The following is a 100,978-nucleotide window of genomic DNA, read 5'->3' as shown; positions in this document are numbered from 1 at the left end:
ACAAATAACACCATCATCCCGAAATACTCTATCCACCATTTTTTGGGGTTTTTTTTTTTTTTTATCTCCCCCGGGCCCGGGGGCTATCCGCGCCCCGGGGCCCCCTTCCGTATGCCCTCCCGCTCTCCCGCGACCTCCTACGACACGGCCTTGAAGCGCCGCAGCAGCAGGCTGTTGCCGACCACGAAGACCGAGGAGAAGGCCATCGCCGCTCCCGCGATCATCGGGCTGAGCATGCCCATCGCCGCCAGCGGCAGCGCGCCCACGTTGTAGACGAAGGCCCAGAACAGGTTGGACTGGATCGTGCCGAGCGTCCTGCGGGCCAGCCGGATCGCGTCCGCCGCCACCCGCAGATCGCCCCGGACCAGGGTCAGGTCGCTCGCCTCGATCGCCGCGTCCGTACCCGTGCCCATCGCCAGACCGAGGTCGGCCTGGGCCAGCGCCGCCGCGTCGTTGACGCCGTCGCCGACCATCGCCACGCTCCGGCCCTCGGCCTGGAGGCGCTTGACCACGTCGACCTTGTCCTCCGGCATGACCTCGGCGATCACCTCGTCGATGCCGACCTCGGCGGCCACGGCCTTCGCCACGGCCTCGTTGTCACCGGTGAGCAGGATCGGCTTGAGGCCCAGGGCCCGCAGCCGGGTGATGGCCTCGGCACTGGTCTCCTTGATCGCGTCGGCGACCTCCAGCACGGCCCGCGCCTCGCCGTCCCAGGCGACCGCGATGGCGGTACGGCCCCGGGCCTCGGCCTCGTCCTTGGCCCGCTTCAGACCATCGGGGAGCCGGATCTCCCACTCGGCCAGCAGCTTCTCCCGGCCCACGAGCACGGCGTGCCCGTCGACGACACCCTGGACACCGAGTCCGGGGATGTTGGCGAAGTCCTCCGGCGCCGGGAGCTTCCCGACCTTCTCCACCGCCCCGGCCGCGACGGCCTGGGCGATCGGGTGCTCGGAGGCGTTCTCCAGAGCGCCCGCCAGACGCAGGACCTCGTCCTCGCCGGCCGAGTCGGCGGTGTGCACACCGAGGAGCGCCATCTTGCCGGTGGTGACGGTGCCGGTCTTGTCGAGGACGACGGTGTCCACCTGGCGGGTGGACTCCAGCACCTCGGGACCCTTGATCAGGATGCCCAACTGGGCGCCGCGGCCCGTACCGACCATGAGGGCGGTCGGCGTGGCCAGACCCAGGGCGCAGGGGCAGGCGATGATCAGTACGGCGACGGCCGCGGTGAACGCCGCCGCCCAGCCCTCGCCCAGCGCGAGCCAGGTGACGAGGGTGCCGATGGACAGCAGGATCACGATCGGCACGAAGACGCCGGAGATCTTGTCGGCGAGCCGCTGGGCGGCGGCCTTGCCGGTCTGCGCGTCCTCGACCAGCTTGGCCATCCGGGCGAGCTGGGTGTCGGAGCCGATCCGGGTCGCCTCGACGACCAGCCGGCCGCCCGCGTTCAGGGTGGCGCCGGTGACCCCGTCGCCGGGGGACACCTCGATCGGGACGGACTCGCCGGTCAGCATGGACGCGTCCACGGCGGACGAGCCCTCGATCACGATGCCGTCGGTGGCGATCTTCTCGCCGGGACGGACCAGGAAGTGGTCGCCGACCTTCAGTTCGTTGGTCGGTACCCGGACCTCTTCGCCGTCGCGGAGGACGGTGACCTCCTTGGCACCCAGCTCCATCAGGGCCCGCAGGGCCGCGCCGGCCTTGCGCTTCGACCGGGCCTCGAAGTAGCGCCCGGCGAGGATGAAGGTGGTGACGCCCGCCGCGGCCTCCAGATAGATGTTGGAGGCGCCGTCGCTGCGCTGGATGGTCAGCTCGAAGGGGTGGGTCATGCCGGGATATCCGGCGTGGCCCCAGAAGAGCGCGTACAGGGACCAGATGAACGCGGCGACCGTGCCGACCGAGATCAGCGTGTCCATGGTCGCGGCGCCGTGCCGGGCGTTCTTCCAGGCGGCCCGGTGGAACGGCCAGCCCGCGTAGACGACGACCGGGGCGGCGAGCGTGAGCGACAGCCACTGCCAGTACTGGAACTGGAGCGCCGGGATCATCGCCATCGCGATCACCGGGACGGAGAGGACCAGGGCCGTGATCAGCCGCTCGCGCAGCGTCCGCAGCTCCGGATCGTCCTCTTCCTCCTCGGCGCCCGGCGCCCCCGCGCCGCCGTCGGCGGACGCGGCGGACTGCTGCTTCGGCTTCGGCGGGGCTGCGGTGTAGCCCGTCGCCTCGACCGTGCCGATCAGGTCCTTGACGCTGATGCCGTCGGTGAAGGTGACCCGCGCCTTCTCGGTGGCGTAGTTGACGGTCGCCTCCACGCCCTCCATGCGGTTGAGCTTCTTCTCGATCCGCGCGGCACAGGAGGCGCAGGTCATCCCGCCGATCGCGAGCTCCACCTCTTGGTTATGGGTGGCCGTGTGCGCCATGCTTCCTCCCGGTCCGGCTGCTTAATACCCCTACAGGGTATCCCGTCTGGATCTATATATACCCCCCCTGGGTATGTGCACGCAAGTGGCGCGAGGGTTTTCCCGGCGGGGGAGGCGCGCAAGCCAGGGGTGGGGGCGCGAACCGGCCACCGCCGCCGAACTCTCATCCGCCCGCTGATGCGCCCCGGAAACCCGCGGACTAGGCTGAGCTATTGGACTAGACCTGTCGTGGGTCCAGCCGTCACCGCCACCACCTGGAGGAATGGGTCACATGAGTAACCGTGGGCTTCTGGAGGTGATCGCTCTGGACGCCGCCGACGCCGTCGCGGCCCAGTCCGGTGGCGCGGACCGGCTGGAGCTGGTCACGGACATGGCGGCGGACGGGCTGACCCCGCCCCGGGAGACCTTCGCGCGGATCCGTGCCGCCGTGGACATCCCGCTGCGGGTGATGCTGCGGCTCGCCGACGGTTTCGCGGCCGGTTCGCCCGAGGACGTACGGGCGCTGGTGGAGGCCGCCGCCGGGCTGCGCGAGGAGGGCGCGGACGAATTCGTCCTCGGCTTCCTCGACGCCGACGGCCATCCGGACCTGGTCACCGTCGAGCGGCTGCTGGCGGTGATCTCCGGCTGCTCGTGGACCTTCCACCGGGCGATCGACCGGGCCACCGACCGGGACGCGCTCCGCAAGCAGCTCGCCGACCTGCCCGGACTCGACACCTATCTCACGGCCGGGTCCGCCGCCGGGGTCGACGCCGGCCTGGACACCCTGATCGCCGAGGCCGGGCGCCGTACCGAGCCGGGATACGAGCAGCGGCTGCTGGTCGGCGGCGGGCTCAGGCTCGACCACGTCCAGGCCCTGCGCGCCGCCGGGATCGACGCCTTCCACATCGGCGGGGCCGCGCGCCCCGGCGGCTGGGCGGGGCCGGTCAGCGCCGACGCCGTACGGGAATGGCGGACGGCGATCGACTCGGACGCCTGAGCCGTTACGACGCCTGAGCCGGTACGGCTCCGGCGACGAAGGCCGCTTCCCGGCGGTTGTCCACCGGGAAGCGGCCTTCGTGTTCAGCGGGCGGGCGCGGACGTCCTTGGTCGGGGGACGCCGGAGGAGCGGGTGTCCGGGGTCAGCGGACGTCGACGAAGTCCGCCGTCGAGGTGATCGGCGCGACCGTCCCCGTACCGGCGTACCGCAGTCGCCAGTACCCGTCGGCCGACGCCTTGACCGTGGTCCTGACGTTGCCCGCCTTGTCGGTCTTCAGCGTCTTGACCGGTGTGTAGGTCTTCCCGTCCTTCTTCTGGAACTCCAGGTACACGGTGTGGTTGATGTACCCCGTGTAGGTGTTCCGGTCCCAGTTCACGATCCGCAGCTGGCCGTCGACGGTGAGCGTCTTGCCCTTCTTCACCGGCTCGGGACCCGCGTTCACGGTGAGCTTGGTGTGACGCAGGAGGGTGAGCTTTCCGGCCTTGTCGTTGACGTACTCACCGGTTCCCCCGTCGAAGACGGCGAGGGCGAAGTTCCAGTGGCCCCCGGCCTTGTTGTGGAGGTCGATCTTGGGCATCACCAGGAAGTCGGCGACGCAGTTGGCCGAGGTGCCCGAGCAGCTCTTGAAGCCGTCGACGGGAACCCACGGGTTGGTCTCGGAGTAGGTGGTGCCGCCCCACAGCTCGGCGTCCACGAATCCGATGGTGTCCGGCGCCTTCACGGTGAAGGTCGCGCGGACGGGCTTGTCGGCGAGACCGACGACGAGCGGCTTGCCCCCGTTGACCACGACCTTGCTCACGGTCGGGCCTTCCGCCGCCGCCTTGGCGGAACGGGCGGAGACACCGGACGTACCGGCCTTCTCGAAGGTGCCCGTACGGTCCTTGCGGGACGAGTCCTCGGCGACGGCGTGCGGGGCGAGAAGCCCGGTCAGCGCCAGGGCGCCGGTGACGGCGGCGATGGATGCACGTATGCGCATATGTTCCCCAGTTTGTGAATTCATCGGGGTACGGAGACGGGGCGGCGCGCTCCGCCCCGCCCCGCCGTACCCAGGGTCTGTGATTCGGGAGGTCCGACCCCCCGAACGGGTGAATGGTTGCATCCCGGCGCCCGATCCGGGAACGGGGGCGGTGCGATACGTCCCCACGCCGGGCGGGCCCGGTCCGGAAAGCCGGCGGTGCGACGGCCTGGCTCAGACGGCGGCCAACTGGCCCGGCAGCGGCTGCCGGTGGATCACCGTCAGCCCCGAGACCGCGCGCGTCAGGACCACGTACAGCCGCCGCAGCCCGGTCCGTTCGTCCGGCTCGCCCGCGACCACGGACGCCGGGTCGTCGAGGACCACGTAGTCGTACTCCAGACCCTTCGCCAGCGACGCGGGCACCAGCGTCAGCCGGGACCCGGCGGTCGTCTCGTCGCCCGGGTCGAGATGCGCGAGACCCGCCGCCGACAACGCGGCGGCCAGCGCGGGGACACGTACATCCGCCGCGATCAGGCCGATCGACCCCTCGCGCAGCAGCGCCGCCCGGCAGGCCGCCACGACCGCCGCGTCGAGATTCTCCACCGCCGCCTCCTCACCACCGGGGATCCCATGGACCTCCAGCGACCCCGGCGCCTCACGGACCGACGACACCTCCGTCAGCCCGGGGGACATGAACGGCAGCAGCCGGGAGGCGTACGCGATCACCTCGCGCGGCACCCGGAAACCGGCCGTCAGCTCCTCCACCAACGCGTCCGGCTTGCCCAGATGGGTCAGCGCCTCCTCCCAGCTCCCCGTCGCCCACGGCGTGGTCCCCTGCGCGAGATCGCCGAGCACGGTCGCCGAACCCGTCGTACAGCGCCGCCCCACTGCCCGGTACTGCATCGGGGACAGGTCCTGCGCCTCGTCGAGGACGACATGGCCGAGGGACGGGGTGCGCCGGACGAGATCCGTCGCCTCGTCCACCAGGACGGCGTCCGCCGCCGACCACCTGGCCGACCGTACGGACCGCGCGGGCTTCGCCCACAGGATCGCCCGCTGCTCGTCGTCGTCGAGCAGCCCCTCGGCGTGCGCGGCGAGGAAGTCCGGTTCGGAGAGCAGCCGCAGCACCAGCTTGAGGGGGTCGGCCTTCGGCCAGATCGCCTTGACGGCCGCCTTCACCGCGTGATGCCGGGCCACCGCGTCCTGCACCCGGTCGTCGGGCGCCTCCCCGGACTCCTCCATCCGGACCAGGACCGCGTGGGCGATCCGCTGCGGCAGGGCCTCGGACGCGGCGGCGTACCGGATGTCCCGCGCCAGCAGCTCGTCCACCATCTCGGCGATCTCGTACGCCGGGATCCGCCAGCGCCGCGAACCCCGCTCGACGACCACCGGCTCGGTCGGCGCGGTGACGTACGACCGCAGGGCGCGGCGCAGCACCTCCGCCATCCGGGCATCGCCCTTGACGACGGCGGCGGCGGGGGAGTCGGCGCCCCGCACCTCCACATGGGAGACGAGTTCGGCCACGGTCGCCTGGGCGACGTCGAGTTCGCCGAGGGCGGGCAGGACCTGCTCGATGTAGTGGAGGAAGGAGCGGTTGGGGCCGATGACGAGAGTGCCGGTACGGGCCAGCCGCTCCCGGTGCGCGTAGAGGAGGTACGCCACCCGGTGCAGGCCGACGGCGGTCTTCCCGGTACCGGGGCCGCCCTGTACGCAGACGGTGCCGCCGAGCGACGCGCGGACGATCTCGTCCTGTTCGGGCTGGATGGTGGCGACGATGTCCCGCATCGGGCCGACACGGGGGCGCTCGATCTCGGCCTGGAGCAGCCGGCTGGTCCGGGATCCGGTATCCGGGCCGGTACCGGGGGTGCCGAGCCGTTCGTCCTCGTACGCGGTCAGCTCACCGGCCGTGTAGCCGAAGCGGCGGCGGAGATCGACGTCCAGGGGGTCGGTGCGGGTCGCCCGGTAGAAGGGCTGGGAGACCGGGGCCCGCCAGTCCAGCACCATCGGCTCGCCGGTCCCGTCGTGGACATGGCGGCGGCCGATGTAGAAGTCGTGGCCCCCGTGCTCGCCGCCCTCGTAGCCGAGCCGGCCGAAGAAGAGGGGGGTGTGGGCGAGATCGGCCAGCTCCTTGATCCGCAGCTCGGTCCTGGCCTCCAGCGCCTGCTTGTTGACCCAGTTCGCCGCGACGTCGCGGATGTCGAGCGCCTCCACCTCCTCCCGCATCGTCCTCAGGGCCGAGCGGGAGGCCGCGAGATGGGCGCGCTCGCGGTCGAGGGCGCCACCGGGCGCGGGGCCGGCGCCCCCGGGGTGCTCGGGGTCGGCCCCGGGGACGGCGGGCGGGGGTACGGGCGCGGACACGGTGGGCCTCCGGACGGGTGCGGCGGCGCGCGGCGGGACGCCGCGAGCGGACGGGTCGGATGTACGGCACGGGCATACGGACGACCCGTCACGGGCGGGAAGACGCCGGGTGGGGGCGGGTATGCCGGGAGCCGGCCGGTTTCCGTCCGGGCGGCGGCGCTCCTGAGGCGGAGGCGGGGAACGGCGCAGTCTAGTCAGGGCCGGGCCGGGCGGCGAATGCTTTCTCCGCGGGCTTCCGACGGCCGGGGGACCGGGCGCCTCTCAGGGTCGGTCACCGTCCTTGAGGATGAGGGGCGTCGACTGAGGGATGACGCGGCGGCGCCCGGCCTCCTCCCGAAGTGCCGCCTGCCGGGGGTCACCCTTATACCCGGAGTCGGAGAACGGAGGGGTACGGGTTACAACGTGCGGCCGATGCGCTGACCAGGGGCGGAAGAGCACCATGGACACATGACGACGACGACTCTCACCTCCTCGGTCCAGGTCCCCGGCCCCCGCCACGGCGCCACGGCCACGGACGCGGCGCACTCCGGGCACCGCGCGGGCGGCGCGCTGCGAGCGGTCAAGGTGTTCGCCTCGGCGATCTTCAGCGTCGCGGTGCTCGGCGACTACGACGCGGAGGCGGCGGGCGTCCGCCGCAACTGAGCCGGGCCGGGGCCTGAGTACCCGTACCTACGGCTTTGAGCGCCGGGACGGAGGCGCGCCGCCCCCGCCGGCGTCTTGACTGGACACCATGCCGACCGAGACCGAGACCGAGACCGAGACCGAGACCGAGACCGAGACCGAGACCGAGACCGAGACCGAGACCGAGCCGCAGCCGGCCCGCGCACGGGCCGACTCCACCGCACCGGACTCCTCCACCGAATCCTCTGCCACCGACTCCGCCACCAACGCCAACGCTGGCGCGCTCCGGGTCATGGCCGCCGTCGGCCTGCTGCTCTTCCTCGGCGCCTGCTTCCTCTCCGTCCTGCTCGCCTACCTCGACGCTTACCAGAGCGACCAGCGTGCCGGCCCGCTGGTCGACGCCGGAATGAAGGTGCTGATCCCCGCCGGTCTCACCGGGGTGATCGCCGCTGTCGTACCGCGCGACGGCATGCCGAACACGGTACGCGGCACCCTTGTCACGCTCCAGTACGTCCTGACGTTCCTCGCCCCGGTACTGGTCGCGGCGGACGGCTGACGCTTCGGCCGGGACCGGCAACCGTCAGTCGCTCCGCGACTCCGCCGCGCCGCCGCTCAGCAGATCGTCCGCGTCCATGATCCGGTAGGCGTACCCCTGCTCGGCCAGGAACCGCTGCCGGTGGGCGGCGAAGTCCTGGTCGATGGTGTCGCGGGCGACGACCGAGTAGAAGCGCGCCTCGTGCCCGTCCGCCTTGGGCCGCAGCACCCGGCCGAGCCGCTGGGCCTCCTCCTGGCGGGAGCCGAAGGTGCCCGAGACCTGGATGGCGACCGTCGCCTCCGGCAGGTCGATGGAGAAGTTGGCCACCTTCGACACGACCAGGACCGAGATCTCGCCCTGCCGGAACGCCTCGAAGAGCTTCTCCCGCTGGGCGTTGGACGTCTCACCCTTGATCACCGGCGCGTCCAGATGCTCGCCCAGCTCGTCCAGCTGGTCGATGTACTGCCCGATGACCAGCGTCTGCTCGCCTTGGTGCTTGGCCACCAGCGCCTCCGTCACCTTCCGCTTGGTAGCGGTGGTGGCGCAGTAGCGGTACTTCTCCTCGGTCTCGGCGGTGGCGTACGCCAGCCGCTCCGAGTCCGTCAGATTGACCCGTACCTCCACACAGTCCGCCGGGGCGATGTACCCCTGCGCCTCGATCTCCTTCCACGGCGCGTCGAACCGCTTCGGGCCGATGAGGGAGAAGACGTCGGACTCCCGGCCGTCCTCCCGGACCAGGGTCGCCGTCAGACCGAGCCGGCGCCGGGCCTGGAGGTCGGCGGTGAACTTGAAGACGGGCGCGGGCAGCAGATGCACCTCGTCGTAGAGGATCAGCCCCCAGTCCCGGGAGTCGAACAGCTCCAGATGGGGATAGATCCCCTTCCGCTTGGTGGTCAGCACCTGGTACGTGGCGATGGTGACCGGGCGGATCTCCTTCTTCGTACCGCTGTACTCGCCGATCTCGTCCTCGGTCAGCGACGTCCGCTTCACCAGCTCGTGCTTCCACTGCCGGGCGGAGACCGTATTGGTCACCAGGATCAGGGTCGTGGCCTTCGCCTGCGCCATCGCCCCGGCCCCGACCAGCGTCTTCCCCGCGCCGCACGGCAGCACCACGACACCCGACCCGCCGTGCCAGAACCCCTCGACGGCCTGCCGCTGGTACGGCCGCAGGGCCCAGCCCGTCTCGTCGAGATCGATCCGGTGCGCCTCCCCGTCCACGTACCCGGCCCGGTCCTCGGCGGGCCAGCCCAGCTTGAGCAGCGTCTGCTTGATCTGCCCCCGCTCGGACGGATGCACGACCACGGTGTCCTCGTCGATCCGCGTCCCCACCAGCGGCTGGACCTTCCGGGACCGCAGGATCTCCTCCAGCACCGGCCGGTCGTTGCTGGTGAGCACCAGCCCGTGCACGGGGTGCTTGGAGAGCGTCAGCCGCCCGTACCTGGCCATGGTCTCCGCGACGTCGACCAGCAGCGCGTGCGGCACCGGATACCGGCTGTACTCGACGAGCGCGTCCACGACCTGCTCGGCATCGTGCCCGGCGGCCCGGGCGTTCCACAGCCCGAGCGGGGTGATGCGGTACGTGTGGATGTGCTCGGGCGCCCGCTCCAGCTCGGCGAAGGGCGCGATGGCACGACGGCAGGCATCGGCCCGCTCGTGGTCGACCTCCAGCAGGAGGGTCTTGTCGCTTTGGACGATGAGTGGGCCGTTCACCTGGTACGCATCCCTTCGGGCAGGCGACTCCCCGGATGGGGCAGCCAAACTTTCAGTGTGCCGTATGCGCGGTCGACAGGGGGCCGGGTCCGGCGCGCGGGGGCTTGTGGCCGGAAACCACACACAGCGGCACTCGACCGGGTGAAGGACCTGGCTGTTGCGGCTACTGGCTTGTATCGTCAAATTTTGACGAGATGGTCCTTTGGACGGCAGGTAAAAACGCTTGAGGAGGTTGCCATGTTGCTTCGGTTCCAGGTGACCAACCACGCGTCGCTCCGTGATGAGCAGGAGCTGTCCCTGGTTGCGTCCGACCGTCACCCCGAACGGGCGGAGCAGGAGCTCACCAGAGGCGGGCACCGCGCGGTGCCCGTCGCGGCGGTCTACGGGACGAACGCGTCCGGCAAGTCCAACGTGATCGACGCGATCCGGTGGATGCGACGCGCCGTTCTGTCGTCCTTCCGGCGCTGGGATCCGAGCGGTGGGGTGCCGCGTCGGCCCTTCGCGCTGCGCCGGGACGCGGCGGACTGGCCGACCTCGTTCACCATGGATTTCGCCCTGAACGGAGTGCGGCACGAGTACGGCTTCTCCGTCGACGACGACCGGGTGACCGAGGAATGGCTCTACTGCTATCCGGAACGCAAGGCGAACCGGCTGTACGAGCGGAAAGGCGACGAGGTCGCTTTCGGCCGTTCCCTCACGGGGCGGAAGAAGGTTATTTCCGAGCTTCTCCGGCCGAACAGCCTCTATCTCTCCGTCGCCGCGGCCCAGGGGCACGATCAGCTCGGCGAGGTGTTCCGCTGGTTCCAGTCGGGGCTGATGCTGGCCACGGACCTGAACTTCAGAAGCCGGCTGGACCAGACGGTCCAGCTTCTGCTCCGTGACCGGGAACAGAACGAGCCGGGGCCCGTCGCGCATCTGCTCTCCTTCGCGGATCTGGGGGTTTCCGGTCTTGAGGTCATGGAACCCGACGAGCGCCTCATGGAGGACTACCGGCGGGTCACCGAAGCGATGAGGGATGTGCTCGGAGAGCGCGTAAGAGTGGAGGCGCCGCCGGGGCCGGTGCGGGTGGAGCACCGCACCGAGGAGGGGGTCTTCCCGTTGGATCTGGCCGAGGAGTCCAGCGGTACCCGTACCTGGATCGGTCTCATGGGGCCCGTGCTCACGGCTCTGACCCAGGGGGCGGTGCTGTGCGTCGACGAACTCGACGCGCGGCTCCATCCATACCTCGTGGACGCGCTCGTCGGGATGTTCCAGTCCCCCGAAATCAATCGGAACGGGGCACAGCTGATTTTCAGCACGCATGAGGCCGCCCTTCTGGGGCGGAATGTCCGGACCGAGATCTACCGGGACCAGGTGTGGTTCACGGAGAAGGATCCCGACACTCTGGCCACTCGGCTCTTTCCGCTGACCGAGTTCCATGTGCGCGACCCGCTGGACAATACGGAGAAGCGATATCTGGCCGGGCGTTACGGGGCGATTCCCTTTCTGGACGATGATGTGATGCGCGAGATTTCCGGGGCAGTCGGAGGGGCGTAGATGGGGCGTCGGGGGAGGCCGTTACAACGGGCCGCCAGTTGGCGGTCCGAGCAGCGCAGGTTCCTGATCTACTGCGAAGGCGAGTGCACGGAGGTCCAGTACTTCAAGGGTCTGGCGCGAGGAGAGCTGAAGTCGCTGCCCGTGACGGTGTGCCTCGGCGGTGATCACGGGGAACCGAAGTCCCTGGTCCGGTCGGCCATCAAGCACATGGAACGGGCGCCCCGGTCGGCGGCCGACCGCCACACGCCCTACGACGAGGTGTGGTGCGTCGTGGATGTCGAGGCGCCACGTCCGCACCCCTCGTTCGACGAGGCCGTGTCCCTCGCCCGCCGGGCCGGGGTGAAGCTGGCCGTGTCCAACCCCTGCTTCGAGCTCTGGCTGCTGCTGTACGTCCGGGAGGTCGCGGCCTACCAGACATCGGCTGCCGCGCAGACCGCGCTGGAGAAGACGGCCGAGTGCGGCTACTCGGCCGGGCGGAAGCATCTTGATTACGACCAGCTCCGTGGTGGTACGACCGGAACCCGGTACGACGAGGCCAGGCGGCGGGCGCTCGGTCTGCGGGGCAGGAGCGATCAGGGGCATCGGGCCAACCCGTGGACGGATGTGGACATTCTCGTAGAGCAGTTGCGCGAGGCCCGGATACGTCCCTGAGGGGAGCACGGCCGGGCTCGCTGCCCGCCCGTGCCGTGACAAGACTCTTTCTGCCGCCGTTCCTGCCGCCGCCCCTCGCGTCGGCCGGGCTCATTCGTCGGCGAGTTCGGCGACCCCCGTGATCCGGTGGAGCGGGTAGGTGCGGACCTCGTCGGCGGTGTGGTCGTAGCCCGTGACGAAGCCGCCCTCCACCCGGACCGGGGCGAGGACGCGCTGGCTGGCGGCGCCTTCCGCGTTGACGTAGCCGATCCAGACGGGGGAGCCGGTCATCACGGCGGCCTGGACGGTGGCCAGGGTCTCGGCGGCGGAGGTGCGCGGGAGGCCGCCGGGGGCGGACGGGGTGGCGGCGGTGGGTTCGGGGCCGGTCGGTTTGCGGGCGACGGTGGCCGCGAGGTCGCCCGCGCGGATCGCCTTCACGGCGGCGCCGAGCAGGGTCGGGTTCGGGACGGGCGGGCCCTCCGGCACCGGGGCGGGGGGTGTGCGGGGCGGCGTACGGCGGGCGTGGGCGCGGGCGATCAGCACATCGCCGTCGGAGGACTCGGCGGCCGGGGCGAAGCCCATGGACCGGAGCCCGGCCAGCAGGGTCGAGGGGTCGGCGGCGGAGGCCAGGACAGTGGGCGCGAGCCTGCGCAGCCGGAGCCCGGCGGACCGCTTGTCGGCGACGATCTCGCCCAGGATCGCGTCGTCGTCGCAGCGGACGTACGAGGACGCGGCGCCGACCCGGAGGTGCCCGTGGCGGCGGGCCACATCGTCGATGAGGTAGCCGAGGGGCTGCGGTACCGGGGTACGGGAGTGCAGGGCGAGGAAGGTGTGCAGATCGGTGGCGGTCCGCCCGGCGTCGAGCGCCCGTCGTACGGAGCCGGGTGTGAAGCGGTAGACGGTCGCCCCGCCCTTGGACTCGACGTCCGCGAGGACGGCGAGGGTCTCGGCGAGCGGCCGCCGCAGCGGGCCGGGGGCGACGGCGGTGAGATCGGCCTGGAGGAGTACGTGGTCGAGCGGCTCGGGCAGATTGGGCGCGAGCGCGTCGGCCGCGGCGCGCAGCAGTTCGTCGGGGACGGTCCGCGGGAGGTCCTCGGGGGCGGTGCCGGTGTCGGGGCCGGTGTCGTGACCGGGCGTGCCCGGCTCCGGGAGGCCGAGCAGGGCGCGGCCGTGCGTGGAGAGGGCGCCGCGGCCGGTGACACCGAGGTACTCCGCCTCGGAGAGGGTCCAGCCGGCGAGGCGGCTGCGGAGATCGGTCGCGCCGACGCCGTAGGAGCCGCCAGGGCCCGTGCCCGCTCCCGTACCGGCGTACGCGGCGCCGTCCGCGCCGCGCAGGGGGTGCTCCCAGTGGAGCCTGGCCAGGACGCTCGCCGGGGTGGGCGCCGTCGCGGGCGGGAGCGCGCCGATGAGTTCGAGCACCCGGCGCCGTACCTCCGGAGCCGCCGACCGGTCGAGACCTGGCCCCAGGGTGGCGAGGGTGCGGCCCTTGCCGTCGAGGGATCCGACGAGCGCCGATGTCCGGGTCGCGGTGAGCCAGGCGCCCGCGAGCCGGGCCCAGCGGAGCGGCGCGGGCAGCTCCAGCCACGCGTCGTAGGCGGGTGTCGGCGCGTACGCCTCGTCCGTCTCGCCGTCCGCCGCCACCAGGCCCGCCGCGTACGCCAGCTCCAGCCAGAAGGCGGCCACCGGCTCGGTGGTGTCCAGCGCGACCGCCGTGCGCTTGAGGTCGCGTACGGAGAGACCGCCCGCGCGCAGTACCTGCGGGCCGCCCTCGTGCCACTCCTGGAGCAGGTCCTCGACGGTCGACAGGGCGGTCAGCGCCTGCCCGGCTGCCGCGCCGTCCACAACCTGTGGACGGGCGGCCAGTACCGAGGCCGCGGGCACCAGCTCCGGGGGCCGGGGTTCGACGACGCGATGGGCGCGGCCCGCCCGCAGATGCAGCGCCGCCTCCCGCGGCAGGACCACGGTCCGCATGGACGCGGGCAGCAGCAGGCCCCGGTCCCGCAGCCAGCGCACCGGCGGCGCGGGATCGGCGGTGATCTCCCCGTACGGCGGCCCCCACACCAGCCGGTCGAGGACCGCGGACGCCTCCGGTGGGGCGGTGTCGAGGAGCGCGGACATCCGCTCCCGGTCCGTGAAGAGCGCCGTCAGGGATCCGACGGCGGACACCGGGTCGTGCGTCGACGGCAGTCCGACCCGCGCGACGATCTCCTGGAGCCGCCCCGGGGACATCCCGGACGTCGCCTCGGCGACCGTCGGGCCGAGACCGGTGGGCGACGGGCGGGAGGGCGACGGCGCCAGCAGCTCGCGCGCCGTGCGCACCAGCCGCAGCCGGTCGTCGCCGCCCCACACCAGGGCGCGGGTGCGCAGCGCCGTGACCGCGCCGGGCAGCGCGGCGGCCACCGCCGGGTCGGCGCGGTCGCCGTGCTCGCCGTCGTCACCGGTGAGCAGGGCGAGCAGATCGCCGTACGACGCCGGATCCGGCACGACGGCCAGCGCCTCCGCCGTCTGGAGGGTGAACCGGTCGAGCCGTTCGAGTACCCGGACGACGGACGCCCGGGTGCCCGCGCGGGTGGCGAGCTGCGTCAGATCGCCGGGTACCGGGTTCAGCAGATCGGGGCGGGCCCGCAGCAGCGCGGCCAGCTCGGCGTCCCCGGCGGTGCGCAGCGCGTCGGCGAGCGTGCGCGGCTCCCCGCGCGCCGGCGACGGGCCGGCCGCGCCGACCGGGTCGCGCCCCGCCTCGCCTCCTGCGCCATCGGTCGGTTCGTCGTACGGATCGGCCTGGCGCGCGCCGCGTGGTTCCTCGGGCTTCGTCCCCATCCGCCCCACGGTAGTCGCTGTGGTCCCCCGGTCGCGCTACCGTCGTTGCGTGGATCACGACCGGTGTGGCGCCGGGCGGGTTCCGGTCCGGGGAGCGCGCGAGGGGAACCGTCCGTGGGGATCGAGAGCGAACAGCTCGTCTACGACTATCTGAGCCGGGTCGGCGACGTCGCCCACCGGCGCCAACTCCCCTCCGGGGCGCGGATGGAGCTGGTGGCGTCGCTGCGGGGCGAGATCGAGCGGCAGCGCGCCGGTGCGGTGTCGGACAGTCCGGCGGCGGTACGCCGGATCCTGGGCCGCCTCGGTACCCCCGACGAGGTCGTGGACCAGGCGGCGGACACCCCGCCGCGCGCCGCGCCCGCCCCTTTGTTCCCCGAACCCGCCCAGGAACCTCCCGCGCCGGGCAAGGGCCTGCTCCCGGCCCAGCGGGTACGGAAGTTGATCCCCCGCCCGCGCAAGGACCGCGCCGCCCCCGCCGTACCGCCGCCCGCGTCCCCGCCGGGTCTGCCGCCCCATCTCGCGGGCCTCGACGAACTGGGCCCGTCCATCGGCTCGGGCCCCGACATGTCCGGCGACACCGACTGGTGGGACGCCGCGCCGCGGCCGTACGGCGCGGGGGAGCGGGTGGGCGGTTTCACCGGCGGGGTGGAGATCCCGGAGATACTGCACCCGCCGCGCGACGACGAAGAAGAGACGGACGACGGGGAAGAAGAGGGCGAGGAGGAGGCCGATGAGGAGCCGGAGACCCGGCCGGGCCTCCTCCCGAGGCTGCTCTCCCGCCGCGCCAAGGACCCCGAGAAGGCGGCGGCCGTCGCCGTGGCCGCCGGACTGGGCAGCCCGATACTGCTGGTGGCGGCCCTGCTGCTGATCGGCGGCGCGGTCCTCGGTTCGTGGATCGCGCTCGCCCTCGGCTGGCTCATCGCCTACGGCTCCCGCCGGCTGGGCCCCACCGAGACGAAGATCGCGGTCCTGGGCATCCCGGCGACGGCGGTCACGGCGGGCCTGGTCTGGCTCTGGGGCCGCGCCACGGGCCGCTGGGGCGCGCCCCTCCCCGACGAGGCGATGCGCGACGCCTTCACGGACACGGGCCCCTGGGTGCTGCGCGCGGCGGCGGTCGTCTCGGCGCTGTATCTGATCCGGCGCGCGCGTCGGGTCTGAGCCGCCGGGTGATTCAACGTCCCGGCGGCCCCCAGACCCCTCAGGGCCACAGCCGGTGGCGCTCCCACGGGCCGTCCGGCCCGGGGCGCTCGTACCGCAGCCGCTCGTGCAGCCGGTCCTTGTCGGCCTGCCAGAACTCGATCTCCGTCGCCCGGAGGGTACGGAGCGTCCAGCCGGGGCTCACCAGCCCCGGCTCCGCCTCGATCCGCCGCCGCGCCGCCGCGAACTCCCGGGCGCGCTCCGCCTCGTCGTCCAGCCGCCCGCTCTGCCGCCCCATCAACACCTCGGCGCGCGCGGACACCGACCTGGCCAGCAGATCGGCGGCGCTCGCCGCCGCCTCCGCCACCACCACCGGCCCCCGGACCCGCACCTGCCGCCCCAGCAGCGGCCAGTAGAAGGTGAGCGCCGCGCCGGGCCGGTCGGTCAGCTGACGCCCCTTGGGGCTCTGCTCGTGCACGGCGAACTGCCAGCCGTCGCTGTCGACGTTCTTCAGAATGAGCACCCGCGCGTCGGGCACCCCGTCCGCCCCCACGGTCGACAACGTCATGGCATGCGCCTCGGGCACCCCTGCCGCGACGGCCTCCCGCAGCCAGTCGAGAAACAACTCCACGGGCTCCTCCGGTGCCCCCGCCGGATCGAACTCGGCCAACGGCCCCCCGAACACCTCCAGCCCGCGCAGCCACTCCCGTACGGTGCCGTCCGCTCCGCTTTCCTTGTCCTCCACCGGTCCTCCGTATCGCCGATCCGCCATGCGTCGTTCGATCCCATTGTTGGGGAACGTTGTGACGCCGGGACGTGTTCGGGACTATTACGTGCTTGGCAACTGGGCGCTGCCTTGGCGCGGGACCTGATGGAGGAGGGCGGGGTCCCGACTCTCACGGAAGCTGTCCACAGCTTCGCGCGAGGGCTTCCCGCAAGCATCTGAAAGTGCCCTCGGGACGTTGGCCGAGGGCACTTTTGTTCCATGAGGGTGTGGGCGTCAGACCGCCGGTGAGCCGGAGCCGGAGCAAAGGTCGCGTGAGCCCGGGGCCTGGTGAGAGCTGGTCGGCGAGCCAGGAGAGGACCCTACGGTCGCCCCGCACACGGGACAGTTTCCTTCGCAGATTCCCGGTTCGAAGCGAGTGCCGGGGCGGTGGTGCATGCAGTCTTCCATCAGGACTCCTTTGTCGGTGGTGCACTGATGTGGTGGTGCCGAGCACTCCGCCGCGCGACCGTTCCCGGTCTGCGGGGAGGGTCTAGAAGGTCTTTTGGAGCTCGTACTTGCTACCGGGGGACTGTCCCGGCCGGGCGGTGTGTACGAGCAGGCAAAAGACCTTGGATCCGTTGTGGAAGTGCACACCGAATCCGGGGTGGCCGTCGTCCGTGTAGGGGTAAGCACGGGCGATCTCGTCGCAGCCCGAGTTCGCCATGGCGGCGGCGAAGTAGTGCTTGGCCCGCTCGGGAGTGATCGAACCGTCCTGAAACAATTCCGGGAACGGCAACTCCGCCGGAGCCTCGCCGTGAACCGGGGCCTCGGCGTTCTCATGCTTCTCACCCGGGGCGAGCGCCGCAGTGATACCGACCCAGATCTGCGCCCCCGTCGAGAACGTGACGTGCAGACCGACGGTGTGATCCCCGCGGTCCCACGACTCGACCTCCCGGATATCCGGCGCATTCCGGAGCGTCTCCAGGGCGAAGGCGCGAAAGCGTGCGAGGCGCATTTGTGATCATTTCCTCTCGTGGTGGCCACGCCAGTCTAGGAGCGGCCGCCGACAGGGTGCGCCTCTTCATTGCGGCGCGCGCTTGCGGGTGACGGCGGAGCCGATGCGAAGTGACTCAAATCACACCACTCTCTCCCGGGTTTCGTTGCGGAAACCCAGCTCGTCGGGAACGGGTCCGTGGGTGGGAGTGGTGGCGTGTTGCGGGCAGGCGTAGCGGATCTCTCCGTCGCGGTAGCCGACTTCGACGGCGGCGGGTGAGGCGCGGCCGCAGATGACGCAGGGGTTGTCGGTGGGCGGGGGGAGGGTCTGGGTGAGGCTGTCGTGGTTCATCGGCGGAGTAGTCCGGGTGGGAGGGGGAGGTAGGTGCCCGGGGGCAGGATGTAGAGCTTTCGGCGGGGCCGGGTGGCCTGCTCCCGTGCGTGGAGGATGGCCTGGGCCTGTTCTTTGGTGGGGCTGGTCCAGGGTTGGCGCCAGGGGTCGGGGCGGGTGAGGTGTTCGGCGGTGTGCCGTCCGGGTTCGGACCGGGACGGGGTCAATAGCCGCAGGGCCTGTCCGAGTAGGCGAACGATGCGGTCACGCATGGTCGTTCAGCTCCTTTTACGAGCTGCCGGACGAGTCCCGGCGAGACCGTTGGAGCGCGGCGCGGGCCTCGGTCTCCACGGTCAGTGGGTCGGTTCCGGTGGCGATGCGGCGGAAGGTCTCGGCGCGCCAGTCGCGGGGGAGTCGCCGGACGCGGTGGGCGAGTTCGGGCGCGTCGATCGTGCGCAGGTGGATGTAGTCCGGCAGGGGTGGTGGTTCGCCCTTCTCGGCGTACGCGGTCGCCGCCGCGAGGGTTTCGGTGAGGGTGGGGCGTTCGGGGTGGCGGGTGCGGGCGCCGTGGTGGAGGTCCCGGAGGACGGCTGCTCGCCAGGCGGCGGGGAGGTTGCCCCACTGGCGGGCCATGTCGACCGCGTGCAGGGCGTGTTCGGCACGGTCGGGGTCGGCCTCGGGCCACCGCCCGGCGCCGCGGGGGTCGTAGAGGGCGGCGAAGTGGGCGGCGTCCATGCACAGGGCTGTGATCCCGGGCCCGTACGCCTCCGCATCGACATCGACGGGCCAGGTCCGGCCGATCTCCCGCGCGTCCGCCGCACACCAGTGGACGGCCGCCCGGGTATGCCCGGGAAGCGCCTCCCACACCCCGGACGAGACCAGGGCGCCCCGCACCAGCGGCCCCACCTCCCCCGCCAGCCGGGCGACGACCGGCCACTCCTTCAACCGCCAGCACCCCAACGCGTCCAACACCTGACGCACCCCGTCCCAACCTGTCCCGATGGCTAGTTTGCTGTTCAAGAATTCGGCTCTCTCCGTGGGTGAATGAGGCGGAGGCGATGAGCGCTCTCCCCTCTCCCTAAGCAACTGCGCGGCTACGCTGAGCGGTAGCGCTTCGGCGTGAGCGGAACTTGAAACCCTTGAATTTCGCGTGTGCGGAGGTCGGGTCATGGGCGATCGGGAATCGAACGCGGGGCTGGCGCGACTCCTTCGCGAATCGGGTTGGACGCACGCCCAGTTGGCGCGCCGGGCGAACCGGATCGGCGCGGAGCTGAACATGTCGCTCCGCTACGACGAGTCGGCCGTGGCCCACTGGCTCGGCGGGACTGTTCCCCGGGAGCGGGCCCGCCGGTGCGTCGTCGAAGCCTTCTCCCGGAAGCTCGACCGGCCTGTGACGTACGCCGAAGCAGGCTTCCCCGTGCCCCGAAACGGGCAACCGGATACCGAGGTCGACTTGGTGGAGGGGCTGATCGAGTTGGGCAGACATGACATGGACTCGTCGCGTCGCGGAGTCCTCGGGGCCGGGCTCTTCTCGGTCGCGCTGGCCGTTCCGGGATGGCCCGACGTGGTCGCGCGGGCCGAGGCGCTCAAGACCGGCTGGTCGGCGCGTATCGGCATGGCGGACGTGGAGATGGTGCGTTCGATGACCGACAGGGTGTCCGACCTCGACGATCAGTACGGAGGACGGCACGCCCGGCCGCTCGCCGCCACGATCCTGGTGAACACCGTGGCCGATGCGTTGCGTGCGGATGCCGGACCCGGGGTGCGTAAGGCCATGATGTCCGCAGCCTCGGATCTCTGTTATCTCGCGGGATACATGGCGGTGGACGAGGGGCTGCACGGGCTGGCGCAGCAGTACTACGTGAAGGCGCTGGAACTCGCGGGCGGGGCGGAGGACCACCTCACCTACTGCACGACGTTACGAGGTATGAGCGTCCAGGCCGCAGGGCTGGGACACGGCTCCAAAGCGCTGGACTTGGCGAACGCCGCCGCTGCCGCGTCCCCTGCCGCCGGACCCCGGATGCGGGCCTTCCTTGTCGGACAGCAGGCCCACGCGGCGGCCATGACCGGTGACAGAACAGGGGCGCTCCGGCAGATGAGCGAGGCCGAGCAGGACCTGAGTCGCGCCGACAGCCAAATGCCCGCCATGGGGCGGTATGACGCCGCCGCCCTCAACTATCACGTCGCTCAGATGCGCTTCGAACTCAAGGACACCAAAGGCTCCGTGGAATCCCTGATTCAATCGAGCCGGCTCCGCTACGACGTCTATCGGCGTACCCGGGTCCTGCACGGTGCGATGCTCGCCGAGCGTCAATTCCAGCTCGGCCACCTCGAAGCCGCCTGCCACACCTGGAAGGCCGCGCTCGACGAATACCACCTCGTCCAGTCCGGGCGGGTCGATGAGCGAATGCGGACCATGGTGCGGCTCGTCCGGCCGCATACCGGGAACGCGTACGCCCGCGACCTCCATGAACAGGCACGGGCCACGCTCCCCGCCCGGCTGACGGCGGCCTCGTCCGGGGCGAAGCGCGTGTAGGGCGCAAGGAACGGCAGAATGGGGGTTATGGACGCCCAGGACCCCGTTTCCGGCCCGGCGGACGGCTCGTACGACTCGTACGCCTTCACCGTCGGGTTCGACCTCGATATGACCCTGATCGACTCGCGGCCGGGGATTCACGCCACCTACGTCCGGCTCGCCCACGAGACCGGGGTGCGGATCGACGCCGATCTCGCCGTGACCCGGCTCGGGCCGCCTTTGGAGCAGGAGCTGGCGCACTGGTTTCCCGATGATCGAATTCAGGCCATGGGGGACCGGTACCGGGAGATCTATCCCGAGTACGCGATCGAGCCCACCCTCGCCCTGCCCGGCGCCGACGACGCCGTGCGGGCCGTCCGGGAGTGCGGCGGGCGGGCGATCGTCGTCACCGCCAAGCACGAGCCCAACGCGAAGCTGCACCTCGCGCACCTCGGGATCGTCCCCGACGCCGTGATCGGCTGGCTGTGGGCCGAGGGCAAGGCGGAGGCCCTGCGGGAGTACGGCGCGGCGGCGTACGTCGGCGACCACACCGGGGACGTCCGCGGGGCCCGGACCGCCGGAGCGCTCTCCGTCGCCGTGCCCACAGGCCCCTGCTCCGCCGCTGACCTGCTCGAAGCCGGGGCCGATGTCGTACTGGACGATCTGACGGCCTTCCCCGCCTGGCTGCGCGGGCAGGCCGCGGCGCTGCGGGACCGTACCGCCTGATCCGGTCGTACGGTCAGTCCGTCACCGCTTTGGCCGTCCGGCGCTGTGCCGCGATCGACCGCAGCACACCGGCGCCCGCGATCGCGAAGCCGACCCCCATGAGCATGCACACGGCATAGGCGACCGGCGGGAAGGGGTCCGTTCCCAGGAACATCGGGACGAAGGTGATCAGGGTGGCCACGGCGCCGATGACGAAGACGATCGCGCCGGCCCGGACGAGCCCGTCCCCCGGCGCGGAAGGAGTAGCAGTCATCCGGCCAGGGTAGTTCCCGGCGGGGACGAACCGTTCGGCGACGTCTTGTCACCAGCCCCTGGACCATTAGCCTTGGGTGTGATGCGGGTCGGGCGACCCGCCGCACTGCTATCCGGACCGTTTTTCACCGTGTTTGGCGATTTTACCGAGTTTCCCCAGGGTCCCTGAGTTTTCTACAGTTCCCTACAGATTCCCGAAGTCTTCGCGGCGCGCCCGCGCCCGACGAAACGCCCCGACGAGTACAAGGACGAGGACAGACGTGCCTACCGGCAAAGTCAAATGGTTCAACAGTGAGAAGGGCTTCGGCTTTCTCTCCCGCGACGACGGCGGCGACGTCTTCGTCCACTCGTCAGTACTGCCCGACGGAGTCGATTCGCTGAAGCCCGGCCAGCGGGTGGAATTCGGTGTCGTCGCAGGTCAGCGCGGAGACCAGGCGCTGTCCGTGGTGGTACTCGACCCGACGCCCTCGGTCGCGGCCGCACAGCGCCGCAAGCCCGACGAGCTGGCGTCGATCGTCCAGGACCTGACCACCTTCCTCGAAAACGTCACCCAGCAGCTGGAGCGCGGTCGCTACCCCGACAAGGCGCAGGGCTCGAAGATCGCCGGCATGCTGCGGGCCGTCGCGGACCAGCTCGACGTCTGACGGCACGGCGGCCGTCATCCGGTCGCTCCCCTGATCGGGTGAGCCCGGCGCACCGAGGCCGAGGGGCGGTACATGCCCCTCGGCCGTTTCTGTTCCCGCGCGCCCCTTCACGCCCGCGCGCGCCCCCATCGCGGGGAAGCCCCGCTACGGGAAGTCCAGCGCTCCCGGGGCCAGCGCCGGGACCAGGCCCTCGGCCGCCGCGCGGGTCAGCAGACCGCGTACCGCCGCATAGCCGTCCGGCCCCAGATCGGCCGTGAACTCGTTCACGTACAGCCCGATATGCCGGTCCGCGACCGATGGATCCATCTCCTGAGCGTGCTCCCGGACATACGGCCGCGACGCCTCCGGGTCGTCCCAGGCCATCCGGACCGACGCCCGCGCCGACGCCGCGAGCAGCCGCAGCCGCTCCGCGCCCAGCGACCGCTTCGCGATGATCGCGCCCAGCGGGATCGGCAGCCCGGTCGTCTCCTCCCAGTGCTCACCCATATCGGCCAGCCGCGTCAGCCCGTACTCCTGGTAGGTGAACCGCGCCTCGTGGATCACCAGACCCGCGTCCACCACACCGTCGCGCACCGCGGGCATGATCTCGTGGAACGGCATCACCACGACCTTGCCGACCCCGCCGGGGACCCGGTCCGCCGCCCAGAGCCGGAACAGAAGGTACGCCGTCGACCGCTCGGACGGCACCGCGACGGTACGCCCCACGAGATCGGCGCCCGTACCCGTACCCGTACCGGTGTCGCGGGTGAGCACCAGCGGCCCGCAGCCGCGCCCCAGCGCCCCGCCGCACGGCAGCAGCGCGTACTCGTCGAGGACCCAGGGCAGCACCGCGTACGACACCTTCAGGACGGTGCCCTCGCCGCGCTCGGCCATCCCGTTCGTGACATCGATATCCGCGAAGGTGACCTCCAGCGGCGGGGCCTCGGGCACCCGGCCGTGCGCCCAGGCGTCGAAGACGAAGGTGTCGTTGGGGCAGGGGGAGTACGCGATGTCCATCAGCTCTCCTTCGGCTCTGCCGCCGGCGGCGGCCCTTCGAAGAGGGGGCGCAGCCGCCGGAAGCCCTCCGTCAGCGCGGCCAGCGCGTCCTTGATCCGCCAGGCGTCCCGGTCCCGGGGGCCCACCGCGTTGGAGATCGCGCGGATCTCCAGCACCGGCAGCCCGTGCGCCGCCGCGGCCTCCGCGACGCCGAACCCCTCCATGGCCTCCGCGCCCGCCCCCGGATGCCGCCCGCGCAGCTCGGCGGCGCGCCCGGCGGAGCCCGTCACGGTGGAGACGGTCAGCACCGGGGCGTACAGCGCGCCCGTCAGCCGTACCGCCGCCAGCGCCGGCTCCCGCGGCGGACGGTGCGTGTCCCGGCCGAAGCCCAGCTCGTGGAGGGGGAGCCAGCCGCCGTCCGGCGTGCCGGCGCCCAGATCCGCGGCGACGATCGTCTCCGCGACGACGAGGGAACCCACGGGCGCGGCCGGGGCGAAGCCGCCGCCGATACCCGCCGAGACGACGAGGTCGTACGGCTCGTTCGAGGTTCCCGCCCGGCTCAGCGCCACGGCGGTACGCGCGGCGGCGGCGGCCGGGCCGACACCACCGACCAGCACCTCGGCGCCGCACTCCGCCGCGCCGACGGCCTCGGCCTCCGGCGCGACGGCGGTCACGACCAGTACGCGCATCTCATCGCCTCCGGTCGTGGGGCCGCGGGTGCTTGGAGCTGTCGGGTCAGCCGGTCTTCTTGAGCTTGAACTGCCAGACGCCGACCGGCTGCTTGTCCTTCAGCTCCACGATCTGAAGCCGCAGCTCGTCCTGGCCACCCGGCGGGAAGAAGGCGCGGCTGTTGATCGACTGGTACGTCTTCTTCGACTCCTCGGCCTCGTTGGAGAGCGAGCCCTCCACGCCGAGTACCCAGCCGTTCTCGGCGATCGCCGGGTCGACACCGATGCGCAGCGGCTGGTCGGTGTCGAGCTTCAGGGTCTTACCGGTCTTCTTCATGCACTCGTCGAACACGTCCTTGGCGAGCGGCTTGCCGTCGTTGTAGCAGGCGGCTTCCGTGTTCACCGACTCCGTGCCGATCGTCAAGGTCGCGACCGGCGTCGGCTTTTCACAGGCGGTGAGGGCGAGAAGCCCGGCGCCGACGGCGGCGATGGAGGCGGCGGTCCGGCGGCGGGTCCCGGACAAGAACGCAACGGTCATGCCCGAAGGCTATCTGCCCATGTGGCCGCGTCCGCGCCGGGGCCCCGTTCCGGGCGTGGTCGCCTCCCGCCGCGGGGTGGCGGTGAGCCCCGGCCCGCGGGCCGGTGGGTGGCTTGCCGGCGCTCCCGTCAGGCCACCCTCGGGCGGGCGCCGCGGGGGCCGTGGCGGGAGGCCGACACCAGGCCCCGGACCGACGTCGCCGCGCCCGTCGCCACAATCCCCGCCGCCACGGCCATCCCGAGTACCCCGTTCAGCGGCAGCAGTATCCCGATCGTGCCCCCGACCACCCACGCCATCTGGAGCAATGTCTCCGAACGGGCGAACGCCGACGTACGGACCTCCTCCGGCACGTCCCGCTGGATCAGCGCGTCCAGCGACAGCTTCGCCAAGGCCTGGCAGAGCCCCGCCGTCGCGCCCAGCACCGCGACCATGCCCGCGCCGAAGAACACCGCCGCGAGCACCGCCGCCGTGATGACGAAACCCAGCACCGTCGCGATGATCACCTCGGGTGCCCTGGCCTTGAGCCAGGCGCCGACCGCCGTACCCACCGCGTTCCCCGTGCCCGCCGCCACGCCCACGATGGCCATGGACACCGCCGGGCTCTGCCCCGCCAGCGGATGCTCCCGCAGCAGAAACGCCAGGAAGAAGATCAGAAACCCGGAGAGGCACCGCAGGGACGCGTTGGCCTGGAGCCCGTGGATCACGGCCGGGCCGACGGTCCGCAGACTGGGCCGCTTCCCGCCGTGCGTGAGGACCCGGACACTCGTCTCGCCCTTCGCGGAGTCCACCTTGTGCGGCAGCCGCAGCGCCCAGAACGTGCCCAGCAGGAACAGCGCGCACGCCCCGTACAGCGTCCACGCGGGCCCGATCCGGTGCAGCCCGGCCGCGACCGGCGCGGCCAGACCGGTGGCCAGCAGCCCCGCGAGCGTCACCCGGGAATTGGCCTTCACCAGGGAGAACCCCGTCGGGAGCAGCCGCGGCACGACGGCGCTGCGCACCACCCCGTACGCCTTCGACGACACCAGCACCCCGAGCGCCGCCGGATACAGCTCCAGCGCGCCCGTGACCACGGCCGTGGACATCGCCAGGGCCAGCACCGCCCGGGTCAGCATCGCCGTCGCCATCGCCGCCCGGCGGCCGTGCGGGACCCGGTCCAGCAGCGGGCCGATCACCGGCGCCAGCAGGGCGAAGGGGGCCAGTGTGATCGCCAGATAGAGGGTGACCCGGCCGCGCGCCTCGTCCGTCGGAACGGAGAAGAACACCGTCGACGCCAGCGCGACCGTGATCATCACATCGCCCGCGCCGTTGACCGCGTGCAGCTCGATCAGCCTGCCCAGACCGGACTCGCCCGCGCCGTCCGCATGCGTCGCCCGGCGGATGGAACGCGCCGTACCCGTGAACGGGGCCCGCAGCGCCCGGCCCGTGGCGCGGCACGCCCGGCCCAGCGCGCCGAGCGCCCGACGGGCGACGGACGCGCCGAGGACCCCGGGGGCGTCGTCCGACGAACTGGCTGCGGCCACCCCGCCATAGTGCCCGAAGGGGGCCGGATACGGCGGGTGATGCGGGGTTGTTAGCTCCGGGTTGGGGCGCGCAGGTGGGCGGGGCGCTGCGGAAGAGGTAGCGTGCGTAGCGCGCCACCGGCGAATGTTCTCGGCCGCGCGCCTCTTCGGCATCCCGCAGAATGGATGGCGTGAGGTGCGCCCGTGACGGATCCGGAGCCGGGCGCGGACGTCGATGCGGCCCCCTGGTCCGCTCCGCCCGCCGCTCGTATCCGCCCCGCGCAACGGCCGGCGCACCCCGTGAGACGGCGTAGGAGAGAACGAGACCTGTGAGTGCTGCGACGACGAGAAGCCGTACCCCCGACCGCCTGTGCGCCGAGGCGGTGGATCTCGCCAGGGCGGCGGCCGAGGAGGCCGCGGCGCCCGGAGTGGTGGGCGAGCATGTCTCCCTCGTCTCGGAGGGGGATCGTGTCGTCACACACTTTTTCGAGTGCAAGGAGCCCGGGTACCGGGGCTGGCGCTGGGCGGTGACCGTGGCGCGGGCGTCCCGCGCGAAGGTCGTCACCCTCGACGAGAGCGTGCTGCTGCCGGGACCCGACGCGCTGCTGGCACCCGAATGGGTGCCGTGGAGCGAGCGGCTCCGGCCGGGTGACATGGGTCCCGGCGATCTGCTGCCGACCGAGGCCGACGATCTCCGGCTGGAGCCCGGCTACAGCGGCGAGGACGTACCGCCGCCGAACTCCGTCCTCGCCGAGACCTCCCACGAGCTGGCCGAACGGGTCGAGGAGGAGGACGCCGAGCTGACCGACCGGCGGCCCGCCGACACCGTCCGCAACGCCCGCGGCGAGATCACGTCCCTCGCGGAGGAGCTGGGGATGCGGCGGGCCCGCGTCCTGTCGCGGTACGGGCTCCACACCGCGGCGGACCGCTGGGACGAGTCCTTCGGCGCGAAGACCCCCATGGCCCAGGCGGCGCCCGCGACCTGCGTGTCGTGCGGGTTCCTGGTGCCGGTGGCCGGGTCGCTTTCGCAGGCGTTCGGGATCTGCGCCAACGAGTTCTCCCCGGCGGACGGGCGCGTCGTGTCCCTGTCGTACGGCTGCGGGGGCCACTCGGAGGCGGCGGTCATGCCGAAGACTCCGCAGCCCGCCGCGCACGTACTGGACTCGATGGGCACCGACGAGTTCTCCCTGCGGGGCGAGCCCGACGACAACGAGGACCTGGGCCACGCCTAGCCGCCTCCCGCTGGGGTAGCCGGGGCCTGGAGCGCCGTTCCCATGACCCCTGCGTCGCGGGCGCGGCCCGGTGAGTGGTTTCTCGCGCAGTTCCGCCCCCTACGCCTGGCGGCGTGGGGGGACCCCCAGCGCCTCGGCTACCCGTGGCCGGGGCCAGGACCGGACGCGTCCGGCATCCACAGCTGCTCCTCGGCCCCCGGCCCGGTGATGGGCTTGTCGCGCAGTTCCCCGCGCCCCTAAAAGATCTCGGGCTGAGGGGTGCATGTCCATATGCGTGCGGAGGGCGGGTGCGGGGTTGCCCCCGCAGCCGTCGGCGGGATGCAGCGGTCAGCGTTTCCAAGGCCCCGAGTTCCGCCGATGGCGAGGAGGTGGCCCCGGGACCGACCGACCAACCCGCGCCGCACAGGCAACCCGCAGGGTCCTGGAGCAACGCCCAGCCGACAAGAACACCCGGAGACCCCGCACAACACCAGCAACGTGAACCACGGCATCCAGGGAACCGCGCGACCAGCCACCCACCGGGGAGCGACCCGGTACCTTCGGGCCATCTGATGAGAGACAGAAGCGGAGTCACAGCGTGAGCACCGAAGCGTCCGGCACCGGCGCCCCCGACCCGTTCGGCACCGCGCGGCTGCGGCGCGGAGTTCTCGACGCCTGGGCGGCGAGCCCCGCGCGGTTCCGGGAGGACGCCAACGCCGAGGAGGACCTCGTCCTCGGCGGATACCGCGACCGTCTCGTCGTCGAACTCGCGCAGAACGCCGCCGACGCGGCCGTCCGCGCCCGCGTCCCCGGCCGGTTCCGGCTGACGCTCCGTGAGAACACGCTCGCCGCCGCGAACACGGGCGCGCCGCTCGACGCGGCCGGCGCGGAGTCGCTCAGCACGCTCCGTGCGTCGGCCAAGCGGGACGAGCCCGACGAGCGCGCCGAAGGCCAGGGACCCGTGGGCCGGTTCGGCGTCGGGTTCGCCGCCGTGCTCGCCGTATCGGACGAGCCCGCCGTCCTGGGGCGGCACGGCGGAGTCCGGTGGTCGCTCGCCGAGGCCCGCGCCCTCGCGGAGGAGACCGCGCAAAGAGGGACCGGCGCGCTCGCGGAGGAGTTGAAGCGCCGCGACGGCCACGTACCGCTGCTCCGGCTGCCGCTGCCCGCCGAGGGCACCGCGCCCGAGGGGTACGACACGGTGGTGGTGCTGCCCCTGCGGGACGGCGCCGCCGCCGATCTCGTGGAGCATCTGCTCCGTACCGTCGACGACGCCCTGCTGCTCACCCTCACCGGCCTGTCCGAGATCGTGATCGACACGCCCGACGGGGTACGGACCCTCACCCGGGCCGTCGAGGGCCCGTACGTCCGGATCACCGACAGCGCCGCGGCCCCGCGCCGCTGGCGGACCGTCACCCACCACGGCCCCACGGACCCGGCCCTCCTGAAGGACCGTCCGATCGAGGAGCGGCTGCGGCCCTACTGGTCGGTGACCTGGGCCGTGCCGGTGGCCGGTGACGGGTCGCCCGTACGGCCCGCCACCGCGCCCGTGGTGCACGCGCCGACGCCGACCGACGAGCCCCTGGGCGTACCGGCCCTGCTGATCGCGTCGCTGCCGCTGGACACGGCCCGCCGCCACCCGGCGCCCGGGCCGCTCACCGACTTCCTCGTGGAGCGCGCGGCGGAGGCGTACGCCGAACTCCTCGGCGGCTGGCAGCCGGTGTCGACGGGCACGATCGACCTGGTGCCGGGACCGCTGGGGAAGGGCGAGCTGGACGGGGCGCTGCGGGCGGCGATCCTCAGGCTGCTGCCGCGGACGGCGTTCCTGCCGCCCGCGGCCCCGCCGCCCGCCGGGGACGCCGCGGACGCCGAGGACACGGGCCTGCCGGTGACGGACCGGCCCGCGGCGCTGCGGCCGGTGGAGGCGGAGGTCCTGGAGGGCGCGGGCGCCGAGACGGTCCGGGTCCTCGCCGACGTCCTGCCGACGCTGCTGCCCGCGGGTCTCGAACGACGGGCGGAGCTGCGGACGGTCGGGGTGGCGCGGGTACCGCTGACGGAGGCGATCGACCGGCTCGCCGGTCTGGAGCGCGAACCGTCCTGGTGGCGGCGGCTGTACGACAGCCTCGCGGGCGTCGACCCGGACCGGCTCATGGGCCTGCCGGTGCCGCTCGCGGACGGCCGGACGGTGATCGGGCCCCGGCAGATCCTCCTCCCGCTGCCGGACGCCCCGCAGGACGCCCGGGGCGACTCCGGGGGCGACGACCACGTCAGGCTGGCCCGCCTCGGGCTGAAGGTCGCCCACGCCGACGCCGCCCACCCCCTGCTGGAGAAGCTCGGCGCGCTGCCCGCGACGCCGCGTGCGGTGCTGACGACCCCGCAGGTGCGGGCGGCGGTCGCCGGGTCGCTGGAGGCCGGGGAGATCTGGGACGAGGACAATCCGGACGCCCTGGAGGGGGAGGAGCTGGCGGACACCGTGCTCGCCCTGGTCCGGGACGCCGATCTGGAGCCCGGTGACGAGCCGTGGCTCGGCGCGCTCGCGCTCCCCGACGAGGACGGCGAACTCGCGCCGGCCGGTGAGCTGGTGCTCCCGGGCGGGTCGTTCGCCGCGGTGATGCGGCGGGACGCGCTGGCGTTCTGCGACGCCGAACTGGCCGGGCGATGGGGCGAGCGGCCCCTCGCGGCATGCGGTGTACTCGCGGACTTCACCCTGGTCAGGGCCACGGACGTGGTCCTCGACCCGGACGAGCTGGAGCCGCGCGACGGCGACTGGGCGGAGCCCGACGACGCGGGGCTGCTGGACGCCGTCGACGTATGGTGCGAGGACGTACTGGACCGGCTGCCGGAGGGCCCGGTGCCGCCGGTGGCGACGGAGATCGTGGCCGTACGGGATCTCGATCTCGTCGACGACGACGCCTGGCCGCGGGCGCTGGCCCTGCTGGCCCGGCCGCCGCTGCGGGACGCCCTGGTCGAGCCGGTACGGGTACTCCTGCCGGACGGTACGACGGAGACCGTACGGCCCTACACGGCGTGGTGGCTGCGCGACCACCCGGTACTCGACGGCCGCCGCCCGGCCGGACTGCGGGCCGCGGGCGGCGATCCGCTGCTGGCCGGGTTGTACGAGGCCGTGGACGCGACGGGCTTCGACGACGCGCTGGTACTGCGGGCGCTGGGGGTACGTACCTCGGTCGCGGCGCTGCTCGACGAGCCGGGCGGGGCGGCCGAGCTGCTGGCCCGGCTGGCCGACCCGGAGCTGCCGGTGGGCGCGGCGCAGCTGCACGGCCTGTACACGGCCCTCGCCGAGCTCGACCCGGAGCAGGTGACGCTCCCGGACGAGCTGCGGGCCGTGGTGGACGGGGAGGTACGGGTCGTCGACGCGGCGGACGCGGTGGTGGCGGACGTACCCGATCTGATCCCGCTCACGGGCGGACTGCCGCTGCTGCCGGTACGCCCCGAGCTGGCGGACGAGCTGGCGGAGCTGCTGTCCGTACGGCGGCTGAGCGAGACGGTCGTGGCGGAGGTGACGACGGAGGGCGAGGAGCACGATGTGCCGGAGTCGGTACGGGTCCTGCTGGGCCCGGCGACCCCGGAGACATACGTCGAGCACGAGGAACTCGTCGCGGGCGGCACGGAACTCGACTGGCGCCGCACCCCTGACGGGGTCGTCCACGCGGCGACGGTCGAGGGCGTCGCGGCGGGCCTGGCCTGGGCGGCGTCCCAATGGCCCCGCCGCTTCGAGGTCGCGGCGCTGCTGGAAGACCCGTCGCGGACGTCCGAACTGGCCCGCGACAGGTGGTTCGACACCTTGGGGTAACCGGCCTGCTCCGTTGGTGGTGGGGTGCGGGGCCTTGGTGTGTCTTGTCCGCTGGTCGTTGCTCCAGGACCCTGCGGGTTGCCTGTGCGGCGCGGGTCGGTCGGTCGACTCCGGGGTTACCTCCTCGCCATCGGCGGAACTCGGGGCCTCGGATGCGCTGACCGCTGCGTACCGCCGACGGCTGCGGGGGCAACCCCGCATCCGCCCTCCCCACGCACACGGACATGTAGCCCTCAGCCCAGGGCCTTTCAGAGGCGTGGCCCCCGGAGATGCTTTCAGCGGCCGCCGTGCCCGGAGGTGCTCTTAGGGGCGCGAGGAACTGCGCGACAAGCCACGTACCGGGCCGTGCCCGCGACGCAAAGGGTCATGGGGACGGCGCTCCGGGCCCCGGCTACCCCACAGCGGGAGGCGCCCGGCAGGGACGATCCTGCGAATCCTTCGGGTGTTTGAGGGGTGAAAACGGTTGGAACGGACGGCCCGGCGTGGTGGGGTGGTCCGGTGACTCCAATCGCCTCCGCCGCCGCCGAGGAGTACGCCACGCTGCTGAACCGGGTCCGCAGGGACCGCCGGGTGCTCGGCCTCGTTCTGACGGGGTCGCGGGCCCGGGAGGGGCTGGCGACCGAGCACTCGGACTACGACGTCTACCTCGTCGTCGCTGACGGCACCGAGGACGCCGCGCACGGCGGTGGCGCGCTGGCCGCGCTGCTCCGGCGGGACGCCCGGCTGGATGTGATGGTGCTGCCGCTGACCGAGTTCCGGGAGCACGCGCTGCCCGGCTCGGGCACGGAGTGGAACCGGTACGCGTTCACGCACGCCAAGGTCGAGATGGACACCGCCGACGGGCTGATCGGCGATCTCGTCACGGCGAAGGGGACGCTCGGCGCCGAGGAGGGCGCGGTGCTGGCGCCCGAGTATCTCGACGCGTTCCTCAACAGTGCCTACCGCTGCCTCAAGAGCGCCCGGGACGGGCAGCCGCTCGCCGCCGGTCTGGACGCGGCCGAAGCGGTGCCGTACTACCTGACGTACCTCTTCGCCGCCCACAACCGGGTCAGGCCCTACAACAAGTACCTGGCCTGGGAGCTGAGGCGCCATCCGCTGAGCCGCCCCGAGTGGTCGCCGGAGCGGCTGCTGCCGCTGCTGGGCGGGGTGCTGGCGGCCGAGGGCGCCCCGGCGGCCGTACGGACGCTCTTCAACGAGCTGGAGCCGCATGCCCGCGCGTGGGGGCACGGCCCGGTGCTGGACGAGTGGGGCGAGGACCTGCGGCTGCTCCGGGGCGACCTGGACCTGGACCGTCGGGTGGCCGGGCGGGTCTGACCGCCCCGGCCGTCACGCCGGGAATCTGCGGTCCACCACCCGCCACGCCACCTCCAGCAGGAGCCCCGCCGCGGCCGCGACCCCGACCGCCGTCCACGGCATGGCCGTCCCCACCAGCTTCAACGCGAAGAACTCCTGCAACCACGGCACCACCAGCACGATCAGGAACCCCAGCCCCATCGTCGCGACCAGGGCGATCCGCCACCAGGTATAGGGGCGGGCGACGATCGCCAGCACCCACAGGGCCACCAGGAACAGGGTCAGCGTCGCGGCGCTGGTCTCGGCGTCGAGGGCATTCGGGCCGCTGTAGTGGGAGCGGGCCAGGGCGTAGACGGTGAAGGTGGCCGCCGCCGCGATGACCCCGGAGGGGATCGCGTACCGCATCACGCGCCGGACGAAGTGCGGCCGGGCGCGTTCCTTGTTGGGTGCCAGGGCCAGGAAGAACGCGGGGACGCCGATGGTCAGGGTGGCCAGCAGGGTCAGATGGCGGGGCAGGAAGGGGTATTCGACCTGGCTGACGACGACGAGGATCGCCAGCAGGACCGAGTAGACCGTCTTGGTGAGGAAGAGGGTCGCGACCCGGGTGATGTTGCCGATGACCCGGCGGCCCTCGGCGACGACGGACGGCAGGGTGGCGAAGCTGTTGTTCAGGAGCACGATCTGGGCGACCGCGCGGGTCGCCTCGGAGCCGGAGCCCATGGAGACGCCGATGTCCGCGTCCTTGAGGGCGAGGACGTCGTTGACGCCGTCGCCGGTCATGGCGACCGTATGGCCCCGGGACTGGAGCGCGCCGACCATGTCCCGCTTCTGCTGCGGGGTGACCCGGCCGAAGACCGCGCCCTGCTCCAGCGCCGCCGCCATCGCGTCCCGGTCGGTGGGCAGGGTGCGGGCGTCGACGGTGCTCCCGGGGCGGTCGGCGCCGGGCAGTCCCAGCTTGGCGGCGACCGCGCCGACGGAGACCGCGTTGTCGCCGGAGATGACCTTCGCGGCGACGTCCTGGTCGGCGAAGTAGGCGAGGGTCGCGGCGGCGTCGGGCCGCAGCCGCTGTTCGAGGACGACGAGGGCGGTGGGGCGGGCCCCGGCCGGGTCCTGGAGGGAGTCGGCGCGGGCGAGCAGCAGCACGCGCAGGCCGCGCTCGTTGAGGTGGTCGATCTCGGCGAGTACCGGGTCGCCGGCCGGCAGCAGGACATCGGGTGCGCCCAGCAGCCAGGCCGCCGCGCCGGAGCCCTCGTTACCTTCGTCGAAGCGCGCGCCGCTGTACTTGCGGGCGGAGGAGAACGGCAGCGTGTCCGTCACCGTCCATCCGGCCTCGTCGGGGTGGGCGTCGGCGATGGCGGTGAGGGACGCGTTGGGGCGGGGGTCGGACGCGCCGACCGCGCCCAGTACCTTCTGTACGTACGCCGGATCCGCCCCGCCCAGGGGCCGTACCTCGGCGACGTCCATCCCGCCCTCGGTGAGCGTGCCGGTCTTGTCGAGACAGACGACGTCGACCCGGGCCAGACCTTCGATCGCGGGCAGCTCCTGCACCAGGCACTGCTGACGGCCCAGCCGGATCACACCGATCGCGAAGGCGACGGAGGTGAGGAGGACGAGGCCCTCGGGGATCATCGGCACGATGCCGCCGACGGTCCGGGCGATGGAGTCCTTGAGGTCGGCGTTCTTGACCACGAGCTGGCTGATGATCAGCCCGATCGCGGTGGGGACCATCATCCAGGTGACGTACTTGAGGATGGTGCTGATACCGCTGCGCAGCTCCGAGTGGACCAGGGTGAAACGGGACGCCTCCTCGGCGAGCTGGGCCGCGTAGGCCTCCCGGCCGACCTTGGTCGCGGTGAACGCGCCGCCGCCCGCGACGACGAAACTGCCCGACATCACCGGGTCGCCGGGGCGCTTGAGTACGGGGTCCGCCTCGCCGGTGAGCAGCGACTCGTCGATTTCGAGGCCGTCGACCTCGGCGACGGTGCCGTCGACGACGACCTTGTCGCCCGGGCCCAGCTCCACGAGGTCCCCGAGGACGATCGCGGAGGTGGAGACCCGCACGGATTCCCCGTCCCGGCGTACGGTCGGCTTCGCCTCCCCGATGACGGCGAGCCCGTCGAGGGTCTTCTTGGCGCGCAGCTCCTGGATGATGCCGATACCGGTGTTGGCGATGATCACGAACCCGAAGAGGCTGTCCTGGATCGGCGCGACGACCAGCATGATCGCCCACAGGACGCCGATGATCGCGTTGAAGCGGGTGAAGACGTTGCCGCGGATGATGTCGGCGGTGGAGCGGGAGGACCGGACGGGTACGTCGTTGACCTCCCCGCGCGCGACCCGCTCGGCGACCTCGTCGGAGGTGAGCCCCCCGGTCGGAGCGGGCACATGGCCGGGCGCGGGCAGTGGCACGGGGTGTACGGGGTCCAGCTCGGCCCCCGCGTCGATGGCGGGCCGCCGGGCGTCACCCCCGGGCCGGTCGCGGTCACGGTCGTCCGGTTCGATCCTGGCCGACTGGGTCATGCGCAGTACGTTACGGCTCCGGCCGCGGCCGCGGGCTCCGTCGGGAGGCGGTCCATGCCGAGGTGCCGCGCCCCCGCGCCCGGCCGCGCCCCGGCAGGGGGTTGATCGCGCGGTCCCTCGCGCCCCCGGACCTCCGGCGCCGTATACCCCCGTCCGAGTGGAGCGGCGCCGGGCCGAACCGCTACTCGGGGCCCGGGCTCTCCCCATCGGGAGGCGACCCGGCTCGCTTCAGGGCCGCGTCGCGCCCCCGCACGTACCAGATACCGATAAGACCCAGCCCGCCGCCCGCCAGGCAGGTCCACACCCACCACATCAGATCGCGGTCGGCGAACCAGTCGTAGAAGGGGATCTGCACCAGGAAGAGGGCGAACCAGATGATCGTGCCGCCGGTGATGGTGGCGACGACGGGCCCCTCCAGGGGAGGGGGTGCCTCGTGCCGGGGAGTCCACTTCGCCATGGGATCAGTGTAGGCGCGGGTCCCACGCCGATCGGCCTGCCCCATCCGCCCCGGTCAACCGATATCTACGCGCGGAGATGGCGTTCCCGGTCTTATATGTTCATACTGAAACGGTTTGCTCATGGCTGGTTTTATATGTAGGAACCTCCAAAGAGGTTCAAAGAGCGGCCATGTACGGCAGACGTAACCCGACTCCCCCGATTCCGCTTGATGAGGACCGCATGACCTCCTCGGCCCCTGCCGCTGCCCCCGGGACTCCCGAGCCTCCGTCGAAGGAGGCCGGCGGCGGACTCGACCGGTACTTCCAGATCTCGGCGCGCGGTTCGACCGTCGCGCGCGAGGTCCGCGGCGGGCTCGCCACCTTCTTCGCGATGGCGTACATCATCGTGCTGAACCCGATCATCCTGGGCAGCGCGAAGGACATGTACGGCCATCAGCTGGAGGGCGGCCAGCTGGTCACCGCCACCGTGCTGACCGCGGCCTTCTCCACCCTTCTCATGGGGGTGATCGGCAATGTGCCGATCGCGCTCGCGGCGGGTCTGGGCGTGAACACGGTCGTCGCCCTCCAGCTCGCGCCCAAGATGTCGTGGGCGGACGCGATGGGCATGGTGGTGCTCGCCGGTTTCGTGGTGATGCTGCTGGTCGCGACCGGGCTGCGGGAACGGGTGATGAGCGCGGTGCCGCGCAGCCTGCGCAAGGGCATCGCGATCGGTATCGGTCTGTTCATCATGCTGATCGGCCTGGTGGACGCGGGCTTCGTCTCCCGGATCCCGGACGTCGCGGGTACGACCGTCCCGCTGACCCTGGGCAGCGGCGGTCACCTCGACGGCTGGCCGGTCCTGGTCTTCGTGCTGGGCGCGCTGCTGACCCTGGTGCTGATCATCCGCAAGGTGCCGGGCGCGATCCTGCTGTCGATCGTGGTGATGACGATCGTCGCGATGATCATCGAGGCGGTGGCGAAGGTCCCGAGCTGGGGCCTGACCACCCCGAAGTGGCCGGGCAGCCCGGTCGCGACCCCCGACTTCGGCCTGGTGGGCGAGGTCAGCCTGTTCGGCGGCTTCGAGAAGGTCGGCCTGCTCACGGGCACGCTGTTCGTCTTCACGGTGCTGCTGTCCTGCTTCTTCGACGCGATGGGCACGATCCTCGGCGTCGGCGACGAGGCGAAGCTGCTCGACAAGGACGGCAATCTGCCGGGTATCAATAAGGTCCTCTTCGTCGACGGCATCGCGGTCGCGGCCGGCGGCGCGACGTCGTCGTCCGCGACGACCTGCTTCGTCGAGTCCACGGCGGGCGTCGGCGAGGGCGCCCGTACGGGCCTGGCGTCGGTGGTGACCGGCAGTCTCTTCACCCTGGCGCTGTTCTTCACCCCGCTGGCGACGATGGTCCCCTCCCAGGCGGCCACCCCCGCCCTGCTGGCGGTCGGCTTCCTGATCCTGGCGGGCTCGATCCGGGACATCGACTGGAGCGACTTCACCGTCTCGGTCCCCGCGTTCCTGGCGATGGTGATGATGCCCTTCACCTACTCCATCACCAACGGCATCGGCATCGGCTTCATCGCCTTCAGCGTCCTGCGCCTGGCGTCGGGCCGCGGCCGGGAGGTCCCGGTCGCGATGTACGTGGTCTCGGCGGTCTTCGTCTTCTACTACGCGATGCCCGCACTCGGCCTGGCCAAGTGACGACCCCTCCCCGCTGACCCGCCCCTTTTGAAGGGCCGGCCCCGGACCACCTCCGGGCCGGCCCTTCGCCGTGTGCGGGCGAAGGACCGGCCCGCGGCGACGGGCCCGGGCCCGGTGGGCCGCGGCGCGGGTGGTCAGGCGCGCGGGTGGTCAGGCGCGGCCGTAGAACTCGTCCGTCTCCTCCACCGCCGCCTCGAAGCGTTCGTCGAAGTCGTCGCGGATCAGGGTGCGGACCACATAGTCCTGGACGCTCATGCCGCGCTTGGCCGCATGGCCCCGGACGCGTTCCAGCAGGTCGGCGTCTATGCGGAGGCTGAGGACAGTCGAATTCATGCCGTCAGGGTCGCGCCGGGCCTGCGCCGGGCGGGTGAATTTTCCCGCCGGGATCACCCATACGGGTGATGCGGGGTTGCGTGACGCGGCGGAATGCGGGTCGGGGAAGGGGGTCCGCCCCCGACTGGTATTTAGACAGGGTAATGAGTTATGCTAACGAACATGTCAGACCTGTCCCATGGCGACACCGGCGGCAGCCACGGCGGAGACGCCGACCAGGCCGCGGTGAACGCGCTGCGCTCGGCCGTGATGCGGCTGGGCCGCCGGCTCAAGCACCAGCGAGTCGACGAGTCGCTGAGCCCTACCGAGATGTCGGTGCTCGGCACCCTCGCCCGGTGCGGTTCGGCCACCCCCGGGGAGCTGGCGCGGCGGGAGCACGTACAGCCGCCGTCGATGACCCGGATCGTGGCGTTGCTGGAGGCGAAGGGACTGGTCCGGCTGGAGCCGCACCCCGACGACCGCAGGCAGAAGGTCGTCAGCCAGACCGAGCGGGCCGAGGCCATGCTCGAGGAGAGCCGCCGCAAGCGGAACGTCTGGCTGGCCGATCTCGCCGACGGTCTCGACGAAGACGAGTGGGAGAAGCTGCGCGCCGCCGCCCCCGTCCTGGAGAAGCTCGCCCACCTGTAACCGATGCCGAGGAGGCGAACCGACTTTGCGTACGGGACCCGGAGCAGACTCCGCACCCGCACCCTCTCCCACCACGATGTTCAGCTCGTTGAAGATCCGGAACTACCGGCTCTACGCGATGGGGCAGGTCGTCTCCAACACCGGTACATGGATGCAGCGCATCGCCCAGGACTGGCTGGTGCTCACCCTCACCGGGTCCGCGTCGGCGGTCGGTATCACCGTCGCGCTCCAGTTTCTGCCGATGCTGCTGTTCGGCCTGTACGGCGGTGTGCTCGCCGACCGGCTCCCCAAGCGGGCCCTGCTGATCTTCACCCAGTCCGCGATGGCCGTCACCGGTCTCGCGCTCGCCGTCCTCACCCTCACCGGACAGGTCCAGGTCTGGCACGTCTATCTGACCGCGTTCCTGCTCGGCCTCGTCACCGTCGTCGACAACCCGGCCCGGCAGACCTTCGTCAACGAGATGGTCGGCCCGGACCAGCTCGCCAACGCCGTCAGCCTCAACGGCGCCAACTTCCAGTCCGCCCGGCTCGTCGGCCCCGCCGTCGCCGGTGTGCTGATCACCGCCGTCGGCACCGGCTACGCCTTCCTCTTCAACGGCCTGTCCTTCCTCGCCACCATCGCGAGCCTGCTGTTGATGCGCACCTCCGAGCTGCATCCTTCGCACCGCGCCCCGCGCGCCAAGGGGCAGTTGCGGGAGGGCCTGCGCTATGTCTCGGCCCACCCCGAACTGATCTGGCCGATAGTCCTCGTCGGCTTCATCGGCACCTTTGGCTTCAACTTCCCGATCTGGCTCACCGCCTTCGTCCACGACGTGTACGAGTCCGGCGCCGAGACCTACGGCCTGCTCAACACCCTGATGGCCGTCGGCTCCCTGGTCGGCGCGCTGCTGGCCGCCCGGCGCGGCACTTCGAAGCTCTCCATACTCGTGGGCGCCGCGGTCCTCTTCGGCGCCCTGGAAGTCGTCGCCGCGTTCGCCCCCTCGTTCTGGCTGTTCGCGGCCCTGCTGGTGCCCATCGGGATGTTCGGCCTCACGGTCAATGTGACCGCCAACTCCAGCATTCAGATGGCCACCGATCCGGCCGTACGGGGCCGGGTGATGAGCCTCTTCATGATGGTGTTCGTCGGCGGTACGCCGGTGGGCGCGCCGATCGTCGGCTGGATCACCGACGCCTACGGCCCCCGCGTCGGCTTCGCCGCGGGCGGCGCGGTCTCCCTGCTGGCCGCGATCGGGGTGGGCCTGATGCTCACCCGCGCGGCGGGCGTCCGCCTCAAGCTCGACCTGCGCCGCGGGCGCCGCCACCTGACCCTGGTCCCCCGCCGGAAGGACGGCCGCCGGGGGGTCACCGCGGAGAGCCCGGCCCGCGCGGGCTAGGGAGTTTCTTTCGGATCAGGCCGGATCAGGGAGCGGGGTCTGGTGCCGTGGATCGCAAGGCGGAGGAATGAGTCCATGCGGAGCATCGACGATTGACGACAACGCGGCGAGGCGCGGTGCCAGGGCACGCGAGCCCGGCAAGATCCGAAAGAGACGACCTAGGCGCCGGGCGCACCGGACGGACGACGTTCCCGCGATACTCGGGCCCATGAGACTCTTCACGGCCGTCGTCCCGCCGGGCCTTCAGCTCGAAGAGCTGTCGGCGGCCGTGGCGCGGCTGCGCGCGGAGGTGCCCGGGGCCGACGCGCTGCGGTGGACCCGTCCGGCCGGGTGGCACTACACCCTCTCCTTCCTCGGTGAGGTGGACGAGGGGCTCGTACCCGAGCTGACCGAACGCTTCGGGCGCGGCGCCCGGCGCAGTGTGCCGTTCCGGATCGGGATACGCGGCGGCGGGCACTTCGGGCAGGGCGTGCTGTGGGCCGGGGCCGCCGGGAGCGGTGAGGACCTCGCGGCCATGCGGCGGCTCGCCGAGCGGGTGCACGCGGGGGCGCGGCGGGCCGGGGTCGCGGTCGAGGAGCCGTTCCGGTTCACCCCGCATCTCACCCTCGCCAGGACCCGCCGCGGACGCGGCCCCGGGGCGGCCCCGGCGGCCGGGCTCGGCGAGTACGCGGCCGGGCTGGACGTCTTCACCGGCACCGCCTGGCAGGTGACGGACTTCGCCCTCATCCGCAGCCACCCGCCGAGCGGGGGCGAGGACTCCTGGTACGAGACCCTCGCCACGTGGAGCCTGGGCGCCGCCGGGTCCGGTGACGGCGCGGGTTAGTCTCGTGGGGTGAAGACCAAGACCAGGAACCAGATCATGGCCGGGGCGCTCGTACTGATGTTCGTGATCATCGCGGTGGCGTCCGTCCTCGGATAGCCGAATGCGCGGGTGCCGTACGCGGACGAAGCCCCGTACGGCACCCGGCACCGCCGCCTACCAGGCGTAAGCCTCCGGTGCTCCGCCCACCGGCGGGAAGATCTCGTCCAGTGCCGTCAGCAGCTCGTCGTCCAGTGTCAGGTCCGCCGCCCGCAGCGCGCCCGCCAGTTGGTCGGCCGTGCGCGGGCCCACGATCGGGGCGGTGACGCCGGGGCGGGTCAGGAGCCAGGCGAGGGCGACCTCGCCCGGGGCGAGGCCGTGTTTGTCCAGGAGGTCCTCGTAGGCCGTGACGCGGTCGCGGACACCCGGTTCCGCGAGCAGGGTCGAGCCCAGGCCGGTGAAGCGGGCCGTCGCGCCGCCTTCGCGTTCCTTGCGGAGGACGCCGCCGAGGAGACCGCCGTGGAGCGGGGACCAGGGGAGGACGCCGAGGCCGTACTCCCGGGCCGCCGGGATCACCTCCAGCTCCGAGCGGCGTTCGAAGAGGTTGTAGAGGCACTGCTCGCTCACCAGGCCGTACGAGCCGCGGCGGCGGGCCTCCTCGTTCATCTGGGCGATCTTCCAGCCGGGGAAGTTGGAGCAGCCCGCGTAGAGGATCTTGCCCTGCTGGACCAGGGTGTCGACGGCCTGCCAGATCTCGTCGACGGGGGTGGCCCGGTCGATGTGGTGGAACTGGTAGAGGTCGATGTGGTCGGTGCCGAGGCGCTTCAGGCTGGCCTCGACCGCGCGGCGGATGCCGTACGCGGAGAGCTTGTCGTGGTTGGGCCAGACCGGGCCGTCCTCGTTGTGCACGGCTCCGTACACCTTGGTCGCGAGGACGATCCTGTCGCGTCGCCCGCCGCCCTTCGCGAGCCACTTGCCGATGATCGTCTCGGTCAGGCCGCGCTGTCCCGGCCCGCCGTAGGTGTTGGCCGTGTCGAAGAAGTTGACGCCCGCGCCGAGCGCGGTGTCCATGATCGCGTGGCTGTCGGTCTCCGAGGTGTAGGGCCCGAAGTTCATCGTCCCGAGGACGATCCTGCCGACCTTCAGTCCGGTGCGTCCCAGCTGCGTGTACTCCATGGGCCTATTCATAGACAGCCGGAGCGGGTTCGAAGCAAGAGGGCGTACCGCGTGATCGGCCCCGGGGCCGTCCCGGTACCCCGTTCCGCCCCGCATTGCCTCGTACGAGTGGTCCCCGGTTGACGGAAAAGGGCGGATATCGCGATCCTGGGCGCCCGTACGCATGCCTGTGGCCGACGTCACAGCCGGACGGGGCGGGGCGCGTCACCGCTGAAACGCTCCGGCCGCCGGAAAGCCCACGAGGGAAACCCACGAGGGAAGCCGTTCTCCCATGCCCAAGATCTCCATCGTCGTTCCGTGTTTCAACGAGAACGAGGTGATCGAGACCTTCCACACCACGCTCGTCGCCACCCTCGACGCGGCCCTCGTCGCCGACGGCGGCCCGGCCGCCCGCGAGGAGTACGAGATCTGCTACGTCGACGACGGCAGTACCGACGGCACCCGCGACCGGCTCAGACGGCTCTCCGACGGCGACCCCCGGGCCCGCTACACCTCCTTCAGCCGCAATTTCGGCAAGGAGTCCGCGATGCTCGCCGGGCTGCGGATGGCCCGGGGCGAGGCCGTCGTCCTCATGGACGCCGACCTCCAGCACCCGCCCGAACTCGTGCCGCGGATACTGACGTTGTACGGGCACGGCTACGACCAGGTCGTCGCCCGGCGCGACCGCAGCGGCGACGCGCCGCTCCGTACCCGGCTCAGCAGGCTCTACTACCGGCTCGTGCGCCGCGCCATGGATGTCGAGGTCGTGGACGGCGCCGGCGACTTCCGGCTGCTGTCCCGCCGCGCCGTCGACGCGCTGCTGACCCTGCCCGAGAACAATCGCTTCTCCAAAGGCCTGTTCTCCTGGATCGGCTTCGACACCGTCACCTTCACCTACGAGAACGTCCAGCGCGCGGCCGGGACCTCCAAGTGGGGCGGACGGCGGCTCCTCAACTACGGCATCGACGGGCTCATCTCCTTCAACAGCCGCCCCCTGCGGCTCGCGATCCACACCGGTCTGTGGCTGGTGCTCTCCGCACTCGGCTACGCCCTGTGGATCGTCGCCGGGGTCCTGGTCAGCGGCGTAGAGACCCCGGGGTACGCCACCCTGATCGCCGTCATGGTCGGGCTCGGCGGCATCCAGATCGCCACCCTCGGGGTGATCGGCGAATACGTCGGCCGGATCTACCACGAGGCCAAACGCAGGCCGCATTACGTGATCCGGGAGACCGATCAGACCCATCAGACCGCCGCGACCCCCGAGCCCCGCGCCCTGGCCGCGCCGGGGCCGCGCGAGAGCCGGGGCTGAGCGGTGGCCACCCGTACCGAACTGCCCGCCCCGGCCGCGCGGACCACCGAAGGGGCCGTCCCGGCCGGGACCGGCGCCCGGTGGCCCCTCGCCCTCGCCGCCGTGCCCCTCGGGCTGCTCGCCCTCGCCTTCTGGTTCGGCCGCCATGTCCGGCCGTCCGCCGACGAGTGGTGCTTCCTCCCACAGGTCCGCGAGGACGGCATGGGGGGCCTGGTCCACACGTTCTGGGCCGTCGACAACGGCCGCGTCGCCAACGGCGTACTCGTCGGCGCCTACGCGGAGTTCCCCGTCGCGGGACACCAGTGGTACGGGCCCGTCAGCGGCACGGTGACCCTGCTCCTGCTGTGGGCGCTGGTCGCCGCCTTCGTACGCCGCGCCGGGCTCCTGGTCCCGCGCGGGCTGCCGCTGCTCGTCGCCGCGACGGCCGCCGCGGTCTTCCTGTTCGCGACCCCGAACACGTACAAGACGTTCTACTGGCCCGCCGCCTCCGTCTCGCACACCCTCGCCCCGGTCCTCGCGGCCGGGGCCGCCGTACCGCTGCTGCGGGCCGGGACCCGCCGCGGCCGGATCGCGGCGCTCGCCGTCGCCGGGATCGCGGGCGTCTTCACCGGCACCCTCTCCGAGGAGACCTCGGTCGTCGCGCTCGTCGTCCTGGCCGCCGTCTTCCTGGGCGCCGGACGGCTGTTCACACAGCCCCACCGCCGCCCGGTGCGGCGCTGGGCGCTGGCGGGCGCGGGCGGTGTCGCCGCCGGGACGCTGATCCTGGTGACCTCGCCCGGCTCCCGCAACCGCCGCGGCCGGTACGACGCCGAGAGCGTGTCGATGCTGGCCCCCGAGTCGCTGCTCGGTTCGGCGCGCGGTTTCGCGGAGATCCTGGGGACCGTGCTGACGACCTGGCCGTATCTGGGCGCGGTCGCCGTGGGCGTGCTGCTCGGGCTGTCGGCCCGGCGTGCCGAGGGGGCGCCGGAGGTGTTCCGCCCGGTGCGCCCGTGGGCCGTCCTGGCGGCGGGCGCCGGGGTGTTCCTCGTCGCCGGCTACCTCTGCACGGTGATCACGTACCCCGTCTTCGGCGCCGCTGTCGTCACCACCGAGCGCACCTGGAACGACTATCTGCTGTTGTGGGTGTTCCTGCTGGTCGCCGCCGGGGCGTTCCTGGGCCGATGGGCCCGGACCCGGCCCAGGACCCGGCCCAGGACCCAGGCCCGGGGCTTCCGGGCGGGCGCTGCCGTCGCCGCCGCCGTGTGCGCGGTGACCGTCGGTGCGCTCGGCGCCGATCTGGCCGGCCTCGGCCACGACATGCGGGTACGGGCGGAGCGCTGGGACCGCCAGGACGCGTATCTGCGGGCGGGCGCGGCCCGGGGCGAGACGGTCATGCCGTATACCCCGACCCGTGTCTCCCGCATGCTGGAACCATTCGCCAGGGACGGCCGACGGGTGTGGCCCGCGGCCTGTATCGCGGAGTACTACCGGCTGGACCGGGTGGTGTACGCGCGAACGTTCCAGGGGCCGTGAGCGGCCTCCGGCACTTATCGCTCTTATGCGGTGGTCCGTTTCCTCAGTGGCCCCGGTGGTGGCCCCGGTAGGGCCCGCCGACGCCCCACGCCTGGTGCAGCGCCGTCGCGAAGGCCGCCGCGATCCGGTGCTCGCCCGTCGGGCCCGGGTGGGTGCCGTCGTAGGTGTCGGTGTCCAGGTCGTAGCCGGGCGGCGGGGACGCAAGCAGGACCGGGGACGCGGGTGAGTCGAGGTCGGCGACGGTCTTCGCGAGCAGTTCGTTGAAGCGCTCGCACGCGGCGGCGAACGGGGCGTCCGTACGGGCCCGGACGTTCGGGACGACCGGGAGCAGCACCAGCCGGATCCGCGGCGACGCCGCCCGCGCCCCGGCGACGAAGCGGTGGACGTTGGCGATGGTCTGGTCGGGGTCGGTGTAGAAGCCGAGGTCGATCAGGCCGAGGGAGACCAGCAGCACATCGGGGCGGTGGACGGCGACCGTCTCGCCGACGACCGGGGCCAGATGGATCCAGCCCTCGCCCCAGCCCGCGAGATGGCGGCGCGCGGCGGGCGGGAACGCGGGGTCGGCGTAGGCGGTGGAGACGGGCGCGTCGGCCACCGGGTCGTACAAGCCGTCGCGGGGGCCGACGACGACATGACCACCGGTGCCGGTCTCGGGGTAGGCGGTCAGGTGTTGCCACATCCGGTAGCGCCAGGTGTAGTCGCCGGCACGTCCGATGGTCATGGAATCGCCGACGAACAGAAAACGCATGGGGGTCATGATGTCCGAGGTCAGGGCTGTGCCGCGAGGTGACGAACACCACGGGGACGGCGGTGGGGGTGGTGCCGTTGTCGTACCGCTCGACCTGGGGTACTTCGTCCGCCCGGCCGACGAGGCGGGGCTGCCGTACCCCCGGGTCGAACCGGCGGTGGCGTATCTCGTACGTCACCCGGACGGGCTGCTGCTCTTCGATACGGGGATCGGCGCGGGCGCCCCGGAGGCGGACGCCCGCTACCGGCCCCGGCGGCGCTCCCTCACCGGGGCGCTGGCCGCCGTCGGGGTCCGTACCGGCGAGATCGACCTGGTCGTCAACTGCCATCTCCACTTCGACCACTGCGGCGGCAACCCCCTCTTCCCCGGGGTGCCGATCGTCGTCCAGCGCGCCGAACTCGCCGCCGCCCGCGCGGGCGGGTACACGATCGACGCGCTGGTCGGCTTCCCCGGCGCGGTGTACGAGGAGATCGACGGCGAGCGCGTGCTGTGGCCGGGTGTCCGGGTGCTGCCGACGCCCGGCCATACCGAGGGGCATCAGTCGCTGCTGGTGGAGACGGGGCCCGGCGGCCCGGTCCTGCTGGCCGGGCAGGCGTACGACTTCGCGTCCGAGTACACGGCCGCCGTCCTCGCGGCGCGGGCCGCCGCCGACGGGGTGGCGGCGCCGCTGCCGCCGTACCGGCCCTGGATCGGCCGGATCACCGGGCTCGCGCCCCGCCGGGTCCACTTCGCCCACGACCACGCGGTGTGGGAGCCCTCGCACGGGTGATGAGGGGTTCCCGGTGGATCACCGGAGCTTTACGCCGGAGATGGCAGGCTTGGCGCATGCGCCCCCTCCCGTACGCCTCCGCGTTCGTCGTCGCCGTGTCGCTTCCCGTGCTCGCGCTCACGGCCGCCGCCCCGGCCGCCGCGGACGGGCCCGACTCGACGTTCTCGTTCCAGGACGACCGCATCACGGAGTCCAGCGGTCTGGCGGCGAGCCGGAAGCACCCGGGGATCTACTGGACCCACAACGACCAGGACGAGCCGAGGGTATTCGCCGTCGACTCGCGGACCGGCGAGACCGTGGCGACGATCACCATGACGGGCGTCGGCAAGCCCCGCGACATGGAGGCGGTCTCCGTGGGGCCCGACGGCCGGGTGTACGTCGGCGATATCGGGGACAACCTCAACGGCACCTGGAAGCACGTCTGGGTCTACGCCTTCCCGGAGCCCGCCGAGTTGCGCGACGCCACCGTACGGGCGGCGCAGTACACGGTCCGGTACGCGGACGGGGCGCGCGACGCGGAGGCGCTGATGGTGCATCCGAAGACCGGGCGGGTGTACATCGCGTCCAAGAGCCAGGACGGCAGCGGGCTCTACGAGGGCCCGAAGAAGCTGAGCACGTCCGGGACCAATATCTTCCGGCGGATCGAGAAGGATCTGCCGTGGGTGACGGACGGCGCGTTCTCGCCCGACGGCACCCGGCTCGTGCTGCGGACCTATCTCTCCGCCCGGGGCTACGAGTGGAAGCCGGAGGGGCGGCTGGGCTCCGACGACCGGGTCAAGGCGCCCATCCAGCGCCAGTCGGAGGGGGTGTCGTACACCGCCGACGGCACGGCCCTGATGTTCGGTTCGGAGGGGCAGGGCGCCGAGGTGGAGCGGGTCACCGTCGAGGACGCGGGCAAGGGCGCGCGGTCCGGGAGCGGATCGTCGAAGGGCGGCGGTACGGCCTCCGGCGAGAGCGCCGACGGCTCCGGCGGCTCCGATGACGGGTCCTCGGTCGATATCACCACCGCCGTTCTGCTCGGCGCGGGCGCGCTCGTCCTCCTGCTCGGCTTCAAGCGGCTGTTCAGGCGGCGCAGCTGATTCCCGTACGCGCCGCCGCTGCCGCCCGGCCCGTAAACCCGGTGGCATACCGCCGGTCCGCCCGTCAGGCTGAGGGGATCGGGGGCGGACGGGACGACGGGGGCGAGTGGCCGGGTGGCGACGACGACACTGGGCGCGGGCTGGGGGCTGCGGCCGTACGGGGACGGTGACGAGGGCGCCGTACTCGCCCTGGTGAACGCGGATCGGATGCCGGGCCAGCCGGTGGCGGTACCGGCGATGCTGCGCGAGGCGCTGGCCGGGCGGTCGCCGCAGAACGGGGAGTGGTGGGAGGAGCTGGCGCCCCCGGCGACGGACGTCCTGTGCAATCCGTCCGGCACGGTCGCGGGCGTCGTCTCGTACGCGGTACGCCCCGGTGACGGTGCGGGCTTCATCCTCTGGCTGCACTGCGCGGACGACCGGTACGCCCTGCTGGCGGCCCTGGTGGAGCACGCGCTGGGCGCGCTGGAGGCGGACGGGCCGCGTACGGTCTGCGCGTTCGAGATCTCCTCGGCCCTCAACTACGGCCTGGAGGCCCTGCCGGTACGCCATCGGCCGGTGCCCCGCCGGGTGCTGGAGGACGCCGGGTTCACCGCCCGCGACGAGTGGCGGTTCCTCCACGCCGAACTGCCGCTGCTCCTGCCGGGACCGGCGGGGCTGCGGGGGCTGCCGGGGCTGCCGCGCGCGGCGGACGTCACGGTCGTGGAGTGCGGCGGCGCCCAGCGGCGGCTGGAGATCGTGGAGGGCGGGCGGACGGTCGCCGAGGCGCTGGTGGAGACCGCACACGACGGCCTGGGCGCGGTGTGGTGGATCGGGGTGGCGCCGGCGGCCCGCCGCCGGGGGCTCGGCCTGCGGCTGCTGGGCTCGGCGCTGGACGTGCTGGCGGAGTGCGGCGCCCGGGAGGTGGTGCTGTACGTGGACGACGATCCGGCCATGCCGCCGCCGGTGCCGCCGGAGGACGACCGTACGGCCGCGAACCGGCTCTACGACCGGGCGGGCCTGACGGAGGTCGACCGGCTGTACTGCTTCATCCGCCCCGCCTGACGGGCACGGCTCAGGGTCCGGTCTCGGTGAAGACCTTCTCCTCCGGCGGGACGTACGTCCATCCCGACGCCTCCCGCTCCCGCAGCAGCGCGTCGAGACCCGCGACGAACTGCCCCACCCCGAAGGCGAGGTGGTCGAACTCCGCCTTGAACGTCTCCTCGGAGAGCGCCGCCACCAGCGGATAGTCGCCGCTCTCCATCGCGGAGTGCAGGAAGGGCTCCTGCGCGCCCCAGAAGTCCTCGTGGCTCAGGCCGGTCGCCTCGACCGCCTCCTCCGCGTCGGCCGCCATCCGGGCGACTCCGGTGGCCAGGCTCTGGACGGAGATGATGACCGAGATCTTCTCGGGGTCGGAAAGCCGCAGGCCCCGGAGGGTGAAGAGCGCCAGGTCCAGGCTCCGGATCGTGCTGGGGCCCAGGACCGTACGCGCCTGGTTGATCTTGAGCAGCCAGGGGTGCTCCAGATACAGGTCCAGATAGCCCCGGGCCATCTCCGCGATGGTCTCGCGCCAGTCCGGGGTCGCGCCGTCCTCGGGCCTGTCCCAGTCCTCCGAGCCGCTCACCTCGTCCAGCATCAGATCGAGCAGCTCGGCCTTGCCGGGGACGTACCGGTAGAGGGACATCGTCCCGGTGCCCAGCTCGGTCGCGAGCCGGCGCATGGAGACCGCGGCGAGGCCCTCGGCGTCGGCGACCTCGATGGCCTTGGTCACGATCGCGTCGAGCGTCAGCCCCGGCTTGGGGCCCCGGGTGGGCCGCTCCCCGGTTCCCCACATGAGTTCCAGGGTGCGGGCGATGTCCCCGCTGCCGGCAGTCTCGGTCGTCATGCCCTTCACCTTATTCCTCCTGTTCCGACCGGTGTGCAACCCGTATGCGCCCTCGATTCCCGGCCCGTCCGGGATCTGCCCGGAACCCGTGCCGTGGGCGTCCGGAACCGTGCGGACCTCCGCGGAAATTTAAATTGGGTACGCCGTACCTGGTTTCGGGTACACTGTACGCGGTTGCGATGGGGCGAGGGCCCTGAGGGCTCGGGGACCCGTCCCGTGACGGTCGCGGCCACGGCAACGGAGGAGACGAGAGCGTGAGCGTGAACGCGCGCGGTGAGTACGGCGGGTCCGGTGAGTACGCGGTCCGGGCGGAATCCATCCACAAGAGGTACGGCGAGAAGAAGGCCCTCGACGGTCTCGATCTGAATGTCCGCAGGGGCACGGTCCACGGGGTGCTCGGCCCCAACGGCGCCGGGAAGACCACCGCGGTCCGGGTCCTGGCGACCCTGTTGAAGTTCGACTCGGGGCGGGCCGAGGTCGCCGGGGTCGATGTGGTCCGCGACCCGCGCGGGGTGCGCCGCAGGATCGGGCTGACCGGCCAGTACGCGGCCGTGGACGAGGTGATGACCGGCCGCCAGAACCTGGAGATGTTCGGCCGGCTCTTCCATCTCGGCGGGCGCAGGGCGGCGCTGCGGGCGGCCGAGCTGCTGGAGCAGTTCGACCTCACCGCGGCGGCGGACAAGGGCGCGGGGACGTACAGCGGTGGTATGCGCCGCAGGCTCGACCTCGCGGCCTCGATGATCCTGCGGCCGGAGGTGCTCTTCCTCGACGAGCCGACGACGGGACTCGACCCGCGCGGCCGGGGCGAGGTGTGGCAGGCGGTCAGGGCGCTGGTCGCCGAGGGCACCACCGTCCTGCTGACCACCCAGTATCTGGAGGAGGCCGACAAGCTCGCCGCCCGGATCACGGTCGTCGACAGCGGCCGGGCGATCGCCGACGACACCCCCGACGGGCTGAAGAACACCGTCGGCGGCGACCGGATCGAGGTCGTCGTCGCCGACCGGGCGGATCTGCACGCCGCCGTCTCGGCGGTCGCCCGGGTCGCGTCCGGCGCCCCGCAGGCGGCCGAGGAGGAACTGCGGGTCCACGCGGCCGTCAGCGACCGGGTGGCGGCCCTCACCGAGGTGGCCCGCACCCTTCAGGACCAGGGCGTGACCGTGGAGGACATCGGCCTGCGCAGGCCCAGCCTCGACGATGTCTTCCTGCGCCTCACCGGCCACCGCACGGACGCCGACGAGCAGTCCGGGCCCCGGACCGATCAGCAGACCGATCAGCAGACCGACCAGCGGACCGGCCGGAAGGCGGAGGTGGCGGCATGAGCGACACCGCCGTGAAGGACATCAGCGAGAACACGAACACGAGCGCCCCGGCGCGGGCTGTCATCGGCGGTGTCGATCTGACCGTGCACGGCGACGGCCGTGAGCGGCTCCTCTACTGGGCCGTCATGGACTGCTGGAACGTGGTCCGCCGCGGGCTGACCCACTACCAGCGCCAGCCGATCAACATCGTCTGGCAGCTGGGCTTCCCGATCCTCTCCGTCCTGCTGTACGCCTATGTGTTCGGCGGGGCGATGAAGTCCCCCGGCGGTGACTACCGCGACTACCTGATGCCCGGCATGTTCGTGATGACGATGGCCTTCGGCTTCATGAACACCGCCATCACCGTCGTCGCGGACACCCAGAAGGGCGTCGTCGACCGGTTCCGCTCGATGCCGATGGCGCCGTCCGCCGTGGTCTCCGGGCGGGGTGTCACGGACATCATCGTCGCGGCGGCCGAACTGACCATCCTCGCCCTGACGGCCCTGGTCATCGGCTGGCGCTCGGACGGCGGTCTGCTCGCCACCGCGGGCGCGTTCGGCCTGCTGGTGCTGTTGCGGTTCGCCCTGATCTGGATCGGGGTCTGGGTCGGGCTGCTCGTCCCCAACCAGGAGGCGGCCAGTGGTCTCTACGCGGTGGCCTTCCCGCTCACGATGGTCTCCAGCATCTTCGTCCCCACCTCGTCGATGCCGGGCTGGCTGGGCACGGTCGCGGCCTGGAACCCGATCTCGTCCACGGCCGGGGCGACCCGTGAGCTGTTCGGCAACCCGGTCGCCAGTGACGGCAGCTGGATCCAGGAGAACGCGCTCCTGATGGCGGTGGCCTGGCCGGTCGCCCTGACCGCGATCTTCCTGCCGCTGGCGGTGCGCCGCTTCCAGAAGCTGAGCAAGTAACCCTTCGGCGGGGGATGGCGAGTGAGCCGAAGGGGCGCGTCGTGGTCTGGAAGGAGAGCGCGCGCAGGCCGCGAGGAACGAGCGGTCGAGCACGGTCGACTGAAGAACACGGCTGAAGCGCCCCGGAGGCGAACCGAGCCCCAAAAAAAAGGGGCAGGGCCCGGCGGGAGACTCTCCGCCGGGCCCGTGCCGTATCCGATGGGTCAGAGCTGTTCGATCACATAGTCGACGCAGGCCGTCAGTGCCTGGACGTCCGCCGGGTCGATCGCCGGGAACATCGCTACCCGGAGCTGGTTGCGTCCCAGTTTGCGGTACGGCTCGGTGTCCACGATCCCGTTGGCGCGCAGCGCCTTGGCGACCGCGGCGGCGTCGACCTCGTCCGCGAAGTCGATGGTGCCGATGACCTGGGAGCGCTGTGCCGGGTCGGCCACGAACGGCTCGGCGTACTTGGAGGCCTCGGCCCAGCCGTACAGGGCCCGCGCCGACGCGGCGGTCCTGCCGGTCGCGAAGTCCAGCCCGCCCTGCCCGTTGAGCCACTTCAGCTGCTCGTTGAGGAGGAAGAGGGTGGCCAGCGCCGGGGTGTTGTACGTCTGGTTCTTGACCGAGTTGTCGATGGCGGTCGGCAGGCTGAAGAACTCGGGTACGTGCCGCCCGGAGGCATGGACACGGGCGGCGCGCTCCAGCGCTGCGGGCGAGAAGATCCCGATCCACAGGCCGCCGTCGGCGGCGAAGGACTTCTGCGGGGCGAAGTAGTAGACGTCCGACTGGGAGATGTCGACGGGCAGGCCGCCCGCGCCGGAGGTGGCGTCCACCAGGACCAGCGCGCCCTCGTCGGCGCCGGCGACCCGGCGGATCGGCGCGGCGACACCGGTGGAGGTCTCGTTGTGGGTCAGGGCGTAGACGTCGACGCCGGCCTCGGCGACCGGCTCCGGGTGGGTGCCCGGGTCGGAGGCGACGATCGTCGGCTCGGCCAGCCACGGCGCGAGTTTGGCCGCCTTGGCGAATTTGGACGAGAACTCGCCGAAGGACAGGTGCTGCGACTTGTTCTCGATCAGACCGTGGGTCGCGATGTCCCAGAAGGCGGTGGAGCCGCCGTTGCCGAGGACCACCTCGTAGCCGTCGGGGAGGGAGAAGAGGTCGCTTACGCCTCGACGTACCTCGCCGACCAGGTTTTTGACCGGGGCCTGGCGGTGGGAGGTACCGAGCAGCGATGTGCCGGTGGCGGCGAGGGCGGAGACCGCCTCCGTACGCACCTTGGACGGGCCCGCGCCGAAACGGCCGTCGGCGGGCTTGATGTCAGCGGGAATCTGGATCTCAGCCACGTATGGGAGCGTATCGGGTGCGACGTGCCCGCCGTGCCCCGGTCCGGGGCTTGAGACGTCCGTCCCGCGTTCCGGGCGCGGAGGGCCCCGGACACGAGCGGCGTCGCCGGGTCAGCCCCGCTGGTGCAGGGCGAGGTCGTAGAGGTGTTCCACGAGCGCGATCAGGACGAACTTGCTGGACGAGTGGTCCCGGGCGTCGAACTCCACCATCGGCACGGCGGCGTCCAGTGCCAGCGCCTGCCGGATCTGGGCGTCGGGGTAGAACGGCCCGCCGAAGTCGTTGACGGCGACGATGTACGGCACCCCGTGGTGTTCGAGCCGGTCCAGCGCGTACCAGGCCTCGGGCAGCCGCCGGGTGTCGACCAGGACGACCGCCCCGATGGTCCCGGAGAGCATCCGTTCCCACAGGAACCAGAAGCGTTCCTGTCCGGGCGCGCCGAAGAGGTAGACGATCGAGCGCTCGTCGATGGTGATCCGGCCGAAGTCGAAGGCGACCGTCGTGGCGGTCTTCCGGGACGAGATCCGGCTGGGGTCGTCGAGGGTGAGCCCGGCCGGGCTCATGGTCTCCTCCGTGTGCAGCGGACGGATCTCGCTCACGGAGCGCACCATCGTCGTCTTGCCCACGCCGAAGCCGCCGACGACGACGATCTTGAGCGCGTTCTCGGGGGGTCCCGGGATGCCGGGCGCCGAGTCCGGGGCCGGGACCGCGCCGGTGGAGTCCGCGGTCGGGTCCGTGGCGGAGTCCGCCGCGGCGGCCCCGGCCGCTTCGGTGGCCTCGTCCGGCGCCTGGGGCCGGACCGTCCGCATGGCGCGGCTCATCGGCGGTGTGCGGTGCCGGTCATCGAGTGTGCCTTCCGAGGGGTGGCGGGGGCAGAACTGGAGCCGAGGGTTCCTGATCAAGTGGTGGTCACTATAGGAGAGTTGGCGATCACTTTGGGCTCTTCGTCAAGGGTTTGCCAAGAGTCCAAGGACCCTAATGGCCGTGGCTGAGGCGTTTCCCCCAGGTTTTCGGTCGGTGTGACGTGCGCGACGTACCCCGGTGACGGGGGCATGCTGAGACACATGGCTGACGATCGACGTACGGCGGGGGACGGCGGGGAGCGTAGCGGGGACGAGGGGCGTACGGATGCCAACGGCGGTGCGCGACGCGCGGCGCGCGCGGGGGAGCGCGCGGCCCGGCGCCCCCGCGCGGGCACCCCGGGCAGTACGGGCGGTACGGGCACCCCCGACGCGGCGGATCGGGCGGAGCTGTACGCGGCCCTCCGCGCCGCCCTCCCGCCCGACACCGTCGACTTCTCCACCACCGCCCGCGCGCTCACCACCATGGACGCCTCCAACTACCGCCGCGTCCCCCTCGGTGTCGTCGCCCCCCGCCACGCCGACGACGTGGCGGCGGCCCTGGAGGTCTGCCGGGCCCGTGGCGTCCCCGTCGTGCCCCGGGGCGCCGGTACGTCGATCGCCGGACAGGCCATCGGTACCGGTGTGGTCCTCGACCTCACCCGCCGGATGAACGCGGTACGGCACGTGGACCCGGTGTCCCGTACCGCCGTCGTCCAGCCCGGCGCCGTCCTCGACTCCCTCCGCGCCGCGGCCCGCCCCCACGGCCTCACCTTCGGCCCCGACCCCTCCACCCACGCCCGCTGCACCCTCGGCGGAATGATCGGCAACAACGCCTGCGGGGCGCACTCCGTGGCCTGGGGCACCACGGCGGACAACGTCCGCGCCCTGTCGGTCCTCACCTACGACGGCACACCCCTCCGGCTCGCCCGAGGCTGGCCGAAGGACCCGGGACTGCTGCTCGGCGCCGTCCGCGAGCTGGTCGACGGCCATCTCGCCCTGCTCCGTACCGGCTATCCCCGGGATCTGCCGCGCCGGATCTCCGGCTACGCGCTCGACGCGCTGCTCCCGGAGAACGGCGCCGACCTGGCCCGCGCGTTCTGCGGCACCGAAGGGACGCTGGGGATCGTCACGGAGGCCGAGGTACGTCTTGTGGCGGAGCCCGCCGCCCGAGCCCTCGCCGTCCTCGGCTACCCCGACGAGACCGCGGCGGCCGACGCGGCGCCCGGCCTGCTGCCGTACGGCCCGCTCACCGTCGAGGGCATGGCGGACGATCTCGTACCGCCGAACGCCCGCGGCGGGCTGCCGCGCGGCCGGGCCTGGCTGTTCGCCGAGGCCGGCGGCGCCACCGAGGCGGAGGCCGCGGCCCGCGCGGCGGATCTGGTCCGGGCGGCCGGCGCGGCCGACGCGCTGGTCGTCACCGACCCGGCGGCGGCGCGGGCCCTGTGGCGGGTACGGGAGGACGCGGCCGGGACCGCGACCAGGATCCCCGGCGGCGGCGAGGCCTGGCCCGGCTGGGAGGACTGCGCCGTACCGCCCGCCCGGCTCGGCGGGTATCTGCGGGACTTCCGGGCCCTGCTGACCGGGTACGGGCTGCGCGGCGCGCCCTTCGGCCACTTCGGCGAGGGCTGTGTCCATGTCCGGATCGACTTCGACCTGATCACGACGGCCGGGGTACGGGCGTTCCGCCGGTTCTCCGAGGACGTGGCCGACCTGGTGGTGGCGCACGGCGGATCGCTCTCCGGCGAGCACGGCGACGGCCGGGCCCGGGCCGAACTCCTGCCCAGGATGTACGGCCCCGGACTCGTGGCGCTCTTCGCCCGGTTCAAGGACCTGTGGGACCCGGCGGGCGGGCTGAACCCGGGCATCCTGGTCCGGCCCGCGCCCCTCGACACCGATCTCCGGTTCGCCGTCCTGCCCCGGCGGCCGGTCGACGTCGCCTTCGGCTACCCGGACGACGGCGGCGACTTCCGGGCCGCCGTCCGCCGCTGCGTCGGCGTCGCCAAATGCCGGGACACCGCCCCCGGACCCGGGGTGATGTGCCCCTCCTACCGGGTGACGGGCGAGGAGAAGCACTCCACCCGCGGCCGGGCACGGCTGCTGCACGAGATGCTCGCGGGCGAGGTCGTCCGGGACGGCTGGCGGTCGCGGGAGGTCGCCGACGCCCTCGATCTGTGTCTGTCGTGCAAGGGGTGCCGCAGCGACTGTCCGGTGGGCGTGGACATGGCCACGTACAAGGCGGAATTCCTCCACCACCACTACAAGGGGCGCCTCAGGCCCCGCTCCCACTACGCCCTCGGCCGGCTGCCCGGCTGGCTGCGGGCCGCCGCGCCGGCCGCGCCCCTGCTCAACGCGCTCGCCCGGATCCCACCCCTGGCCGCCCTCGCCCGGCACACCGCCGGGATCACCCCGGAGCGGCCCCTTCCGGCCCTGGCGCCGGTGCCGTTCACCCGCTGGGCGCGCGGCAGGCTCGGCCCCGGCGCCCGGACGGCGCTGCTGTGGCCCGACACCTTCACCGAGTATTTGTCCCCCGAGGTGGGGAGGGCCGCGGTACGCGTCCTGGGCGCCGCCGGATTCGGCCTGGCCCTGCCCCCGGGCCGGGTGTGCTGCGGGCTGACGTACCTCAGTACGGGACAGCTGACCCGCGCCCGTACGGTCCTGCGCCGCACCCTCGACACGCTGTCCCCGCTACCGGACGGCGTCCCGGTGATCGTCCTCGAACCGAGCTGCGCGGCGGCGCTCCGCACCGATCTGCCGGAGCTGCTCCCCGACGACCCGAGGGCGGCCAGGCTCGCGGCCTCGGTCCGCACCTTCGCGGGCGCGCTGGAGGAGTACGCCCCCGACTGGACCCCGCCCAGGCTCGACCGCCCGGTGACCGGCCAGACCCACTGCCACCACCACGCGGTCCTCGACCCGGCCCCCGACGCCCGGCTCCGCGCCCGCGCCGGGCTCACCGGCGACCTGTCGGGAGGCTGCTGCGGCCTGGCGGGCAACTTCGGCTTCGAGCGGGGCCACTACGAGGTGTCGGTGGCCTGCGCGGAGGAACAACTCCTCCCCGCGGTCAGTACGGCCCCGCCCGACGCGCTGGTCCTCGCGGACGGCTACTCCTGCCGCACCCAGCTCACCCATCTGACGGACCACCGCCCGCGCCACTTGGCGGAGGTCCTGGCGGAAGGTCTGGACAGGGGAGACCAGGGAGGCGGGTGACGGGTGGTGGTTCGGTGAGGGCCGGGCGCGGGCGGTCGCCGTGCCCGGCCCCGAAGGGTCCGAGGGTGGGGGCTACGCCTCCTTGCGGACCTTGTCCGCCTGCATGCCCTTCTGGCCCTGGACGGCTTCGAAGGTGACTCTCTCGGACTCCGCCAGGGACTTGAAACCGTTTCCTTCGATCGCCCGGAAGTGGACGAAGAGGTCCGGTCCCGACTCCGGGGTGATAAAGCCGTAGCCCTTCTCGTCGTTGAACCACTTCACGGTTCCGTTTTGCCGCACTGCCATGTCGTTCCCCCAGTTCAGGAGCTGTCGGTCGGTCTTCGGCACAACGCCGGAAACGATCATGGCACGGGTGTGCCGGGGCGTCGGGGGAACGGCGCGGAACCACTCGTGGTGAGTACGGCCGCCGCTCTCGGTGACCCGCCCGCGGGGGCGTGTCACCCGGCGCGGGTCACCTCCACCGCCAGCGCCACCAGCGCCGGGACGGCCGGATGGGACGGCGGGTCGTGGTGGGTGAGCTGGACCGGGACCGGCGGCAGGCCGGGCAGGGGCCGGTAGACCACGTCCGGGTGCGGATGGATCTCCGCCGTGGACGCCGTCGACACACCCACGCCCCGGCCCGCCGCGATCGCCGCCAGCCAGTCGTCCGTATTGGTGACCGTGATCGTCGTCGCGGGTCGGGCGTCGGCCGGCCACAGCTCGGGGGCCGTGACCCCGGAGACCGTGTTCACCAGCAGCGGTGCCGTCGTCAGATCCGCCGGGGTGATCCTGGGCAGGGCGGCCAGCGGCCCGTCCGCGGTCACCGCGGCGACCCGCGGGTCCGTGTAGAGCGGAGTGACCACCAGACCCGGTACGGAGACGGGGCCTCGGACCACCGCCACATCCACCGCGCCCCGGAGCAGCCCGGCGGTCCGGTCGTCGATCCGGAGCAGCTCCAGGGGCGTGTCGGGATGCTCCCGCTCCCAGCGGCGCAGCAGCCCGGTGGTGTACGGGCCCAGCGCCGACCAGGCGTGCCCGAGCCGCAGCGGGCGTACCGGCCGCCGGGCCGTGGCGACCGCGTCGTCGAAGGCCGCCACCGCCGTCGCGGCCCGGTCGCGGAAGGCGCGGCCCTCCGGGGTGAGCGTCACATGATGGGTGGAGCGGTCCACGAGACGGACGCCCAGATGCCGCTCCAGCGCGGCCAGGGACCGGGAGACCGCGGGCTGTGTGACGCGCAGCCGGGCCGCCGCCCTGGTCAGGCTCGACTCCTCCGCGATCGCCAGGAAGCAGCGGAGGTGACGTAGCTCGATGCTCATGCGGCCGGAGCATAATCGCAGCGCATTAAGCATTTCACGTGTCGAGGATCGGCCACTAGCGTGGAAACGTGGACAGGGCCGTGAGCGATACAGCAGGGATTTCCGCCGCCGACAAGGACCCGGCGGCGGCGGAAACCGGCGGTAAACGGGATCGCGGCCTCGGGCCCGTCGGGCTCGTCGTCGCGGGCGTGCTCTCCGTCCAGTTCGGGGCCGCCGTCGCGGTCATGCTGATGGACGAGGTCGGCGCCACCGGCGTCGTCACCCTGCGGCTGCTGCTCGCCGCCCTGGTGATGCTCGCGGTCTGCCGCCCCCGGATACGCGGCTACTCCCGCGCCGACTGGGGCACGGTCGTCGCCTTCGGTCTCGCCATGGGCGGCATGAACATCCTCTTCTACCAGGCCCTGGAGCGGATCCCGCTGGGTCCGGCGGTCACGCTGGAGGTCCTCGGGCCCCTCACCCTCTCCGTCCTCGTCTCCCGCCGGCTGGCCAATCTGGCCTGGGCCGCCCTCGCCCTCCTCGGGGTGTTCCTGCTGAGCGGCCTGGTCACCGGCGGCGGCCACGGCGCCGGCGCGAGCGGCGGACTCGACCCCGTCGGCGCCGCCTACGCCCTGGCGGCGGGCGGGATGTGGGCCGCGTACATCGTCTTCAGCGCCAAGACCGGCCGCCGCTTCCCGCAGGCCGACGGGCTCGCCCTGGCCTTCGGCGTCGCCGCCCTGCTCAGCCTGCCGCTGGGGATCGCCGGTTCGGGGGAGCGGATCCTCGATCCCGTCGTCATCGGCCTGGGTCTCGGCGTCGCGCTGCTCTCCTCGGTCCTGCCCTACACCCTCGAACTCCTCGCGCTGCGCCGTCTCCCGGCCTCCACCTTCGCCGTGATGATGACGCTGGAGCCCGCCGTCGCGTCGCTCGCCGGGTTCCTGGTGCTGAGCCAGGCGCTCTCCCTCACCGACGCCGTCGCCATCACCCTGGTGATCGCCGCCAGTGTCGGGGTCGTACGGACCCAGGTGAGTACGGTGTCGGCGCCCGCCTCCGGTTCGGCGCCGAAGCGGGGTGGCCGGTTCCGGCGAAACACGAAGAACACGAAGAACACGAAGAAGGCGCAGACGCCGCGAACCGCGACGACGGCGGAGGAGAAGGCCGCGACGGAAGTGGTCGAAGAGGTGTAAGGGACCAGCGGTACGGCCCTCACACGCGCGGCCGGAATGCAGTCCGAAGCAGTCCGAAGAAATGGCCCGGAAAACCAAGCAAGCACGCTTGCTTGTTTTCGGGGCCGCTGCCATGCTCCCCGGGACACCGACCCCTGCCCCAGGGAGCGCACCGTGTCCGATCCCGCCCCCGACCCCGGCGACGTGTTCGACGATCTGCGGGAGGAGAGCGCCGGGCTCGACGCTCTCGTCGCCCCGCTCCCCGCCGCCGACTGGGCGCGGGAGACCCCCGCGAAGGGCTGGACCGTCGCCCAGGCGTTCGCCGGACCGGCCGGTACCGGCCGCCCGCCCCGGGGCGCGGCCGGATGACGGGCGGCGCGGGACCCGGTGGAGCCGCCCCCGCCCCCGGGGACGTACTGCGGATCGGGAACGCGTCCGGTTTCTACGGCGACCGCTTCGACGCCCTCCGCGAGATGCTCACCGGCGGTCCGCTCGACGTCCTCACCGGCGACTATCTCGCCGAGCTGACCCTGCTCATCCTGGGCCGCGACCGGCTGAAGGATCCCCGCCTCGGCTATGCCAGGACCTTTCCGCGCCAGTTGGAGGAGTGTCTGGGCCTCGCCCACGACCGGGGCGTGCGGATCGTCACCAACGCGGGCGGGCTCAACCCCGCCGGGCTCGCCGACGCCGTCCGCGCCGTCGCCGATCGGCTCGGTATCCCCGTACGCGTCGCCCATGTGGAGGGCGACGATCTGCTGGCCGCGCGGGACTGGGGCGACGGGGTCGTCGCCGCCCACGCCTATCTCGGCGGTGCCGGGATCGCGGCCTGTCTGCGCGCGGGCGCCGATGTCGTCGTCACCGGCCGGGTCACCGACGCCGCCCTCGTCACCGGGCCCGCCGCCGCCCACTTCGGCTGGGGCCCGGACGATCTCGACGCCGTCGCGGGCGCCGTCGTCGCCGGTCATGTCCTCGAATGCGGCACCCAGGCCACCGGCGGCAACTACGCCTTCTTCGCCGAGCTGCCCGACGCCCGGGACACCTCCGCCACGGCACCCTTCCGGCCCGGTTTCCCGCTCGCCGAGATCCGGCGCGACGGCAGCGCCGTGATCACCAAACACCCCGGCACCGGCGGCCGGGTCGACACCGGTACCGTCACCGCCCAGCTCCTCTACGAGACCGGCGGCCCCCGCTACCCGGGACCCGATGTCACCGCCCGGCTCGACACCGTCCGACTCACCCCCGAAGGACCCGACCGGGTGCTGATCAGCGGGGTGCGCGGCGAACCGCCCCCGCCCACTCTCAAAGTCGGCCTCAATCGGATCGGCGGCTGGCGCAACGAGGTCGTGTTCGTCCTCACCGGCCTCGACATCGAGGCCAAGGCCCGGCTGGTACGGAGCCGGCTCACCGCCGAGCTCGCCGCCGACCCGCCCGCCGACGTCCGTTGGGAGCTGGCCCGTACCGACCATCCCGACCCCGACACCCAGGAGCGGGCGAGCGCCTACCTCCGGCTCGTGGTCCGCGACCCCGACCCCGCCCGGGTCGGCCGGGCCGTCAGCGGTGCCGCCGTCGAGCTGGCCCTCGGCAGCGTCCCCGGCTTCCATCTGACGGCCCCGCCCGGCAAGGGCGCGCCCTACGGCGTGTTCGTGCCGGCGTCCGCCGATCCGGCGACCGTGCCCCATACGGCCGTCCTGCCCGACGGGCGCCGCGAGACGATCCCGTACGCGATCCCCGCGCCCCGCCCCGGACCGCCGGTCGCCGACGGGCTGCCCGCGCCCCTCCACCACGAAGGGGCGGTACGGCTCGCGCCCCTCGGGCTCGTCGCCGGGGCCCGCAGCGGGGACAAGGGCGGTGACGCCAATATCGGCGTCTGGGCCCGTACCGACGAGGCCTGGGCGTGGCTCGCCCACTTCCTGACCGTGGACCGGTTCCGGGCGCTGCTGCCGGAGACCGCGCCGCTGCCCGTCGACCGGCACGTCCTGCCCGGACTGCGCGCCCTCAACTTCACCGTGACGGGGATCCTCGGCGAGGGCGTCGCGTCCGGCGCGCGGTTCGATCCGCAGGGCAAGGCGCTCGGGGAATGGCTGCGGGCCCGGCTGGTGGAGATACCGGAGGTACTGCTGTGACGCCCCGCCGCACACATGACCGGTCGGCGGTGGCGCCGTGACCGTGCTCCCCACCCGTATCGACGTATCGGGCGACGAGTACGCGGCCCGCCGCGCCGCCATGCTGGGTCGGCTCGACGCCCTCGGCACCGAGCACGCGAAGGCCCTCGCGGGCGGCGGCCCGCGCTATGTCGACCGGCACCGGGCCCGGGGCAAACTCCTCGCCCGGGAGCGGATCGAACTCCTCGTCGACCCCGGCACCCCGTTCCTCGAACTCTCCCCGCTGGCCGCCTGGGGCAGCGACTACCCCGTGGGCGCGTCCCTCGTCACCGGTATCGGGGTGGTCGAGGACGTCGAGTGCGTGATCACCGCCAACGATCCGACGGTACGCGGCGGCGCCTCCAACCCGTGGAGCCTGCGCAAGGCACTGCGCGCCAACGAGATCGCGTTCGCCAACCGGCTCCCGGTGCTCTCCCTCGTGGAGTCCGGCGGTGCCGACCTCCCCGCCCAGAAGGAGATCTTCATCCCCGGCGGGGCGCTCTTCCGCGATCTGACCCGGCTGTCGGCGGCCGGGATCCCCACGGTCGCCGTCGTGTTCGGCAACTCGACGGCGGGCGGCGCGTACGTCCCCGGAATGTCCGATCACACGGTGATGATCCGGGAGCGTTCCAAGGTCTTCCTCGGCGGCCCGCCGCTGGTCCGGATGGCGACCGGCGAGGAGAGCGACGACGAGTCGCTGGGCGGCGCGGAGATGCACGCCCGGGTCTCCGGGCTCGCCGACCACTACGCCGTCGACGAGCCGGACGCGATCCGCCGGGCCCGCCGGATCGTCGCCCGCCTCAACTGGCGCAAGGCCCACCCCGACCCGGGACCCGCCGAGCCGCCCGCCCACCCCGCCGATGAACTCCTCGGGATCGTCCCCGACGATCTGAAGACCCCGTTCGATCCGCGCGAGGTGATCGCCCGGATCGTCGACGGCTCGGCCTTCGACGAGTTCAAGCCGCTGTACGGGCCGAGCCTGGTCACCGGCTGGGCCCGGCTCCACGGCTATCCCGTCGGCGTCCTCGCCAACGCGCGCGGTGTGCTGTTCAGCCCCGAGTCCCAGAAGGCCGCGCACTTCATCCAGCTCGCCAACCAGCGCGACATCCCCCTCCTCTTCCTCCACAACACCACCGGCTACATGGTCGGCCGGGAGTACGAACGCGGCGGCATGATCAAACACGGCGCGATGATGATCAACGCGGTGGCGAACTCGGCCGTACCGCATCTCTCGGTCCTCATCGGCGCCTCGTACGGCGCGGGCCACTACGGCATGTGCGGCCGGGCCTACGACCCCCGCTTCCTCTTCGCCTGGCCCAGCGCCAAATCGGCCGTCATGGGCCCCCAGCAGCTCGCGGGCGTCCTGTCGCTCGTCGCCCGCGCCGCCGCCGAGGCGAAGGGGCAGCCGTACGACGACGAGGCGGACGCGGCCCTCCGGGCCGTGGTCGAGGGGCAGATCGAGGCGGAGTCCCTCCCCGCGTTCCTCTCCGGACGGCTCTACGACGACGGGGTCATCGACCCCCGCGACACCCGCACCGTCCTCGGAATCTGTCTGTCCGCGATCCACACGGCCCCCGTCGAAGGCGCCCGCGGCGGCTTCGGCGTCTTCAGGATGTGAGACGCGTGATCACCTGTGTGCTCGTCGCCAACCGGGGCGAGATCGCCCGCCGGATCTTCCGTACCTGCCGCGAACTGGGCATCACCACGGTCGCCGTCTACGCCGACCCGGACGCGGACGCGCTCCACGTCCGGGAGGCCGACGCGGCCGTACGGCTGCCGGGCGCGGCGCCTTCGGAGACGTATCTCCGCGGCGATCTGATCGTGAAGGCGGCGCTGGCGGCGGGCGCGGACGCCGTCCACCCCGGCTACGGCTTCCTCGCCGAGAACGCCGGCTTCGCCCGCGCCGTCGAGGACGCCGGGCTGCTGTGGGTGGGGCCGCCGCCCGCCGCGATCGGGACGCTGGCGTCCAAGACCCGGGCGAAGGAGCTGATGGGGGCCGTGCCCCTGGCGCCGGAGACGGTGACGGAGGCCGATCTGCCGGTTCTGGTGAAGGCGGCGGCGGGCGGCGGCGGCCGGGGCATGCGGATCGTCCGCGAACTGGCCGCGCTCCCCGGGGAGCTGACGGCCGCGTCGGCGGAGGCCCGGTCCGCCTTCGGCGACGGCGAGGTGTTCGTCGAGCCGTACGTCGAGCGGGGCCGGCATGTGGAGGTCCAGCTCCTCGCCGACCGGTACGGCACGGTCTGGACGCTCGGGACCCGCGACTGCTCCGTCCAGCGGCGCCACCAGAAGGTGATCGAGGAGTGCCCGGCGCCCGGACTCCCCGACGCGTTCACCGCCGGACTCGCCGCCTCGTCCGCCGCCCTCGCCCGCCGGGTCGGCTACACCGGGGCGGGCACGGTCGAGTTCCTGGTCACGGAAGGACCCGAGGGACCGAGGGCGCAGTTCCTGGAGATGAACACCCGGCTCCAGGTCGAGCACCCGGTCACCGAACTCGTCCACGGCGTCGACCTGGTGGCCCTCCAGTTCGCGATCGCGGAGGGCGAGCGGCTGCCACCGGAGCCCCCGGCCGCGTCCGGGCACGCGATCGAGGCCCGGCTGTACGCGGAGGACCCGGCGCGCGGCGGACTCCCGCAGGCGGGCCCGCTGCACGAACTGCGGTTCCCCGAGTTCCCCGAGTTTCCCGAGGAGAGGACGGCAGGAGGGACCGTCCTGCGGATCGATTCCGGTTACGGCCCCGGGGGCTTTGTACCCGTCCCCTACGATCCGCTGCTCGCCAAGGTGATCGTCCGGGCGCCCACCCGCGCGGCGGCCGTCCGGCGGCTCGCCGACGCCCTGCGCCGTACCGTCGTCCACGGCCCGGTCACCAATCGGGAGCTGCTCGTCCGGGCCCTCACCCACCCCGAGTTCGCCGAAGGCCCGCCCGATACCGGCTTTCTGGCACGGCGGACGCCCGAGCTGACCCGGCCCGTACCGGGCGAGGAGGCCGCGGCGGTCGCGGCGGCGCTGGCGGCGGCCGCCCGGCGGCGCGGCGGAAGCGTGCCCCGGCGCATCGGCGGCTGGCGCAATCTGCCGTCGCAGCCGCACTCGGCGGCCTTCACCGGCGGTGACGGGACGACCGTCCACGAGGTGCGGTACCGGTACGGGTCCCGGGACGGCGACGGGTTCACCGTCGACGAGCTGCCCGGCCTGCCCGGTCCGCCCGGCCTCACGGTCGTGTCCGTCGCCGCCGACCTGGTCGCCCTGGAGGTCGACGGAGTCGTCCGGCGGTACGCGGTACGCGTCCACGACGGCGCCGGCCGGGTCCATGTCGACGGCCCCACCGGGTCGTTCACACTCACCGAACGCCCCCGCTTCCCCGACCCGGAGACCCGGGCCGCCCCCGGCTCGCTGCTCGCCCCGATGCCGGGCACCGTCGTCCGGGTCGGCGAGGGACTCGCGCCCGGGGCCCGGGTCGCCGCGGGGCAGCCCCTGCTGTGGCTGGAGGCGATGAAGATGGAGCACCGGATCGACGCGCCCGCGGCCGGGGTGCTGACGGCGCTGCACGCGACGGCGGGCGACCGGGTCGACGTCGGGGCGCTGCTGGCGGTCGTCGACCCGGGGGAGCCGGGCGGCTGAGGAGAGACCGGGCGGCCGGGGGAGAGACCGGGGCCGTACGCGTACGTATCGGCACATCGCACCTGTTCCGTACACCGCACCGAGCCGCACACCCACCCACCGAGGAGGCCCGATGACCACCGCAGTCCGGGACGAGCACGAGCACCTCCGTACCGCAGTCGCCGCCCTCGGCCGCCGCCACGGCCGCGAACACGACCGGGACGCCCTGTGGGCGGAGGCCGGGGAGCTGGGCTATCTCGGTGTCAATCTGCCCGAGGAGTACGGCGGCGGGGGCGCCGGACTCGCCGAACTCGCCGTCGTCCTCGAAGAGCTGGGCGCCGCGGGCTGTCCGCTGCTGATGATGGTCGTATCGCCCGCGATCTGCGGCACCGTGATCTCCCGCTTCGGCACCGACGCCCAGAAACGCGGCTGGCTGCCCGGACTCGCCGACGGCAGCCGGACGATGGCGTTCGGGATCACCGAGCCGGACGCGGGCTCCAACTCCCACCGGATCACCACCACGGCCCGCCGAGCCGACGGCGGCGACTGGATCCTGACCGGCCGCAAGGTCTTCGTCACCGGGGTCGACATCGCCGACGCGACCCTGGTCGTGGGCCGGACCGAGGACGCGCGGACGGGCCGCCTCAAGCCCTGTCTCTTCATCGTGCCCCGGGACGCGCCGGGCTTCGACCTGGCGCCGATCGAGATGTGCCTCGACACCCACGAGCGGCAGTTCGAGCTGGTCTTCGACGAGGTACGGCTGCCCGCCGAAGCCCTCGTCGGCGACGAGGACGCGGGACTCCTCCAGCTCTTCGCCGGACTCAACCCGGAACGGGTGATGACCGCCGCCTTCGCCGTCGGCATGGGCCGCTACGCGGTCGCCCGCGCCGTCGATTACGCCAAGGAGCGCCGGGTGTGGCGGGACCCCATCGGCGCCCACCAGGCCATCGCCCACCCCCTGGCCCGGGCGCATATCGAACTCGAACTCGCCCGGCTCATGACGGGGAAGGCGGCCCGGCTCTACGACGAGGGCGACGACGCCGGCGCGGGCGAGGCCGCGAACATGGCCAAGTACGCGGCGGCCGAGGCCTGCGTACACGCCGTCGACCAGGCGGTGCACACCCTCGGCGGCAACGGCCTCACCCGGGAGTACGGTCTGGGTCCGCTCGTCACCGCGGCACGGGTGACGCGGATCGCGCCGGTGAGCCGCGAGATGATTCTCAACTATGTGTCGCACCAGTCCCTGGGACTGCCCAAGTCGTACTGACGGCCCAGCCGGCCGCGCCGGCGGACGGAGCGTTGACCGATGACCCCGAACCCCCTCGTCACCACCGCGCACGAACGCGGCGTCACGACCCTCGCCCTGAACTCGCCCGCCAACCGCAACGCGCTCTCCGCGCCCCTGGTCGGCGAGTTGACCCGGGCCCTGGCCGAATGCGGCGCCGACGACGCCGTTCGGGCGGTGGTGCTCACCCACACCGGCGGGGTGTTCAGCGCCGGCGCGGATCTGCGGACCCCGCCCAACCCGTATGTCTTCGTCGGGCTGCTGCGGCAGATCGTCGCCATGCCGAAGCCGGTCGTCGCCCGGATCGACGGCCGGACCAGGGCGGGCGGCCTGGGGCTCGTCGGCGCCTGCGACATCGCGGTGGCGTCGGCGGACTCGGACTTCGCGTTCACGGAGGTACGGATCGGGGTCGCGCCCGCCATGATCTCCCTGCCGCTGCTGCCGAGGCTGGCGCCGCGCGCGGCGGAACGCTACTGCCTGACGGGGGAGCGGTTCGGGGCGGCCGACGCGGTACGGATCGGACTGCTGACGGAGTGCGGCGGGCCCGGGGACCATGTGGACACCGTCCTCACCCCCGTGCTCGACGCCCTGCGCGCGGGCTCGCCCCAGGGGCTGGCGGCGACGAAGCGCCTGGTCACGGCGAGGGTGCTGGAGGCGTTCGACCGGGACGCGGAGGAGCTGGTGCAGCGGTCGGCGTCCCTGTTCGCGTCGGCCGAGGCACGTGAGGGCATGGCCGCCTTCCTCGAACGGCGGGACCCCGCGTGGAGACTGTGACGACGACCCCGCAGCCGGTCCCGGGGCCTGGGCCCACCGCCCCCGGGCCCACCGCGCCCGGCCCCACCGCCCCCGGGCCCAAGCAGGACCGGAGCCGGGCCACCCGGCGGCGGCTGCTGGAGGCGGCCGTCGCCTGTCTCGCCGAACGCGGCTGGGCGGGCTCCACGGTCGCGGTCGTCGCCGAACGGGCGGGCGTCTCCCGGGGCGCGGCCCAGCACCACTTCCCCACCCGCGAGGACTTGTTCACGGCGGCCGTCGAGTACGTCGCCGAAGAACGCTCGTCGGCGCTGCGGAACCTCCCGGCGCACGACCGCCCCACGGTGGTCGCGGCCCTCGTGGACCTCTACACGGGCCCCCTGTTCCGGGCGGCGCTCCATCTGTGGGTGGCCGCGTCGCACGAGCCGCAGCTCCACGCCCGGGTCACCGAACTGGAGGCCAGGGTCGGCCGGGAGACCCATCGCATCGCGGTACGCCTCCTCGGCGCCGACGAAACCCACGAGGGCGTCCGGGAGACCGTCCAGGGCCTGCTCGACCTGGCCCGCGGGCTCGGCCTGGCGAACCTGCTCACCGACGACGGGCCGCGCCGCGCCCGGGTCGTACGCGAATGGACGCGGCACCTGGAACGGGCGCTCTGACCCGAGGCCGGGGGCCGGGCGGGATTCGGCGCGGCCCCCGAGGCCGGGCGGGAGCCCGCGTCAGGCCCCGCCGGACCCGGGCAGTCCCTCGTAGCCGGCGACCTCGCGCGGCTCCCGCGTCCCCGGGCCCGTGTACCGGGCCGACGGGCGGACCAGCCGGCCCGTGCGCTTCTGCTCCAGGATGTGCGCCGACCAGCCCGCCGTACGGGCGCAGGTGAACATCGACGTGAACATATGCGCCGGGACCTCCGCGAAGTCGAGCACGATCGCGGCCCAGAACTCGACATTCGTCTCCAGCACCCGGTCCGGGCGGCGGGCGCGCAGCTCCTCCAGCGCCGCCCTCTCCAGCGCCTCGGCGACCTCGTAACGCGGCGCGGCCAGCTCCTTCGCCGTCCGCCGCAGCACCCGCGCCCTGGGGTCCTCCGCGCGGTACACCCGATGGCCGAAGCCCATCAGCCGCTCGCCCTTGTCGAGCGCGCCCTTCACATAGGCCGTGGCGTCGCCGGTGCGCTCGATCTCCTCGATCATGCCGAGCACCCGGGACGGCGCGCCCCCGTGCAGCGGGCCCGACATCGCGCCGACCGCGCCGGAGAGCGCGGCGGCGACATCGGCGCCGGTGGAGGCGATGACCCGGGCGGTGAACGTGGACGCGTTCATGCCGTGCTCGGCCGCCGACGTCCAGTACGCGTCGACCGCCCGCACATGCCGGGGGTCCGGCTCCCCGCGCCACCGGATCATGAACCGCTCGACCACGGACCGCGCCTTGTCGATCTCGGACTGCGGCACCATCGGCAGCCCCTGCCCCCGGGCGCTCTGCGCCACGTACGACAGGGCCATCACCGCGGCCCGCGCCAGATCGTCCCGCGCCTGCCGCTCGTCGATGTCGAGCAGGGGCCGGAGCCCCCAGACGGGCGCGAGCATCGCCAGCGCCGACTGGACATCGACCCGGATGTCCCCGGAGTGCACCGGGATCGGGAACGGCTCGGCGGCGGGCAGCCCCGGATCGAAGGCGCCGTCGACCAGCAGGCCCCACACATTGCCGAAGGAGACCTGACCGACCAGGTCCTCGATATCGACGCCCCGGTAGCGGAGCGATCCGCCCTCCTTGTCGGGCTCGGCGATCTCCGTCTCGAACGCGACGACTCCTTCGAGCCCAGGTACGAAGTCGGACATCAGGCGGCTCCTCACATTCGTGACGCGTCGGCGGGCCGGGACGCGTACGACGGATCGTCGGTCATCCCGGGTGATGCCCCGTACGGGCGCCGGTCATCCGTTCGACGCCGATGTGACGGGAGGCGACACGATATCCGCAGGTAGAACGCCTGGTCAGCGTGATGACCGGCACAGCGGCACCGGGGTGATCGGAGGGTTGCGGGCAGGTGTCCCGGGGCAGAATAGACCTCACATAATTGCGCCATACACAGGATTTTCGGCGGGGAGGAATCTGGGCCGGGGCGCTCAGAATGGGACCGTGAACCGAAGCCGTCCCGAGACCGAGCCCGAGCCCGATCCCGCCGTCATGCGCGAGCAGTACCGCTCCACGCCCCTGCTGGCGGAGGATCTCGCGGCCACGCCCATGGAGCAGTTCGCGAACTGGTTCCACGACGCCGTGGCCGCCGGGCTGCGCGAGCCCAATGCCATGGTCGTCGCCACCGCCACCGCCGGCGGGCGCCCGTCGACCCGGACCGTCCTGCTGAAGGAGTACGACGCCCGGGGCTTCGTCTTCTTCACGAACTACGGCTCCCGCAAGGGCCGTGAGATCGCCGCCAACCCGTATGTGTCCCTGCTCTTCCCCTGGCACCCGATCGCCCGCCAGGTCGTCGTCACGGGCACGGCCGCCCGGATCGGCCGCGAGGAGACCGCCGCGTACTTCCGCACCCGCCCGCACGGCTCCCGCCTCGGCGCCTGGGCGAGCCCCCAGTCGTCGGTGATCGCCTCCCGGGAGGAGCTGCACACCGCCTACGACGAGCTGGCCGGGCGCTACCCGGCGGGTGAGCCGGTCCCGGTACCGCCGGAGTGGGGCGGGATCCGGGTGGTACCGGACGCGGTGGAGTTCTGGCAGGGCCACGAGAACCGGCTCCACGACCGACTGCGGTACGTGTACGACAAGGAGCGCCCGGCCGAGGCGGCGGGCGGCGCCGCGGAGGGCCACTGGCGCGTCGAACGCCTGGCACCCTGACCCGGAAGCCGGGAACGCAGAAACCCGCGAGCTCGGGTTCCTCCTCGCGGAGGAGCCGGCCGGACGTACCGGCGAGCTCGCGGGTCGGTGACTGCTTGGGATTGCGGCAGATGGCCTGCTGAAGGGCACTGCCAAGAGGCATAAGCGAGACAGCAGGCCCTAGCCCGCAGTCACCTCACGCGTCCGGTATGCATACATTCTCCGAACCACCTCCTCTCTTGTGTACGCCACACCCTAGGAACGCCCGACGACCGGCACAACCGATTTAACGGGCCCCTGTGACGCACCCGCGGGAGGGGTCGGGCTCAGCCGTGGCGGTAGAAGATCCGCTCCCGGTTCTCCGTCATGACCCGGCCGTTCCACTCGTGGCCGCCGTCTACGTTCCCCGAGCGCAGCAGCGGCGGCTCCACCCCGCGCTCGGCCAGGTTCTCGGCGGCGGCGGCCATCATGGCCTGCATCAGCGCGCTGGTGACGACGGTGGACGCGGGCGAGAACGGCGCCTCGATCGCGTCGTGGGTGAGGACCGTGTCCCCGATCGGGATCTTCGAGTCGAGCACCACGTCGCAGTGGTCCTTCAGGAACGAGCCCGACACATGCCGGGACCTGGTCTCCTCCGCGTATGCCACGGAGGTGACACCGACGACCTTCAGGCCCAGCGCGCGGGCGTTCATCGCCATCTCCACGGGCAGCGCGTTCCGCCCGGAGAGGGAGATGATCACGAGGACGTCCCCGGCCTTCGCCGGGGAGGTGTCCAGCACCGCTCCGGCCAGGCCCTCGACCCGCTCCAGCGCCGAACCGAGCGTCGCGGGGATCACGTCGACACCGACGACGCCCGGCACGACGAGCAGGTTCATCACGGCGAAGCCGCCCGCCCGGTAGACGACGTCCTGGGCGGCCAGGGACGAATGCCCGGCGCCGAAGGCGAAGAGCCGGCCGCCGGCCTCGACGGTGTCGGCGATCGCCGCACCGGCCGCGGCGATGTTCTCCGACTCCTCGTTCCTTACGCGTGCCAGCAGATCGATCGCCGCGTCGAAGAACCGACCGGCCAGCTTGCTCTCGCTCATCGCCGAGCCCTTTCGGGAGAAAGTCCGGGAAATTCGGCGGCCGGGACCGGGCGCGGCGGGTACGCGTCCGGGGAACCGATCACCTGGGAAAGCGCCGGGAAATGCCCCGGGCCGCGGATCACGGTGCGGTCTAAACCATTCCGCTGTCAATACGCTCTCACCGGCGGCGTGCGCGGGTTGTGCGATGGTTCGGCACGGGTCCTGTGTTCCCGGCGGCGCCCCGCGCGGCCCCTTCCCGTAGCCTTCCCCCCATCTTTCGCGCATCCCTCGCGCATCCTTCGCGCGCCGGTATCCCCGGGCGCGTCCGCCCCTTCCCACGGGCCCCGGCGCGCCCGTGTCACGCCTGGTGGTGCGCCTGTACCCCGGTCTTCGGGGGCGGTGGCTCCCGTGGGCGCGGCACGGTTGTCGGTGGGATGCGTAAGAATTGAGTCCGGGGCCGCACCGCACGATTCTTCGAGGGGCACGTATGTCCGGTTTGATCGACACAACGGAGATGTACCTCCGCACCATCCTCGAGCTGGAAGAGGAAGGTGTGGTTCCTATGCGCGCCCGTATCGCCGAGCGGCTCGACCAGAGCGGACCGACGGTCAGCCAGACCGTGGCCCGGATGGAACGGGACGGACTCGTGACGGTCGCGGGCGACCGCCATCTGGAGCTGACCGAGGAGGGCCGGCGTCTTGCGACGCGCGTCATGCGCAAGCACCGGCTCGCGGAATGCCTCCTCGTCGATGTGATCGGCCTGGAGTGGGAGCAGGTCCACGCCGAGGCCTGCCGCTGGGAGCACGTGATGAGCGAGGCGGTGGAGCGGCGCGTGCTGGAGCTGCTGCGCCACCCCACGGAGTCCCCGTACGGCAACCCCATCCCGGGCCTGGAGGAGCTGGGCGAGAAGGCGGAGGCCGACCCCTTCCTGGACGCGGGCATGGTCTCCCTCGCCGACCTGGACCCGGGCGCCGACGGCAAGACCGTGGTGGTCCGCCGGATCGGCGAGCCCATCCAGACCGACGCCCAGCTGATGTACACCCTGCGCCGCGCGGGCGTGCAGCCGGGCTCCGTGGTGAGCGTCACGGAGTCCGCGGGCGGCGTCCTGGTGGGCAGCGGCGGCGAGGCGGCGGAGCTGGAGTCGGACGTGGCCTCCCACGTCTTCGTCGCCAAGCGCTGACGCCGCGTTCTTTTCGGGGGGCGCCGCGGTGGTGGCCCTCGCGTTTCCGGCCGCGGCCCGTCCGCGGCTGTTCGCGCAGTTCCTCGCGCCCCTAAAAGCATCTCCGGGGCCCCGCGTCCCACGCGGGACGTGGACCAGGGAATCCAGGGGCGCGAGGAACTGCGCGACAAGCCCACCTCCGGGACGCACTCGTCACACAAGGGTCAGGGTCATGGGGGCGGCGCTCCACGTCCCGGCACCCCCTCCGGGAGGGAGGCGGCTGGCGTACCTTGACGGGTATGTCGACGCCGCCACCGTATCCACAGTCACCGCAGCCCGAGCCCGGGCACGAGTCCCAGGGCGGCTACGGGCACCCCGGGCCGGGCCCGTACGGGGATCCCTACGGCCAGCAGCAGCAGCCTCCGCAGCAGCAGCCGCCGTACCAGGACCCCTACGCCGGGCAGTATCCGCCGCAGTACCCGCAGCAGCAGTACCCGCAGCAGGGGCCCCCGCAGGGCGGCGGCCCCCCGCCCCAGGGCTACGGGACCCCGCAGCCGCCGCCCGCGCCGTACGGGTATCCGCAGGCGCCCGAGCAGACCCAGCCCATACCCCCGCCCCCGCAGGCGCCGTACGGGGGGCCGCCCCCGCAATGGGGCGCGCCGCAGCCCCCGCCGCCCCCGCAGAAGGGGCGCAGGACCGCCGGGACGATCTTCATCGCCACCGGGGTCGTCGCCGGTGTGCTGGTGCTGGCCTGGCTCGGCAACACCGTCTTCAGCGGTGACGACGACAAGAAGTCGGGATCGAACGACACCTCGTCGAGCGCCGGTACGAGTGCGGGCTCGGGTTCCGGCTCCGGCTCCGGCGGCGGTGGCTCCGAGACCGACACCGACGGTTTCCCGAAGGCCGAGTACAAGCTCACCATGCCGCCGACCCTGGTCGGCGGGAAGTACAAGTTCACCGACGACCTGTCCGAGCTGGGTGAGAAGGCCATTGAGGCCGAGGACCCGATGATCAGGAACCCGAAGGCGATCGTCGCCGAGTACACGGCCACCGGCGGTCCGCAGAACGGCGGCGTGATCGTGTCGGGTCTGTACGGCCAGATCAAGCAGCCCGAGCTGGCCCGCAAGGGGATGCTCCGGGGCAGCGCGTCGGAGAAGAACTCCCGGCTCGCGGTGCCTCCGAAGGACTTCCAGCCGGCCGGTGCCGATGTGACGGTCAGCTGCCAGGTCATCGTGGCCACCGCCGGTGCCGTGGAGGTGACGACCCCGGTATGCGCCTGGGCGGACGGCAACACGGGCGCGACGGTCGCCGTGGTCGACGCGTCGGCCGCGACGATCAAGCCGGAGGCCGTGGATCTGGCGAAGGCGGCGGACACGACGGCGAAGATCCGTCAGGAGATGCGCAAGCCGGTCGGGCCCTGAGCCGCGAGCCTCGTACGCCTCGTACGACCCGTCGGTTCGAACAGTCCGGCCGGGCCCGCTTCCGACGGCGGTTTCCCGTCGAAGCCGGGTGGCTGAAGGAACGTACCGCCTGATCATCTCCGCAGGTCAGGCGGTCGTTCCGGATTGGACCACTCAAGATTGTCCGGATGCTGGAACGTGTCCGTACGGGCGGCGCACCCCTCGCGAGCTGCCCGAACGACCATTCGGTCACCTCGTTCGGGGGGCGCCCGACCGGAAAAGGGCGCCGCGCATGCGCTCACCGTACGCGTACGCAAGACTCCCGTCCGCAGTCGCATCACGCACCACACCCTCGATGCGACCTCGATGTGAAGGAGTCTCCAGACATGCGTCATCTGCCCCTGCGGAGCATGTTCGTCACGGCTGCCGCGCTGATGCTGGGCGTCGCCGGCACCGCGTTGAGCACGGCGGTCGCCCAGCCCGTCGCCGGGCCCGCCGAAGCCCGGGGACTGTACGCGCCCTCGGCCCTCGTCCTCACGGCCGGCAAGGGCGAGTCCCCGGCGCTCGCGGTCGCCGAGCGCGCCGTCACCCTCTCCTGCGCGCCGGGCGCCACCGGCACGCACCCCGCGCCCGCGGACGCCTGTCGCGAGCTGGGAGCGGTCCGCGGTGACTTCGACGCCCTGCCGTCAAAGCTTCCGATGACCCTGTGCACCCGTGAGTACGCCCCGGTGACGGTGACCGCCCAGGGTGTCTGGCAGGGCGAGCGGATCGCCTGGTCCGGCACGTACAACAACGGCTGCGAGATGACGGCCACGCTGGGCGTCGTCTTCTCCTTCTGATCCCGTACGCCGGGTTCTGAGCCGTACGTCGGGCCCCGCGGGGGCGGCCGGAGCTCCGGCCGCCCCCGTCGGCGTATCTACGCGTCCGAGCCGGGCGCCGCCCCGGCGGCGAACTCGTCCAGGAACGGGCCGATCGCGGCGCGCCAGCGGACCGGTTGGTCGTAGTGGACGAGATGCCCCGCGTCGGGGACCTCCGCATAGGCGCCGCGGGGCAGGACGCGGACCATCTCCTGGGCCTCGGCCCGGCCGAGTTCGCCGTCGGGGCCGCGGACGACGAGGGCGGGGCAGCGGACTCGGGCCAGATCGTCCCAGTGGGCGTCGTGGACGAAGGAGTCCCGGATCCTCAGCATCTGGCGGCGGGAGAACACCGGGCGCCAGCCGTCGGCGCGCTCCGCCATCACCTCGGCGTAGAAGTCGCCGCGCGCGGGGCTGGGGCGCTCGACCCGCGGGTCGTCGTCGCCGAACCACCTCCGTGCGTCCGCGAGCGTCGCGAACGGCACCGGCCAGCTGCGGAACCACTTCTCCCACTCCCGCTGCGACGCCGCGCCCGGCGGGGCGGCCCGCATATCGCAGACGATCAGCGCGCGGACCAGATCCGGCCGTTCGGCGGCCAGCCGCCAGGCCGTGAGCGCGCCCATGCCGTGCCCGATCACGACGGCGGGACCCAGCTCCAGCCGTTCGACGGCGGCCACGGCGTCGGCGACGAACGCCTCACGGGTGTACGGGCCCTCCGCCGGCTTGTCGCTGCGGCCGTGGCCGCGCTGGTCGAGCGCGACGGCCCGATAGCGGCCGGAGAGCCAGCGCGCGGTGCCGGCCCAGTGCGACGCGCGGCCCATCAGGCCGTGGAGCAGCAGTACGCCCGGGCCCGCGGCGCCCCGGGGCTCGGGCGGATCCGCGTACTCCCAGGCGGCCAGTCGCGCACCCGCCGTCCCGGTCACGTCGATGCGGCGCACCATGTGCCCGGCACCCCCTTTTGTCACCCGATCCGTCACCCGTACGCGATATGCTCAGCCTATCGAATTTATCGAACTCCCATTCGAATATGGCGGCCTGCCCGGTGGGCGCCGGACAACACCCCACCTTCGAGTGACCGGATGCCAGGGTTGGCGGCGTCCGGCTCGGGGAGATCTTTTGCGGGAGGCGGGCCGCTCGGGGAAGACGGTCCGACGGGAATGACCCTGGGAGCTCGGGGCTCCGGGTCAGCACAGGGGAGGAAGGGCCCCGGCATCCACGGATGCCGGGGCCCGCCGCATGCGCCGCCCGGGCGGCGGCCGGAAGCGGCGGAGGGCCGAAACGGTGAACGGGCCCCGGGCGGGTCGGGGCGTACCGAAGGTCGGACGGCGCACGGGGAGTGCGCTGGGCGTGCGAGGGGCGCATGTTCCCTCCACGGCGGCGGGACCGGCGGTGAGTCATATGCCTCATGCACAGCGTGACACGCGTTCCGTCCGCCCGCTGCAATTCCCCCCGGAATCCCCCTCCTTGCCCGTGCCGGTCGCGGCACGGGCGCGCCCATGGCCCTCCGGGCGGGGTCGCGGGGGAACCGTTACCCCTTGCTGACCGCCGTCAGGATCTCCGGGCCGGTCCTGGCGACGCGCGGCGCGGCCAGGCGCAGGCCCGCCCATCCCAGCAGGCACCCGTATGCCGCCCCCACCGGCAGCAGCAGCCACAGCAGCGAGCCGTCCACCGTCCACAGGGCGGCGTACAGCGGCGCGACCAGCAGCGCGGTGAGGAGCGTGCCGCCCGCGAAGGAGATCCAGACGAGCGACCCCTGCCCCGGGGCGGCGTTCTTGTAGGCGCTGTCCTGCGGGATCGAGTACGGATACCGCGCCGAGCAGTACGCCCCGGTGCCCAGGAGTGCGCCGAGGAGGGCCAGGGACAGCCCGAGCGCGGGTGCCAGCTGCCCCCAGTCGCCGATGGCCGCCGCGATGCCCACCGTGACCACGACCGCGTACGGCAGGGCCACGATCAGCAGCGCGTACGCGCGGGCCCGCAGCTCCTCGTACGCGTCGCGCGTCGTGGACATGGTCTGGAGGACCATCCAGAACGCGGAGGTGTCCTGCCCGAACTGGTTGTACATCTGCATGCCCAGCATGGTCGTGGCGAAGAGCGCGAGATAGACGGAGCCACCGCCCTGGAGCACGCTGAACAGCGGGACGATGACGCCGATCGCGAGCCCGGACACCAGCGCCGACTTGGTCTTGGGGTCGCGCCACTGGTAACGCAGGGTGCGCTGCACCACGGCCCCGCTCCGGTTGTCCGGCAGCAGCCGGAACACCCCGCGCGCGCCGCCGCCGGTCTCCTTCTCGGACGCCGCCGCGAGGGTGGATCCGTCGGGGGAGGTCAGCTGCCGGGTCAGCAGCCGGCGCCACCACCACAGCAGCGCCGGCAGGGCGACCGCGGAGAGCGCGAGCCGGGCCGCGGCGATCCCGTACGAGCCGTCGCTCGTGGCGTCGACCGCGCCGATCGCGGAGGCGATGGGGACCCACTGGGCGATATCGGCCGCCGGTTCGAGGCCCCGCAGGCCGTCCTCGGACCGGCCGAGCACCTGGAGGCCGTAGTTGACGCCCTGAAGACCGATGGCGATCACAAGGCCGCTGAGGATGGCGAGGTCGCGGCCCTTGCGGGAGGTGAGAAGCCGGATATTGGCCGCGGCGACGGTCCTGGCGAGGGCGATACAGCCGAGGAGGGCGAGCGGTACGGCGACCAGGCCGACCGCGAAGGCGGCCCAGCCGTGCGCCACACCGACCGCCGCGCCGAGCAGGACGCAGAGGGTGAAGAGGGGCCCGGTGCCCACGAGCGACGCGGCGGTGAGCGCCGTCACCAGCGGTGCCGGCCGCAGCGGCAGCATGGCGAGCCGGGTGGTGTCGAGGGTCTCGTCGCCGCCGGGGAAGAAGAGGGGCATCACGGCCCAGCCGAGGGCGAGCAGGGCGGCGTAGAGGACCGCGACGGAGGTGACGTAGTCGGTGCCGCGCATGAAGACGAAGCCGAGCAGCTGGAGGAGGGCGATGAGGACGGCGAGGACGAACGAGACGATGAAGAGCGTCTTACGGGTGTGGGACTGCCGGAGCCCGTTGCGCAGCAGGGACAGCTTCAGTCGTACGAAGACGGAGACGAGCCCGCCGGTCGAAAGGCCGGGCGGTTCGGGCACCGAGGAGGTAGCGGTAGCGCCGGGGTCGCCGGGAACGTCGGGGCCGTCGGGGCTCGCAGCGGGCGCGCTCATCGGGCCGCGCCGTTTCCGCCGCCGAGCCAGTCGAGCGCCGCACCGGTGTGGTGGTCGTCGCGGACGCCGACGAGTTCGAGGAAGGCGTGCTGGAGGCTCGGTGCCTCGCCGCGGACCTCTTCGACGGGGCCCCGGGCGACGATCCGGCCCTGGGCCATGACCGCGACCCAGTCGCACAGGGACTCCACCAGCTCCATGACATGGCTGGAGAAGACGACGGTCGCGCCGGACGCGGTGTACCGCTCCAGGACGCCGCGGATCGTCTGCGCCGACACCGGGTCGACGCCTTCGAAGGGCTCGTCGAGGAAGAGGACCTCGGGGTTGTGCAGCAGCGCGGAGGCCAGACCGATCTTCTTCCGCATACCGGTGGAGTAGTCGACCACCAGTTTGTGCTGGGCGCCCGCGAGCCCGAGGACGTCGAGGAGCTGCGTGGCCCGCTTGTCGACCTCGTCGCCCGGCAGGCCGCGCAGCCGTCCGCTGTAGGCGAGGAGTTCGCGGCCGGAGAGCCGCTCGAACATCCGCAGCCCCTCGGGCAGGACCCCGATCCGGGACTTGACGGCGACGGGGTCGGCCCAGACGTCGTGGCCCGCTATCCGGATCCGGCCGAGGTCGGGGCGGAGGAGCCCCGTCACCATGGAGAGGGTGGTGGTCTTGCCCGCGCCGTTGGGGCCGACGAGGCCGATGAACCGGCCCGCTGGCAGGGTCAGATCGATGCCGGAGACGGCGAGCTGCTCACCGAACCTCTTCCACAGGCCCTCCACCACGACGGCGGGCGGCGCGCCGGCCGCTCCGCCCGCCGCGGCTGCCTCGGCCGCCGTCTGCTGGTCGTCCGGCATGGTCCTGCTCCTTCGGGTCCCCGTTTACCTACGCGTCAGTACGCGACCAGCCTAGACAGCGGCGGGAACGTTTTTTCGCGTACGGGTCGGTACGGGGCACCGAACCCGGGGCGGCCCTGCGGCGGCCCTTTGGGCGGTCCCGGGTTCGGGAGCCGGGCCGCGGGGGCGGCGGCGCGGCCGTGACCCCCGCGCCGGTGCGCGCGGACCGCGCGTCAGACGGAGGCCACCGCCGCGGTGCGCGCGGACCGCGCGTCAGACGGAGGCCACCGCCGCCCCCGGCCTGCGGCCCTCACGACCGCAGGCGTACGCGAGCGGGCTCATCAGCTCCTCCGCGTCCGGCAGCCAGCGGTTCTCCGCGGTCGGGCGGCGTGCCCACTGCACCGGACCCCGGCGGCCGACCCGGGTCGGCGGGGCGGCGATGTAGTGGCCCTGGCCGCGCGGGACGAGATCGAGGGAGCTGGGCGCCCACCCGAGATCGCGGACGAGCGCCGGGGCCTTCGCCGCGCCGCCGGGCAGGACGAGGAAGAGCATCCGGCGGTCGGGGGTGGAGATCACCGGACCCAGCGGAAGCTCCATCCGCTCCAGCCGGGCCAGCGCGAGGAACCCGGCCGACTCGGGGACTTCGAGCACGTCGAACGTCCGGCCCGTCGGCAGCAGGACGGCCGCCTTCGGATGCTTCCCCCACATCCTGCGGGCACCCGCGGCGCTGCCCGTCGCCTGGCTCGCCCAGTCCGGACGCGCGGCGTGCGCGCCGGGCGCGGGGCACTCGGTGTCGCCGCACGAGCAGAACTCCTCGCCCTCGGACGCCTCCAGCCACGTACCGGGGAACACGTCCCAGTGCCGTTCCTCCGCGTACCGCACGGCATGATCCATCAGCTGCTCGCCCCGTTGCCGGGGGATCTGCGCGGCTTCTGTGACTCCGATGGTCTCTTCCACGACCCTCTCAACTCCCGTGGTCACCGGGGGTTACGGGCCTTCTACGGGCCGCCCCCGGGATCATGATCCCGCATATGGGGCGCATCGATGCACATGCGGGGGCGCGTATGTACAGCGGTCATGGAAGGGGGTATCCCCATGAAGAGGGCGATCGCGCGCGGGGGAGCGCGCCCCCGTCGGGCGACGATGCCCGGTGACGGTGGACAGGGCGCAACGATCCGGAGTGCTTCAAACCGGTCTCGTCGAGTGCGTCCGGAAGCATCTTTCGGGGGGACTTCCGGATTTCTTGCGACACGGGCCCCCTGGATGCCTCCAGCATTCTGGAGAAACCCGACCAACTCGACCAACGCTCTTAAGTCTGCATTCTCCGTATATCCGCCGGGCAGTTCACCCGCGGCTCTTCAGGGGGTTAGAGAACCAATGGCAGCCAGGCCGCTCGTCGCCCGCCAGCCCAACGAAAGGCTGCAGGCGCTCATCCAGGAAGCCGGGTGCTCCAACGCCGGGCTCGCGCGACGCGTCAACATGGTCGGCGCGGAACGCGGACTCGATCTGCGGTACGACAAGACATCCGTGGCCCGCTGGCTCCGCGGCCAGCAGCCGCGCGGACGGGCACCCGGCATCATCGCCGAGGCCCTCGGCCGCAAACTGGGCCGTACGGTCACGATCGACGAGATCGGCATGGCCAACGGCAAGAACCTGGCGTCCGGCGTCGGACTCCAGTTCTCCCCGACCGTGCTCGGCGCGATCGAGCAGGTCTGCGAACTGTGGCGCAGCGACGTCGGGCGCCGCGACTTCCTCTCCGGCGCGTCCGTCGCCGCTTCCGCCCTCGTCGAACCCAGCCGCGACTGGCTGATCACCGGCGCGGACGCGCAGGTCGCCAGGACCGCCGGGGCCCGGGTCGGCAGCGCCGACGTCGAGGCCGTCCGCGCCATGACCGGCGCGCTCACCGACCTCGACCACCGGTTCGGCAGCGGCCACATCAGGCCCGTCGTCGTCCACTACCTCAACTCCGTGGTCTCCGGGCTGCTCTCCGGCTCGTACCGCGAATCCGTCGGCCGCGAGCTGTTCGCGGCGGTCGCCCGGCTCACCGAACTCGCCGGGTACATGGCCGTCGACACCGGCCAGCCGGGGCTCGCCCAGCGCTACTACATCCAGGCCCTGCGGCTCGCCCAGGCCGCCGACGACCGGGGATACGGCGGATACGTCCTCGCCGCCTCCATGAGCCACCTCGCCGCGCAACTCGGCAACCCGCGCGAGATCGCGCAACTCGCCCGCGCCGCGCAGGAAGGGGCGCGGGGACAGGTCACCCCCCGCGCCCAGGCCATGTTCTACGCCGCCGAAGCCCGCGGCCACGCCCTCCTCGGGGACTCCCGCACCTGCCAGGCCGTCGCGGGCAAGGCGCTGGCGGCGCTGGAGCGGGCCGAGCCGGAGACCGGCGACGACCCCGTCTGGATCGACCACTTCGACGAGGCGTACCTCGCCGACGAACTGGCCCACTGCTACCGCGACCTGGGCCAGTCCGAAGCCGCCGCGCACCACGCGGCCGGCGCGCTCGACGGCCACCCCGAGACCCGGGCCCGCCGCCGCGCCATCGGCTACGCCCTCCTGGCCACCGCCCAGGTCCAGCAGCGCGAGGTCGAACAGGCCTGCCACAGCGGCACCCGAGCCCTCGAACTCCTCGGCACGCTGCGGTCCAGCCGCGGCACCGAATACCTGGAGGACCTCCAACAACGCCTGGAGCCGTACGCGGAGGAGCCCCCGGTCAGGGAGTTCGGCGCCCGCCTGGAACTCCAAGCGGCCTAACGCCTCCCGCTGCGGGGTCCTGGGCCCCGGGCTTCCCGGGGTGCCCGTTCCCCGCGCGGCGCGGGTGGGGCCGGTCGGCTCCGGGGTGACCTCCTCGCCGTCGGCGGTGCGCGGCTCCTTGGAAACGCTGACCGCTTCCGTACCGCCGACGGCTGCGGGGGCCACCCCACATCCACCCGACCACCGTCATCCTTACCCGTCCCCCTGTCCCCCTGTCCCGAAGCCCCCCACGGGAGGGGGAAGGGGGGAGGTGGTTCCCCTGAGAGCCTCATCTTCCGCAGGACGGGATGTCGGGTATCCAGGGGCGCGGGGAACTGCGCGACAAGCCACCCACCGGGGCGCGGCCCGAAGAGCACCGGTGGGCGCCGGACGCGTCCGGTGGAGGTCCCCCACCCCCCGCGGGAGGCGACCCGGTAGCGTTGGGGGGTTGGAGAGCCGGCGAGCCCCTTGGACGGAGGTTCCAGTGACGCACGAGCACGGTGAGGGCGACCCGTGGGTACCCGCCACACCCGCGACCGGGGAGCCCTGGGGGCCCGCGTCGCAAGGCGTGCCGCTGCCTCCCGAGGAGCCTCCGCCGGGTGCGGCGGACGCGACCACGTACATACCGCCGGTCCCCGGGGCCATGGACGCCACCACGTACATACCCCCGGTCCCCGGCCACGGCAGCGGCGGCGGCGCCCGTAGTGGCGACACCCAGTTCCTGCCCCCCGTCCCGGCGGCGGCAGGGCCGGACCCGGTGCCGGGCGAGTTCGAGAACCTGTTCCGGCAGGAGGCCGAGCCGCCCCGGAACCCCCGCGCGCGGGCCGCGCGCGCCGAGCGGGAGGAGCGGCGGCGCAGGACGTCGCAGTACGCCGTGATGGGCGCGGTCATCGTCGGCTGCGCCGTACTCGGCCTCGGTCTGAGCGCCGCGATCTACGGCGGCGGCGAGGACGACAAGCCCGCCGAATCCCCCGTGGCCGCCGACTCCGCCGCCACACCGGCCCGGACCCCGGACCCCGCCCCCTCGGCCGAGGAGTCCGCCAAGGAGTCCCCGAAGGCCTCCGAGGCCCCGGACGACGAGGAGAACGGCCCCGGCCGCCCCCAGGCCGAGGCGCTGGATCTGCTGCTCGCCGACAGCAGCAGCAGCCGGGACGCCGTCGTGCGTTCCGTCGCGAACATCCGTACCTGTACGAATCTGGACCAGGCCGCGGCCGATCTGCGCGCCGCGGCCGACCAGCGCCGCACCCTGGTGGCCCGGTTGCAGGGCCTGGCCGTGGACCAGTTGCCGCGCAACGCCCAGTTGACCGCGGCCCTCGTCAAGGCGTGGAACGCGTCGGCCGCGGCGGACGATCATTACGCGGCGTGGGCGGAGCAGGTGAAGAACGGCAAGAAGGGCTGCAAGGACGGCCGGGCCCGGTCGACCGGCAGGGCCGTGGAGGGCAATCGGGCGAGCGGCGAGGCGACGACGGCGAAGCGGCAGGCGTCGGGGTTGTGGAACGCCATCGCGGAGGAGTACGAGTTGACGACCCGCCGCGCCGAGCAGCTCTGACGCCCGCTCTTCGCCGCCGGGTCAGCGCGGCGCGAACGTCAGCACCTCCGACACGTTCGCGGACGCCCGCTGCTGCGAGGTCAGCTTCCCGTCCCGTACGACGTGGAAGGTGACGGTGCTGTTGACGGCCCGCGGATAGCCCGCGATGCCCTCCAGGTCGCCGTACTTCCAGCGGAGGGTCGGGGTGAGCCCCCCGGTGGAGACCGCGAGCCCGCTGTCGAGGGTGCGGATGATCTTGCGGGAGGTGATCTCGTCGGCGTCGACGGCCCGGATCGCGGAGGTCAGGACGGAGAAGGCGATCCAGGTGGTCTGGACGCCCGAGTCGGCGGGGTCGATCCGGTTGTCGCCGAAGGCGTGTTCGCCGACGACCTCCTTCATGGGGTTCCAGCGGCTGTCGTCCGCGCCGGGGTACCAGCCGGTGACGAACGCGCCCTCGTACGGTCCGTTCCGCCCGCCGGTGCGGTTGATCAGGGACTGGCCGACGCTGCCCGTGACCGACGAGAACCGGATCTCCCGGCCGTCGTCGGGCAGCCGCCGGTAGGAGTCCACGAAGGTCTCGGTGCGCTCCCCGAGCGCCGCGGTCACACATCCGGGCCGCTCCCCGGGGCTCCCCGTCGCGCCGTCCCCGGCCGCCTGTCGCGCCTTGCGGGCCTCGCGGGTGTAGTCGGAGGCGTTGTCGGGCGCGAGGACGTCCGCCGGGGCGTCGTGGTCGCCGGCGGCCAGCCCCGAGCCGAGGAGCCGGGGCAGCCGGTCGCCCGCCGCCGAGTCGGGCCGGACGATGGAGACCTCCCGGCACTCCTGAGCGAGTTGGAGCCCCTGCCCGGCGAGGAGGGCCGCCTGGCCGCCGTTGACGGGGTAGGAGACGTACGAGGTGAACTCCTCGGCGGCCAGCCCGTAGCCGCCGATGTAGGGGATGGACGCGGCTTCGAGGGGCGCCATGAAGGCCCCGCCGTGCTGGCTGTACGAGCCCACGACGGCGTCCACGCCCTCGTCCACGGCCTGCCGGGCGCATTCGGAGGCCCCGGCGGGGGTGTTCTTCTCGTTGCAGGTGATCACGCGGAGTTCATGGCCGTCGATACCGCCGGTGGCGTTGGCCCAGCGGGCGTACGCCTTCGCGATGGCGGGCATTCCGGGCATATTCGTGGAGCTGGTGCCCTCGGGGGCGAAGGTCATCACGGTGACGGGTTCGGGGGAGCCGTCGCCGATACCGGGGAGCCGGCCGCAGCCGGTGGCGAGCAGGGCGCCCGCGACCGCGACGGCGGTGACCGCGGTGGGGCGGGTCCGCGCGCCCGTGGTCGGCGAGCCTGCGCGGCTCGCGGCGGCCGGGCGGCGGGCGCGGCGGGATCCGGGCGGCGGCGGCTGAGGGTGGGACCTGCTGTCCGTCATGGGTCGTCACGTTTCCGCCACCGAGGTAACGGCGGTGTGTGCCGTGTCGGCCGCGAGATGGCGGGACGGTGAACTCCGGGGATCGCCCCCGGAGGGGCCCCGGGCGACCCGATTGTCCGGTGAACGTACGATCGGGGGCGTGCAGCCCGCCCCGAATCCCCCTTCCCGTCGCGCCCGTCGCTCCTCCACCATGGGTGGTATGCCGCTCAATGACATGCCCTGGTGGCGCTGGCGCAGCAACGTGCGCTCGGCGCTGCACATGCTCTCCGACCCCGCCTTTCACCAGGACACCTGGCTCGCGGGGAGGGAGGGCTACGGCGATGTGACCGACGCCGTCTACCGGCTGGTCGAGGACACCTGGCTCGACAACTGGTCCGCCGAGAAGTACGTGGGGACGATTTTCCGTGATGCCGCGGAGGCGTCCCTCGTGGACGTCGCCGTGCTGCGGGTGCTGCGGATCATGCACCAGGTCGGCCCGGACGCTCCGGTCTCCGCGTATCTGGAGCACCCCGGCTGGCCCGAGGCGGTACGTGCGGCGCGTGAGGCGCATGTACGGCTCGCGTCCGGCGACGGGGAGGACCCGGATACGCCCCCGCGGTCGCTGGACATCCTGCGGATCATGAACCGGACGGCCTGAGCGGGCCCGGGCCCCGCGGCATCCGTCGTGCCGGAGCGCCCGGCGGCAATCCCGTGCCGCGTCCGTTCAGCGGACGATCACCGCCCGCCCCGCGCGTGATATGGCACCCTACGAAGATGACCGAACAATACGTCCTGACACTCGCCTGCCCGGATAAACAGGGCATTGTGCACGCCGTATCGAGTTACCTCTTCATCACCGGCTGCAATATCGAGGACAGCCGGCAGTTCGGCGACCAGGACACCGGTCTCTTCTTCATGCGCGTCCAGTTCTCCGCCGAGGAGCCGGTGAACGTGGACAAGCTGCGTGCCAGCTTCACCGCGGTCGGCGACGCCTTCCAGATGGACTGGCAGATCCACGCGTCCGCCGAGCCCATGCGGATCGTCCTCATGGTCAGCAAGTTCGGTCACTGTCTCAACGATCTCCTCTTCCGTTCGAGGATCGGCGCCCTGCCCGTGGAGATCGCCGCCGTGGTCTCCAACCACACCGACTTCGCCGAGCTGGTGGAGTCGTACCGCATCCCCTTCCACCACATCCCGGTCACCCGGGACACCAAGGAGGAGGCGGAGGCCCAGCTGCTGGAGCTGGTCCGGGAGAAGGACGTGGAGCTGGTCGTCCTCGCCCGCTATATGCAGGTCCTCTCGGACGACCTCTGCAAGCAGCTCAACGGCCGGATCATCAATATCCACCACTCCTTCCTCCCGAGCTTCAAGGGCGCCAAGCCGTATCACCAGGCGCACGCCCGTGGTGTGAAGCTGATCGGCGCGACCGCCCACTACGTGACCGCGGACCTCGACGAGGGCCCGATCATCGAGCAGGAGGTGGAGCGGGTGGGCCACGAGGTCACCCCGGACCAGCTCGTCGCCATCGGGCGCGATGTGGAGTGCCAGGCGCTGGCCCGCGCGGTCAAGTGGCACTCGGAGCACCGGATCCTGCTCAACGGGCACCGTACGGTCGTCTTCGCCTGAAGCCGGGCGGTACACGCGGTGCGACCGCCGTACCCGGTCCGTCCGGGTACGGCGGGTCACGGTCACATCTCGGCGGTCACATTGCCGTGGTCACATCCGGCTCAGTGACGCCGCCGCGAAGAGCACGTCCCTGATCGCCTCCCGGTCGCCGTCCTGACCCGCGGCGGCCTCCTCCGGTGAGACGTGTCCGGCGACGAGCTTGCAGAACTCCACGGCTTCGAGCACCACTTGCGCCACCGTGTGGTCGGGCGAGCCGAGTGCGGCCGGGGAGTCGAGGGCGATGTACCAGTCGCCGCCGCCCGCGCCCTCCACCTCCAGATGGACCGAGCGCCCCGGCGAGCCCGCGGCCACCAGGTGCTTCACCGGCCCCGCGAGTCCCGCCCTGCGCCGTCCCGCGAGCGCCGCGGGCAGCAGCCGGGCCGCCAGGTCGATCATCCGGTTGAGATGCGGGCCGCGCGGCGGACGGTACGGGTACGCCACGGCGAGCGCGATGTCGTCCGCGTGGATCCAGCACTCGAAGGCGCGGTCGATCATGGCGTCGCGCAGCGGGAGGGAGAAGTCCCCGTACGACACCGACATATCGGCGGCGCCGGGTCCGGCGAAGGAGACCGTACGGAGCAGGACATGGCTCTGGCCGCGCCACGCCGGATACGTGGCGCGGCCCGTCGGCCGGGACTCGGCCCGCCAGAACTTCTCCGTACGCTCCGTCGGCGGCCTCGGCGCCTCCCGGCCGACCGGGTCGTCGAGCCCCAGCGCACCCGACACCAGTCCGTCGACGCTCATCAGATGCCCTATGACCCGGCTGACGGTCGTCGTCTGCTCCACCGGGTGCCGTCCGTCGAACCACCGCAGCGGCACCGGCGCGTTCCAGTCCCGTTCGCCGATGTCCCGCAGGAGCGCGTCGAGCCTGGCGGTCTCGGCGTCGTACGGCGCGGCCCAATCCGGTACCGGTATCCGCGGCGGTCGGCGGACGAGGCAGTTCTCCAGGACCCGGAACCGCAGGGACGCCGGGAGGTCGAGATCGCGTTCGGTGTGGAGGAGTTCGACCGCGCCGCGCAGCCGCCTGGCCTCCTCGGCGCAGATCGCGCAGTCGCTGAGGTGCCGCTCGACGGCTGCGGTCTCCTCGGTGGAGCAGGCGGCCAGGGCCCAGGCGCCGAGCAGGGACTTGAGGATGGTGTGGGTCAGCCCGGCTCCGCCTCCGGAGCCGGGTCCGTCGTCGGCGCTGTCGGCGGTGGGCGGAAAGGGTGTGTGGGACATATCGGCCTCGGCCGTGTGGTCGGCTGGCGGAGTGCCGTACGCGCTGTGCGCGGGGTGCACGGTGTGCGCGGTGTACGGCTCGGGGGCGGCTCTCGGGCGGGGCACCGCGGTCGCGTCGGGCGGCGGCCGGTGGCCGGGCGTCCCACCCGGCCGCCGGGGCCCGGGTATCCGCGGTGCCCCCAGGACCTCCTCGGGTTCGTCGTCGCTCTCCGTCGCCCCGGTCACAACGATCGTCCGTGGCCGGGGGGTGAGCTGCCCTCGACGGGGCGGGTGTGGGCGGTCGACAGCAGTTGCAGGCCGAGCCGGAGCCTGCGCCGGGCCTCGTCCTCGGTCACCCCGAGGTCGGCGGCGGTCTGACGGTAGTTCCGCCGCTCGAAGTAGGCCAGCTCCAGCGCCTGGCGCAGCGGCGCGGGCATGGAGCTGCGTATGTAGTCGGCCCGTGCCTCCGCCGCCGCCCTGCGGACCCGGTTCTCCAGCTCCTCCGTCGTGCCGGCCGCGCCCCGCGCGAGGGCGGCGGCCCCGGTGCGGCGCAGCCGTTCGACGGCGAGCCGGTTGGTCACCCGGGCGACCCAGGAGCGCATCGAACCCTGCCGCGGGTCGTAGTCGCCGGGGTTCTCCCAGAGGTGGCCGAAGACGTCGCGGGTGATCTGGTCGGCGGCGTCGTCGTCGGCGAGCACCCGGTGGGCGAGGCTGTGGACGAGGGTCGCGAACTTGTCGTACAGCTCACCGAGCGCCGCGGCCTCACCGCGGGTGAGGCGCTGCTGCATTCTGCGGTCCCAGCGTGGCTGAGCGTCCTTCGCCATCGGTCCCGGCCCCCAACCTGTCCCGTTCCGTTCCTGCTCCGGTGTCGTGCTGTCGGTCGTGCGTCCGTCGTACGTCCCTCGTGCTCGCGCCTACCCCGCGAGCCTCCCCGAATGTAATGCGCGCACCGGCCAACGCACGCCCCTTTGCGCCAAGTGCGCCCCCGGAGGGGGGTTGAGATGGTATTAGGGCCCCTGGTCGGCCACGCGCCGCCTGCCCGTTTCCGGGTCCGATCCGGCGCGAATCGTCCACCGGGCCGTTACCGGGGGTTCGTCGGGGGGACGTTTTCCGCCCGCCCGGGTCCAATTAGCGGGTAGTTGCACGCGTCAGCCTCCCGGGGCCTTACGCTCCCCGCATGGACAGCGCAGAGTACGAGCGCAAGATCGCGTCTCGATTCGCCGCATTCGATCAGGACGGCAACGGCTATATCGACCGTGAGGACTTCAGCGGCGCGGCGGCGCGGCTGCTGGCCGAGTTCTCCACGACCCCCCGCTGCGACAAGGGCCAGGCCCTGTACAGCGGAGCGGAGGCGTTCTGGCAGGGCATGGCCGGGATCGCCGACGTCGACGGCGACCAGCGGGTCAGCCGTCAGGAGTTCGTCACGGGCGCGGTGAAGCGGCTGCGGGACAACCCCCAGCGCTTCGCCGAGATCGCCCGCCCGTTCCTGCACGCCCTGCTCGCCATCGCCGACTCCGACGGTGCCGGCGTGACGACCGACGCGGCGGAGCGCGTCATGCGGGTCCTGGGCGTCCCGTCCGAGACGGCCGCGGCGGCGTCCCGCGCGCTGGACGCCGACGGCGACGGCCGGATCGGCGAGGACGAGGTCCTGAAGGCTTTCGCGGCGTACTACGTGACTCCCGAGCAGCCGCTGCCGTAGGCGTGGACGGTGAGAGGGCGGGCTATGCCGTATGCCTCCTTCTCGCCCTCCACCACGAGGACTGACTTTCCGGGGCGGGGGGCGTCAGGGCGCTTCGGGTTCACGCGCCGCGTGGGCCCGCGCGAGGAGATCACGGGCGAGTTCCGTGAGGCGGTGGTCGGGACCGTGGGCCCTCTCGCGGTCGGCCAGCACGTTTTCGTGGAGGGCGAGAGCGCCGTCAGGGCCGTCCAGGTGTCCGGCGAGCTGGAGTGTGCAGGCCAGATTGCTCCGGGCGGTCACGGTCTCGATGTGATCGGGCCCGTGGATCCGTTCACAGGCGCCGATGGTCTCGTGGTGGAGGGCGATGGCTGTCCGGAGGTCCCCCAGATCGCGGTGGGCTGCGGCCAGGTTGGCCCGCGCGTTGACGGTGTGGGGGTGATCCGGGCCGTGCAGGCTCAGCAGGTCGGCCAGGTTCCGCCGGTGAAGGTCTCGCGCCTGTGCGGGCTTCCCCCGCAGCGCCTTGAGATAGGCCAGGTTCGCGCGGGCGACCAGGGTGTCGGGGTGAAGGGGTCCCAGCAGGCGCTCGCAGTCGGCGAGCAGCAGTTCGTGCAGAGGCGTCGCGGCCTCCAGGTCACCTGTGGCCCGGTAAGCGCTGGCCAGGAAGCTGCGTGCGAAGAGGGTGTCCGTGTGGTCGGCGCCCCGCAACCGCGCGTAGAGGTCCACCGAGCGTCGCGCGAAGTCCGTCGCCGTCGCGAAGCCGCCGTCACTCTGGAGAAACGCCGATGCGGCCAGCAGGAGTCCGGCGGTGCCGAGATCCCCCTCGGAGCGTTCCGGGTCGGTGAAGGCCGTCAGATGGGGCAGTAGCTCCCGCCAGCGGGGCCAGCCGGAGGCATCGGAGAGGGGGTCCGGCGGCAGGGCCGCTTCGAGCATACGGGCGGCGTTCGCGCGGGCGGCTTCGACGGCCTCGGCGGTGCGGTGGGGATCGTCGGGATCGACGGTTCGCGCGACGGCCTGGACGAGTGCGTGGACGGTCACGGACCGCCGGGTGAGCGTGATCATGCTGTAGTCGTGGAGGAGCCCCAGCGCCTCGTCCACGGCGAGGGGGTCGTGGGCCGACTCCTGATGGAAGTCCGACAGGACGTCGCGCGGCAGCGGATCAGGGGCGAGCCAGGCGAGGAGCCGCAGGAGATCACCGGCGAGCGGCTCCCGCTCCGTGATCTTCTGGAGGGAGACGCGCCAGATCCGGGCAATGGTGCGCTGGTTGTCCACCTCATCACTCCCCGCCGGGGTACTGGCGTACATACGAGCCGGGTAACGGCGAAGCCGTTCCCGGTAGGTACCCGGGCCGATGGCGGTGGACTCCATATACGCGGCGGCCTGTTCGAGGGCCAAGGGCAGGTGTCCCAGCTCTTCGGCGAGTTCCCTCAGCTCCCGCTCGTCCTCGATCCCGTCCGGTTCGACGGTGTGGGCGAGGAGTTCCGTCGCGGCATCCGGAGGCAGCGGGGCCAGCGTCAGCGGCCGGGCCAGCCGGCGCCAGCCCGTGCTCCGGCGGCTGGTGATGACGTAGCGGCCCGTCGGCAGGCCCAGGACGGCGGAGAGATCACCGGGTGACGACGCGTCGTCCAGCACCAGGAGCCAGTCCTGATGGGCCCGCAACCAGTCGAGCGCCCACGTGGCACGCTCGGCGCTGCTCGCACCGGTGTGGAAATGGTGCGGCGCGAGGTGGGTGGCGAGATGGGCGAGCCCGTGGGCGATGCTGGCAGGTGAGTCCGCCGTGATCCACCACACCGGGTTGTAGCGGTGCCGGTGCCGATGGGCCACCTCCGAGGCCAGGGCGCTCTTGCCCATGCCGCCGAGACCGTGGACGACCGACGAGACCGCCGGTCCGGACTGGGCCAGGGCGGCCTCCAGTTGGGCCAGCGGTTCCACGCGGTCGACGAAACCCGGATCGGCCGGGATGGGGAGGTTGCTGGTTCCCGGTGGGGCCCCCACATCGGCGGCACTGCGCAGAGCGTCGGCCGACAGATGGACGGTCCGCGCGTCGATCGTGGCATGGTCGCCCGTGGACACGATGCCACCGTTGATGTTGACGGCGACCGACTGCCGGCCCGAAGCCTCGATCCGGGGCTGGTCGCTCACCGCTGGATCGTCGCGCCCTCGCCTGTGCTGATGATCCCGTGGTTGACCTCCACCGCGACGGCCCCGTCACCGGAGGCGGTGAGGTTCCGGGTCGCGGGCACGACCTGGGCCAGTTCGGCGGCCAACTCCGCGTCCTCCCGCAGGATGCGGCGCACCTGGATCCGGAGCGCGGCTTGAGCGTCCTCGTCCTGAGGGTTCTCCGCCACTTCCTCGATGGCCTGTTCCAACCCTGCGCGGCTGTCTTCCCGGCTCCACAGGCGCTGTACAACGCGCTGCCCCAGGGACACGGTCGAATCGGCGGCCAGGTCGGTGGTCCTGGTGACCACAGCCGTTCCGTACGCGGTGACAGCGGCGGTGACGTACGGGGCCAGGTCATTGGCCACGGTCAGGGCGTCCACAGTGCTCCCCCTCAAGATCATTGCCCGAACTGCCCACGCCCGGACTTCTGATCCGGCGAGCCGGGAAGTGGGCAGCCAGCAGCAGAAACGGGCGATGTTAGCATGCGCCCGATGGGCAATTACACGGTGAGAGTCGGCCAAACGACCAGGCGAGCCCGGTCTCTCCAGGACGCGCAGGCCATCGTCATGGAAGGCGTCACCGGCCTGGTGTCACTCGATCCGGAGGCCGCGTCCCAAGGCGCTCTGATGGCCAATCGCGCTTTCTCCGCCAGGACGGTGGAGCAGGTGATCAAGGCCCATCGGTCTTGGCGGACGGTCGTCACCGTGCGAGGCGAGCAGGTGGAGATCTCGATCACCAGGCACCGGTGGTGGCGACGGGCGGGATTCGGCGGCTGAGGAAGACGGCCGTGGGGTGTGTTCCCGCCGTAGTGGGCAGGGTGGCCGGATCGGTGTTCTGGGCAGCGCGGGGCGGGGCCTCCTACCGTGTTGCTGACACGTCCTGAGCCCGGCCCTGGGCGAGGATCGGTGGCGGTCCCGGCTCCGTGCGGGACCCCGGACGAAACTGGGGGAACACGTGGCACAGTTCCGTGATCTCGAAGAGTCGCACCAGGCCCCGGACGGCGAGCTCTATATCGCCCTCGCGTCCCATCCCACGTTGGTATGGGACATGCCGCGCGCGTCCACCGCGCCCGGCACCGCGCCGATCATCTACACCCGCAACAACGGCGCCCACCAGCGGTGGCGCTTCGAAGTCGACCACCACGGCACCAGGTACACGTACTTCTACGTCGTCAACGTCCACAGCGGTCTGGCCCTGACCGTCCAGCCGGACCGCACGATCACCCAGCAGCCCAAGGCGGTGTACGACCAGGGGGGCCGCCGGCAGATGTGGGCCATGGGGTATCCCGGTTTCGCCGGCAGCACCTTCGACCCGGCCAAGCCCGCCCAGCCGCATCCGACAGGCTCCCAGGGCACCCGTCTGCGCATTCTCGAACACGGACCCGTCGACGTGGCCCCCGCCTCCGGGACGCTGATCGCCCTCAGCGCGTGGGAAGCCTTCGAAACCGGCTGGACGTTCATCGCCGCGACCTGACACAGGAGAGCCCCGTCAAGGGGTGATGTCCTCGTCGGGGGTGGGTCCCGCGCCGTGATGGAGTACGCAGTGGGGGCAGGCGTACAGGACGACAGGGGTTCCGCTCGCGCGCTCTATGACCCCGACTTCGACGGATGCGCAGGTCAGCGTCCCGCAATGGACACAGACGGCGTCGAAGGGGCGCGGTGCCTCGGTGGTGAGGGCGTCGCGGGTCATGCTCGCCTCCGGGTGCCCCGGCGGGCCGTCGGCGCGGTCCGCCGGGGCGGTCTGTCAGTGTTCGGTTTCCTCGTGCCGGCGGCGCAGTACGCGGCAGTCCACGGCCCGGGAGTAGTCCCCGGCGGCGTCGGCCTCCCGTTCCTGCTCGGCGAGTTCGCGGCAGCGCGCACACGGTTCGCGGGTCACATCAACGCTCCTTTGCTGCTGCGCTCGTTGACCTCGGCGACGGCGTCGGCGAGGAGTTCGGCGGTCGTGACGGGCCGGAGGTCGGCGGCCGGGGCGTCCCACTCGATGCCGCCGCCGATGGGCCGCAGCCAGTAGCGGCCGTACGTACGGTCCATCACGCGCCCGACCTTCTTCCGGACCACGTCCCGTGCCGTCCCGCCCACCGTGGGCTGCCAGGTCGTTTCGTCAGTGGACATGGGCCCGTCCTCCCCGCCGCAGCCGGATCGCCTCGTTCTGGAGCGTCCGCCGCAGCGCCGCGAGGGCCGTGATCAGGGTGTTCCGGTCCCGCGCGTATCCGGTACGGGGTACCCAGTCGGGCGCGAGCCCCCAATAACCGCCCACGACGATCAGGGCGTCGAGCTGGGACTGGGGGGAGGTCCCGTGAACAGCAGCAGGCATGACCGCTCCTCTCCGTAGCGTTTCCACTACAAGGAGCTTCAGAGTTGCCTAGAGTGGGATTCTCTTCAACGCACTCATCTGCGGAGGGCACATTGGTGAACCGTAAGGAGCTGAACCCCAACGGCAGCCCGGTAGAAGCCTTTGGGGCGCGTTTGCGCGGTGCGCGCGAGGCAAGAGGCTGGACCCAGGATGAGCTGGCCGAGCGGATGGGGTACTCGGGGCGCCATATCTCGGCAGTCGAAACCGGCCGCAAACCGCCAACCCGCCGGTTTTCGCAGGGTGCCGACAGTATGTTCGGCTTAGAGGGATCCGTAGACACGTTCGAGCGTCAGTGGCGTGAGATTCGACATGGTGTGCTGCTTGAGGGCTTTCCGGAGTACGTCGGATACGAGGGGCGGGCGGCGGAGATCCGCATCTTCGAAGTGGGCGTCATCCCGGGGCCGCTCCAGACTCGCGAGTACGCAGCAGCGCTGGAGGTCGGGTACGTCAAACGGGGCTCCATCACCCCTGAGCAGGCGACTCAGCGAGTCGACTTCTTGATAGAGCGTCAGGCTGCTCTGGCCGGTCGACCTCTTCCGCCTCTGGTGATCGCGGTGTTGGACGAGAGCTGTATCCGTCGGCCCATTGGTGGATCCGAGATCATGAAGGCGCAGTTGGAACGTCTGATGGAATTCGCCGAGCAGCCGAACACATCGCTGCAGATCGCTCCGTACGCCATGGGCGAGCGGCGGCCGTTCAATCGCCTGCTTCACTTGCTGACCTTGGCAGATCGCTCCGTACTCGCCTATGTCGAGTCCCAGATCCAGGGCTACTTGGAGCGCGAGATCACTTCCGTCCTGCCGCTGGTGAGGGCCTACCATCAACTGCAGACAGAAGCACCCTCGCAAGCTGAATCTGTGGCCATGATCAATCAGGTACGAAAGGGCACCTTGTGACGACCGACTCCCTGAACTGGATCAAGTCCTCCTACAGTGGTGGCGGCGGGTCCTGCGTCGAGTGGGCCCCCGAGCACGTGTCGATATCCGGCCTCGTCCCGGTCCGGGACTCCAAGAACCCCTCCGGCCCGGTCCTCACCGTCTCGGCCGATGCTTTCGCCGGGCTCGTCACGGGCATCAAGACCGGAGACCTGGGCACCGCCTGACGAAAGGGCTCTCCGTGACCGCCACGACCGACTCCCCTCGATGGTTCAAGTCTTCCTACAGCGGCAACGGCGGAACCTGCGTCGAGGTCGCCGCAAACCCTGTCGTCCCCCGTGGCGCGGTCTCCGTCCGGGACTCCAAGGTCCCGGACGGGGACGTCCTTGCCGTCACCGCGCAGGCGTTCTCCGCCTTCGTCGGGGGCGTGAAGTCAGGCGGTCTCGACGCGGGCTGAGACCGCCGCCGAGTCCACGGCCGCCGCGATCGCCTCGGTGAGCGCGGCGGGCTGGGACAGGAACGGCGAGTGGGACGACTCCAGCTCCGTGACCTTCGTCGGCGCGGCCGACACCGCGTCGATCTCGCCGACGAAGCGGCGCTGCAACGCGACGGGGATCGCGTTGTCCCGGGTGCAGACGACATAGGAGTGCGGAACGCTGCCGTAGCGCTCCTTGGTGACGGTCAGCCGCTCGCCGGGTATGCCCCTGGGCGCGTCCGTGGTCAGGAGGGCGATCGCCCCGTCCACCGTACGGTCGTCGACATCCCCGTAGAACGCTTCCTTGATGTCGTCGCGCAGCTCAGCGGCGCCGGGGTCGATGCGTGCGGCGCCCGTGGCAGTCGGGTCGCCCACGATCAGGTGGGCCACCTTCTCGCCCGCGTACTCCGGCGTGCCGACGTAGAACTGCGCCGGTTCGCCGCTGACCGGGGCGAACGCGGCGACGTAGACCAGCCCGGCGACGAGTTCCGGGGCGCGTTCCGCGACCGCCGTGGCGACGACGCCACCCATGCTGTGGGCCACCACGAGACAGGGGCGGCCGGCGCCTATCGTCCGTATCCGGTCGATGAGAAGGGCCGCCGCCGACGACGCGGTGACGTCCGCGACCGGTGACGGCTCGGCGGCGAACGCGGCCGGATCGAACGGGCGCGACCAGCGGGAGCGGGGCGCGGGGCCGTGCAGGCCGTGGCCTTCGAGATCGACCGCGACCGACCGGATCCCCCGGGCGGCCAGGCGCTCGGTGACGGCACTCCAGCACCAGCTTCCGTGCCAGGAACCGTGCACCAGGACGACGGGCAGGGAGTCGCTCATTCGTTCCTCTTACGTTGCGGGGGCGGCGGTTGCCCGTGCAGCGTAGGCGGCCGTACCGACAGAACGGCCTGCGGAACGGCGGTATCCGGCCAGACCCGCCCCGGGCCGCTCAGTGCGCGGACGTCGCCGTGAAGCCGCGCGGAACCAGGTAGGCGACGAGGACCGTCACCACGCCCACGATCCCGACCGACACCCACGACGTCGTGGTCAGCGCCGAGTCGAACGCGGCGCGGGCCGCCGCCAGGACCGCCGGGTCGCCCAGCTCCGCCGCCTCGCCGATCGAGTCGCGCGCCTTCGTGGGCTGGCCCGTCATATGGGAGGCGTACACCGCCGCGTGGAGGGAGCCGAGGAAGGCGACACCGAGGCCGACGCCGAGTTCGTACGAGGTCTCGGAGACCGCGCCCGCCTGGCCCGCGCGCTCGGCGGGGACCGAGGAGACCAGGACGGCGGCGGCCGTGGTGATCGCGATGCCGTCGCCGATGCCCATGGCGACGAAGACCACGGCCACGTACGGATACGTCGTCGGCTCGGGCGACAGGGCGAGGACCAGGAATCCCGCCGTGATCGCGGCGAGGCCGAAGGTCATCGTGGCCCGGACGCCCGCGTGGCGCATCAGCCACGGCGCCGACAGGGACCCGGCGAGCCCCGCGAGGGCGGCGGGCAGGGTGCGCAGGCCCGCCTCGGAGGGGGAGTAGCCGTGGACGTACTGCATCCACAGCGACAGCAGGAAGAGCGCGGCGCCGATCGCCAGCATGGCCATCAGGGTGGCGAGGGCGGCGGCGGTGAAGGCGGGGCGCCGGAAGAGGCGGACGTCCAGCAGGGGATCGGCGAGGCCGAGCTGGCGGCGGGCGAACGCGGCGATCAGGAGGAGCCCGGCGGCCAGGACCAGGGGGCCTTCGACATCGAGGCCGTTCTTGGCGATGTGCTTGATGCCCCAGGCCAGGGCGATGATCCCGACGACGGAGAGCACCGCGCCCACCCAGTCGAGGGGGTCGTGGCCGGCGTCCTTGAACTCGGGCAGCAGCCACACACCCGCGACGACGGTGATCACGACGACGGGGATGTTCACCCAGAACGCGGCGGACCAGTCGTACTCCTCCACCAGGACTCCGCCGACGAGGGGGCCGATCGCCGCGCCCGCGCCCGCGACGGACGCCCAGATGCCGATGGCGAGGGTGCGTTCGCGGGGGTCGTGGAAGATATTGCGGATCAGGGAGAGCGTGGAGGGCATCACCATCGCGCCGCCGATACCGAGCAGGACGCGTCCCGCGATGAGCTGGGCCGACGACTCGGCGGTGGCGGCGACCACGGAGGCGACACCGAAGAGGACGAACCCGGCGATGAAGAGCCGTTTCCGGCCGTAGCGGTCGCCGATACCGCCGGTGGTGATGAGGAGCCCGCCGAGGACGAGCCCGTAGATGTCGATGATCCAGAGCTGCTGGAGGGCGTCGGGCTGGAGGTCGTCGATGAGGGACGGCAGGGCGACATTGAGGATGGTGGCGTCCATGGCGACCAGCAGCAGACTGGCGCAGAGGACGGCGAGCATGGTCCAGCGCCGCCCGCGCCCGGGGCCGCGTACGGCGTCGTCGTTCGTGTCGTGCACCCTGATACGCCCCTTGGTCCCGTCCCGGTCTGTCGGTCCGACGGGTGCAGACTGCCGGGTGAACCCGGCCGGAGGCGGATGGCGGCGCGGTAGGTACGCCGAACGGCGCAGTCACCCGGCGCCGGGGCGGCCGGGAACGGGGCGTTCGGCGCTCAGCGGTGGCGACGCGCCGGGGGGTGCGGTGTGCTGGCCGGGGGACCCGTACCCGCACCTCTGGAGAGACTGTGACGATCGCCCTCGACAAGCTGACCGACCCGGCCGTACGCGCCTTCGTGCGGGCGCTCAACGCGGGTGACCGCGAGGCGTTCGCGGCCGCGCTGACACCGGGGGCGACGATGTCGGACGACGGCTCGGACCGGGACATCGAGGACTGGACCGAGCGGGAGGTCTTCTCCTCCGGCGGCCATATGGACATCGAGAAACAGACACATGACGGGCTCGGCCTGGTCGCGAACTACCGCAACGACACCTGGGGCGAGATGCGTACGGCATGGCGTTTCACGGTCGACGGCGACAAGATCAGCCGCTTCGAGACCGGCCAGGCCTGAGGAGTGCCGGACGGCACATGGCGCGCCCCGGCGTATTGCCCGTCGGCCCCGGGGGCTGGGACGGTGGTCCCATGGTCGACACCCACTCGCGCGGGTACCTGCTCACCGTTCGCAGAATGTTCTGGTCCGGGGTGCTCCTGTTCGGCCTCGGGCTGGCCGCCGGCTGGTCCGAGAGGAGGCATTCGGCGAGCGCGTGGGAGTGCGACCCGACGTGCCGGCCCGCGACCAGCACCACCTGGGAAGTCATCGAGATCGCGGCCTTGACGGCTCTGGTGCTCGGACCCCTGCTCGCGGTGTCCGCCTTCTTGATGATCATGCTCCGCCGACCGCGTACCCGACCGGGGAACGAGGGCCGGTAGTCCTTGCGGGACCCCCAGAGGGAAAACTGTCGGAGTGAGTGCTCACTCATTGACGGAGTGAGCACTCACTCCGTACTCTCGTCGTCATGACGGCATCCAAGGACAACCAGAACACCCGCCGCCGCGCCCCCGGCATGTCGCCGGAGCAGCGGCGGGCGATGATCATTCAGACCGCGATTCCGCTGATCGCCGAGTACGGGGCGGCGGTGACCACGGCGAAGATCGCCCGCGCGGCGGGGATCGGGGAGGGCACGATCTTCCGGGTCTTCGCCGACAAGGACGAGCTGCTGGAGGCGTGCCTGGCGGAGGCGCTCTCGCCCGAGCACGCGGTGCGTGAACTGGGCGCGATCGAGCTGTCGCAGCCGCTGGCCGAACGGCTCGCGGAGGCGGCCGACGCGCTGCGGGCGCATCTGTTCCGGATGGGGGCGATCGCCGGGTCGCTGCATACCTCCGGGCATCGCGGCGGCAAGCACCCCGGCGCGGTGCGCGGTGCCGGGCGGGAGGAGTCGACGGCCCGGATCCGTACGGCGCTCGCGGAGCTGCTGGAGCCCGACAAAGCCGCGCTGCGCGGGGCGCCGGAACAGATCGCGGCCCTCTTCTTCGGGCTGCTCTTCACCCAGGCGCATATGGAGGGCGAGCCGGAGTCGGGCACCCGGGAACTGGTGGACCTCTTCCTGCACGGCGCGCTCGCGGGCGGCACCGAATGAAGGCGCGCACGGCACGGGAAGCGCGCTTGTGGGCGGCGGGCCTCGCGGTCCTGGGGCCCGTCCTGGTGTGGCTGGTCGCGGACCCGGTACTGGGGCACCGGCTGCGGATCACCCAGGACGATCAGACGCTCGACATCGGCGCGGTGCCGGTGGCGTTAGTCGCCCTGCTGGCGGGCCTCGCGGGCTGGGGGCTGCTGGCCGCCCTGGAGCGGTTCGGGGTACGGCGGGCCCGCGCGATCTGGACCGGGGTGGCCGTCGCCGTACTGCTCCTGTCCTTCCTGCCGCTGACCGGCGACGGCATGAGCGGCGGCACCCGGACCGCCCTGGCCCTGATGCATCTGGCGGTCGCGGCGGCGCTCGTCCCGGGCCTGCGCATGAAGTTCAAGGGCGCAGGGACGGACACGGAACCGATTTGACCCTCACGCCGCGTGAGGCCGCAGGGTGAGGCGCATGAGCGACTACTACAACGCGTTCGAGACCAGCCCCGTACCCACTCCCGGCCCCGACGCGGTCCCCCCGGAGCCGTTCCACGGGATCTACGGCATGCCCGCGTTCGTCACGATCCCCACCACCGACCTGGTGGAGTCGGTGGACTTCTGGACCCGGGGCCTCGGCTTCTTCGAGCTGTTCGCGATCCCGGGGACTCTGGTGCATCTGCGGCGGTGGGCGTTCCAGGACGTACTCCTCGTGGCGGCGGAGAGCGTCCCGGAGCGGGCACCGGCGATGGGTGTCAGCTTCGCGTGTGTGCTCGGGCAGGTCGACGGCCTGGTCGCGGACTGCCGTGCCGTACGCCCCGACTCGGTCGACGGGCCCCGGGACACCCCGTGGAACACCCGCGACATCGAGGTCATCACCCCGGAGAACGCCCGGGTCGTCCTCACGGCGGCGAAGCCCTTCGTCCCGGGCAGCCAGGAGGCGCGGAACCTCGAAGCCATCGGGATCACCGCACCCGCGGATGTCGGCGGCGGTGGTCACGGCGACAATGGCGAACATGCCCGAAGCCACTGAAGCCTGCGGCCCGATCGGCGGCCCGACCGGTGCTCTGACCGTCGGGCAGGCCGCGCGGCGCCTGGGTGTGACGGTCCGGGCGCTGCACCACTGGGACGAGATCGGTCTGGCGTCCCCGTCGCTGCGTACGGCCGCCGGATACCGGCTCTACACCACCGGTGATCTGGAACGGCTGCACCGCGTCGTCGTCTACCGCGAACTCGGGCTCGGCCTGGACCGGATCCGGGCCGTGCTCGACGACGCGTCGGCCGACGTGCCCGGCGCGCTGCGCGCGCAGCGCGCCCAGGTCGCCGAACGCGTCGACCGCCTCCAGCGGCTCGGCGCCGGACTCGACCGGATGATCGACGCCCATGAACGCGGCCCGCTGCTGACCGCCGAGCAGCAGACCGCGGTCTTCGGCCCCGAGTGGAACCCGGACTGGACCGCCGAAGCTCGGCGACGGTACGGGGACACCACGCAATGGCAGCAGTACGCCGAACGCGCCGCCACCCGCAGCCCGGAGGAGTGGCGGGCCGTCGCCGACGCCGTGGCCGGACTCGACCGCGCCCTCGGCGATGCGATGGACGCCGGAGTCGAACCCGGCGACCCGGCGGCGAACGACCTCGTGGAACGGCATCGCGAGGTCTTCGCCTCGTACTTCCCCCTCACCCGCGAGATGCAGGTCTGTCTCGGCCGCACCTACGAGTCCGACCCGGGCTTCGCCGCCCACTACGACGGCGTACGGCCCGGCCTGGCCGCCTGGTTCCGCCGCGCGGTGGACGCGAGCGCCCGCGCCCACGGCATCGACCCGGACACCGCGTCCTGGCGGTAGGGAGACGATCGTCAGTGGGGTCGCCGGGCCGATGTGGCGTCGACCTGACGAAGTCCGCCCCGGGGCATGCGGGGCGCAGCACCTCCAACGCGGGGTCTCAGAACCCGCCCGTCGACTTGTCGAGCACTCCGCCCACGGCGCCGTAGACGCCGCACCGGACGGAGTGCCCCGCCCTGCGGCGGAGCACGAACCCGATGACGCCGAAGACCGCGAAGAGCCCGGCGGGGACGGCCGCCGCGACCGGGGCGAAGAGCACGGCCGCGAGTACGGTCACCCCGCCCCAGAGCAGGAGCGGCAGCAGGGATCCGCGTAACACGGTCCGGAACGGGATCCGTTCCGGAGCCGGTGGCAGTACGCGGTCGTGGCAGACCTCGATGTGATTCCTGGTCCCGCAGTTCTCACGACGCATGGGGCCATCCCACCACCGGCACTCCGTGCCCCGACAGGTGCTAACCCCCGAACCGCTCCCGCAGCCGGTACTTCAGCACCTTCCGCAGTGTCTCGTTCCTGGGCAGCGCCTCCACCACCTCCACCTGCTCCGGGATCTTGTACGGGGCCAGGTCGTGGGCGCGCAGGAAGGCGGTGAGGGCCGGGAGGGTGAGCGGGGCGGTGTCCGGGTGCTGTTCGACGACCGCGCAGACCCGTTCGCCCCGGGAGTCGTCCGGGAGGCCGATCACCGCCGCGTCGGACACGGACGGATGGGTGTGGAGCAGGTCCTCGATCTCCTTCGCGGAGATGTTCTCGCCCTTGCGGATGATCACGTCCTTGCTGCGGCCGGTGAGGACGAGATGGCCGGAGGGGGTGAGATGCCCGAGGTCGCCGGTGCGGAGGAAGCCGTCGGCGTCGAAGGCCTCGGCAGTCCGGGCCGGTCGGTCGTGTCGGCCGGGGTGACCATGGCGAACAGCGGCAGGCCCTTGGTGTCCACGACGAGGTGCCGCTTGCGGAGCTGGTCACGGATCTGCCCCACCACGCCGGCGGCGGCCCAGCGGGCCATGAATCCGTAACAGGTGCGCCAGGGCGGGAAGTCCTTGGGCAGGGCCCGCCACTTGCAACCCGTGTCCACGACATAGCGGATCGCATCCACGATCTCCCGCCGGGCGTGCTTCTCAGGACGGCCACCCGTCCTCGTCTCGCAGGCCGGGGTCGGCGGCAGAGGCTCGATCAGGACCCACTAGTCGTCCCAGGTGTCGGAGGGATAACAGCGTCTGCGAGGCAACGGTCCCTCCCCGTTCGGACGGGGCGGGACCGGCCTCTTCGCGGCCGGTCCCGCCGGTCAGGCGTCGATGTAGTCGGCGATCACGTCGAGGGGTGACTCGACCGAGCTGAGACGGGTGTTCAGGTGCTTGATCCATCGGCCCTTTGGCTGGAGGGCCACGACACCGGTGATGAACCGGCGGATCTCGGTGAGTTTCTCCCGGATGACCGCGACCTCGTACGCCTGGAGCTCGGCCGGGTCGGAGCAGAATTTGTAGCCGTCCGCCCTGGCCCAGATCAGGGGCGGCCAGCCGCGTTCGGCGATGATGCCCCGCAGGCAGGCGAGCCCCGCGCGGGTTTGGTGGGGCGACAGCTCACTGGTCTGACCAGCTGGTTGAAGGCCAGACCGGCCGGGCGGGCCTCGAAGAGTGCGAACCGGACGGTGTCGGCGTGTCGCTGGGCGGCGGGTGATCTGCGCTGGGAAGTGCGGGGCATCGGCTACTCGCCTTTCTGCTGGACCAAGTCGCCGCCGACCGCCCCGCGATCCGCAAGACCTGGGTGGACGGCGGTTACCGCAAGCACCTCGTCGAGCACGCCGCCACCCTCGGTATCGACATGGAAATCACCACCCGCAAGGCAGGGACCAGGGGATTCACCCCGATACCCAAGCGTTGGGCGGTGGAGCGGACCTACGGCTGGCTCAT

Annotated in this window: 95 protein-coding genes and 4 pseudogenes; 53 read left to right on the top strand and 46 right to left on the bottom strand. The window is 72.3% G+C overall.

Annotation, left to right across the window (positions count from 1 at the left end; all coding sequences use genetic code 11):
• Positions 1-137: 137 nt before the first annotated feature.
• Positions 138-2,414 (bottom strand): heavy metal translocating P-type ATPase, encoded by a 2,277-nt coding sequence (locus tag ACFXG1_RS11490; RefSeq protein ID WP_384721025.1) that lies wholly within the window; start codon positions 2,412-2,414, stop codon positions 138-140.
• Between the two features lie 271 nt (positions 2,415-2,685).
• On the opposite strand from ACFXG1_RS11490, the gene ACFXG1_RS11485 reads away from it, so the two are divergent.
• A complete protein-coding gene (locus tag ACFXG1_RS11485) occupies positions 2,686-3,390 on the top strand; it encodes a copper homeostasis protein CutC (protein ID WP_384721028.1) in 705 nt (234 codons plus the stop codon).
• 142 nt (positions 3,391-3,532) lie between these two features.
• Here ACFXG1_RS11485 and ACFXG1_RS11480 read toward each other — a convergent pair whose 3' ends face one another.
• A complete protein-coding gene (locus ACFXG1_RS11480) occupies positions 3,533-4,366 on the bottom strand; it encodes a calcium-binding protein (protein WP_384719951.1) in 834 nt (277 codons plus the stop codon).
• Positions 4,367-4,579: 213 nt separating this feature from the next.
• Positions 4,580-6,568, bottom strand: coding sequence for a HelD family protein (locus ACFXG1_RS11475; protein WP_384742174.1), 1,989 nt, complete (start codon positions 6,566-6,568; stop codon positions 4,580-4,582).
• A 582-nt stretch (positions 6,569-7,150) separates the two neighbouring features.
• Here ACFXG1_RS11475 and ACFXG1_RS11470 point away from each other — a divergent pair.
• Both ACFXG1_RS11470 and ACFXG1_RS11465 read left to right on the top strand, forming a co-directional pair.
• Positions 7,151-7,345, top strand: a complete 195-nt coding sequence (locus ACFXG1_RS11470; protein ID WP_384719949.1) for a hypothetical protein — start codon at positions 7,151-7,153, stop codon at positions 7,343-7,345.
• Between the two features lie 88 nt (positions 7,346-7,433).
• Positions 7,434-7,880, top strand: coding sequence for a hypothetical protein (locus ACFXG1_RS11465; RefSeq protein ID WP_384742168.1), 447 nt, complete (start codon positions 7,434-7,436; stop codon positions 7,878-7,880).
• Between the two features lie 24 nt (positions 7,881-7,904).
• On the opposite strand, the gene ACFXG1_RS11460 is transcribed toward ACFXG1_RS11465, so the two are convergent.
• Positions 7,905-9,569, bottom strand: coding sequence for a DNA repair helicase XPB (locus tag ACFXG1_RS11460; protein ID WP_384713458.1), 1,665 nt, complete (start codon positions 9,567-9,569; stop codon positions 7,905-7,907).
• A 237-nt stretch (positions 9,570-9,806) separates the two neighbouring features.
• Here ACFXG1_RS11460 and ACFXG1_RS11455 point away from each other — a divergent pair, with 237 nt between their 5' ends.
• Both ACFXG1_RS11455 and ACFXG1_RS11450 read left to right on the top strand, forming a co-directional pair.
• The gene (locus tag ACFXG1_RS11455; RefSeq protein ID WP_384713455.1) at positions 9,807-11,105 is read left to right on the top strand and encodes an ATP/GTP-binding protein; all 1,299 of its coding nucleotides are present in this window, start codon (positions 9,807-9,809) and stop codon (positions 11,103-11,105) included.
• Positions 11,106-11,756 carry an RloB family protein gene (locus ACFXG1_RS11450; protein ID WP_384713452.1) on the top strand — a complete coding sequence of 217 codons (651 nt, stop codon included), beginning with the start codon at positions 11,106-11,108 and terminating at the stop codon, positions 11,754-11,756. It begins immediately after the preceding gene.
• Positions 11,757-11,846: 90 nt separating this feature from the next.
• On the opposite strand, the gene ACFXG1_RS11445 is transcribed toward ACFXG1_RS11450, so the two are convergent.
• Positions 11,847-14,552 (bottom strand): helicase C-terminal domain-containing protein, encoded by a 2,706-nt coding sequence (locus ACFXG1_RS11445; protein WP_384713449.1) that lies wholly within the window; start codon positions 14,550-14,552, stop codon positions 11,847-11,849.
• A 114-nt stretch (positions 14,553-14,666) separates the two neighbouring features.
• Between ACFXG1_RS11445 and ACFXG1_RS11440 the strand changes: the two genes are divergently transcribed.
• Positions 14,667-15,710, top strand: a complete 1,044-nt coding sequence (locus ACFXG1_RS11440; RefSeq protein ID WP_384713446.1) for a hypothetical protein — start codon at positions 14,667-14,669, stop codon at positions 15,708-15,710.
• A gap of 40 nt (positions 15,711-15,750) precedes the next feature.
• Here ACFXG1_RS11440 and ACFXG1_RS11435 read toward each other — a convergent pair whose 3' ends face one another.
• The 5 genes from ACFXG1_RS11435 to ACFXG1_RS11415 all read right to left on the bottom strand — a co-directional run bounded on the left by ACFXG1_RS11435 (position 15,751) and on the right by ACFXG1_RS11415 (position 18,700).
• The gene (locus ACFXG1_RS11435; RefSeq protein WP_384713443.1) at positions 15,751-16,461 is read right to left on the bottom strand and encodes a pyridoxal 5'-phosphate synthase; all 711 of its coding nucleotides are present in this window, start codon (positions 16,459-16,461) and stop codon (positions 15,751-15,753) included.
• 484 nt (positions 16,462-16,945) lie between these two features.
• Positions 16,946-17,410, bottom strand: a complete 465-nt coding sequence (locus ACFXG1_RS11430) for a hypothetical protein (protein ID WP_384713440.1) — start codon at positions 17,408-17,410, stop codon at positions 16,946-16,948.
• Between the two features lie 120 nt (positions 17,411-17,530).
• Positions 17,531-17,740, bottom strand: a complete 210-nt coding sequence (locus ACFXG1_RS11425; RefSeq protein ID WP_384713437.1) for a hypothetical protein — start codon at positions 17,738-17,740, stop codon at positions 17,531-17,533.
• Positions 17,737-17,991: a hypothetical protein gene (locus ACFXG1_RS11420; protein ID WP_384742164.1), complete on the bottom strand. Its 255-nt coding sequence runs from the start codon at positions 17,989-17,991 to the stop codon at positions 17,737-17,739. Before ACFXG1_RS11420 ends, ACFXG1_RS11425 begins: the two co-directional genes overlap by 4 nt.
• A gap of 16 nt (positions 17,992-18,007) precedes the next feature.
• Positions 18,008-18,700, bottom strand: coding sequence for a hypothetical protein (locus ACFXG1_RS11415; RefSeq protein WP_384742162.1), 693 nt, complete (start codon positions 18,698-18,700; stop codon positions 18,008-18,010).
• Positions 18,701-18,887: 187 nt separating this feature from the next.
• Here ACFXG1_RS11415 and ACFXG1_RS11410 point away from each other — a divergent pair, with 187 nt between their 5' ends.
• A complete protein-coding gene (locus ACFXG1_RS11410) occupies positions 18,888-20,255 on the top strand; it encodes a tetratricopeptide repeat protein (protein ID WP_384742160.1) in 1,368 nt (455 codons plus the stop codon).
• A 27-nt stretch (positions 20,256-20,282) separates the two neighbouring features.
• Entirely contained in the window at positions 20,283-20,960 is a 678-nt protein-coding gene (locus ACFXG1_RS11405) for an HAD family hydrolase (protein WP_384721096.1), read from the top strand.
• A gap of 13 nt (positions 20,961-20,973) precedes the next feature.
• Here ACFXG1_RS11405 and ACFXG1_RS11400 read toward each other — a convergent pair whose 3' ends face one another.
• Positions 20,974-21,213, bottom strand: coding sequence for a hypothetical protein (locus tag ACFXG1_RS11400; protein ID WP_384721099.1), 240 nt, complete (start codon positions 21,211-21,213; stop codon positions 20,974-20,976).
• Between the two features lie 259 nt (positions 21,214-21,472).
• On the opposite strand from ACFXG1_RS11400, the gene ACFXG1_RS11395 reads away from it, so the two are divergent.
• Positions 21,473-21,856 carry a cold-shock protein gene (locus tag ACFXG1_RS11395; protein WP_384742158.1) on the top strand — a complete coding sequence of 128 codons (384 nt, stop codon included), beginning with the start codon at positions 21,473-21,475 and terminating at the stop codon, positions 21,854-21,856.
• A gap of 144 nt (positions 21,857-22,000) precedes the next feature.
• Here ACFXG1_RS11395 and ACFXG1_RS11390 read toward each other — a convergent pair whose 3' ends face one another.
• The 4 genes from ACFXG1_RS11390 to ACFXG1_RS11375 form a co-directional block, all read right to left on the bottom strand.
• Positions 22,001-22,852, bottom strand: coding sequence for a 1,4-dihydroxy-6-naphthoate synthase (locus ACFXG1_RS11390; protein ID WP_384742156.1), 852 nt, complete (start codon positions 22,850-22,852; stop codon positions 22,001-22,003).
• Complete coding sequence (locus ACFXG1_RS11385; RefSeq protein ID WP_384742154.1) at positions 22,852-23,520, bottom strand: futalosine hydrolase; 669 nt, start codon at positions 23,518-23,520, stop codon at positions 22,852-22,854. The genes ACFXG1_RS11390 and ACFXG1_RS11385 overlap by 1 nt, the downstream gene beginning before the upstream one ends.
• 46 nt (positions 23,521-23,566) lie before the next feature.
• The gene (locus ACFXG1_RS11380; protein ID WP_384742152.1) at positions 23,567-24,037 is read right to left on the bottom strand and encodes a DUF2771 domain-containing protein; all 471 of its coding nucleotides are present in this window, start codon (positions 24,035-24,037) and stop codon (positions 23,567-23,569) included.
• 128 nt (positions 24,038-24,165) lie between these two features.
• Positions 24,166-25,482, bottom strand: a complete 1,317-nt coding sequence (locus ACFXG1_RS11375) for an MFS transporter (protein WP_384742173.1) — start codon at positions 25,480-25,482, stop codon at positions 24,166-24,168.
• 383 nt (positions 25,483-25,865) lie between these two features.
• Here ACFXG1_RS11375 and ACFXG1_RS11370 point away from each other — a divergent pair, with 383 nt between their 5' ends.
• The 3 genes from ACFXG1_RS11370 to ACFXG1_RS11360 all read left to right on the top strand — a co-directional run bounded on the left by ACFXG1_RS11370 (position 25,866) and on the right by ACFXG1_RS11360 (position 31,869).
• Positions 25,866-26,768 (top strand): DUF3027 domain-containing protein, encoded by a 903-nt coding sequence (locus tag ACFXG1_RS11370; RefSeq protein WP_384710542.1) that lies wholly within the window; start codon positions 25,866-25,868, stop codon positions 26,766-26,768.
• 577 nt (positions 26,769-27,345) lie between these two features.
• The gene (locus tag ACFXG1_RS11365; RefSeq protein WP_384710545.1) at positions 27,346-30,555 is read left to right on the top strand and encodes a sacsin N-terminal ATP-binding-like domain-containing protein; all 3,210 of its coding nucleotides are present in this window, start codon (positions 27,346-27,348) and stop codon (positions 30,553-30,555) included.
• A 498-nt stretch (positions 30,556-31,053) separates the two neighbouring features.
• Complete coding sequence (locus tag ACFXG1_RS11360; RefSeq protein WP_384710548.1) at positions 31,054-31,869, top strand: hypothetical protein; 816 nt, start codon at positions 31,054-31,056, stop codon at positions 31,867-31,869.
• 12 nt (positions 31,870-31,881) lie between these two features.
• Here the strand turns inward: ACFXG1_RS11360 and ACFXG1_RS11355 are convergent, their stop codons facing one another.
• Both ACFXG1_RS11355 and ACFXG1_RS11350 read right to left on the bottom strand, forming a co-directional pair.
• Positions 31,882-34,368, bottom strand: coding sequence for an HAD-IC family P-type ATPase (locus ACFXG1_RS11355; protein ID WP_384710552.1), 2,487 nt, complete (start codon positions 34,366-34,368; stop codon positions 31,882-31,884).
• 181 nt (positions 34,369-34,549) lie between these two features.
• Positions 34,550-34,825: a DUF2530 domain-containing protein gene (locus tag ACFXG1_RS11350; protein WP_384710555.1), complete on the bottom strand. Its 276-nt coding sequence runs from the start codon at positions 34,823-34,825 to the stop codon at positions 34,550-34,552.
• Between the two features lie 221 nt (positions 34,826-35,046).
• On the opposite strand from ACFXG1_RS11350, the gene ACFXG1_RS11345 reads away from it, so the two are divergent.
• Positions 35,047-36,501 carry an NCS2 family permease gene (locus ACFXG1_RS11345; protein WP_384710558.1) on the top strand — a complete coding sequence of 485 codons (1,455 nt, stop codon included), beginning with the start codon at positions 35,047-35,049 and terminating at the stop codon, positions 36,499-36,501.
• Positions 36,502-36,651: 150 nt separating this feature from the next.
• Here ACFXG1_RS11345 and ACFXG1_RS11340 read toward each other — a convergent pair whose 3' ends face one another.
• Positions 36,652-36,834 carry a ribbon-helix-helix protein, CopG family gene (locus ACFXG1_RS11340; RefSeq protein ID WP_384710561.1) on the bottom strand — a complete coding sequence of 61 codons (183 nt, stop codon included), beginning with the start codon at positions 36,832-36,834 and terminating at the stop codon, positions 36,652-36,654.
• Between the two features lie 162 nt (positions 36,835-36,996).
• Here ACFXG1_RS11340 and ACFXG1_RS11335 point away from each other — a divergent pair, with 162 nt between their 5' ends.
• From ACFXG1_RS11335 to thpR, 3 genes are all read left to right on the top strand, one after another.
• The gene (locus ACFXG1_RS11335) at positions 36,997-37,461 is read left to right on the top strand and encodes a MarR family winged helix-turn-helix transcriptional regulator (RefSeq protein ID WP_384710564.1); all 465 of its coding nucleotides are present in this window, start codon (positions 36,997-36,999) and stop codon (positions 37,459-37,461) included.
• Between the two features lie 25 nt (positions 37,462-37,486).
• Complete coding sequence (locus ACFXG1_RS11330; protein WP_384710568.1) at positions 37,487-38,833, top strand: MFS transporter; 1,347 nt, start codon at positions 37,487-37,489, stop codon at positions 38,831-38,833.
• A 208-nt stretch (positions 38,834-39,041) separates the two neighbouring features.
• The gene (gene thpR, locus ACFXG1_RS11325) at positions 39,042-39,656 is read left to right on the top strand and encodes an RNA 2',3'-cyclic phosphodiesterase (protein ID WP_384742148.1); all 615 of its coding nucleotides are present in this window, start codon (positions 39,042-39,044) and stop codon (positions 39,654-39,656) included.
• A gap of 153 nt (positions 39,657-39,809) precedes the next feature.
• On the opposite strand, the gene ACFXG1_RS11320 is transcribed toward thpR, so the two are convergent.
• A complete protein-coding gene (locus tag ACFXG1_RS11320) occupies positions 39,810-40,808 on the bottom strand; it encodes an aldo/keto reductase (protein WP_384721478.1) in 999 nt (332 codons plus the stop codon).
• A 271-nt stretch (positions 40,809-41,079) separates the two neighbouring features.
• On the opposite strand from ACFXG1_RS11320, the gene ACFXG1_RS11315 reads away from it, so the two are divergent.
• Together ACFXG1_RS11315 and ACFXG1_RS11310 are read left to right on the top strand one after the other, a co-directional pair.
• The gene (locus tag ACFXG1_RS11315) at positions 41,080-42,096 is read left to right on the top strand and encodes a glycosyltransferase family 2 protein (RefSeq protein ID WP_384721481.1); all 1,017 of its coding nucleotides are present in this window, start codon (positions 41,080-41,082) and stop codon (positions 42,094-42,096) included.
• A 3-nt stretch (positions 42,097-42,099) separates the two neighbouring features.
• Entirely contained in the window at positions 42,100-43,608 is a 1,509-nt protein-coding gene (locus tag ACFXG1_RS11310; protein WP_384742145.1) for a DUF6056 family protein, read from the top strand.
• Between the two features lie 43 nt (positions 43,609-43,651).
• Here ACFXG1_RS11310 and ACFXG1_RS11305 read toward each other — a convergent pair whose 3' ends face one another.
• Positions 43,652-44,356, bottom strand: coding sequence for a GDSL-type esterase/lipase family protein (locus ACFXG1_RS11305; RefSeq protein ID WP_384723027.1), 705 nt, complete (start codon positions 44,354-44,356; stop codon positions 43,652-43,654).
• 28 nt (positions 44,357-44,384) lie between these two features.
• On the opposite strand from ACFXG1_RS11305, the gene ACFXG1_RS11300 reads away from it, so the two are divergent.
• From ACFXG1_RS11300 to ACFXG1_RS11290, 3 genes are all read left to right on the top strand, one after another.
• The gene (locus ACFXG1_RS11300) at positions 44,385-45,125 is read left to right on the top strand and encodes an N-acyl homoserine lactonase family protein (protein ID WP_384742143.1); all 741 of its coding nucleotides are present in this window, start codon (positions 44,385-44,387) and stop codon (positions 45,123-45,125) included.
• A gap of 56 nt (positions 45,126-45,181) precedes the next feature.
• On the top strand, positions 45,182-46,204 hold the full coding sequence (locus ACFXG1_RS11295; RefSeq protein WP_384718438.1) for a WD40 repeat domain-containing protein: 1,023 nt from the start codon (positions 45,182-45,184) through the stop codon (positions 46,202-46,204).
• A gap of 114 nt (positions 46,205-46,318) precedes the next feature.
• Positions 46,319-47,245 (top strand): GNAT family N-acetyltransferase, encoded by a 927-nt coding sequence (locus tag ACFXG1_RS11290; RefSeq protein ID WP_384718440.1) that lies wholly within the window; start codon positions 46,319-46,321, stop codon positions 47,243-47,245.
• Between the two features lie 10 nt (positions 47,246-47,255).
• On the opposite strand, the gene ACFXG1_RS11285 is transcribed toward ACFXG1_RS11290, so the two are convergent.
• Positions 47,256-48,065, bottom strand: a complete 810-nt coding sequence (locus tag ACFXG1_RS11285; RefSeq protein WP_384718442.1) for a TetR/AcrR family transcriptional regulator — start codon at positions 48,063-48,065, stop codon at positions 47,256-47,258.
• A gap of 254 nt (positions 48,066-48,319) precedes the next feature.
• On the opposite strand from ACFXG1_RS11285, the gene ACFXG1_RS11280 reads away from it, so the two are divergent.
• Both ACFXG1_RS11280 and ACFXG1_RS11275 read left to right on the top strand, forming a co-directional pair.
• The gene (locus tag ACFXG1_RS11280) at positions 48,320-49,384 is read left to right on the top strand and encodes an ATP-binding cassette domain-containing protein (RefSeq protein WP_384718444.1); all 1,065 of its coding nucleotides are present in this window, start codon (positions 48,320-48,322) and stop codon (positions 49,382-49,384) included.
• Entirely contained in the window at positions 49,381-50,274 is an 894-nt protein-coding gene (locus tag ACFXG1_RS11275) for an ABC transporter permease (protein ID WP_384718446.1), read from the top strand. Before ACFXG1_RS11280 ends, ACFXG1_RS11275 begins: the two co-directional genes overlap by 4 nt.
• Before the next feature lie 203 nt (positions 50,275-50,477).
• Here ACFXG1_RS11275 and serC read toward each other — a convergent pair whose 3' ends face one another.
• Both serC and ACFXG1_RS11265 read right to left on the bottom strand, forming a co-directional pair.
• The gene (serC, locus tag ACFXG1_RS11270; protein WP_384715707.1) at positions 50,478-51,596 is read right to left on the bottom strand and encodes a phosphoserine transaminase; all 1,119 of its coding nucleotides are present in this window, start codon (positions 51,594-51,596) and stop codon (positions 50,478-50,480) included.
• A 111-nt stretch (positions 51,597-51,707) separates the two neighbouring features.
• Positions 51,708-52,403: an ATP/GTP-binding protein gene (locus ACFXG1_RS11265; protein ID WP_384715710.1), complete on the bottom strand. Its 696-nt coding sequence runs from the start codon at positions 52,401-52,403 to the stop codon at positions 51,708-51,710.
• A gap of 255 nt (positions 52,404-52,658) precedes the next feature.
• On the opposite strand from ACFXG1_RS11265, the gene ACFXG1_RS11260 reads away from it, so the two are divergent.
• Positions 52,659-55,640 (top strand): FAD-binding and (Fe-S)-binding domain-containing protein, encoded by a 2,982-nt coding sequence (locus tag ACFXG1_RS11260; protein WP_384742139.1) that lies wholly within the window; start codon positions 52,659-52,661, stop codon positions 55,638-55,640.
• A gap of 72 nt (positions 55,641-55,712) precedes the next feature.
• Here the strand turns inward: ACFXG1_RS11260 and ACFXG1_RS11255 are convergent, their stop codons facing one another.
• Together ACFXG1_RS11255 and ACFXG1_RS11250 are read right to left on the bottom strand one after the other, a co-directional pair.
• Entirely contained in the window at positions 55,713-55,925 is a 213-nt protein-coding gene (locus ACFXG1_RS11255) for a cold-shock protein (protein WP_384715716.1), read from the bottom strand.
• A gap of 152 nt (positions 55,926-56,077) precedes the next feature.
• A complete protein-coding gene (locus tag ACFXG1_RS11250) occupies positions 56,078-56,935 on the bottom strand; it encodes a LysR family transcriptional regulator (RefSeq protein WP_384715721.1) in 858 nt (285 codons plus the stop codon).
• An 80-nt stretch (positions 56,936-57,015) separates the two neighbouring features.
• Between ACFXG1_RS11250 and ACFXG1_RS11245 the strand changes: the two genes are divergently transcribed.
• From ACFXG1_RS11245 to ACFXG1_RS11210, 8 genes are all read left to right on the top strand, one after another.
• Positions 57,016-58,098, top strand: a complete 1,083-nt coding sequence (locus tag ACFXG1_RS11245) for a DMT family transporter (protein ID WP_384715723.1) — start codon at positions 57,016-57,018, stop codon at positions 58,096-58,098.
• Between the two features lie 153 nt (positions 58,099-58,251).
• On the top strand, positions 58,252-58,446 hold the full coding sequence (locus tag ACFXG1_RS11240) for a maleylpyruvate isomerase N-terminal domain-containing protein (protein ID WP_384742137.1): 195 nt from the start codon (positions 58,252-58,254) through the stop codon (positions 58,444-58,446).
• Complete coding sequence (locus ACFXG1_RS11235) at positions 58,443-60,200, top strand: acyclic terpene utilization AtuA family protein (protein WP_384742135.1); 1,758 nt, start codon at positions 58,443-58,445, stop codon at positions 60,198-60,200. Before ACFXG1_RS11240 ends, ACFXG1_RS11235 begins: the two co-directional genes overlap by 4 nt.
• 37 nt (positions 60,201-60,237) lie before the next feature.
• Positions 60,238-61,836 carry an acyl-CoA carboxylase subunit beta gene (locus ACFXG1_RS11230; protein ID WP_384742133.1) on the top strand — a complete coding sequence of 533 codons (1,599 nt, stop codon included), beginning with the start codon at positions 60,238-60,240 and terminating at the stop codon, positions 61,834-61,836.
• Positions 61,837-61,841: 5 nt separating this feature from the next.
• A complete protein-coding gene (locus ACFXG1_RS11225) occupies positions 61,842-63,833 on the top strand; it encodes a biotin carboxylase N-terminal domain-containing protein (RefSeq protein ID WP_384742171.1) in 1,992 nt (663 codons plus the stop codon).
• 112 nt (positions 63,834-63,945) lie between these two features.
• The gene (locus tag ACFXG1_RS11220; RefSeq protein ID WP_384716506.1) at positions 63,946-65,079 is read left to right on the top strand and encodes an acyl-CoA dehydrogenase family protein; all 1,134 of its coding nucleotides are present in this window, start codon (positions 63,946-63,948) and stop codon (positions 65,077-65,079) included.
• Between the two features lie 39 nt (positions 65,080-65,118).
• Complete coding sequence (locus ACFXG1_RS11215) at positions 65,119-65,871, top strand: enoyl-CoA hydratase family protein (protein WP_384716503.1); 753 nt, start codon at positions 65,119-65,121, stop codon at positions 65,869-65,871.
• Positions 65,868-66,506, top strand: coding sequence for a TetR/AcrR family transcriptional regulator (locus tag ACFXG1_RS11210; protein ID WP_384716515.1), 639 nt, complete (start codon positions 65,868-65,870; stop codon positions 66,504-66,506). Before ACFXG1_RS11215 ends, ACFXG1_RS11210 begins: the two co-directional genes overlap by 4 nt.
• Before the next feature lie 60 nt (positions 66,507-66,566).
• Here the strand turns inward: ACFXG1_RS11210 and ACFXG1_RS11205 are convergent, their stop codons facing one another.
• Positions 66,567-67,679, bottom strand: coding sequence for a citrate synthase 2 (locus ACFXG1_RS11205; RefSeq protein ID WP_384716500.1), 1,113 nt, complete (start codon positions 67,677-67,679; stop codon positions 66,567-66,569).
• Positions 67,680-68,025: 346 nt separating this feature from the next.
• On the opposite strand from ACFXG1_RS11205, the gene pdxH reads away from it, so the two are divergent.
• Positions 68,026-68,685 (top strand): pyridoxamine 5'-phosphate oxidase, encoded by a 660-nt coding sequence (gene pdxH / locus ACFXG1_RS11200; protein WP_384716512.1) that lies wholly within the window; start codon positions 68,026-68,028, stop codon positions 68,683-68,685.
• A gap of 305 nt (positions 68,686-68,990) precedes the next feature.
• On the opposite strand, the gene ACFXG1_RS11195 is transcribed toward pdxH, so the two are convergent.
• A complete protein-coding gene (locus ACFXG1_RS11195) occupies positions 68,991-69,749 on the bottom strand; it encodes an SIS domain-containing protein (RefSeq protein WP_384716498.1) in 759 nt (252 codons plus the stop codon).
• Between the two features lie 466 nt (positions 69,750-70,215).
• Here ACFXG1_RS11195 and ACFXG1_RS11190 point away from each other — a divergent pair, with 466 nt between their 5' ends.
• The 3 genes from ACFXG1_RS11190 (at position 70,216) to ACFXG1_RS11180 (ending at position 73,126) form a co-directional block, all read left to right on the top strand.
• The gene (locus ACFXG1_RS11190) at positions 70,216-70,908 is read left to right on the top strand and encodes a metal-dependent transcriptional regulator (protein ID WP_384716495.1); all 693 of its coding nucleotides are present in this window, start codon (positions 70,216-70,218) and stop codon (positions 70,906-70,908) included.
• 278 nt (positions 70,909-71,186) lie between these two features.
• Entirely contained in the window at positions 71,187-72,308 is a 1,122-nt protein-coding gene (locus tag ACFXG1_RS11185; RefSeq protein WP_384713616.1) for a hypothetical protein, read from the top strand.
• A gap of 365 nt (positions 72,309-72,673) precedes the next feature.
• The gene (locus ACFXG1_RS11180) at positions 72,674-73,126 is read left to right on the top strand and encodes a subtilase-type protease inhibitor (RefSeq protein WP_384713619.1); all 453 of its coding nucleotides are present in this window, start codon (positions 72,674-72,676) and stop codon (positions 73,124-73,126) included.
• Between the two features lie 77 nt (positions 73,127-73,203).
• Here the strand turns inward: ACFXG1_RS11180 and ACFXG1_RS11175 are convergent, their stop codons facing one another.
• The 4 genes from ACFXG1_RS11175 to ACFXG1_RS11160 all read right to left on the bottom strand — a co-directional run bounded on the left by ACFXG1_RS11175 (position 73,204) and on the right by ACFXG1_RS11160 (position 78,118).
• Positions 73,204-74,082, bottom strand: coding sequence for an alpha/beta fold hydrolase (locus tag ACFXG1_RS11175; protein WP_384713622.1), 879 nt, complete (start codon positions 74,080-74,082; stop codon positions 73,204-73,206).
• 587 nt (positions 74,083-74,669) lie between these two features.
• The gene (locus ACFXG1_RS11170) at positions 74,670-76,346 is read right to left on the bottom strand and encodes a transporter (RefSeq protein ID WP_384713625.1); all 1,677 of its coding nucleotides are present in this window, start codon (positions 76,344-76,346) and stop codon (positions 74,670-74,672) included.
• Positions 76,343-77,182 (bottom strand): ABC transporter ATP-binding protein, encoded by an 840-nt coding sequence (locus ACFXG1_RS11165; protein WP_384713628.1) that lies wholly within the window; start codon positions 77,180-77,182, stop codon positions 76,343-76,345. Before ACFXG1_RS11165 ends, ACFXG1_RS11170 begins: the two co-directional genes overlap by 4 nt.
• A 252-nt stretch (positions 77,183-77,434) precedes the next feature.
• The gene (locus tag ACFXG1_RS11160; protein WP_384742129.1) at positions 77,435-78,118 is read right to left on the bottom strand and encodes a bifunctional DNA primase/polymerase; all 684 of its coding nucleotides are present in this window, start codon (positions 78,116-78,118) and stop codon (positions 77,435-77,437) included.
• A 420-nt stretch (positions 78,119-78,538) separates the two neighbouring features.
• Between ACFXG1_RS11160 and ACFXG1_RS11155 the strand changes: the two genes are divergently transcribed.
• Both ACFXG1_RS11155 and ACFXG1_RS11150 read left to right on the top strand, forming a co-directional pair.
• Entirely contained in the window at positions 78,539-79,921 is a 1,383-nt protein-coding gene (locus ACFXG1_RS11155) for a transcriptional regulator (protein ID WP_384713633.1), read from the top strand.
• 463 nt (positions 79,922-80,384) lie between these two features.
• Positions 80,385-81,449, top strand: coding sequence for a hypothetical protein (locus tag ACFXG1_RS11150; RefSeq protein ID WP_384742127.1), 1,065 nt, complete (start codon positions 80,385-80,387; stop codon positions 81,447-81,449).
• Between the two features lie 21 nt (positions 81,450-81,470).
• On the opposite strand, the gene ACFXG1_RS11145 is transcribed toward ACFXG1_RS11150, so the two are convergent.
• Positions 81,471-82,835 carry an ABC transporter substrate-binding protein gene (locus ACFXG1_RS11145; protein ID WP_384719470.1) on the bottom strand — a complete coding sequence of 455 codons (1,365 nt, stop codon included), beginning with the start codon at positions 82,833-82,835 and terminating at the stop codon, positions 81,471-81,473.
• 190 nt (positions 82,836-83,025) lie between these two features.
• Between ACFXG1_RS11145 and ACFXG1_RS11140 the strand changes: the two genes are divergently transcribed.
• Together ACFXG1_RS11140 and purU are read left to right on the top strand one after the other, a co-directional pair.
• Positions 83,026-83,472, top strand: coding sequence for a hypothetical protein (locus tag ACFXG1_RS11140; protein ID WP_384719474.1), 447 nt, complete (start codon positions 83,026-83,028; stop codon positions 83,470-83,472).
• 116 nt (positions 83,473-83,588) lie between these two features.
• Positions 83,589-84,440 (top strand): formyltetrahydrofolate deformylase, encoded by an 852-nt coding sequence (purU, locus tag ACFXG1_RS11135; RefSeq protein ID WP_384719468.1) that lies wholly within the window; start codon positions 83,589-83,591, stop codon positions 84,438-84,440.
• Between the two features lie 90 nt (positions 84,441-84,530).
• On the opposite strand, the gene ACFXG1_RS11130 is transcribed toward purU, so the two are convergent.
• Positions 84,531-85,922 (bottom strand): maleylpyruvate isomerase N-terminal domain-containing protein, encoded by a 1,392-nt coding sequence (locus tag ACFXG1_RS11130; protein WP_384742125.1) that lies wholly within the window; start codon positions 85,920-85,922, stop codon positions 84,531-84,533.
• Positions 85,919-86,500, bottom strand: a complete 582-nt coding sequence (locus ACFXG1_RS11125) for an RNA polymerase sigma factor (protein ID WP_384718351.1) — start codon at positions 86,498-86,500, stop codon at positions 85,919-85,921. The genes ACFXG1_RS11130 and ACFXG1_RS11125 overlap by 4 nt, the downstream gene beginning before the upstream one ends.
• A gap of 353 nt (positions 86,501-86,853) precedes the next feature.
• Here ACFXG1_RS11125 and ACFXG1_RS11120 point away from each other — a divergent pair, with 353 nt between their 5' ends.
• Positions 86,854-87,375 carry an EF-hand domain-containing protein gene (locus ACFXG1_RS11120; RefSeq protein ID WP_384718353.1) on the top strand — a complete coding sequence of 174 codons (522 nt, stop codon included), beginning with the start codon at positions 86,854-86,856 and terminating at the stop codon, positions 87,373-87,375.
• Positions 87,376-87,459: 84 nt separating this feature from the next.
• Here ACFXG1_RS11120 and ACFXG1_RS11115 read toward each other — a convergent pair whose 3' ends face one another.
• Together ACFXG1_RS11115 and ACFXG1_RS11110 are read right to left on the bottom strand one after the other, a co-directional pair.
• A complete protein-coding gene (locus ACFXG1_RS11115; protein ID WP_384718355.1) occupies positions 87,460-89,493 on the bottom strand; it encodes a tetratricopeptide repeat protein in 2,034 nt (677 codons plus the stop codon).
• A complete protein-coding gene (locus ACFXG1_RS11110; protein ID WP_384718357.1) occupies positions 89,490-89,891 on the bottom strand; it encodes a hypothetical protein in 402 nt (133 codons plus the stop codon). Before ACFXG1_RS11110 ends, ACFXG1_RS11115 begins: the two co-directional genes overlap by 4 nt.
• A gap of 111 nt (positions 89,892-90,002) precedes the next feature.
• Here ACFXG1_RS11110 and ACFXG1_RS11105 point away from each other — a divergent pair, with 111 nt between their 5' ends.
• Positions 90,003-90,287, top strand: coding sequence for a hypothetical protein (locus ACFXG1_RS11105; protein WP_384718359.1), 285 nt, complete (start codon positions 90,003-90,005; stop codon positions 90,285-90,287).
• Between the two features lie 178 nt (positions 90,288-90,465).
• Complete coding sequence (locus ACFXG1_RS11100; protein ID WP_384718361.1) at positions 90,466-90,984, top strand: RICIN domain-containing protein; 519 nt, start codon at positions 90,466-90,468, stop codon at positions 90,982-90,984.
• A 15-nt stretch (positions 90,985-90,999) separates the two neighbouring features.
• On the opposite strand, the gene ACFXG1_RS11095 is transcribed toward ACFXG1_RS11100, so the two are convergent.
• The 4 genes from ACFXG1_RS11095 to ACFXG1_RS11080 are packed head-to-tail and all read right to left on the bottom strand — an operon-like array spanning position 91,000 to position 91,824.
• On the bottom strand, positions 91,000-91,200 hold the full coding sequence (locus ACFXG1_RS11095) for a hypothetical protein (protein ID WP_384718363.1): 201 nt from the start codon (positions 91,198-91,200) through the stop codon (positions 91,000-91,002).
• A 54-nt stretch (positions 91,201-91,254) separates the two neighbouring features.
• Positions 91,255-91,386: a hypothetical protein gene (locus ACFXG1_RS11090; RefSeq protein WP_384718365.1), complete on the bottom strand. Its 132-nt coding sequence runs from the start codon at positions 91,384-91,386 to the stop codon at positions 91,255-91,257.
• The gene (locus tag ACFXG1_RS11085; protein WP_384742121.1) at positions 91,383-91,622 is read right to left on the bottom strand and encodes a hypothetical protein; all 240 of its coding nucleotides are present in this window, start codon (positions 91,620-91,622) and stop codon (positions 91,383-91,385) included. The genes ACFXG1_RS11090 and ACFXG1_RS11085 overlap by 4 nt, the downstream gene beginning before the upstream one ends.
• The gene (locus tag ACFXG1_RS11080; RefSeq protein WP_384742119.1) at positions 91,612-91,824 is read right to left on the bottom strand and encodes a hypothetical protein; all 213 of its coding nucleotides are present in this window, start codon (positions 91,822-91,824) and stop codon (positions 91,612-91,614) included. The genes ACFXG1_RS11085 and ACFXG1_RS11080 overlap by 11 nt, the downstream gene beginning before the upstream one ends.
• 95 nt (positions 91,825-91,919) lie before the next feature.
• Here ACFXG1_RS11080 and ACFXG1_RS11075 point away from each other — a divergent pair, with 95 nt between their 5' ends.
• Genes ACFXG1_RS11075 through ACFXG1_RS11065 form a run of 3 tightly spaced genes read left to right on the top strand, consistent with a single transcriptional unit; the run spans position 91,920 to position 93,195 of the window.
• Positions 91,920-92,759, top strand: a complete 840-nt coding sequence (locus ACFXG1_RS11075) for a helix-turn-helix domain-containing protein (RefSeq protein ID WP_384724157.1) — start codon at positions 91,920-91,922, stop codon at positions 92,757-92,759.
• Positions 92,756-92,965 (top strand): DUF397 domain-containing protein, encoded by a 210-nt coding sequence (locus ACFXG1_RS11070; RefSeq protein WP_384724155.1) that lies wholly within the window; start codon positions 92,756-92,758, stop codon positions 92,963-92,965. The genes ACFXG1_RS11075 and ACFXG1_RS11070 overlap by 4 nt, the downstream gene beginning before the upstream one ends.
• Before the next feature lie 14 nt (positions 92,966-92,979).
• Positions 92,980-93,195 (top strand): DUF397 domain-containing protein, encoded by a 216-nt coding sequence (locus tag ACFXG1_RS11065; protein WP_384742117.1) that lies wholly within the window; start codon positions 92,980-92,982, stop codon positions 93,193-93,195.
• Here ACFXG1_RS11065 and ACFXG1_RS11060 read toward each other — a convergent pair.
• Positions 93,172-94,044 (bottom strand): alpha/beta hydrolase, encoded by an 873-nt coding sequence (locus tag ACFXG1_RS11060; RefSeq protein ID WP_384708648.1) that lies wholly within the window; start codon positions 94,042-94,044, stop codon positions 93,172-93,174. The genes ACFXG1_RS11065 and ACFXG1_RS11060 overlap by 24 nt on opposite strands.
• A gap of 109 nt (positions 94,045-94,153) precedes the next feature.
• The gene (locus ACFXG1_RS11055; RefSeq protein ID WP_384708651.1) at positions 94,154-95,647 is read right to left on the bottom strand and encodes an MFS transporter; all 1,494 of its coding nucleotides are present in this window, start codon (positions 95,645-95,647) and stop codon (positions 94,154-94,156) included.
• 224 nt (positions 95,648-95,871) lie between these two features.
• Between ACFXG1_RS11055 and ACFXG1_RS11050 the strand changes: the two genes are divergently transcribed.
• The 6 genes from ACFXG1_RS11050 to ACFXG1_RS11025 all read left to right on the top strand — a co-directional run bounded on the left by ACFXG1_RS11050 (position 95,872) and on the right by ACFXG1_RS11025 (position 99,080).
• Positions 95,872-96,195 carry a nuclear transport factor 2 family protein gene (locus tag ACFXG1_RS11050; protein WP_384708654.1) on the top strand — a complete coding sequence of 108 codons (324 nt, stop codon included), beginning with the start codon at positions 95,872-95,874 and terminating at the stop codon, positions 96,193-96,195.
• A gap of 71 nt (positions 96,196-96,266) precedes the next feature.
• Complete coding sequence (locus ACFXG1_RS11045) at positions 96,267-96,554, top strand: hypothetical protein (RefSeq protein ID WP_384708657.1); 288 nt, start codon at positions 96,267-96,269, stop codon at positions 96,552-96,554.
• A gap of 86 nt (positions 96,555-96,640) precedes the next feature.
• Positions 96,641-97,261, top strand: a complete 621-nt coding sequence (locus tag ACFXG1_RS11040) for a TetR/AcrR family transcriptional regulator (protein WP_384708660.1) — start codon at positions 96,641-96,643, stop codon at positions 97,259-97,261.
• Positions 97,258-97,677 carry a DUF6069 family protein gene (locus ACFXG1_RS11035; RefSeq protein WP_384708663.1) on the top strand — a complete coding sequence of 140 codons (420 nt, stop codon included), beginning with the start codon at positions 97,258-97,260 and terminating at the stop codon, positions 97,675-97,677. Before ACFXG1_RS11040 ends, ACFXG1_RS11035 begins: the two co-directional genes overlap by 4 nt.
• Positions 97,678-97,711: 34 nt before the next feature.
• Complete coding sequence (locus ACFXG1_RS11030) at positions 97,712-98,269, top strand: VOC family protein (RefSeq protein WP_384708666.1); 558 nt, start codon at positions 97,712-97,714, stop codon at positions 98,267-98,269.
• A complete protein-coding gene (locus ACFXG1_RS11025; RefSeq protein ID WP_384742113.1) occupies positions 98,253-99,080 on the top strand; it encodes a MerR family transcriptional regulator in 828 nt (275 codons plus the stop codon). The genes ACFXG1_RS11030 and ACFXG1_RS11025 overlap by 17 nt, the downstream gene beginning before the upstream one ends.
• A gap of 97 nt (positions 99,081-99,177) precedes the next feature.
• Here the strand turns inward: ACFXG1_RS11025 and ACFXG1_RS11020 are convergent, their stop codons facing one another.
• From ACFXG1_RS11020 to ACFXG1_RS11005, 4 genes and pseudogenes are all read right to left on the bottom strand, one after another.
• Entirely contained in the window at positions 99,178-99,489 is a 312-nt protein-coding gene (locus ACFXG1_RS11020; protein ID WP_384708672.1) for a hypothetical protein, read from the bottom strand.
• A gap of 40 nt (positions 99,490-99,529) precedes the next feature.
• Positions 99,530-99,949: pseudogene (locus ACFXG1_RS11015) on the bottom strand (class I adenylate-forming enzyme family protein); the annotation flags it as partial.
• Positions 99,949-100,245 (bottom strand): annotated as a pseudogene (locus ACFXG1_RS11010) (transposase); the annotation flags it as partial. The pseudogenes ACFXG1_RS11015 and ACFXG1_RS11010, both read right to left, overlap by 1 nt.
• A gap of 108 nt (positions 100,246-100,353) precedes the next feature.
• Positions 100,354-100,769, bottom strand: a pseudogene (locus tag ACFXG1_RS11005) (RacP protein).
• Positions 100,770-100,784: 15 nt separating this feature from the next.
• On the opposite strand from ACFXG1_RS11005, the pseudogene ACFXG1_RS11000 reads away from it, so the two are divergent.
• Positions 100,785-100,978 (top strand): annotated as a pseudogene (locus ACFXG1_RS11000) (IS5/IS1182 family transposase); the annotation flags it as partial.

It is taken from the genome of Streptomyces sp. NPDC059248, assembly GCF_042753905.1.
In the GTDB taxonomy this organism is placed as follows: domain Bacteria; phylum Actinomycetota; class Actinomycetes; order Streptomycetales; family Streptomycetaceae; genus Streptomyces.
This window is presented reverse-complemented; position numbering and strand designations above follow the sequence as displayed.

Excerpts from the sequence above, each read along its gene's own strand:
- ACFXG1_RS11490 (WP_384721025.1), bottom strand. The coding sequence starts at position 2,414 with ATGGCGCACACGGCCACCCATAACCAAGAGGTGGAGCTCGCGATCGGC.
- ACFXG1_RS11485 (WP_384721028.1), top strand. The coding sequence starts at position 2,686 with ATGAGTAACCGTGGGCTTCTGGAGGTGATCGCTCTGGACGCCGCCGAC.
- ACFXG1_RS11480 (WP_384719951.1), bottom strand. The coding sequence starts at position 4,366 with ATGCGCATACGTGCATCCATCGCCGCCGTCACCGGCGCCCTGGCGCTG.
- ACFXG1_RS11475 (WP_384742174.1), bottom strand. The coding sequence starts at position 6,568 with ATGCGGGAGGAGGTGGAGGCGCTCGACATCCGCGACGTCGCGGCGAAC.
- ACFXG1_RS11470 (WP_384719949.1), top strand. The coding sequence starts at position 7,151 with ATGACGACGACGACTCTCACCTCCTCGGTCCAGGTCCCCGGCCCCCGC.
- ACFXG1_RS11465 (WP_384742168.1), top strand. The coding sequence starts at position 7,434 with ATGCCGACCGAGACCGAGACCGAGACCGAGACCGAGACCGAGACCGAG.
- ACFXG1_RS11455 (WP_384713455.1), top strand. The coding sequence starts at position 9,807 with ATGTTGCTTCGGTTCCAGGTGACCAACCACGCGTCGCTCCGTGATGAG.
- ACFXG1_RS11450 (WP_384713452.1), top strand. The coding sequence starts at position 11,106 with ATGGGGCGTCGGGGGAGGCCGTTACAACGGGCCGCCAGTTGGCGGTCC.
- ACFXG1_RS11445 (WP_384713449.1), bottom strand. The coding sequence starts at position 14,552 with ATGGGGACGAAGCCCGAGGAACCACGCGGCGCGCGCCAGGCCGATCCG.
- ACFXG1_RS11435 (WP_384713443.1), bottom strand. The coding sequence starts at position 16,461 with ATGGCGGATCGGCGATACGGAGGACCGGTGGAGGACAAGGAAAGCGGA.
- ACFXG1_RS11430 (WP_384713440.1), bottom strand. The coding sequence starts at position 17,410 with ATGCGCCTCGCACGCTTTCGCGCCTTCGCCCTGGAGACGCTCCGGAAT.
- ACFXG1_RS11425 (WP_384713437.1), bottom strand. The coding sequence starts at position 17,740 with ATGAACCACGACAGCCTCACCCAGACCCTCCCCCCGCCCACCGACAAC.
- ACFXG1_RS11420 (WP_384742164.1), bottom strand. The coding sequence starts at position 17,991 with ATGCGTGACCGCATCGTTCGCCTACTCGGACAGGCCCTGCGGCTATTG.
- ACFXG1_RS11410 (WP_384742160.1), top strand. The coding sequence starts at position 18,888 with ATGGGCGATCGGGAATCGAACGCGGGGCTGGCGCGACTCCTTCGCGAA.
- ACFXG1_RS11405 (WP_384721096.1), top strand. The coding sequence starts at position 20,283 with ATGGACGCCCAGGACCCCGTTTCCGGCCCGGCGGACGGCTCGTACGAC.
- ACFXG1_RS11400 (WP_384721099.1), bottom strand. The coding sequence starts at position 21,213 with ATGACTGCTACTCCTTCCGCGCCGGGGGACGGGCTCGTCCGGGCCGGC.
- ACFXG1_RS11390 (WP_384742156.1), bottom strand. The coding sequence starts at position 22,852 with ATGGACATCGCGTACTCCCCCTGCCCCAACGACACCTTCGTCTTCGAC.
- ACFXG1_RS11385 (WP_384742154.1), bottom strand. The coding sequence starts at position 23,520 with ATGCGCGTACTGGTCGTGACCGCCGTCGCGCCGGAGGCCGAGGCCGTC.
- ACFXG1_RS11380 (WP_384742152.1), bottom strand. The coding sequence starts at position 24,037 with ATGACCGTTGCGTTCTTGTCCGGGACCCGCCGCCGGACCGCCGCCTCC.
- ACFXG1_RS11355 (WP_384710552.1), bottom strand. The coding sequence starts at position 34,368 with ATGACCCAGTCGGCCAGGATCGAACCGGACGACCGTGACCGCGACCGG.
- ACFXG1_RS11350 (WP_384710555.1), bottom strand. The coding sequence starts at position 34,825 with ATGGCGAAGTGGACTCCCCGGCACGAGGCACCCCCTCCCCTGGAGGGG.
- ACFXG1_RS11345 (WP_384710558.1), top strand. The coding sequence starts at position 35,047 with ATGACCTCCTCGGCCCCTGCCGCTGCCCCCGGGACTCCCGAGCCTCCG.
- ACFXG1_RS11340 (WP_384710561.1), bottom strand. The coding sequence starts at position 36,834 with ATGAATTCGACTGTCCTCAGCCTCCGCATAGACGCCGACCTGCTGGAA.
- ACFXG1_RS11335 (WP_384710564.1), top strand. The coding sequence starts at position 36,997 with ATGTCAGACCTGTCCCATGGCGACACCGGCGGCAGCCACGGCGGAGAC.
- thpR (WP_384742148.1), top strand. The coding sequence starts at position 39,042 with ATGAGACTCTTCACGGCCGTCGTCCCGCCGGGCCTTCAGCTCGAAGAG.
- ACFXG1_RS11320 (WP_384721478.1), bottom strand. The coding sequence starts at position 40,808 with ATGGAGTACACGCAGCTGGGACGCACCGGACTGAAGGTCGGCAGGATC.
- ACFXG1_RS11315 (WP_384721481.1), top strand. The coding sequence starts at position 41,080 with ATGCCCAAGATCTCCATCGTCGTTCCGTGTTTCAACGAGAACGAGGTG.
- ACFXG1_RS11305 (WP_384723027.1), bottom strand. The coding sequence starts at position 44,356 with ATGCGTTTTCTGTTCGTCGGCGATTCCATGACCATCGGACGTGCCGGC.
- ACFXG1_RS11295 (WP_384718438.1), top strand. The coding sequence starts at position 45,182 with ATGCGCCCCCTCCCGTACGCCTCCGCGTTCGTCGTCGCCGTGTCGCTT.
- ACFXG1_RS11285 (WP_384718442.1), bottom strand. The coding sequence starts at position 48,065 with ATGACGACCGAGACTGCCGGCAGCGGGGACATCGCCCGCACCCTGGAA.
- ACFXG1_RS11275 (WP_384718446.1), top strand. The coding sequence starts at position 49,381 with ATGAGCGACACCGCCGTGAAGGACATCAGCGAGAACACGAACACGAGC.
- ACFXG1_RS11265 (WP_384715710.1), bottom strand. The coding sequence starts at position 52,403 with ATGCGGACGGTCCGGCCCCAGGCGCCGGACGAGGCCACCGAAGCGGCC.
- ACFXG1_RS11260 (WP_384742139.1), top strand. The coding sequence starts at position 52,659 with ATGGCTGACGATCGACGTACGGCGGGGGACGGCGGGGAGCGTAGCGGG.
- ACFXG1_RS11255 (WP_384715716.1), bottom strand. The coding sequence starts at position 55,925 with ATGGCAGTGCGGCAAAACGGAACCGTGAAGTGGTTCAACGACGAGAAG.
- ACFXG1_RS11250 (WP_384715721.1), bottom strand. The coding sequence starts at position 56,935 with ATGAGCATCGAGCTACGTCACCTCCGCTGCTTCCTGGCGATCGCGGAG.
- ACFXG1_RS11235 (WP_384742135.1), top strand. The coding sequence starts at position 58,443 with ATGACGGGCGGCGCGGGACCCGGTGGAGCCGCCCCCGCCCCCGGGGAC.
- ACFXG1_RS11220 (WP_384716506.1), top strand. The coding sequence starts at position 63,946 with ATGACCACCGCAGTCCGGGACGAGCACGAGCACCTCCGTACCGCAGTC.
- ACFXG1_RS11215 (WP_384716503.1), top strand. The coding sequence starts at position 65,119 with ATGACCCCGAACCCCCTCGTCACCACCGCGCACGAACGCGGCGTCACG.
- ACFXG1_RS11205 (WP_384716500.1), bottom strand. The coding sequence starts at position 67,679 with ATGTCCGACTTCGTACCTGGGCTCGAAGGAGTCGTCGCGTTCGAGACG.
- pdxH (WP_384716512.1), top strand. The coding sequence starts at position 68,026 with ATGCGCGAGCAGTACCGCTCCACGCCCCTGCTGGCGGAGGATCTCGCG.
- ACFXG1_RS11195 (WP_384716498.1), bottom strand. The coding sequence starts at position 69,749 with ATGAGCGAGAGCAAGCTGGCCGGTCGGTTCTTCGACGCGGCGATCGAT.
- ACFXG1_RS11190 (WP_384716495.1), top strand. The coding sequence starts at position 70,216 with ATGTCCGGTTTGATCGACACAACGGAGATGTACCTCCGCACCATCCTC.
- ACFXG1_RS11185 (WP_384713616.1), top strand. The coding sequence starts at position 71,187 with ATGTCGACGCCGCCACCGTATCCACAGTCACCGCAGCCCGAGCCCGGG.
- ACFXG1_RS11180 (WP_384713619.1), top strand. The coding sequence starts at position 72,674 with ATGCGTCATCTGCCCCTGCGGAGCATGTTCGTCACGGCTGCCGCGCTG.
- ACFXG1_RS11175 (WP_384713622.1), bottom strand. The coding sequence starts at position 74,082 with ATGGTGCGCCGCATCGACGTGACCGGGACGGCGGGTGCGCGACTGGCC.
- ACFXG1_RS11170 (WP_384713625.1), bottom strand. The coding sequence starts at position 76,346 with ATGAGCGCGCCCGCTGCGAGCCCCGACGGCCCCGACGTTCCCGGCGAC.
- ACFXG1_RS11165 (WP_384713628.1), bottom strand. The coding sequence starts at position 77,182 with ATGCCGGACGACCAGCAGACGGCGGCCGAGGCAGCCGCGGCGGGCGGA.
- ACFXG1_RS11155 (WP_384713633.1), top strand. The coding sequence starts at position 78,539 with ATGGCAGCCAGGCCGCTCGTCGCCCGCCAGCCCAACGAAAGGCTGCAG.
- ACFXG1_RS11145 (WP_384719470.1), bottom strand. The coding sequence starts at position 82,835 with ATGACGGACAGCAGGTCCCACCCTCAGCCGCCGCCGCCCGGATCCCGC.
- ACFXG1_RS11140 (WP_384719474.1), top strand. The coding sequence starts at position 83,026 with ATGGGTGGTATGCCGCTCAATGACATGCCCTGGTGGCGCTGGCGCAGC.
- purU (WP_384719468.1), top strand. The coding sequence starts at position 83,589 with ATGACCGAACAATACGTCCTGACACTCGCCTGCCCGGATAAACAGGGC.
- ACFXG1_RS11125 (WP_384718351.1), bottom strand. The coding sequence starts at position 86,500 with ATGGCGAAGGACGCTCAGCCACGCTGGGACCGCAGAATGCAGCAGCGC.
- ACFXG1_RS11120 (WP_384718353.1), top strand. The coding sequence starts at position 86,854 with ATGGACAGCGCAGAGTACGAGCGCAAGATCGCGTCTCGATTCGCCGCA.
- ACFXG1_RS11105 (WP_384718359.1), top strand. The coding sequence starts at position 90,003 with ATGGGCAATTACACGGTGAGAGTCGGCCAAACGACCAGGCGAGCCCGG.
- ACFXG1_RS11095 (WP_384718363.1), bottom strand. The coding sequence starts at position 91,200 with ATGACCCGCGACGCCCTCACCACCGAGGCACCGCGCCCCTTCGACGCC.
- ACFXG1_RS11085 (WP_384742121.1), bottom strand. The coding sequence starts at position 91,622 with ATGTCCACTGACGAAACGACCTGGCAGCCCACGGTGGGCGGGACGGCA.
- ACFXG1_RS11080 (WP_384742119.1), bottom strand. The coding sequence starts at position 91,824 with ATGCCTGCTGCTGTTCACGGGACCTCCCCCCAGTCCCAGCTCGACGCC.
- ACFXG1_RS11060 (WP_384708648.1), bottom strand. The coding sequence starts at position 94,044 with ATGAGCGACTCCCTGCCCGTCGTCCTGGTGCACGGTTCCTGGCACGGA.
- ACFXG1_RS11045 (WP_384708657.1), top strand. The coding sequence starts at position 96,267 with ATGGTCGACACCCACTCGCGCGGGTACCTGCTCACCGTTCGCAGAATG.
- ACFXG1_RS11040 (WP_384708660.1), top strand. The coding sequence starts at position 96,641 with ATGACGGCATCCAAGGACAACCAGAACACCCGCCGCCGCGCCCCCGGC.
- ACFXG1_RS11035 (WP_384708663.1), top strand. The coding sequence starts at position 97,258 with ATGAAGGCGCGCACGGCACGGGAAGCGCGCTTGTGGGCGGCGGGCCTC.
- ACFXG1_RS11030 (WP_384708666.1), top strand. The coding sequence starts at position 97,712 with ATGAGCGACTACTACAACGCGTTCGAGACCAGCCCCGTACCCACTCCC.
- ACFXG1_RS11025 (WP_384742113.1), top strand. The coding sequence starts at position 98,253 with ATGCCCGAAGCCACTGAAGCCTGCGGCCCGATCGGCGGCCCGACCGGT.
- ACFXG1_RS11020 (WP_384708672.1), bottom strand. The coding sequence starts at position 99,489 with ATGCGTCGTGAGAACTGCGGGACCAGGAATCACATCGAGGTCTGCCAC.